The organism is Humibacter ginsengisoli, assembly GCF_054780095.1.
The window spans coordinates 1-111,311 of the sequence record NZ_BAAGWZ010000004.1; the positions used below are offsets into that span (position 1 = coordinate 1).

The window sequence follows — 111,311 nt, forward strand, 5'->3', positions numbered from 1 at the left end:
AGACACCTCCACGACCGGCGGATCCCCGCTCAAGGCGATCGAGGCGCTGAAGAAGGTCGGCGCCGAGATCGCCGCCGTCGCCGTCGTCGTCGACCGCAACACCGGCGCCCGCGAGGTCATCGAGCAGGCCGGCTACCCGTATCTCGCGGCCATCGGACTGGCCGACCTGGGACTCGCCTAGTGGCACGTATCCCTGGCGGCCCTGACGAGCCCGACGACAACGACGACGACCTCTCGTCGTTGTTCGGCGTCGGCGACGGCTCCGAGGGCGAAGCCACCGGCAACGATTCCGCGTACGACACCGAGGTCGACGACGACTATCCGGATGCCTACGAGCCCGCTTTCCCGCCGGTCCCGTCGGCCACACCTCGGCCCGCGCCTGAGCTACCGGATCCGCGGGCCGCGCCGCCTACGTACGACATCCCCGAGCTGTCGATGCCGATCCCACCTCGCCCGGAATCCACGCACCGCACGCCCACGAACAGCCTGTCGGGGGAAGGCGAGAGCACGTTCTTCTGGGGACTGACCCCGAACGACGAGCCCGACCCCCTCGTGCACGGCAGCGGTGCCAAAGATGAGGATGACGCATCCGCGGATGCTCACGACTCACGAGGCGAAGACGAGGAACTGCAGCACCACCGCGGCCTCGTACCGCCGACGGTTCCGCTCGCGCCTTACGTGCCGCCGGAGTTCGAGCGGCCCGCGGCGGCGGTCGAGTCCGCAACGCCTCAGCCCGCGGAACCCTGGGCCCCTGAGCCCGCGGAACCCCCAGTCCCCGAGTTCGCGGAACCCCCAGTCCCCGAGTTCGCGGAACCGGTAACGCCCGCGGCTGCGGAACCGCCTGCACCATCGCAGCAGCCGGGCCCGTTCGCGATTCCGCCCACAGGACCGACCGTTCCACCGATGCTTCCCGCCGTGCCGCCCAACGTCGAGGTCGTGCCCGGCACCGTTCCGCCGCCCACGATCGCGGTACCGGCGTGGACGCCGCCGGATCCGACCCCCGCTGCCCCTGCCCAGCCGGCAGCATCCGATTCGACCGGATCGCCGGCCGCAGCGCCTGAGGAGTCCGACGCCACTGCGGATGCTTCGCCCACGGAACCGGAGCCACCGTCGGCACCGGGAACGGTGACGCTGCCGTGGCTGCGACGTTCACGTCGGCGCGCCGAACAGGAAACCGCGGCGGATGCTCCGCACGCGCCGTCCGCACCCGGAGCGGTTCCCGTTTTCGGTGCACCACGTGCCGAACCGGCTGCCAAGCCACCGGTCGAGTCGGCCCCGCCGACGAAGCCGGTCGCGAGCACGTCGTGGTCCCTCTTCGGCGACCTGGTCGACGGGCAGCCGGAGACGTCGGGAATCGAGACGTCGGGAATCGAGACGCCCGGAATCGAGACACCCGGAATCGAGACGCCCGCGGCACCCGATGACCCGGACGCGACGAACGACTTGCGGGCGACCGAGAACGCCGACGGAGCGGCGGCGTTCGGCACCCTCCGAGACGACAACGAGGCACTCACCTGGCCATGGGGCGCTTCGGCCGTCGCGACGCCGCAAACTGCCGACGCAGCTGCTGATGCCACGGACGAGACCGCCACACGGAGCATCGCGGCTGCGGCCGAAGGAGCGAGCGCGGCGGGCGCAGGAGCGAGCGCGGCGGGGGCGGGAGCGAGCGCGACGGGCGCAGGAGCGGGCGCGACGGGTGCCGATGCCGCAACCGCGGCCACTGCGGCATCCAGCGGCACGGGCGCACCCGAGCACCGCTCACGTCGATCGCGGCGCTCGGCGTCGGGCGGGCCCGAAGGCTCCGGCACCACGGGCGGTTCAGCTCGCGCTCACTGGGGCAGCGGAGGCGGTTCCGGTCATCCCGACGACGACACGAGCGGGCCGTCGCCGCGAGCGCAGCGCATCATGCTGATCGTCGCCTGCGCCATGCTGCTCGTGCTGCTGCTCATCGCTCTGTTCATCGTGGGACGTACGGCCATGCAGCCGACAGCCGCCGTCACTCAGCGGCCCACGGCCACGAAGACCGCCACACCGACGCCCACGCCGACCGCGACGCCCGTCGCGACCGGACCGCAGGCTCCTGGCAAGCATCCGTGGAACACTCTGCGCGGCGGCGAATGCCTCCAGCCGTTCACGACGGCCTGGGCGAACACGTTCACCGTGGTCGATTGCGCGGCACCGCACGCCGGCCAGATGGTCTACACCGGGGTGTTCTCGACGGATCCGAAGGCCGCTTTCCCGGGCGCCGACCAGCTCGCCTCGCAGATCAACGTGCTCTGCTCGCGCCCGGGCGTGCTCAATCTGGACGCCGCCGGCCAGTACGACGACGCCCAGGTTCAGGGCAGTTACCCGGTCACGGCGAAGCAGTGGCAAGACGGGCAGCGCTCGTATTACTGCTTCGTGAGCCGGTCATCCGGCCAGCCGATCACCGGCAGCCTGGCCGGTCCAGGTCCGCAGTAGGCCGTCGTCTTGACGCGACTCGTCCGCTGAGAGCGCGGTGGTGCGAAGGTGCCGCACCGCTACCAGCGCTGACGTCTCAACGGCGGCGCCGGGTGCCTCGGTCTCTACGAGCTCAACCGGCGGAGGCTGTGTGCTGCGCGAGGCGGGCGTCGAGGCCCTGTCGCACCGCGGCCCACTCGTTGCTGAGAATGGAGTACGTCACCGTGTCGCGCACGATGCCCTTGAAGACCTGGTAGCTGCGCAGCACGCCGTCCTGCTTCGCGCCGAGGCGTTCGATCGCCGCGCGGGACTGCCGGTTGTGCCAGTGCGTGTGGAAGTAGACGGCGTTGCATCCGAGCGTGTCGAATGCGCGGCCGAGCAGCAGGCGCTTGGCATCCGGGTTCACGCCCGTTCCGTGGGCGGATGCCGCCATCCACGTGTAGCCGATCTCGACCCGCAGGTTCTCTTGCGAGATGTTGCAGTACGTGGTCATGCCGACGAGCTCGCCGGTGCGGGTGTTGCGGATGGCCCACGGCGCCATCGTGCCTTCTCGCTGAAGGGCCAGCCGGCGCTCGATCTCGGCGGCCATCCCATCGGGTGTCGGCACGGTGGTGTACCAGATCTTCCAGAGCTCGCCGTCGGCGGCGGCTCGGCCGAGGCCTTCGGCGTGGTCGAGCGAGAGCGGTTCGAGGGTGGCGAGAGGTCCTACGAGGGGCACTGTTTCGGCGAAGGATGTCACGGGTTGACGTTACCGCGGGTTGACGTGAGTCACGGTTCGGCCGCTGCTCGCACGCGACGTGCCACGGGCATCCGTCAGCCGAGCTCGCGGAGCTCCGAGGTCATCTCACCACCGGCGTCTCCCGTGTTGACGGTTCCCTTCGGCTCGAACAGTAGCGCCTGCACCTCACCGTCAGCGCGGGGGCAGTGCTCGACGCCCTTGGGCACCACGAACACGTCGTTCGGCCCTAGCACGACATCGCGATCGCGTAACTGGATCGTCAGGTCTCCGCTGATCACGAGAAACAGCTCATCGGTGTCCGGATGCGTGTGCCAGACGAACTCGCCCTCCAGCTTGACGACCTTGAGGTCGTAGTCGTTGATGCTCGTCAGCCGATGCGGCTGCCACGGTTCGGCGATCGTGGAGAGGGCATCCAACACGTTCCGCACATCCTCGGCCATCCCCTGAGATTACAAGCGAACCTTCGTCTCGTTGCCCGGAACCGCGGGCGCAGCGGATGCGGTGGGCGCTGATGCCTCAGATCGCGTCGGACTCCAGCGGCTCCTCCGCCACCAGCTGAAACACGCCGTCGAGCACCTCGTCGGGACGGAACGGATACCGCTCGATCTCGGATCGGTCGCTGATGCCGGTGAGCACGAGCACAGTGTGCAGGCCCGCCTCGATGCCCGCGACGATGTCGGTGTCCATGCGGTCGCCGATCATGCCCGTGTTCTCGGAGTGGGCGCCGATCTTGTTCATCGCGGAGCGGAACATCATCGGGTTCGGCTTGCCGACCACGTACGGCTCGCGTCCGGTGGCACGCGTGATCAGGGCGGCGATGGCGCCCGTCGCCGGGAGCGGACCGTCGGCGCTCGGACCGGTGGGGTCCGGGTTCGTCACGATGAACCGCGCACCCTGCACGATGAGCCGGATCGCCTTCGTGATCGCCTCGAACGAGTAATTGCGGGTCTCGCCGACCACGACGTAGTCCGGATGCGTCTCGGTCAGGATGAACCCGGCCTCGTGCAGCGCCGTCGTGATGCCGGCTTCGCCGATCACGAACGCGCTTCCGCCGGGCATCTGCGACTTGCAGAACGCTGCGGTGGCGAGGGCGGATGTCCAGATCGCCTCCTCGGGAACATCCAGTCCCGAGGCACGCAGCCGGGCGGCGAGGTCGCGCGGCGTGAAGATCGAGTTGTTCGTCAGCACCAAAAAGGGCGTGCCGGCATCTCGCCACTGCTGGATGAGCTGGGCGGCACCGGGCAACGCCTCGTTCTCGTGCACGAGAACACCGTCCATGTCGGTGAGCCAGCATTCGATCTCGTCGCGACCGGTCAATGAGCCTCCCTCGTCATCCTGCCTCAAGGGTAGTCGGGGCACGTGACCCTACGTTTCCCGCGGATGCCATGCACATGAACTCCATCGGTGCGGTTGCGACACAGAAGACGGGAGCGCAGCCTGCCTAGGCTGAAGCGCGTGCAGAACGCCGAGTCCCCCGCGCCGCAGCTACTGTCCGCTCCCGCACCTACGCCGGAGCAGTCGACGCATGGTGTCGGCCCGTGGCCCGGTGGGCCGGATGCCTGGCCCACCGACGATCGCTACGATCCGGAGCTGTTGGCGGGCGGCGACACGCGCAACGTCATCGACCGGTACCGGTACTGGCGCATCGAGGCGATCGTGGCCGAGCTGGATGCCCGCAGGCATCCGTTCCACGTCGCCATCGAGAACTGGCAGCACGACATGAACATCGGGTCGATCGTGCGCAGCGCCAACGCGTTCCTTGCCCACACCGTGCACATCGTGGGGCGGCGGCGGTGGAACAAGCGCGGCGCCATGGTCACCGACCGCTATCAGCACGTCGTGCACCACGAGACGATCGCCGACCTCGTGGTCTGGGCGAAGGGCGAGCGGATCCCCGTGATCGCGGTCGACAACGTGCCCGGCAGCGTGCAGCTCGAGACGTTCGACCTGCCGGAGCGGTGCGTGCTGCTGTTCGGGCAGGAGGGGCCGGGCGTCTCGGCCGAGGCGATGGATGCGGCGGATGCCATCGTGGAGATCGCCCAGTTCGGCTCGACCCGCTCGATCAACGCATCGGCGGCCGCGGCCATCGCGATGCACACGTGGATCGTGCAGCACGCGCGCCTGGGCTAGCGGCGCGATTACGAGCTCTGCGCAGCCAGCCACTCGTCGAACGTCTGCGTACCGAGCCGAGCATCCGGTCCGGGCAGGATTGAGCCGTCTCGCATGCCCTTGCCCATCGCGCCGGGCATCGTGAGGTTCACCACGAACCGCCTGGTGCCGGTGGCGGCGAGGTAGGCGCGGATCATCCGCGTCATCTGCTCCTCGCGCGGACCGGCGAGATCCCTATCGAGACCTCGAGGCTCCCCCACTGCTATCTCGGCGAGCGCCTCGCCCACCTCCGCTGCGGCGATCGGCTGGCATCGGGCGACCGGTGCGAGCTGGAGCGGCCCGAACGCCGCGCGCGTCGTCATCTGCTGAGCGAACTCGTGGAACTGCGTGGCGCGCAGAATCGTCCAGCCTCCGGGCAGAGCCATCACGATGCGCTCCTGCGCCGCCTTGCCCGCGTAGTACCCGCTGTCCGCCTTCGCGGCGCCCACGATCGAGAGCACGACGTGGTGCCGCACGCCTGCACGTTTCTCGGCGGCCAGGAGGTTGCGAGTCTCGGTGCCGAAGAACTTCACCGATGCCTTGCTCGACTGCGCGGTGGTCGAGCTCACGTCGACGACCGCATCCACCCCCTGGAGCGCGGCTTCGAGGCCCTCGGACGACGTCAGGTCGACACCCGTTCCGCGGGAGAGTGTGACGGCATCGTGCCCTCGGGCCTTCAACGCCGAAAGCACCTGGCTTCCGACGACTCCCGTGCCTCCCGCGACAGCGATTCTCATGCCTGCTCCTTTCGTGATGCGTCTCGATCGGCGGTGTCTAGTCGCTAGACACGGCTCATCGGTATGACCGGTTGGCGACGAGCTTTGTGACGCCCGCACCCGACATCACGCGGGCGCTCCGAATGACTCGGCGACGCGCCGGATCCCCTCGGCATCCAGCTGGAACACCGTCTCTCCGTCACGAGCGCTCGGCGCCGAGATCATCGCGATCCGAGGCGCACCGGATGCCGGCAGCTCGACGAGCGCGAACCCCGCGCCGATCGTGGCGCGCTCCGTGTCGGGCGGGGTCGTGACATCCGACGTGTTCGTCACTCCCGGGGCGACCACGATCGGGATTCCCCGCTCGAGCGTGATCAGCGGGTGGTGGTAGTGGCCGCTCAGCACGAGCCGCACGTCGGTGCCATCGAGCACGCCGAGCAGGGCGTGTGGATCGTCGAGCTCGAGGCGGCGCAGCAGAGGGGTGACCGCCCGCGTGGGCGGGTGGTGCACCACCACGACTGTGCCGAGATCGACGGGCTGCGACAACGTTTCGCGTAGCCAGGCGAGCTGGTCGGCATCCAATGATCCGTAGGCGGCGCCGGGCACCGACGAGTCGAGCGTGATGATGCGGTGCCTGCCGAGGGTGTGCACCCGGGTGCGGTCGCCGAGCACGGCGGTGAAGGCATCCGGATGATCGTGGTTGCCCATCGCGTACACCACCTGTGCGGCGCGCTCGGCCGCCCACGGCTCGACGAGGTCGCGCAGCTTCAGGTACGACGCCTCGGTGCCGTCGTCGCTGAGGTCGCCGGAGAGCACGACCGCGTCGATCCCCTCGATCTCGGATGCCTTCTGCAGCACGCGCTGCAAGGCCGCGGTGGTGTCGACGATGCCGTAGTGCAGCGATGCGTCTCCGTAGAGGTGGGTGTCGCTGATGTGCAGAAGGCGCAGATCGGCGCGTTCCTGGTGGGATGCCTTCACGCCGCCCACGATATCGGCGACTGAGGTGAGCGGATACCGAGCTCGCTCGGTATCCCGAACCGATGGAGCCGGTGAGGCTATTGCCGATACGCAGGAGGTGCGACCTTAACGGCGGGCCTCGCCCGTCGACAGCTCGTGCGGCTGGTTTCGACAGCCTCAGTTCGGCGGCGTCTCAGTGCGGCAGCACGTGCCGCATCGTCGTGAGCGGGCCGGCGAGCGAGCCGCCGTCGACCGGCAGGGTGACGCCCGTGATCCAGGAGGCGTCGTCAGAGGCGAGGAACGCGATCGCGGCGGCGATCTCGGCCGGCTCGCCGACGCGACCGAGCGGATACATCGGTGCGAGGGCATCCGGTCCGCCCTGGTGGTCCCACACCCGGGTCCGCACCGTGCCGGGTGCGACGACGTTGATGCGCACGCCCGACGGCCCGAGTTCGACAGCGAGGTTCTTCGCAAGAAGCGTGAGACCCGCCTTGGCTGAGCTGTACGCCGGTTCGCCGTAGGCCGCGAGCCCGTTGACCGAGCTGACCATGACGATGGAGCCCCGGCTCGCGATCAGCGCTTCGCGGCAGGCACGGATGAGGCGCATCGGCCCGTGCAGGTTGAGGCTGACGATCTCGTTCCAATGCGCTTCATCGAGTCCGTCCTCGACGAAGTGGTCGCCGCCCGCGACAGAGGCGAGCACGTCGACGCGACCGAACCGTTCGAGAGCGGATGCCACGGCGCGGTCGACGGATGCCGCGTCCGTCACGTCGCATTCGAACACCGCCGTACGCTCCAGGGTCGACCGGTCGTGCTCGGCGTGCTCCGCGAGCCTGGATGCCGCAACGTCGGGCTCGCGATCGAGCAACGCGACCCGCGCGCCCTCGTCGAGCAACCGCTGCGTGGTCGCCCAGCCGATTCCGTTGGCCGCCCCGCTCACGACGGCCACCCTGTCGTCGAACCTCATGCCGACACGGTATCCGCAAGTTGGAATTGTTTCGTTCAGGTCGCAGTTTCTGTCGTCAGGGGCCGTCCGAGGCGACGAAAACTGCGACCTGAAGCAGGGTGCGTGAGATGGGTCGGGCGCGAACCCGGGTCAGCCGATCAGGCTTGGCTGCAGGTCTCGCAGCGTGCGGTGGTGCGTCATGCGCACGACGCCGATCGACGTGATCACCAGGGCGGCCGCCAGCCACACGAGCAGGAACAGCGCATCTCCGCCGGCCAGTGACGCGTTGCCGCCATACATCGTCTGTCGTATGCCGTCCACGGCATACGACATCGGCAGCACGTGGTGCAGCCAGGCGAGCGGGGCCGGCAGCGTCTGCCAAGGGAACGTGCCGCCCGCACTGACGAGCTGCAGCACCATGAGCACGAGCCCGAGGAATTGGCCCACGCTGCCCAGCCACACGTTCAGCGCCAGGATGATCGCCGTGAACGTCACCGACGCGAGCGCCATGATGCCGAACGTCGCGGCGGGGTTACTCACTCCGAAGCGCAATCCACCCGCGACCACCGCGTAGAGCGCCACCATCTGGATGACGCCTAGCAGTGCGGGTGTGAGCCAGCCGGCGAGCGTAACCCGGAACGGCGACCGCAACGCCGTGATCGCGCGCCGCGACACCGGCTTCACGATGAGGAACAGGGCATAGATGCCGATCCATGCCGCGAGCGCCATGAAGAACGGCGCCAGCCCCGCACCGTACGTGCCAGCACTCGCCTCCTTCGACCTCGCGAGCTTCACCGGGGCGGCGATCGTGTTCGCCTGAGCCGCGCGCTCGGATGCCGTCGTCTGCGGAATCTGCTGCACACCGGCATCCAGTCCCGACTTCAGTTTCGCGGTGCCGTCGGCGAGCGTGCCGAGGCCGTCACGCAACGTGGCCGCTCCGGTCGCGGCCTGCGCGGAACCGTCCGCGAGTTGCGACGCCCCGCCGGCCGCCTGCTGGATGCCCCCGGTCAACGCCGGCGCGGATGCCGCCAGTTGCGACGCCCCCGCGGCGACCTGCTGGGATCCGCTCGCAAGCTGATCGACCTGTCCCACTGCGGTCTGCACCTGCTGGTTGCCACTGGTGACCTTGCCGCCGAGCTGATCGAGCTGGGACAGGATCGAGTCCGCCTCGCTCTGGCTGATCGCCCCCTGCTGCACCAGCGACTGGAGCTGTGCCTGGATGTCCGCACGCACCGTGGGCACGGCATCCGCCGCCTGCTGCGACAACGCGCCGGCTTGATTCGCGTAACCGGCGAGCTTGGTGTCGCCCGCCGCGACCTGCTGCGCGCCGTCCGCGAGCCGCTGGCTTCGCGCCGGCAGGTCTGCCGTTTGCGACGCCAGCGTGTTCAGTCCGTCCCGTAGCGACGCCGATCCCGCCGCCAGCTGCGACGTGCCGTCGGCGAGCGTGGCCGCACCGGCGTGCGCGGTCTGCGTGCCGTCGAGGAGCTGGCCGGTGGCATCCGCTGCCGTGGAGAGGTTCGAGCGGATGTCCGACAACGCCAGCAGGAACCGGCTCGCCGCCTCGCGGTTCACCTCCTGCACGATGGATGCCTTGATCGTCTCCGCCGCCTGCTGGCCGATCGTCGACGCGAGATAGCTGTTCGTGTCGTTGGTGGTGAGTGTGACGGTGGCCTTCTGGGGGTCGGTCGTGGAGGCGCTCAGGAGCTGCCGCGAGAAGTCCGCAGGGAGGGTGATCGCGAAGTCGAAGCGCTGGTCGTTCAGTCCCTTTGCGGCCGTCTCGGCGGGAACGATGTGCCACTGGAACGTTCCGTCGTCGACGAGCTGCTGCGCGACCTTGTCGCCGTAGTTCACCGCCTTGCCGTCGAGCGTGGTTCCGGTGTCGCTCACGACGATGGCGGCGGGGATCTGGTCGAGCTTCGCGTACGGGTTCTGGTTCGCCCACAGGTAGAGCGCGCCGTAGATGACCGGAACGCACATCAGCGCCAGCAGCGCGATGGTCGCCATGCGGCTGGCGGTGAGACGGCGCAGCTCCGCCGCGATCATCTGGGGGACCTTCATTCGTCACTCGATTCGGTGTGAGTGTCGTTCTCGATCACCGGTACGGGACGGGTGATCACGTCGGGCAGGCCGAACAGCGACCCCTCGCTGACGATCGAGGTGTCGGAGTCGTCGCGGGTGGGATCGTCGTCGGGGTCGGCGGCCTGCCACGGCGCCTCGAGACGCTCGACCAGCGAGCTGGCAGCGATCGCGGCGGCTGAGGCATCCCCGGCGATGACGAGCACCGCGAAGCCGCGCGACGCCACGTCGAGCGCGATGCGCCACCACGCGTTCGGGTCGCCGCCGTGCCGATCGGGTGCGGTGAGCACGACGCCCTGCACCCCTTCGCGCAGCAGGGCGAGCTCGACGAGCAGACGGATGCGCACGGTCGGCGGAACCTGCCCGATCGCGTCGCGCGCGTGCTTGGCAGCGCCGAGCGAGGCGAGCGTGCGCTTCACTGCGCGCACGCCGGATGGGCGGCCGGCGAACATGAGCTCCTCCGCGACGACGCCGGCGACGGTGATGTTCGGTGCAGGGTCGCTCACGTCGGGCGCGTCGACCAGCGCGATCGAGCGGCGCACGGCGGAGGCATCCGCCACACCGTCGATCGTGATGGTGCCCGAGCCGGGCTTCATGCGACCGGATGCCAGCAGCCCGAGCACCGTGGGGCGCTGCTCCGTCTCGGCGCGAGCGAGAACCGCCTCGCCGGTGCCGTACGTGAGCGTCACCGTGTCGAGGGCCGGCCGCTTCGACACGGCGTTCAGCGCGATCCTCATGCCCGTCCCTCACCTGATGCGCGGTACGCGAGCTCCGGGGTCTGCTCGACGAGGGCATCCGCCTCGCGCCAGCCCAGCCCGGCCACGCTGAGAGCGGTGATCATGACGAGTGTGTGACCGGCGCGGGCATCGAGCCCCTCGTGCGTCGCCTCGGTGAGCACGTCGAGCGCGGCACGCTCGATCAGGCGGGCCAGCGCATCCGGGCGGATGTCCCGCCGCAGCACCCCATCGCGCACGCCGCGCCGCACGGTGTGGCGCAGCTTCGCCCGTGCCGGCTCGAGAGCCTTCGCGACCAGCTCCGTGTATGGACCGCGCACCGCGAACTCGGCGGTGACGCTGGCATGCTGCACCTGCGCCCAGAGGGTGGCGCCGTACAGCGCGATCTCGATGCGGGCATCCTCGTGCACGATCGGAACGACGGATGCCGCCATCCGCTCGGCGCCGAGGCGCAGCACCTCGCGCACGAGCTCGTCGCGGTTGGCGAAATGCCCGTAGACCGAGCGTCTGCTCAGTCCCGCCTCGGCCGCGATGGCCTCCAGTGAGGCGTCCACATCGGCGTTGAGTACACGCACGGCCGCGGCGATGAGCGCCTCACGGTTCTCTGCGGCATCCCGCCGGAGAGCTCGTGCGCGAGAGGATGTGCCGGGAACGGTGGACATGCCGCCATCCTATTATCTTGCACACAGATGTGCAAGATAGCCTCGCGTGATCGGATGCCGTCACTTCCTGCTGAGCCCGGCTGCGGCCGCCTCCTGCTTGTCCGGGGGCAGCGCCAGCCGCATCACCTCCGCTGGAGGCATCCGGCGGCCTCGCTCCTCCGCGTCGCGCATGCGATCGGGAAACGCGGTGCGCAACGGCTCCAGATAGGCGGGGTGGTAGACGAACGCCGCGGCGTCGTACATGCCGGACTTCTTGCGCATCTCCTGCGCGGCTCCGGCGAGGAGTCCGGCGCGCTCTACCTGCCCACGAAGCGCGGCGATCGCGCACAGCCCCTCGATGCCGTATGCGGCGCCCTCCAGGTGGCCGAGCGTCGCTGAGACATAGGCGGCATCGGCGAAGGCCGGCTCCGCCTCTTCGAGGCGGTTCTGGAACAGCAGGAGCCGAGCGACGTGGTGCTCCGTGATGGTGATGGCGAACGCATCGTCGGTGCGCCGGGAGACCTCCGCGCCCTGTTGGTAGTGGTGCAGAGCGGCGTCGTTGTCGCCGTCGAGCATGTCGAGTCGGCCCATCGTCACCCAGGCGACCGCTTCGCCCCATCCGTCACGCGAGTGCCGGAACAGCTCGATGGCTCGTTCGAGCTCTGCTCGTGCCGCGACGCGGTCCTCTCCGTCGATCTGGGCTCGGGTCATGGCCGTGCACCCGAGAGCGACCGCGACTGCCGCCTCGTCGTGCTCCGCTTCGAAGGTGCGGCGCACCTGCTCGAATCCGTCTACGACCGTCCCATCCGGCGACCGCCACATGAGCATCCAGAGAACGTAGAAGCGCGCGACGGCCGAGGCGCGCTCCGACACCGGCGCAGCGGAGTCGAGGATCTCCTGCATCCAGATGCGCACCTCCCCGAAGAATCCGCCGATCCACCAGAACACGAGCAGGTTCCAGGCGAACTCGGCGGCATCGTCGAAGCGACCGGTGGAGACGAGATAGCGGATGGCCGAGCGCAGGTTGGAGCGTTCGCGTTCCAGCCGGATGAGAGCATCTGCCTGCCCCGAGCCCTTCAGCTTGGGGGCGAGGCTGCGGGCCAGTTCGAGGTAGTGCGCGGCATGGGCCGCGCGCATGGCGGGCTCTTCGCCTGATTCGCGCAGCTTCTCGAGCGCATATTCGCGCACGGTGGCGAGCATGGAGTACGACGGGTTCCCGTCCGCCTCGTGCAACCGCACCAGGGAGCCGTCGATGAGGTCGTCGAGCCCATCCAGTTCGGCGCCGGTCCACGTGCGCCCGGCACCGACCGACTCGACGGCCTCGAGCGTGAACTGCAGAGAGAAGACCGAGAGGTCGAAGAGCAGAGCGCGGTCCCGTTCGCTGAGCAGGTTGGCGCTCCACTCGATCGTGTTGCGCAGCGTGCGCTGCCGAGCGGGTAGGTCGCGTGGCGCGTTGACCAGAAGGGAGAGCTGGTCATCGAGGCGATCGAGCACGCTGTGCGGGGTGAGCACGCGCATGCGTGCCGCTGCCAGTTCGATCGCCAGCGGCAGGCCCTGCAACTCCGAGCAGATGCACGCGACGGCGTCGGCGTTCGATTCGTCGAGCACGAAATCGGGACGAACAGCCGTAGCGCGAGCGACGAACAGCTTCACCGCATCCGAGGCCTGGGCCGTCTCCACAGTCGCCTCTACGCTGTCGTCGGGCACCCCGAGCCCGGGAAGCTCGTACACTCGCTCGCCGCGAATGCGGAGCACGCTGCGGCTCGTCACGAGGAACGACGCTTCGGGTGCGATGGAGTACAACCGCACGAGCATCGGAGCGGCGTCGGCGAGCTGCTCGAAGTTGTCGAGCGCGATCAGGATGCGCTTGCCGGCGAGCACGATGGAGAGCCGGTCCTCGACCGAGACCTCGCCGGTGTCGCGCACGCCGAGTGCGTACGCGATCGTGGGAAGCAGAAGGTTCGGCTCCAGTACGTTCTCCAACGGCACGAAGTAGGCGCCGTCGGCGAACTCGTGCCGTGCCGCCTCCAGCACCGCCAGAGCGAGCCGGCTCTTGCCGACTCCGCCCGGGCCCACGAGGGTGACGACCCGCTGCGTTCCGTTGCGCAGCAGCTCGACGATCTCGCCGCTCTCCCGAGAACGCCCTACGAGCGGGGTGTAGCTCGGCGGGATCGGCCGCGCGGCATCCAACGGCGCCAGCTCCGTCACATCACGAGGGTCGGCGACCGCCGTCGGCACACGTGCTTCGGGATGCCTGTCGCGGCTCTCGTCGAAACGCTCGGCCAGAAGCGTCGAGAGGTCGGCGGCGACGAGTTCCGCGAGCTGCTCGTCGGAGTCGAAGCTGACGTACGCCGCGTTGTCGTCCTCGCGGATGCGGTCGATGAGTTGCAGGAGCCGGTCGTCGCGGCGCTCGGAGGACTTGATGTAGATGAGCTTCGGCATGTCGGGATCGGCGAGGTTGTACTCGTCCTCCAGGCCGGAGACATCCTCGCCCGGGGCCACCCATCCGTACTTCTCCCAGTACAGGCCGACGAAGACATCGCTCTGATCGAGGTACGCGCGGTACAACGAGCGCGGAGGATGAGGTCGCGCCCCCAGCTCGAACATCACCGGAGCCAGGCGCAACCGTTCGATGGCCGCGCGCGCGGCCTTGCGCTCGGGTTCCAGTTCGCGGAGCGTCGAGCTCACGAAAACGCGAAGTCGCTGATCCGGCGTTCTGATGGCCCCTCGGGTGGTAGCCATGCAGTTCATTGTGCTGCGAAGCGGATGCCCGGGACACGACCCCTTTCAAGGGCCGTTTCCCCCGTTCAAGGACCGTTCGATGCACGAGCGATGCCCACGAGGTCGGCGGCGGCAGGCAGCAGCGACGCGGCATCCGTCCACACGGCGTGCAGTGTGCGTACCAGCTCCAGGCCCGAAACCGGCACGGCCACGAGGTCGCCGGCGCGCACCGCAGCGCCCACCGCGAGCTCGCTGAGCACAGCCGGCCCTGCTCCGCTCGTCACTGCCACGCGTACCGCCGCGTTGCTGGACAGCTCCAGGATCGGCTCCGCCCGCCGGTACCCGGCCAACGCCTCGTCGAGCGTGGTGCGCGTGCCCGACCCCGGCTCGCGCACCACGAGCGGTGTCGCCGCGAGCTCAGCCGCGCCGAGCGGTCGCTTGCGCCGCGCCCACGGGTGCTCGGGCGAGACCACCACGACGAGCCGGTCGTGCGAAACGGCCGATCGGCGCAGCGAGTGCGGAACTCCGGGCGACTCGACGAACCCGACGGCAGCGCGCCCGGATGCCACCAGATCGAACACCTCGCTCGAGTTGTGCACCAGCAGGGCGACATCGAGACTCGGATGCTCGCGCCTGAGCCGCGTGAGCCACAGCGGAATGAGGTACTCGGCCACCGTGAGACTCGCGGCCACCGTGAGGTGCGAGTTCTGATCGCGGCGCAGTGCCGCGATCGCGGTGTGCAGCTCGCGGGCTGCACCCAGCACGGCACCTGCCCAGTCGACGACGACATCGCCGTCGGCCGTGAGCCGCGATCCGCGCGGCGATCGCTCCAGCAGCCGAACGCCGAGGCTCTTCTCCCATGCGGCGAGGGCGCGGGATGCGTTGGGTTGCGCCATGCCGACGGCCCGTGCGCCCGCGCTCAGGCTTCCGTGTTCCGAGACGGCGACGAGTAACTCGAGCACGGCGAGGTCGGGCCAGCGCTCGCCGCGCCGCGGCTCCGCGTCGGCCATGCCGGAATCAGCCATATCCAAATGATATGCGGCTATGCGAAACCGGCGTCTACTGCGGAGCGGCGCTGGATTCCAGGCTGGAATGGTGACCAGCACCGCACCCATCCCCGTTCCCGCAGAGGCCGAAGTCGCAGCCACCTCTACCGAACCGACGGGGCCGCGCTCGCGCGGAGCGGCGGCTTCCTCCCCGCAACCTCACGGCCCGCGGTCGGGCAGCACCACTGCCGCGTTGTGGCGCGGAACTCTGCGGGTGGCGCCCGGCCTCGCGGTGTGCGCGGTGGGGGTCGCGATCGCGCTTGTCGTGGCATCCGTCATTCCGGTGCTCAGTGCAACCCTCATCGCCATCGTGCTCGGAGTGCTCGTGCGCAACACGCTGCCCGTGCCGAGCGTGCTCGAGGCCGGACTGACGTTCGCGGCGAAGAAGCTGCTGCGGCTCGGCATCGTGCTGCTCGGCCTTCAACTGATGCTCGGCGACGTGCTCGGTCTCGGGTGGGGCGTCATCCTCATCGTCGTCGCTGTGGTCGGCGTCGGCTTCACCGGAACGCTGCTGATGGGCAGGTGGCTCGGCGTTCCCTACTCGCAGCGGCTGCTCATCGCCGGCGGTTTCTCGATCTGCGGCGCATCCGCCGTCGCCGCCGTGGACGGCGTCATCCAGACCGAGAAGAACGAGGAGGTCGTCGCGGCCGTTGCGCTGGCCACCGTGTTCGGAACGCTGATGATCCCGTTCATCCCTTTCGCGAGCTCCCTGCTCGGACTCACCGAGCGCGAAGCCGGCATCTGGGCGGGCGCTTCGACGCACGAGGTCGCGGGTGTCGTGGCGGTCGGCGGCATCATCGGCGGTGGAGCGCTCGCCGTCGCCGTGGTCGTCAAGCTCGCGCGCGTGCTGCTCCTGGCCCCGATGATGGCCGTGGTCGGCGTAACGCACCGTCGCCGCACCGGAACGGATGCCTCAGGCAAGCGGCCGCCCATCATCCCGCTCTTCGTGGTGCTCTTCGTCGTGATGGTGGTCATCCGCTCGATCGGGGTTGTGCCCGAGCCGGTGCTCGACGTGGCGAAGACGGCGCAGGGTGCGGTGCTGGCGGCCGCGATGTTCGCGCTGGGTGCCGGGGTGAACATCCGCAAGCTGGTCAAGGTGGGCGGACGTCCGCTGCTGCTGGCGCTGCTCGCCACCATCCTGGTGACCGGCATCGGGCTCGCCGGAGTGCTGCTGCTGCGCTAACCCACGGTATGCCTCCAGTTACGGAATGCCCGGCTCGTTAGCATTGGCCATATGACCGCCGAGGACCCGGACGACCACTCCGAAGACCAGCGCGAGATACGTCTCGCGGCCGATCGGAACGTGATCATCGAGCTGCTCGACGCCGGCGGCGAGCCGGAGGTGCTGAAGCTCGTCGTGGCCAGGTACCCGCGCTCGCCCCTGGCGTGGGCGAAGCTCGCGGATGCCACCTACCATCCGGATGCCGCGCTCGAGTCGTACGCGTACGCTCGGGTCGGCTACTACCGGGCGATCGAGGCGCTGGAGGCCGCCGGCTGGGACGGCACCGGCACCGTCCCGTGGTCGCACGAGCCGAACCGCGGTGTGCTGCGCGCGTTCTACGCGCTGCGCCGCGCCGCCGATGCCATCCGCGAGCACGATGAGGCGGCCCGCATCGACGAGTTGCTCACGCAGTGCGACCCCACGGCATCCGCAGAGATCGAGGCGTCCCGCACGGCGCCCATCCCGGTGCAGAACCCGTCGCCGCCGACGGAGTCGTTCGTCATCCGCGGCGAAGACTGACAGGCATCCATCCTGCGGCGGAGCCCGCCGGCGAACAGGCCTGTCTGAAGACCCCCGTATCGCGGCTACGCCGCTCACCGGCTCCATCGGCTCGGCAGAGCGAGCAAGCTCGCTCTGCTCTCGCCTAAGTCGCCGATAGGCTGGATGGGCCGCAAAACGCAAGGAGCATCATGCCCGCATCAGTCATCGTCGGTGCCCAGTGGGGCGACGAGGGTAAAGGCAAGGCCACGGATCTTCTGGGCGGCCGCATCGACTACGTCGTCAAGTTCAACGGCGGCAACAACGCCGGCCACACGGTCGTGATCGGCGACGAGAAGTACGCACTGCACCTGCTGCCTTCCGGCATCCTGACCGAGGGCGTCACGCCCGTCATCGGCAACGGCGTGGTCGTCGACCTCGAGGTGCTCTGCGACGAACTCGACGGTCTCATCGCCCGCGGTGTCGACGTCTCGCGCCTCGTGATCTCGTCGAACGCGCACATCATCACCCAGTACCACCGCACGATGGACAAGGTGACCGAGCGCTTCCTCGGCAAGCGCCAGATCGGCACGACCGGGCGCGGCATCGGGCCGACGTACGCCGACAAGATCAATCGGGTCGGCATCCGCATTCAGGATCTGTTCGACGAGGGCATCCTGCGTCAGAAGGTGGAGGGCGCGCTCGACCAGAAGAACCACCTGCTGGTGAAGGTGTACAACCGGCGCGCGATCTCGGTCGACGAGGTCGTTGACGACCTGCTGTCGTATGCCGAGCGCATCCGCCCGATGGTGGCCGACACGTCGCTGCTGCTGAACCGGGCGCTCGACGAGGGCAAGCAGGTGCTGTTCGAAGCGGGTCAGGCCACGATGCTGGATGTCGACCACGGCACCTACCCGTTCGTCACCTCGTCGTCGTCGACGGCCGGCGGCGCCGCGACGGGCTCCGGCGTGGGTCCCGGCCGCATCGACCGCGTGATCGCGATCGTCAAGGCGTACACGACCAGAGTCGGCGCCGGGCCGTTCCCCACGGAGCTCGACGACGAGATGGGCGAATGGCTGCGCCAACGCGGAGCGGAGTTCGGCACGACCACGGGCCGTCCCCGCCGCACCGGCTGGTACGACGCCCCCATCGCCCGCTACGCCACCCGTGTGAACGGGGTGACCGACTTCGTGCTCACCAAGCTCGACACGCTGACCGGGCTGGAGCGCATCCCCGTGTGCGTCGCATACGACGTGGACGGCGTGCGCCACGACGAGGTTCCGGCGTCGCAGAGCGACTTTCACCACGCCGTGCCGATCTACGAGGAGTTCCCGGGCTGGAGCGAAGACATCCAAGGTGCGCGCTCCTTCGAGGATCTGCCCGCGAACGCTCAGCAGTATGTGCTGGCACTCGAGCGGATGTCCGGGGCCAGGTTCTCGGCCATCGGCGTGGGACCCGCGCGCGATGCGATCGTGGTGCGGCACGACCTCTTGGAGCCGTCTGCGCGTTGACGCGGCATCGCGCTCTCAGGAACGAGCCGGATCGCGATGTGAGGATTGTGCGGTGACCTCGAGACTGCGTGCGTGGCCGTTCTTCGTGGCCGCGCTCGGGCTGTTCGCCGGGTTCGTCGCCGTCTACATCTTCTTCGTGCGCACCTATGCCGGGCAGATCGTCGACGAGCGGGCCTTCAACGGCGCGTACAGCCAGCACGACGCGATCGCCACGTTCTCCGAGCGGTTCCTCGATGTGGTGCCGCTGATCGCGTTCGGGGCCGGCATCGTGCTGACGCTGTCGATCGGCGTGGTCACTCGCCGATGGCGTCAGCTGGTCGTGGGGCTTGTGGTCTTCGGTGTGGCGTGCGTGCTCGCGGAACTGTCGAAGTACGTCTTCCTCTCCCGGCCGGAGACCGGCGCCACAGATCCGTTCGGCAACTCATTCCCGTCGGGGCATACAACAGTTGCCGCTGCGGCGGCGTTCGCCGTCTTCCTCGTGACCACACCGCGTTGGCGGCCGGCCGCGGCGCTCGGCGGGGGAGCGTTCGCGGTGCTCACGGGCGTCCTCGCACTCGTCAGTCAGTGGCACCGGCCGAGCGACGTGGTGGCCGGCCTCATTCTTGTGGCCATCTGCGGATGCCTCGGCACCGGCGTTCTCGCACTGCTCGGACTGCCTGCGGCGCGTCAGCGGTCCGCATCGCTTGCATGGCTGTGGTGGGTCTCCGCGATCGCCGCTGTCGTCTCGCTGATCGCGTTCGTGCTCATCTATGCCACTGTTTCCGACCACGGCCAGCATCTGCAAGTGGCCTACGTCGGAGGCGTCGCTGCCGTGCTCGCCGTGGGTGCAGGGTTCACCGCAGCCGGAAACCGGCTGTTCCGCACGGTGGGGTGATGCCGGCAACCGCTGGCGCTCGAAGCACCTCTACGGCACCTCTACGCGGGCACGTAGCGGGACGACGGCCGGATGATCTTCGGATCCCGCGCCTGCTCCAGCACGTGCGCGGTCCAGCCGACGATGCGCGCCATCGCGAACGTGGGCGTGAACATCTCCCGCGGAATGCCGCATTGCTCCATCACGATGGCGGCGTAGAACTCCACGTTCGTGTGAAGCGCGCGGCCCGGCTTGTACTCGGCGAGCAGACGTTCGGCGACACGCTCGTATTCCACGGCGAGCTCGACGCGTGGGCCGCCGAACTCGAGGGCCGCCTCCCGCAACAGCCGGGACCGTGGGTCGGCCGTGCGATAGACGGCGTGACCGAAGCCCATGAGCCGTCGACCCGCTGAGAGCTCGCCGCGCAGGTACCGCTCGATGCGCGCGCCGTCGACTCGAGGGGAGTCGGAGCCGACGGCATCCAGCGCGTCCAGTGCGCGGCTCGGGGCGCCGCCGTGCAGCGGCCCGGAGAGCGCGCCGAGGGCACCGACGATGCAGGACTCCATGTCTGCACCCGTGGATGCGATCACCCTCGCCGTGAACGTCGACGCGTTGAATCCGTGATCGATCGTCGCGATGAGGTACGCGCTCAGCGCGCGTATGGCGCGATCGACGGGCTGCCTCCCGGTGACGCGGAACAGGTAGTCCTCGACGACGCCCGTACCCGATGAGCTGACGGGCCACGGGTCTTCGCCTGCGCGAGCACGCTGGAACGCGGCGAGGATGCCTGGGGCCACGGCCGCGACCGCGAGCGCTTCCTCGACGCGTGCCGCGTCATCGAGGTCGTACAACGGCCGGGCCCCGCGCGCGGCGGCGAGCATGGGAAGGGTGGCCTGCAGTCCCCGAAGCGGGTCGATCTGCCGGGCGGCGGCATCCACCACGAACTGCTGCACTTCCGGGGGCGGCGTGCGCAGGCTCGTGACGAGTTCGTGGAAGCGGGCGTCGGCATCCGGCTCGGGCAGCGACCCCAGCACGAGCAACTGCCATGCGCGTTCGAAGTCGCCGGCGCGGGCGAGCTCGATCGCGTCATGCCCTCGGTAGTGATAACGCCCCTCGTCGCCGAGCACGTCGCCGATCGATGTCTGCGCGACGACCACCCCGGCGAGGCCCCGCGGCACCTCGATGGGCTGTGGTGGACGCGCTTTCGTGTCTGCGACTGACATGGCAGCCTCCTCGATGACTGAACGGACGATTTCAGCGTGCGACTTGATCGTGCATCCGTCAATGTTGATCGAATCAATATGATGAGTCCATGGATGCTTCGCTGCCGCGGCTGACCGCCGCTCAGGCGGCCGCACGACTCGGCGTGCGGCAGCAGACGCTCTACGCGTACGTGTCGCGCGGTCTGCTCGCACGAGAACGCGGCGCCCACGGATCCACGTTCGATGCGCTGGAGATCGAGCGGTTCGCAAGCTCGCGGCGGCGGAGCGGCCGGGGTGCTCGAGAGGACCAGTCGGCTGGGACATCCGGATCGCCGCTTATGGTGCTCGACACCGACATCGCGCTGATCGAAGACGGTGAGCTGTTCCTGCGCGGTGTGTCTGCCGCGGAGCTCGCGTTGAAGTACCCCTACGAGTCCGTGGCACGCTGGCTGTGGGGCGCGGAACTGCAGGCATCCGCCCCGGTGTTCGCGCCGGACGAGTACGCCATCGCGTCGGCCCGCGCGGCCGTCGCCGCACTGGGTCGCGCGCCAACGCCGCTCGATCGCGTGCAGGTCGCCGTGCCCGTTCTCGGTGCGGCCGACCCGACGAGGCACGACCTCGACCCGGATGCTGTGCGCGCGGCAGCCGAGCGGATGATCGCCGGCGTGGTGGCGACGCTGGGCGGTCCCGTCCTCCCGTCGTCACCCGCCGAGAAGTCAAGAGTTGCGATGACGGCAAGGGAATTGCCGCGGAATTCGACTTCTCGGACGGGCGAGGGAGCACCCGAACCAGGTGGCCTCGCGGCTGCCGTGTGGCAGGCGTTTACAGACAGGACGCCGTCTGCGGCGGAGGTGCGCGCCCTGAATGCTGCACTCGTGCTGCTCGTCGACCACGACCTTGCCGTGTCCACGCTGGCGGCGCGGGCCGCGGCATCCGCTCGGGCGACCCCGTATGCCGTGGTGTCGAGCGGCCTCGGCGCCCTGGACTCCGCGCTGCATGGGAACGCGAGCGGTGCGGCGTGCGAGCTGATCCGTCTGGTGCTCGCCGGAACGGATGCCCGCACCGCCCTCGCGCAGACCGTCGCGCGAACCGCCCGCCCGGCCCCGGGTTTCGGCCACTCCCTCTACCCGGGGATCGACGCGCGCGCAGGCATCCTGTTGCAGCTCGTCGCCGAGTTGCCGGAGGGAGCCGTCGTGGTCGATGCCGTCGACCGCCTCGCCGCGGAGGTTCTGTCGCGCACGGGCAGACATCCGAATGTCGACCTGGCGCTCGCCGCGCTCACCATCGCGGCGCGTATGCCGTCGGATGCCGGCGCGGCGATCTTCGCGATCGGCCGCATGGCCGGCTGGATCGCACACGCGCTCGACGAGTACGGGCAACGGCCCTTGCGGCTGCGTCCGCGCGGGCGGTATGTCGGGCCGGATGCCGGCACACCGGCTCGAACAGCGACGGCGGCTGACGAATAGCCGCCGCCACAGGGCTCGGTCAAGGCCTGTCAGTGGCAGTGACCGTCGCGATACAACCGGAGCATGTCTCCAGGCGAGCTGAACGACGAGTGCATGACGGAGGCGTCGAGCATCGCGCGGCTCGCGCAGCACAAGGCGCTACGAGTGGCGTGTGCCGAATCGCTCACGAGCGGCGCAATCGCGAGCCATCTCGGGGCGGCGAGTTCGGCATCCGAATGGTTCGCCGGCGGCGTGGTCGCGTACTCGGCGCAGCTGAAGTTCGACCTGCTCGGCGTCGAGCGAGGGCCCGTCGTCACGGCCACGGCTGCAGAACAGATGGCGCGTGGTGTCGCAAAGCTCGCCTCCGCCGACGTCGCACTGGCCGTAACCGGCGAGGGCGGCCCTGAGCCAGCGGAAGACGCACCCGTGGGCACGGTGTATGTCGCCGTCTGGGGCCTGGGCGTGCACGAGGTGCGCGAGTTCCACTTCGACGGCGGTCCCGGCGACATCGTGCACGCCACCGCGTTGCAGGCACTGCGGATGCTCCGCGCGGCGGCCGAGAAGTAGCGCCGCAGCCGTGGCATCCATCCGCGACGTGATCAGCACGAGGGTGCTCGTCGCGACGACGAAGCAATCGGATCTGGGCACCGTGTGGCAGATCGTGCGCGACACCTTCGGCGACCACGATGTTCCGAGCACGCTGATGGGTGTGACGGTGTTGGGCTACGACGACCAGCTCGTCGAGATCGAGGCGACCGCGGTCGTTCGGTGATCGATGCCTCGCGAACCATCCGTGAGATCCGCTCGTCGCAGGTGGGCAAGCAGGTCATCGTTCCAACCGATGCCCGCCAGCTCGTAAGCAAGAAGCGCTGCGCCGTGCAGTGGGCTGAGCGCCGCGGGCACGATTGCGACGGGAACCGCACTCGGCTCCTCGGCCAGCGCATCGGCAAAGCGGCTGCGGAACGACGGATGCGTCGCGACGGCTCCTTCGAGTGCGACCTGCACGGGATCGTCGCCCACCACCGGCGCCAGCAGCTGCACGCTCCGTGCCGTCTTTCGAGCGAGCTCGCGAAGGGCCCGATCAGCCAGAGGTGAGGTCTCCGCCGCCGCAGTGATCGTGGGTGCGAGGCGCCCGTACCGGGGCATGATCTCGGTGCGTTCCGTCCTTCGAAGGCCGAGGATGATCGCGCGCAGCTCGTCGACATCGCTCGCGCCCGAATACGCGAGCACGTCGGAGACGAACCCGGCATCATCCTCCCTGGCTGCTCCGATCAGGACCATTTGCACCGCGTCGAAGGCCAGATGCCGTGCGGCACCGGCGTAGTGCTCGAACCAGCCGTTCTCCACCTCGCGTCCATCGGGGGTGATCGCCAGTGCCGTCGATCCTGTGCCGGCTATGACGATCACACCCGCTTTGCCGAGCAGTGCTCCGCGATGGGCGATCACGGCATCGTTGACGAGCGACCGCGGGCAGCTCGCCGGGATCTCTTTGAAGAACTCTGCCGCCCACCGGTTCACGGAGTCGTCGAGGGGACTGGACTTGATCTCTGCGATTCCCGCTGCAAGGCCCACAGCGTTGGCTGCATCAAGGTCGGCAAGCAGCAGGCACTCGCGCACCGCCCGAGCCACGTTCTCGGCGGCGTTTCTGTTGTGGAACGGGCTTCCGCCGCGACCGGTGAACGTCGAGAGCGGCGAGCCGTCGAGGCTGAAGCATCCGACGCGTGTGTGCGTTCCGCCGGAATCCACCCCGATGACGAACGGATCTCGGTTGTGCGAATGCATGGGCCGAGCCTATTGGTCGCCGACTAGCGTGGGCACGATGACATCCACGCAGAACCCGGCTGCGCTTTCGGACTACGACCCGCGATGGCCGCTTCGTGCCGAACAGCTACTCGCAGGCATCCGCGAAGCTCTCCGCGGCGTGCCGGGCGCGAGTGGCGCCGTATACGACCACATCGGATCGACATCCGTTCCCGGCCTCGCGGCGAAGCCCTTCGTCGATCTGCAGGTGCGGATGCTGCCACTTCCGTCTGACGCCGCGCTGGCGGAAAGGCTCCGCCCGCTCGGTTACAGAAGTGCGCAGGGCTCTCGTCCCGATTCTCCAGGCGTCGACCGAGACATCCCTCGCGGAGATCGCCAGGTCAGCGACGACGTCTGGGCGAAGTCGCTGTTCGTGCACGACGACGGCGTCATTCTGCACGTGCGCCGTTCCGACTCGCCGTGGGGTGAGTACACGGTGTGGTTCCGCGACTGGCTGCGCGCGCATCCGCAGGAGCGCGAGCGGTACGAACGGCTGAAGCGACACCTGAGCGCGCAGAATGCCGGAAAGCCGGACTACGACGACTACACCCGAGCCAAGACGGCGTTCTTCGACGAAGCGCAAGAACGATTCGAGGAGTGGGCTCTCTCTCGTTGAATGCGTGGACGCCGTCGCGCGACTTCGCCAGACTGCTGGAGTGAGTAGCGGCACGTTGGTGGTTCTTCGCGGTAACTCGGGTTCGGGCAAGTCGACGGTTGCGCGGATGCTTCAAGCGGAGTTCGCTCCGGCCGCCTGCCTCATCGTGCCGCAAGACCTGGTGCGCCGGGACATGCTCAGAGAGCTCGATATCGCAGGTGGGGCGAACATCGAATTGATTGAAGCCATCGCGACGTGGGGACTGGCGGGCGATCGCATCGTGGTCGTCGAAGGCATCCTCAATGTCAACAGGTACGGGCGGATGCTCCGGCGGCTTCAGCGGTCAGCAGCGCACTCGCACTTCTTCGCCTGGGATCTGGCGTTCGAGGAGACCGTGCGAAGGCACGCGTCCCGGCCGAAGCAACTGGACTTCAGCGCGGATGAGATGGCCGAGTGGTACCACGGCTGGCAGCCTCTGGACTTCGTCGAGGAGGTGCGAGTGGATGCGGCGACGACTGCAGAAGAGGTCGTCGAACTCATCCGTGTGGCCATTCGTCGGCAGCGGTCGGGCGTGGTCAACGGATCTGCCGTTGTCGAGCGGCTGTCGATCCCACCGCTGCCGAATCGTCATGACCATGAAGCCGCCGAACCGCGCGGCGCGATGAAGGAGTCGTCATGAGCACCATTGCCCACATCACAGGCGTTCGCACCGTGAGCATCCCCGTCGACGATCAGGATGCCGCACTGCGGTTCTACGCCGACACGCTCGGTTTCACTGTGCTGCGCGACATGCCGACGCCGAACGGCAGCCGCTGGATCGAGCTCGCTCCCGTGGAGAGCAGTGTCATCGTCACGCTGGAGCCCGCCGCGCCGGATGTCACGCGCGGCGCCATCGGCATCCGCTTCACCACGGATGACATCGACGCTGCGCACTCAGCCATGGCCGACCGTGGCGTCGAGGTGGATGACATCCTCCGGTGGCCCGGAGTTCCCGCCATGTTCGCCTTCCGCGACATCGACGGCAACACGTTCTCGATCACCGAACTGGCGTGATGGTGCCAGGGCCTCCCTATGCTCGTGGGATGGCTCTGGCATGGGAACAGGTGATCGTCCACGCGATCGATCCGGTCGCGCTCGGCACGTGGTGGGCGGAGGCACTCGGATGGTCTGTCGTCTACTCCGATGATGACGAGTTCGAGATCCGACCCGAACCTGACAAGCAGCCGGCGCTCGACTTCGTACGGGTCGATGAGCCCAAACAAGGCAAGAGCCGACTTCACCTCGACTTCCGGCCGGACGACCAGGACGCGGAGGTGGCACGACTTCTCGCCCATGGCGCTCAGCGGGTCGACATCGGCCAGGGAGAGCAGTCGTGGGTCGTGCTGGCCGACCCTGAGGGAAACGAATTCTGCGTGCTCGCCGCGCGCGTCAGGTGAAGTAGCCGCCGAACGTCCAGGTCGTCCCGGCATCGACCGCGATCGTGAAGTGCACGACGGCCACCCTGGGCGGCAGCGGCATCTGATAGCCGCTATCGCCACCGCAGGACCCGCCTTCGAAGACCCCCGGATCTTCTACCAGCGTGACCGTGCCGTCGCTGCTGCACTCCCAATTCGAGTTCAGGTACGCCGAGCCGTTCGGCACCCTGACAGTGAGCGTCTCGCTGCCCGTGCCGGAGAAGTTCACCGTGCCCAAGGGAACGGTCGATGGATGCGACGGCGACGGGGTGGATGCCACGAGCAACGTCGGCGCAGGGGGAACAGGCTCCGGCTTCGGTGCGGTGCATCCGGCGAGGCAGGTGCACACAGCTGCAACTCCGATCGCGATCGCAACCGCCGATGCTGCACGCCGCACTGTGACTCCTCCGTCCGCACCCGACGATATCCATCCACACGGATGCCCGCCAGCAGCACCCGCAGAGAGCCCCAAGTCGCCCGCGATAGTTTGAGGTCATCCCAACGGCGACTCGAGCGCGCGAGCACAGGCATCCGCTGCTCCGTCGCGACTGGGAATGGAAGGACTCCCGATGCGTCACACGCCCCACTACCTGATGACGGATCCCGAAGAGGTCAAGCGACTGATCCGGGGCAACCCGTGGGCCACGTTCGTCTCCCCCACCTCGAACGGCCTGATCGCGTCGCACTACCCCGTGATGGTCGATGAAGACGCCGATGGCATCACGATCGTCAGCCACTTCGGTCGCCCCGACGACGAGCTGCACGAGCTGGGACAGCACGAGATCCTGGTGATCATCCAGGGGCCGCACGACTACGTCTCACCCAGCTGGTACGCGCCCGGCGACCTCGTTCCCACCTGGAACCACGTCACCGCGCACCTCTACGGCACGCCGGAGATCCTCACCGAAGAGGAGAACTACCGGGTGCTCGACCGGCTCACGGACTACTTCGAGCAGCACTACCCGAATGGCCGGCACCTGAGCGAAGACGAGGCAGGCACGCGCCGTATCGCCAAGGGCACCGTCGGCTTGCGGATGCACGTGGCCCGCTTCGACGCGCGCGCGAAGCTCAGTCAGAACAAGACTCCGGATGTCATCGAGAACGTGACGGAACACATCGCCGAGAACAATCCCGCACTGGCTCGGGAGATGCGCCGTGTGAACGGCCGGGACACCACCCACACGTGACGCCCACGGTTCAAGTCGGTCAGATGGGGCCTTTTCCCGCCATTTAGGACCATCTGAGCGACCTGAATCGAGGTGCGCCACCAGACTGGATGCATGACCTCCTCGCTCTGGCTCGGCACGTACACGGGTGACTCCGGCGGGCACGGTCGCGGCATCGCCCGCGTGGACCTCGGGCCCGATGAAAACGGTGCGGAAGGCGCGATCACGGGCATCCATACCGCGGCCGCAGCGGATTCGCCGTCGTTCGTCGCGACGCATCCGACCCTGCCCGTCGTATACGCGGTCGAGGAGTTCGCGGGGCGGATCCGAGCGTTTCGCGTGGCAGAGACCGGGGACCTCGAGCCGCTGGGCGACGCGCATCCTGCCGGTGAGGCGGTGTGCCACGTCGCGGTCGCACCGCACGGACGGCACGCGATCGCCACGTGCTGGGGCGACGGACGCGTGCTCGCCTACGAGCTCGACGAGCGCGGAGCGATCGTTGGGCGGGCGGAGGCGCGGGCGTCCGTCGACCCGTACCGCGACATCGCCGATGAGCCCAGACCGAGCCGTGCGCACTCGGCGATGTTCCTGCCCGACGGACGCGTGCTCACCGCCGACCTCGGGCACGACACGGTGCGTGTGTGGCGGGCGGACGGCGCCTCGCTCGTGCCGGTCGCCGAGACGGTGCTGCCCTTCGGCAGCGGACCGCGGCACATGGCGCTGCATCCGAGCGGCCACGTGTATGTGGTGACCGAGTACTCGATCGAGGTCGTCGTGCTCGACCCTCAGACGCTGGCCGTGACATCCGTGGTGCCGGCGATCATGCCGCACGAGCGCGACGGCAACGCCGCGGCGCACATCTCGTTCGACGGTGACCGGCATGTTCATGTCACGGTGCGCGGCGCCAACGTGGTGGGCGTGCTCGAGGTGACGGATGCCGGTGCGAGCGTGCATCCGATCACCAGCGTCGACTGCGGCGGCAACTGGCCCCGGCACCACCTGCAGCTCGGCGACCGCCTCTACGTGGCGAACCAGCTCAGCGAGGACATCGCCGTGTTCCGGCTGCGCGACGGGATGCCCGAACTCGACACGACCGTGCCGACCGGTTCGCCGACGTGCCTGGTGCCGGTGGCGTGAAGCGGCCTCTCGACGGTTGTCCCCGGACGTTGCCCCATCGTCGCCCACGCGACAACTGGGGCCAGGTCGACGGAAGGTCGCCCTGAGTCCTCTCTCTCACGGCGTCGGCGTCGAGAATTGCCGTCCGGGGTTGTCGTTACTCCCGCCACAAACGGCAACTTCGGACTGGGAAGTCGCGGCGAAGCGGAACTTCCAGTCCGAACGTGTCGTCATCGGCCGGCGTCGCGGCAATCCGGGACGGTGACTTGAAGGTGGGCCCGGGTTGCTTCAATGTCCGGAGAGCGATCACGCGGCGAGGTGGAATGTGCTCGCGAAGCGGCCCAGTAGCTCGCGCGGCCCCTGCAGCACCTCGACCACGCCGGTGTCGATAGCCTGTGCCGGTTCCAGTTCGCCGGAGATGAGGCGACGGATGTCCGCCCCCGCCGAAAAGACGAGGTCGGCGGCTCCGGCGCCGCGCTTGACCTGCAGAGCGGTGCCGTCCACACGCACGAACAACTCGGCCGGACCGACCCGGGCCGAATAGGCGGTTGCAGGAAGCTCCGCCGCAACCTTCGGCTGGAAGGCGGTGCGGAGATCCATCGTCATGGAATCCGGCGTGATGACCTGCTCCGCGCGCGGCTCCCCCAGCGTTTTCAAGCCCCAGGCACCCAGCGCAAGCACGATCGGCTCGAGCTCCCGGCCATACGGCGTCAGTTCGTAGAGGATGATGCGGGAGCGCGGCGCCCTGCGGATGACGCCTGCCGTCTGCAGCTCCTTGAGCCGCGCCGCCAGGATGTTGCTCGGGATCCGCGGCAATCCCGCGGCGAGTTCCCCGTAGCGGCGCGGCCCGACGAGCAGGTCGCGCACGATCAGCAGCGCCCAACGCTCCCCGACGAGCTCCAGCGCCTGGCTGACGCCGCCGTACTGGCCATAGTCTCGCGCGGCCACGAGCGGCGCGGCTCAGGCCTGCTCGTTCGCGAAGGCCTCCGGCCCCTGTTCGGCGGCGACCGGGTCCATCCAGCCGAACTCGAGCATGTTGCCGTCGGGGTCGGTGAGCTGCCGCTGGTACATGAAGCCGTAGTCGGCGGCGGGGCGGTCCTCGCTGCCCCCGGCCTCGACGCCCCTGGCGACGGTCGCGTCTACCTCGTCACGACTGTCGAGGAAGATCGCCGTCGACACCGAAACGCTCTCGCTCGGGTCGCCGATGGGGCGATCGGTGAACGTCTGAAAGAAGTCGCGCACCAGGATCATGAAGTAGTTGTGGTCCTCCTCGACCACGACGCAGGCGGCGTTGTGATCAGTGAACTGCGGATTGATGCGGAATCCGAGCGCCGTGTAGAACGCCTTCGAGCGCTCCAGGTCGGTCACCGGCAGGTTGACGAACATCGCGGTCATCGTGGTCTCCCTTGTACGGGTCCGGACTGAGCTCCGGAGGTGATGAGCACCACACTTGCAAAAAACAAGTGGAGTGTCAATACCCGGGTTGAGGTAGGTGTCGGATGCCGCCGCGGGATGAAGCGAGCGCGGTAGCGTCAGGGACATGGCCGCCTGGGCGGGAAGGAGGCGCTTGCGTTCTTCGCCTAGGCCACGCTCGCAAGGTCATCCCTCCGGCTGACCGCTCGGTGCCCCGAATCAACCCGTGGCCTGACGTGCGAGGCGACCGCAACCGGAACGATGGATGCATGGCTGCGATTCTCGAGGCATCCGCCCTCACGAAGTCCTACGGCGAGACCCACGCACTGGCTGGTGTCACGCTCGACGTTCAGGCGGGGGAGGCGCTGGCGATCATGGGCGCGTCCGGGTCGGGCAAGTCCACGCTGCTGCACGTGCTGGCGGGCATCCTTCCACCGGATTCCGGATGGGTCGCCCTTCATGCACCGCAAGGCACGGTGTCGGTCGGCGAGCTGAACGATGCCGCGCGTTCGGCACTGCGGCGCGACACGTTCGGATTCGTGTTCCAGCAGGGGCTGCTCATTCCGGAGTTGACCGCCATGGAGAACGCGGCTCTGCCGCTGATGCTGCGCGGCGTTCCGCGCCCTGAGGCGGAACAGCGCGCCACAGGCTGGCTCGCCGCCCTCGGGCTCGCCGGCCTGGAACAGCGCCGCATCGGCCAGCTCTCCGGCGGCCAGGCGCAGCGCGTCGCCGTCGCCCGAGCTCAGGTGATCGAACCGCTCGTGGTGTTCGCCGACGAGCCAACCGGCGCGCTCGACTCCACAACGTCGGCCGAGGTGATGGATGCTCTCATCTCCTCGACCACCGGCCGCGGCCGCACATTGGTGGTGGTCACTCACGACGAGAGCGTCGCCGCCCGCTGCACCCGCGTGGTTCGGCTACGCGACGGGCTCGTCGTCGAGACGCGGTCGAAGGTGGCGGGCATGGACTACATCCAGACGCCTGCCGGACCGGGAGCCGGGACGATGCCGCAGGTGATCGGTGCCGGAACGGGCGCGGGCCATCCGGCAACCGTCGCACCGCAGGGGCAGGACCGATGAAGACGCTCACCGTCGCCCGCCTGCTCGCGAGACCGACGGCATCCGGAAGAGCTGCCCTGGGGCTGCCGATCGTGGCGTTCGGCGTCGCGACAGCGCTGCTTCTGACGACGCTGGCCGGTGCGATGTCGTTCTTCCGCTGGCATGACGAGCTGGGTTTCACGTATCAGGTGCTCGCGATCTTCGCGTCCGCGCTGCTGCTCGTTCCCCTCGCGTCGCTCGGCGGATCCGCGGCACGCCTCTCGGCTCGGCGCAGGGATGACCGCCTCGCGACACTGCGCCTGCTCGGCGCCACGACCGGTTTCGTCGCCCGCCTGACCGTGCTCGAATCGATCGCGCTCGCCGTCGTCGGCGCCCTCGGCGGCGTCGTGCTCTATCTGGCGCTGACTCCGCTGGTAGGACTGATCTCGTTCCGCGGGCATCCGATCGGGGCGGCGGCACTGTTGCTCAACCCGCTCATCGTCGCGGCCGTCGTCGTGGGGGTCGGCCTGCTCGCCGGTGTCAGCGCCGTGATCGGTCTGCGCAGCGTGGTCGTCTCGCCGCTCGGCGTGCGCACCAGGCAGTCGGCGCCGCGCTCGCATTGGATCCGCGTCGTGGCGGGCGTCGCCATCGTCGCGGCCGTCGTGTTCTGCGTCGCCAATCCCAGCCTGCTCGGTGGCGCCGTGACCGTGATCGTCGTGCTGGCCGCGGCCTTTGCTGCAGCCAACGCGGTGCTCGGCCTTGTCGGCCCGTTCGTGATCAAGAGGTTCGCGATGTCGGGACTGCGCAGGGCCAACACACCGCAGCGCCTCATCGCCGCACGGTCCGTTCTCGAATCGCCGAAGGCGGCCTGGCGTCAGGTGAGCGGCGTCTCGATGACGAGCTTCATCGCGGTCTTCGCAGGCACGGCGCTCGCCATGGTCGGAGCGGTGAGCGGCGATCGCGGTGGGCCGGAGCAGACCATTCTGCTGGGGGACATCCGCACCGGCGTCTTCATCACGCTGGCCATCTCGTTCGTGATGGTGGCGTGCTCGGTGGGGGTGAGTCAGGCATCCGCGATCCTGGACCGCCGCGAGCTCTACGTCAGCCTGGATCGGCTCGGGATGCCCGTGAAGACCATGAACTCCGCCCGCGTTCGCGCTGTGCTGTCCCCGCTGCGCGTCGTCACGGTCGGGTCGGCGGTCACGGCCGCCGTCATCGTGTTGCCGATGGCCGGCGCGGCGCTCGTGCTGGCCCCGTTGTCGCTGGTGACGATCGCGGCCAGCATCGCCGGTGGCATCCTGGTGGTCTGGCTCGGGCTCCTGGCGACCCGGCCCGTGCTGCAACGGACGCTCAGCGAACCGATCGCGATGACCGAGTGATCGCCAAGGTCGGAGGCACCAAGAGCGACTACCCTCGACACATGCCCCAGAATGATCAGCAGGATGACCGCGCGCGCGCCCTGGAGCACCTCTACGCCATTCGGGAGAGCATCGACAACATCGATGCCGCGCTGATCCACCTGCTCGCCGAGCGGTTCAAGTTCACGAAGCAGGTCGGATATCTGAAGGCTGAGCACGGGCTGCCCGCCGAGGATCCGGTGCGGGAACGCGAGCACATCAAGCACCTGCGCGAGCTCGCCGTGGAGAGCCACCTCGACCCGGAGTTCGCCGAGAAGTGGTTCAACTTCGTGGTGGCCGAGGTGATCCATCACCATGTGCGCGCCGGCGCGCAGCACCCGGTCGAGTGAGCGCCGGTAGCGCCGCCGAACAATCCGCACACAACGGCAGCGCGGGCAACATCCCCGACCAGACCGGTCGCACGGCGGTCGTGACGGGAGCGAACAAGGGCATCGGATTCTTCACGGCTGCCGCGCTCGCCGGCGCGGGCGCGCATGTCGTGCTCGCGTGCCGCAGCACGGAGCGGGCGAATGCCGCCGCGCGCGCCATCCGCGCGAGGTGCGCACGCGAGGGGGTGCGGGCATCCGTCGAGGTGCTCCCGCTCGACACGGCCAGTCTCGACAGCGTCGCCGCGGCGGCGAAGGTACTGGGCGAGCGGGAGTGGATCGATCTCATCGTCGCGAACGCCGGCGCAGTGCATCCACCCGAGTCCCGTGAGACCACCGCCGACGGCAACGAACTCGTGCTCGGCACGAACCTGCTCGGCCACTTCGCCCTGCTGGCCGGCCTGATGCCGGTGTTGCGGCGCTCTCCCGGCGCGCGCGTGGTGAGCCTCGGCAGCATGGCCACGCGCCTCAGCTCGTTCCTGCTCGACGACCTGCAACTCGAGCAGAACTATTCGCCGTGGCGCGCCTATGCGCAGTCGAAGATCGCCGTCGAGTCGTTCGGGTTCGAACTGGACCGCCGGATGCGCGCCGCCGAGCTCGACGCCACCAGCGTCGTCGCGCATCCGGGCTACTCGATCAGCGGACGCACGCCGCGCATTCCCGGGGTCAACGAGCCGTCACGGATGACCGTGTTCGTCGACTCGCTGCAGGCACCGTTCACGCAGGGCAAGGATCGCGGCGCGCGGTCCGTGCTGGCTGCTGCGACGCATCCGGATGCCGTTGGCGGCTCGTACTGGGGACCGCGATGGCGCGTGAAGGGTTTGCCCGTGAAGCAGGATCCGGCGTGGCAGTGCGCAGACCCCGCGACAGCGAAGCGGGTCTGGGAGTTCGCGGAGCAGGCGACGGGCCTGCGGTTCGAGCTCTGAACCGCGCTACGCCCGCGCAGACCTGCGGCCGTGCCGCGCTGGACGCAGGCCGTCGGTGACGAACTCGGCGAGCGAGGCGAGTTCGGACCGCGCAGCCTCCGTCGCGCGGTCGGTTCCCAGCGCGAGGATGCCGAGCCACGCCAGCGCCGCGCTGCGCAGGCGTGACGCGGCAGGTCGCACCGGGGAACTCGCGGCCAGCACCTTCTCGATGAGGGCCTGCAGCCGGTCGCGGTGCTCGAGGAGGGCGGAGAGGACTTCGGGATGCGTGTGCTGCTCGCGCGACACGATGACGCCGATCACGTGCGAGGCATCCTCGAGCTCGCGGATCTTCGCGGTCAGGTTGAGCAGGGAGCGTGCCGGATCTCCCGGCTCGGCGAGCGCGTCCACGTCGACGGGACCGAGCGACATCCGCTCCGCGACCAGGGCGCGCAGCAACTGGGACTTCGTGGGGAAGTAGTAGAACAGCAGCCCCTTCGGCACACCTGCGGCCTCCGCGATCGCGGAGGTCGGGGTGGCGTCGAAGCCGCGCTCGGCGAAGAGACGCTCGGCGGCATCAAGGATGCCTGCGCGAGTCTCGGCTGCCTCTCGGGTTCTGCGAGGCGGGTTCATCGGATGCTCCGGGCGGATAGGGCGGGTAAGAAAGGGCGGGGCGGCAGTCTCGCTGCCACCCCGCTATCGTGTTCGGCCTCGTCAGGCTCGCGAGTGCGCCACGTGGTGGTCGCCGCCGGGGATCGGCACCAACTCCCACGCTGCCACGATGATGGCGACACCGCCGCACACCCACGAGAACCAGGCTGCGCCCATGTGCGTGGCGTACATGCCGGCCCAGGGAGAGATGAACAGTAGCACGCCGAGTACGCCGTGCACCCATTCCATCCAGGCAAGGCCTGGCATCGACAGGTTGATGAGTCCCGCGATGATGAGCAGAACGCCGAGCACGATCATGAGCACGATCGACAGCCCGCCCGGAGTCACCCAACTCGTGGAGATAGCCGCGACGACACCGGCCGCCACGGTCACCCAGTCCTGCCACCTTGTCCATTTCTTCATGAATCACACCTCCTCGATGTGCCCCTCAGGGACGTCTCTTACGTTACGCCTGACTGACCGCCCGGTCAATAGAATCGGATCTGCACACACGGCTCATGCGGGGCCTCGTGCGGCGAGCGCCCTACTCCCAGCGCCGGGGGCCGGTGCCGTCGCCCGTCGCCCCGAGGGAGTCGTCGGGATTCTGCAGGGCGCAGGTGCGTAGGCTCAGGCATCCGCAGCCCATGCAGCCCGTGAGATCGTTGCGCAGGTGCTCGAGGGCGGTGATGCGGGTATCCAGAGCCTCGCGCCAGTGCGACGAAAGCAGGGCCCAGTCGCGCTTGGTCGGTGTGCGACCCTCCGGCAGCGATTCGAGTGCGGCGCGGATCTCTGCCAGCGGGATGCCCACTCGCTGCGACACGCGAATGAACGCCACCCTGCGCAGCGAGTCGCGCCGGTAGCGCCGCTGGTTGCCGCTCGTGCGCTCGCTGGCCAGCAACCCCTTGCGCTCATAGAAGTGCAGCGCCGAGACCGCGACGCCGCTGCGCTCGGCCAGCTCGCCCACCGTGAGCATGCGGTGTGCGCCGCCGTCCAGTTGGGGCATCGGCCCTCCTCACCCTTGTCGCGATTGACCTCAACAATAGTTGAGGTCTTATCGTTGGGCACCATGACCGATGAGACGGATGCCGCACCCCAGACGCCGTCTTCCGCTTCGCTGTCCGCTTCGTCGTCGGAACTCCCGCTGAAGGATGCCGGAGGGGCGGCCGCCCGCCGCACCAGCATCGCGACGGCGGATCCGGCTGACGAGCCGCGCGGCGGCGTGCTCGGTGCGCACTTCCGTTGGATCACGATCGGGATGTGCGCCCTGGTGCTGTTCGTGGCCTTCGAAGCGATGGCTGTCACCACGGTGATGCCGGTGATCGCACACGAGTTGCACGGGACATCCCTCTACACGCTCGCCTTCTCGGGCTCGACCGCCATCAGCGTCGTCGGCATGGTCGTGGCGGGCGCATGGTGCGACAGGCGTGGGCCATCGGTGCCTCTCGTGATCGCCGTCGTGCTGTTCGTGATCGGGCTGGCGATCGCGGGGCTCGCGCCGAACATGGTGGTCTTCGTGCTCGGGCGCCTCGTGCAGGGGCTCGGCGGCGGCGCGCTCACGGTCGCGGTGTACGTGGTCGTCGCGCGGCAGTACCCGGCCAGGCTGCAGCCGCACGTCTTCGTCGGGTTCTCGACCGCCTGGGTCGTGCCGTCACTGATCGGACCGTTCCTGGCCGGCCTGCTCGCCGAGACCGTTGGCTGGCGCTGGATCTTCCTCGGCGTGATCGCCGTCGCGGTCGCCGGGCTGCTCATGATCAGACGGGTGCTCGGAGCCTCCGGAGATGTTGCGGGCGACGATGTGCCGCCGTGGCAGCCGGCCCGTATCGTGTGGTCGGTCGTCGCGGCCTGCGCCGTTCTCGTGCTCGGAACGGCGACGGAGCTCGACGAGCTCTGGCGGTGGATCGTTTTCGTGCTCGCGATGGCGGTGCTCCTGGTGGCTGTGCGTCCGCTTCTGCCCCGCGGAACGCTGCGGCTCGCGCGCGGGCTGCCGTCCGTGATGAGCACGCGCATCTTCATCACGGGCGCCGAGCTGGCCTGCGAGGTGTACGTCCCGTACCTGCTGATCACCCGCTACGGGCTGAGTCCCGCGATCGCCGGGCTCGCCCTCACCGGTGGTGCGATCGCCTGGTCGGGCGGGTCGTGGCTGCAGGGCCGACTCGGCCCGCGCCTGCGCAACCGGGGTTGGATCGTCCTGGGCGTGGCATCCATCGCTCTGGGTCTCGTCGGCACGACCGTGATCTCCGCTTTCGACCTCTCGCCGTTCGCCGTCTTCGGCGTGTGGATCTTCGCCGGCCTCGGCATGGGGCTGGCCACCCCGCGGCTCTCGGTCATGATGATCGGCTACTCCACGTCCACCGACCAGGGGTTCAACAGCTCGGCGCAGGCGATCGCGGATGCCGTCGGCGGGTCATCCGGGGTCGCCGTCGCCGGACTCGTGTTCGCCTCGCTCACCGCCCTTGGCGCGTCGTGGCCGTTCACGGCGTGCTTCCTGCTCGGCACGGTGCTGGCCGTCGCCGCCCTCGCGACGGCCACCCGCGTGGGCCGCACCCGCTGAGTCCGCGCTCGTTCGACGCCCGTCCGGCGACGCGCGAGACCACCGCCTGCGCAACGACCCCCGCGTCGCCCTGCCTGCGCTACCACCCTCGCGTGGCCCTGCCTGCGCAACGACCCCCGCGTGGCCCTGCCTGCGCAACGACCCCCGCGTCGCCCTGCCTGCGCTACCACCCCCGCGTCGCCCGCGTCCGCCCGCCAGCGCGCCGCGCCATCTCGGCTCCCGTGTCTCCACCTCCCAAAACAGGCAGGAAACCGCATTCCTCCCGGGAACAGGCAAATTCCGCCTGTTTTCGAGCGATCTGCCTGTTTTCCAAAGGGCGCAGCGGCGTCCGCCCACATGAGGCGTCGACGGGAGCAGGCCCGCAAGCGAGCCGGCCCACAGCGAGCCTGGCGCTATGCCCCCGGCGTGTAGTACTCCTGCGAGGCCGACTGGCCGACGACGGGTCCGAAGTGCTCCGCGAGCGTCGCCTGGTGGGATGCCCGCAGCTCCTCGAGCCCGACGGTGAAGACATCCTGCACCTCGAGAACCGGTTGCTCGCCGACCACCGCATCGGTAACCCCGATGCGCAGAACCGGGTAGTCGCGGCCCTCGCACAGGCCGCGGAACTTCACGTCGTCCTCGCGCGGAACGGACACGATGACGCGGCCGGTGGACTCGGAGAACAGGGCCGTCGCGGCATCCACTGCGTCGCGGTCCATGATCTCGGTCAGCCACACCCTCGCACCCACGCCGAAGCGCAGCACGCTCTCGGCCAGCGCCTGCGCCAGCCCGCCGTCTGACAGGTCGTGCGCCGAAGCGAGAAGGCTCTCCATGGAGGCCGCGTGCAGCAGCTCAGCGAGCCGCTTCTCCGCGTCAAGGTCGACCGACGGCGGACGCCCGCCGAGGTGCCCGTGCACGGTACCCGCCCACGCGGACCCGTCGAGTTCTTCACGGGTGACTCCGAGCAGGTAGATGTTGTCGCCGGCATCCTGCCACCCGGACGGGACGCGCCGCGCCACGTCGTCGATCACGCCGAGCACGCCCGCGACCGTGGTCGGGAAGATCGGGGTAGACCCGGTCTGGTTGTAGAACGACACGTTGCCGCCGGTGACGGGGATGCCCAGCTCGAGGCAGGCATCCGAGAGCCCCTCGACCGCCTGCGAGAACTGCCACATCACCTCGGGGTTCTCCGGGGAGCCGAAGTTGAGGCAGTCGGTGACGGCCGCCGGGACGGCACCGGTGACGGCGATGTTGCGGTACGCCTCCGCGAGGGCCAGGCGAGCGGCTTGGCGCGGGTCGAGCTGGCCGTATCGTCCATTGGCGTCGGTCGCGATCGCGAAGCCGAGGCCGCTCTTCTCGTCGACGCGGATCATCCCGCCGTCGTCGGGGAACGACAGCGCAGTGTTGCCGCCCACGTAGTAGTCGTACTGGTTGGTGATCCAGCTCTTGTCGGCGAGGTTCGGCGAGCCGACCAACGCGAGGAACTGGTCGCGCAGCTGCTCGCGCCCCTCCACGGTGGATGCCTCGGGCCGGGCGAGCGTGCTCGCCGAGTCCGCCTGCAGCGCGTCGATCCAGCTCGGATACGCGACCGGCCGGTCGTACACCGGCCCGTCGACGGCCACCGTGCGCGGGTCGACGTCGACGATGCGCTCGCCGTGCCAGTCGATGATGAGCCGCCCGGTGTCGGTGACCTCGCCGAGCACGCTGGTCTCGACATCCCACTTGCCGGTCACGGCGAGGAACGCGTCGAGCTTCTCGGGGGTGACGACCGCCATCATGCGCTCCTGCGACTCCGACATGAGGATCTCCTCGGCCGTGAGCGTGGGATCGCGCAGCAGCACGGCATCGAGCGAGATGTACATGCCGCCGTCGCCGTTGGAGGCGAGCTCGCTGGTCGCGCACGAGATGCCCGCGGCGCCGAGGTCTTGGATGCCCTCGACGAGCTTCTTCTGGAACAGCTCGAGGCAGCACTCGATGAGCACCTTCTCGGCGAACGGGTCGCCCACCTGCACGGCTGGCCGCTTCGTCGGGCCGCCCGACGCGAAGGTGTCGGACGCGAGAATGGATGCCCCGCCGATGCCGTCGCCGCCCGTTCGCGCCCCGAAGAGCACCACCTTGTTGTCCACCCCCGACGCGTTCGCCAGGTGCAGGTCTTCGTGCCGCAGCACGCCCACCGAGAGTGCGTTGACGAGCGGATTGCCCTGGTACACCGGGTCGAAGTATGTCTCGCCGCCGATGTTCGGCAGGCCGAGGCAGTTGCCGTAGAACGAGATGCCGCCGACCACGCCGTGCACCACGCGCGCGGTGTCGGCCTCGTCGATCTTGCCGAACCGCAGCTGGTCCATGACGGCGACCGGACGAGCGCCCATGGAGATGATGTCGCGTACGATGCCGCCGACTCCGGTCGCGGCGCCCTGGAACGGTTCGATGTAGCTCGGGTGGTTGTGCGACTCGACCTTGAACGTGACCGCCCAGCCCTCGCCGACATCCACGACTCCGGCGTTCTCGCCGATGCCCACCATGAGGTTCTTCTTCATCTCGGGCGTGACCTTCTGCCCGAACTGCCGCAGGTACTTCTTGGAACTCTTGTACGAGCAGTGCTCGCTCCACATCACCGAGTACATGGCGAGCTCGCCGCTGGTGGGCCGGCGGCCGAGGATCTCGCGGATGCGCGCGTACTCGTCGTCCTTCAGGCCGAGCGCCGCGTATGGCTGCTCCTTCTCCGGTGTCGCCGCGGCGTTCTCGACCGTGTCGAGCTGGCTGATGGATGCGGATGCCGGGGGCTCGGACAAGCGGCTGACTCCCTGTGTTTGAGCGTGCGCAGACGGGCGGCGCAGAACGCCCTCCAGTCTACCGGCGACTGAGGTGAGAGCTGAGAACGCTCGCGTTCTCAGCCGAGCCGATGGAGTCGGTGAGCGTTGCAGCGCGATACCGGCGACCCGATGGAGTCGGTGAGCGTTGCAGGCGCGACCGGCGACGATGGAGTCGGTGAGCGCGGAGCCGCGACATCCGGGACCGCTACAGCGTCCCGTGAGCCGCCCACAGCTCGGCTGCGCGATCCGCAGCCCGATGGATCAGCTGAACAAGCTCCGGTCGCTCCGGCACCCGGAACGAGACGTATGCTCCTCGTCCCCCTGCCACCGGCCGGCCATATGCCTTCGCCGCCAAGTCGCCGCCCGGCAGGAGCCGCACTGTGATGCTCTCGAGCTCGAACTCCTCGTCGCGACGGGTGTCGCGCCAGCGCAATTCCTGCGGTACCAACACGTTGATCGCCAGTGCTCCGACCTCGGGGATGCCTGTGAACTCATCGCCGTCCTGCGCCATGGTCTCATCCTCTCGCGGGATCGCCACGCCTACCGTCACTGATCGTTCGCCGGGTCGAGCAGTTCGCACCGTGTCACGGCGAAAAGAACCTTGCACACCGCCGATGTAACAGCTATGGTTACAACCAACGAAAGGGGTAGGGCGATGAAGACACTGGACTACGAGGTCAGGACAGAGAAGCGGGAGGGCCTGACTCGGGACCTCCCCGCTGGACAGGAAGAGTGGAGGTGGGTCGCCAACTCGTCCACACTCGTCGTCGGCGAGCAAGAAGCGGTGCTGGTCGACACCTTCACCACGGTCGAGCAGAATGCACGGCTGATCGATTGGGTGCGTGACCACGGAAAGACGCTCAGCGCCGTCTACCTGACGCACGGACATGGCGACCACGCGTTCGGGATCGGTCAGCTGCGGGCGGCGTTCCCCGCCGCGCGCATCCTCGCCACCGCCGGTACTCTCGCCGAGTTGGAGCTGCAGGCCCGCCCGGAGTGGCGCGATGACTTCTGGGGCCGGTTGTTCCCGGGTCAGATTCCGCCGGTGGTCCTTCCGGAGTTGCTGGAGGGAGGCGCGTTCGAGGTGGAAGGGCACGAGTTCCGCGTCATCGAGGCCGGCGACACCGACACATCGGGCACCACGTCTCTCTGGGTGCCGGACCTCGGCCTCATCGCCGCTGGGGACGTCGTTTACAGCGGCACGTATCCCTACCTGGCCGAGACGACTGCCGCGTCGCGACGCAACTGGATCGACGCGCTGCTCCGGCTGAAGGAACTCGACGCGCGTTTCGTGGTGAGCGGTCATAAGCAGCCCGGCGGTTCGGACTCGCCGGCCGACATCGACGCGACGATCGGGTACCTGCGCGACGTCGCGCATACCGAGGCTGAGACCACGACCGCACTCGACTTCTACGAGAGGATGCTTGCGAAGCAGCCCGGCCGTGCGAACGTCGGCTCGCTGTGGGGTGCGGCAAAGCTGCTCAAGGGCGCACCGACAGAGGGAACGAAGTGAGCGCGAACTCCCGACTGAGCCTGGCGGTGCACGCCCTCGAGTGGATCGAGCTGCGGCGCCGATTGGGCGGTGACCGGGCCACCTCAGAGGGCATCGCCGGGAGCCTGAGAACCAACCCCGTCGTCGTGCGCCGCCTGCTCGGCAGTCTGCGGGAGTCGGGCCTTGTGATCGCGCACCGCGGCTCCCGCGCGGGATGGTCGCTCGCCCGGTCAGCTAGCTCGATCAGTATCCGGGACGTGCGCGATGCGCTCGGCGACGAGCCGCTGTTCGGTCTGCACACCACTCCACCGTCCGAGCGTTGCCCCATCGGCTACAGCATTCGTCCCAACCTCGAGCGGCTCTACCAGCGAGCGCAGGACGCAGCGGATGGCATCCTGGCAAGTGTCAGCATCGGCGAAGCGTTGGACCAGACTCTGGAGGCATCGAGCGCGCGGCCCGAGCTTCTCGACGCCTTTGCGCAGTCGGTGCGCTCCGCGATCGGCGGCGACTGACACGGACTCGGTCCCATCGGGCATCTCCGGTGAGCGGCGAACTAGCATTGCGCCCGATTCGCACCGGCGAGGGTGGCGGCGGGCCCTGCCAGTTCCGAGGTGCGGACGATGTCCGCGACCGGCACTCCGGGCAGGTCGCCGCAGGTGATGCCGTCTCACGCAGTGGTCGGCGCTGTTATCTTCGGCGCGATCGGTATCACTGGCCCGCGGTGCAGTCACTCTCCGCGATCGATGCCGAAAATGTGTCGCATCAACGCCTGGATGTCGCGATCCACGTCGTCCAATCTCTGACCGAACTGGTCGAATCTCATGTCGAGCCGCCGCACTTCGGAACGAACGACATGCACGAACAGTGTCGACACGATGGTGAGCATGCCGAGGAAGCCGGCACTGAAAACGCCGATCATCGTCCAGGTTTGAGCCTCGGTCACAACCACACCTCCATTCTCCGCCTGATGTGATCGATGGTCCATCAACGCGACGCGCTGAAAAGCGTCGGGGCAAGCGTTTGATGAATACCCGACAATCAGGCGAATTGGGGAGGAACAGAGGTCGGCAAGGGACCTGTCAAGCCCCACCGCTCGCCTTGCGGCCGCGAACGAGGCTGACGACCCTGGAACCCATGGCCGATCTGCACGGGTGGCTCCCGTTCGCCGTCGCCTGTCTCATCGCACTCGTCTCCGCGGTCGTCGTCACGGCCGTCATCGGAGCGATCGTGCGTGCGCTCGCCAAGCATCGGGAATGGGCACGGATGCTTGCCTCGCATCTGCGCATCCCGTTCCGGCTGCTGCTGCTCGACATCCTGGCCTCGATCGCGGTCGCCGCGACCCTGCCGTTGCAGGTTCCGCTGCCCACGGTGCAGACCGTGCACCACGTCTTCCTCATCGTCACCATCGCGCTCGGCGCGTGGTTCGCGGCGGCCCTCGTGATCTTCTTCGAAGACCTCGGACTCGCTCGCTACCGGCTCGATGTGCCCGACAACCGGTACGCACGGCGGGTGCGCACACAGGTGATGATCATCCGGCGGCTCACGATCGTGGCGGCCGTCGTCATCGCTCTCGGTGCCATCCTCCTCACGTTCCCCGGCGCGCGGGCGGCGGGCGCGAGCATCCTCGCATCCGCCGGGCTGATCGGTGTGGTCGCCGGCATCGCGGCGCAGTCCTCGCTGGGGAACCTTTTCGCTGGTATGCAGCTCGCATTCAGTGGTGCGATCCGCATCGACGACGTCGTGGTGGTCAACAACCAGTGGGGTCGCATCGAGGAGATCACGCTCACCTACGTGGTCGTGCACCTGTGGGACGACCGGCGCATGGTCCTGCCCTCCACCTTCTTCACCACGCAGCCGTTCGAGAACTGGACGAGACGCAACAGCGAGCTACTGGGCGCCGTCGAGTTCGACCTCGACTGGCGGGTATCACCGGGTGGGATGCGCAAGGAGCTGGACCGCATCCTGCGCAAGACCGAACTCTGGGATCACCGCACGTCCGTGCTGCAGGTGACGGATGCGATTGGCGGATACGTGCACGTGCGAGTGCTCGTGACGGCGAAGGATGCCCCGACACTCTTCGATCTGCGCTGTTACGTGCGCGAGAACCTCGTCGCGTGGATCCAGCGCGACGGCACCGCCGGACTGCCCCGCCAACGCGTCGAGCTGGTCGAGGCGGGCGGAATGGATGCCTCGCAACGCTCCCGTGCGGTCTCCGGCGACACCCTGTTCAGCGGCAGTTCCGACGGCGACAAGCGCGCATCGCAGTTCACCGACTCGATCCCGATGGTCGCGAAGGACCCCGACGCGAGCGGCCGAGCAACATCGTAGAGCGGGCCTATTCGCCGCGATCGATACCGAAGGTGTGACGCATGAGAGCCTGGATGTCGCGATCCATGGCGTCAAGCCGAACGCCGAAGGCGCCCTCCAACCGCCGCAACTCACTTCGAACGACGTGAACGAACAGCGTAGAAACGATCGTGAGCGTGCCGAGGAACGCCGCGCCGAGCACACCGATGACGGTCCACGTCTGCGCATCGCTCATGATCACTCCTCCATTGTCTGCTGGATGCCACCAATCGCCCAGGATGGTCGTCGGCACGAATCAGTGCGGCTGGCCGAGAGATGAAAACCGGTGAACTCGCCGAGCTGGGGACGACGAGTGGTCAGGCCCGGCGCGGCCGCGGAAAGACCGAACGCATGTGGTCGGAGTCGAGGTAGTCCGCCACACCTATCAGGATCAGGCTGAACACGATCTGCTCCGTGACCATCCACAACGGGTACAGACCGGGAATCGCGGCGAGCACGAGCGTGATCACTGGAAAGATCTTGCTGAACAGGCGAAGCCTCGAGTAGCCCCAGTAGTAGCCGAGGGATGCCCGCCACGCAAAGTAGAACAGGGTCGCGGTCATGCCGAGCACGACGACGGTGCGCATCCACACCGACCATTCGACCGGGATCCCGTCCGCCGCCAGCACGAGTGCCACGACGACCGCCGCGATTCCGATCGCGAACTCGAGCACGAGCAGCCAGGTGATCGCCACGAACGCGCGACGCGTTCGCGGATGCGTCAGAAGCTCGGCGTCGATGCGCACGTCGGCCTGACGACCACCTGCCACGCGATCGACGCGACGGAACAGCGGTTCGAAGCGGGCGAGCATCCGCTTCAGCACGTCATGCGGCAGCGGCCAGTGCCGCGATCGCCGAGGTGAAGAACGTGAGGCCGTCGACCCCTGAGCGCATTGCGGCCCGCGTGTCCGGACCGAAACCGGGCTCCGTCGCGTGCTCCGGGTGCGGCATGAGTCCCACGACGTTGCCGCGCTCGTTGCGGACGCCCGCGATGTCGTTCAGCGAGCCGTTCGGATTGACCTCGAGGTAGCGGAACGCCACGAGGCCCTCGCCCTCGAGCCGCTCGATGGTCTCGGCGGAGGCGACGTACTCGCCCTCACCGTTCTTCAGCGGGATGACGATTTCCTGACTCTGCGCGAAGCCGTTCGTCCAGGCGGTGTCGGTGCTCTCGACCCGCAGCTTCTGGTCGCGGCGGATGAACGCGCCGTGGTCGTTGCGGATGAGCCCCCCCGGCAGCAGCCGCGCCTCGGCGAGCATCTGGAAGCCGTTGCAGATGCCGAGCACGGGCATCCCCTTGTTCGCGGCGTCGACGACCTCGCTCATGATCGGCGAGAGGCTGGCGATCGCGCCGCAGCGCAGGTAGTCGCCGTAGCTGAACCCGCCGGGCAGCACGAGCGCGTCCACACCGTTCAGGTCGTGCTCGCCGTGCCACAGGGCGACGGCCTCGGCGCCCGCCGCCCGCACGGCCCGCTGGGCGTCCCGGTCGTCGAGCGACCCGGGGAACGTGATCACGCCGATCCGCATCAGGCGACCTCGACGATCCCGACCGGCGAGTCTTCGACCACGTGCACGCCGACGACGTCTTCGATCACGCCGTTGGAGAGCACCTCCTCGGCGATCTCGCGAACGGATGCCAGCAACTCGTCGGTGACTTGCGTCTCCGTCGTGAGTTCGAAGCGCTTGCCTTGCCGCACGTCGAACGCGCCGCGGCCGGTGCGGGCCAGGGCCGCCGCGATGGCCTTCCCCTGCGGGTCGAGCAACTCTGCCTTCGGCATGACGTCGACAACGATGGTGGGCACGGCGTACTCCCTGCATTCTTCAGCGGTGGATGCCTCGATTCTACCGGGCCGCTGAGGGTGCTTCCTGAGGCCCGGGCGTGCTCGCGGCGACCATCCATCCACACTCCGCTGACGCAAATTGCGGGTGTTCGCGCGGCACACCCGCAATTTGCGTCCGCGGAACGGATGCGAGTCCACAACTTGTAGGACAGAGTGCGGATCTGTCTGATAGATTTCTCTCATGTCCTACGTGCCCGACGCCATCCGCACCATCACGCTCTCCACGTTGCGGCTGCCGCTGCCGACTCCGATCTCGGACGCCAAGGTGTTCACCGGCAGGCAGAAGTCGATGACAGAGGTCGTGTTCCTGATCGCCGAGATCGAGACGGAGCAGGGCTTCTCCGGGCACGGCTTCAGCTACTCGAAGCGCGCAGGTGGTCCTGCGCAGTACGCGCACGCCCGCGAGGTGGCGGGCACGGCCATCGGCGAGGATCCCAACGACATCGCCAAGCTCCACACGAAGCTCCTGTGGGCGGGAGCATCCGTCGGTCGCTCGGGCGTCGCAACGCAGGCGCTCGCCGCAATTGACATCGCGCTGTACGACCTGAAGGCCAAGCGTGCCGGGCTTCCCCTCGCGAAGCTGCTCGGCGCCCACCGCGATTCCGTTCGCACCTACAACACGTCGGGCGGCTTCCTCAACGCGTCGATCCAGGACGTGCTCGAACGCGCGTCGCGGTCGATCGAGGAAGGCATCGGCGGCGTGAAGATCAAGGTCGGCCTGCCCGACGGCGAGGAGGATCTCGGCCGGGTCCGGGCCGTCCGCGAGCATCTCGGCGAAGACATCCCGCTCATGGTCGACGCCAACCAGCAGTGGGACCGCGCGACGGCCCTGCGCATGGGGCGCCGGCTCGAGGAGTTCGATCTCACCTGGATCGAGGAGCCTCTGGACGCCTACGACGCCGAGGGCCACGCCGACCTGGCCCGCGCGCTCGACACCCCGATCGCGACGGGCGAGATGCTCGCCTCCGTGGCCGAGCACGAGCGGCTGATCGCGGCGCGAGCCTGCGACATCCTGCAGCCGGATGCCCCGCGCATCGGCGGCATCACGCAGTACCTCCGGCTCATGACCCTCGCCGACCAGGCGGGGCTGGATGTCGCACCGCACTTCGCGATGGAGATCCACCTGCACCTCGCGGCCTGCTACCCGCGCGAGACCTGGGTGGAGCACTTCGACTGGCTCGACCCGTTGTTCGAGGAGCGGCTCGACACGCGCGACGGGCGGATGCTCGTGCCCGAGCGCCCGGGACTCGGCATCACGTTCACCGGGCAGGCCCGCGCCTGGACCACCGAGTCCGTGACGATCGACGCCGCCGGGGAGCGATGAGCACCTCGCGCGCGGAGCAGATCGCCAGGGCGATCGGCGACCGCATCGTCGCGGGCGAGATCGCTCCCGGGGAGCGGCTGCCGAGCGAGGGTAGCCTCGTCGAGGAGTTCGCTGCCAGCCGCACGGTCGTGCGTGAGGCGCTCCAGCGCCTCCAGTCCCGCGGCCTGGTCCGCACCAGGGTCGGCTCGGGCAGCTACGCGCTCACGCCGCCGGCGCCGGTCGCCGGGGACGACTGGCTCGCCGCGCGCGACGAGACAGAGCGCGACGAGCTGCACGCGTTCCGTATCGCGATCGAGTCGGAGGCGTCGGCGCTCTCGGCCAGGTACGCCACCGACGGCGATCTCGCGACGATCGACGCCGCCCTGGCTGCGCTGGAAGGCGCGACTCTTCCCGCCGAGACCGTCGACGCCGACTTCGCGTTCCACAGGGCCGTCGCGGCGGCATCCGGGAACCGCTACCTTCTTGCGGCGCTTGAAAGGCTCGGCCCTCGTGCGCTCGTCCTGCCGCCCGCCCGCATCGCATCCGCCCCGCGCAACGAGGCGGATGCCGCCGCGGTGCTCGCCGAACACCGCGCGATCGCCGCCGCGGTAAGGCTCGGCGACCCGCTCGCGGCGGCGGCGTCCATGCGGGCGCACCTGACGGCATCCGCTGTCCGCCGCGGCCACTGAGCTCGTGCACGTCATCGTTGCCGCTGAAGACCCGTTCAACCTTCTGCGCTGACGTGCAGCGCGCGCATACCGTGGGTCGAGGATGCCGGCGCATCCGCGATGCAGGCATCCGAAAGGTGTGCGATGAAGAAGTTCGAGCAGGGACACAAGTCGGAAGAACTGGACACAGTCGGGTTGAATCCGCTGTTCAGCAGGGCCGGTGAGGCGACGGAGTTCCCGCGCAATCGCATCCCGAGGTCGGAGACCCTGCCCGAGACGGCGTACCAGGTCGTGCACGACGAGGCCATGCTCGACGGCAACGCGCGGCTCAACCTGGCGACCTTCGTCGGCACCTGGATGGACGATCATGCGTCTCGCCTCTACCTCGAGTCGGCAGACAAGAACATGATCGACAAGGACGAGTACCCGCAGACCGCCGCGATCGAACAACGCTGCTGGCGGATGCTGGCCGACCTGTGGAATGCGCCCGAACCGTCGCGCGCGATCGGCACCTCGACGATCGGCTCGTCGGAGGCATGCATGCTCGCCGGGCTGGCGCTCAAGCGACGCTGGCAGCACGCGAGAAAGGCCGCGGGGAAGCCCGCGGACAAGCCGAATCTCGTACTGAGTTCCGCCGTGCAGGTGTGCTGGGAGAAGTTCTGCAACTACTGGGACGTCGAGCCGCGCTTCGTTCCGATCTCGCTCGACCACAAGACCATGGACGGCCACGACCTCGAGACGTACGTCGACGAGAACACGATCGGCGTGGTCGCGATCATGGGCGTCACCTACACAGGCATGTACGAGCCGGTGAAGCAGATCTCCGACGCGCTGGATGCCATCCAGGCGAAGACCGGGCTGGACATCCCGATCCACGTGGACGGGGCATCCGGAGCCATGATCGCGCCGTTCCTGCAGCCCGACCTCGAGTGGGACTTCAGGGTGAAGCGGGTCGCTTCGATCAACACGTCGGGCCACAAGTACGGGCTCGTGTATCCGGGGCTCGGCTGGATCGTCTGGCGCGAGGAATCGCTGCTGCCGGACGACCTCGTGTTCAAGGTGTCGTACCTGGGCGGCGAGATGCCCACGTTCGCTCTCAACTTCTCCCGCCCTGGCGCCCAGGTGCTGCTGCAGTACTACAACTTCCTGCGGCTCGGATACGAGGGGTACCGCCGGGTGCAGCGGTCGTCGCGCGACGTCGCTCTGTACCTCTCCGAGCAGATCGCCAAGCTCGCGCCGTTCGAGTTGTGGACCGACGGCTCCGACATCCCGGTCATGGCCTGGCAGCTGAAAGACGGCTACACCGACAAGTGGACGCTCTATGACCTGACGGAGTCGCTACGCACGAACGGGTGGCTCGTGCCGGCGTATCCCATGCCGGAGTCGCTCACCTCGCTCACCGTGGCGCGCGTGGTCGTGCGCAACGGACTGTCGCGAGACCTCGCCGCCGGACTCCTCGAAGACATCAAGACGCGCGTGCGTGACCTCGAGCGGCTGGATGCTCCGCTGCCGCACCGCAAACGCGTCGCATTCCACCACTGACTCGCACCGTGAGTGACGGGCGCCAGGGCGCCCACCGAGAACGGGCTTGCGTCGTGGCCTATTCCGCGCGTAATATTCCACGAGGAATAATCATTGCGGGGCAACCCCGAGCTGCGCGAGAACGGAAGGAGGGTCGCGGATGTCGTCACTGACGCCCCTGGGGATCGCGATCCTCGGTCTGCTGCTCGAGCGGCCTATGCATCCGTACGAGATGTTCCAGACCTTCGTCGCCCGCTCCGAGGACCACATCGTGAAGGTGCGGCCCGGCTCGCTCTACCACACGGTCGAACGGCTCGAGCGGGACAGTCTCATCAGGTCGACGGGCACCGAGCGCGAGGGCAACCGGCCGGAGCGCACGACCTACGAGATCACCGACGCCGGTCACGACCGCATGCTCGTTTCGCTCACCGAGATGCTGTCCACGTGGAAGAACGAGTACCCCGAGTTCCCACTCGCGCTCGCCGAGGCCCACAACCTGCCGCGCGACACGGTCATCCGGCTGCTGCAGAAACGCGTGCTCGCCCTTCACGGTCAGCTCGAGGTCGTCGGCCGGGCGGTCGACCAGGTCGAGGGCAAGAACCTCGAGCGCAAGTTCTGGCTCGAGGCGTCGTACCTCAGGGCGCTGTTCGAGGCCGAAACCGTCTGGGTCGAGGGCCTCATCACAGAACTCAAGAACGAAACCATCGACTGGTAGCAGTCGATTCACGGATGCCTCACGCGTCGAAATGACGGTGGCATCGATGAGAACGGACCCCTCATGGAAAAGCAGAGAAGTCCCTGGCCCGCGCTCTGGGCGCTGGTCATCGGATTCTTCATGATCCTGGTCGACACGACCATCGTGTCAGTGGCCAACCCGAAGATCATGGAAGGCCTGAAGACCGACATCAACTCGGTCATCTGGGTCACCAGTGCGTACCTGCTCGCGTACGCCGTGCCGCTGCTCGTCACCGGACGACTGGGCGACAGGTTCGGCCCGAAGAACATCTACCTGATCGGCCTCGTGCTGTTCACCGGCGCGTCGCTCTGGTGCGGCCTCTCCGGCTCGATCGAGCTGGTCATCACGGCCCGCGTCGTGCAGGGCCTTGGCGCCGCGCTCATGACGCCGCAGACGATGGCCGTCATCACCCGCACGTTCCCGCCGAACCGCCGCGGCGCGGCCATGGGCCTGTGGGGCGCGACCGCCGGTGTCGCCACGCTGGTCGGACCCATCGTCGGCGGCCTCCTCGTCGATGGGTTCGGCTGGGAGTGGATCTTCTTCATCAACGTGCCCGTCGGCGTCATCGCCTTCGTCATGGCCGTGATCCTGGTGCCGAAGCTGCCGACGCATCCGCATCGGTTCGACATCCTCGGCGTCGTACTCAGCGCCATCGGTATGTTCCTCGTGGTCTTCGGCATCCAGGAGGGAGAGAAGTACGACTGGGGCACCATCACGGGACCCATCACCGTGTGGGGGATGATCATTGCGGGCATCGTCGTGCTGGCAGGTTTCGTCGCCTGGCAGGCACTCAACAAGGGCGAACCCCTGCTGCCGCTCGGCCTCTTCCGAGACCGCAACTTCTCGCTCGCGAACCTCGCGATCAGCTCGGTGGGGTTCACGGTGACGAGCATGGCCCTGCCGCTGATCTTCTTCGCGCAGCTTGTGTACGGCTTCACCCCGACGCAGTCAGCGCTGCTGATGGTTCCGATGGCCGTGCTGTCCGGTGTGCTGGCGCCCTTCGTCGGCCGCCTGGTCGACCGTGTGCATCCGCGATACCTGGCCTTCGCCGGTCTCTTCATGATGGCGCTCGGGCTGGCCTGGTACGCGGCCTGGATGGACCCGGACGTCAACCTGTGGCCGCGCCTCCTCCTTCCGAGCGCGCTTCTCGGCCTCGCGAATGCATTCATCTGGTCGCCGCTCTCGGCCACCGCTACGCACAATCTCTCGCCGCGTCAGGCCGGAGCCGGCGCCGGCGTCTACAACACCACCCGCCAGATCGGCGGCGTGCTCGGAAGTGCGGCGATCGCAGCGCTCATCGAGAGCAGGCTGACCGCGAATGGCCTGCACTCCACGTCATCCGGCGCACAGTTCAGCGGCTCCAAGCTGCCCGCGTTCATACAGCAGCCGTTCACGGATGCGATGGCCCAGTCGATCCTGCTCCCGGCGGCGGTCGCTCTGCTCGGCGCCATCGTCGTACTGTTCTTCGTTCGTCCGAAGGACAACGGCCAGTGGTCGGCCACGCAGGGCACGCCCGTGGTGAACCGGGCGCCGGAGCCCGTCGACAGCTAACCGGCGACCTCGGCCGTCGTCAGGCGGATGGCGTTCGCCCACGGGTCCTCGAAGGCGACCGACTGCCCGTCGTCGCGAACCTGGATGCCGTGGTGAGACATCCGCTCGGCGACCGAGCCGAGTTCGTCGTTCGAGGGCAGCACGATGTCGACGCGGCCGAGGCCCAGGGCAGGAGAGCGGCGGCTGGCACCGGCGCTCCGCCAGGTGTTCATCGCCATGTGGTGGTGATAGCCGCCGGCGCTGACGAACAGCGCCGAGCCGCCGAGTTCGGCGGTCGTCGCGAAGCCGAGCCGGTCGACGTAGAACTCTCGAGCGGATGCCACGTCGCCGACCGAGAGATGCACGTGGCCGACGCGGGCACCGCCGATGACCGGTTCGGCGATGGTCTCCTCGGTGAGGTTCTGCTGCAGGAACAGGTTCGGGTCGAGGAACAGGGTGTCCATCTCGATGTGACCGTGCGCCCAGCTCCACTCGGTGCGGTCGCGATCCCAGTACAGCTCGACGCCGTTGCCTTCCGGGTCGTCGAAGTAGAAGGCCTGGCTCACCAGGTGGTCTGAGCTGCCCGTGAACGTGCCGGGAGCGTGTGAGGCGACGGAGTACACCGCAGCGGCGAGCGCCTCGCGCGACTCGAAGAGGATCGCCGTATGGAACAGGCCGGCAGATCGTGGAGCAGCGTGGTGCAGCTCAGGGCTGTACTGCAGAACCATCACCGGGGTCGTCCCGCGTCCAAGAACCACCCGGTCACCGTCGGCTGCGAGCACGCGCAAGCTGACGGCATCCCGGTAGTACGAGGTCATCGCGTCCAGATCGCCGACGAGCAGCGTCACGGCACCCATCGCCGTGCCATCGGCGAGGCGGTCCAAGTTGCGGTCGTCGGTCATGCGCACTGAAACGCTCATGCGTATGCATGTATTCCGCGATGTCGCTGGCTCAGCCTGTGATCGCGGCTTCGCCGCTCAACAGACTCAATCGGCGTGGTTGCGAAAGCGAGCTTTCGCAACCAAGCCTCAATCGTCTGTGATGCGCTCCAGCAGTTCGCGGTAACGGGCGGCGGTGCGCTGCACCACGTCGTCAGGCAGCACGGGCGGGTTGCCCGTCTTGTCCCAATGGGCGCTCAGCCAGTCGCGCACGATCTGCTTGTCGAAGCTCGCCATGCGCTCGGCAGGAGTGGCGCCGGTGCGCCATGCTTCGGCATCCCAGTACCGGCTGGAGTCGCTGGTGAGCACCTCGTCGGCGATGGTCAGGTCGCCGGTGTGCCGGTCTGCACCGAACTCGAACTTCGTGTCTGCGAGGATCAGCCCGCGCGCCTCCGCGATGGCGGATGCCCGCCGGTAGACGTCGAGGGATGCGTCGCGAAGCTGCGCCGCGGCATCCGCCCCGACCAGTTCGACCGTGCGCTCGAAGCTGATGTTCTCGTCGTGCTCGCCCTGCGGAGCCTTGAACGCGGGCGTGTAGATGGGCTCAGGGAGGCGATCGCCGTTCTGCAGCCCGGCGGGCAGCGACACCCCGCAGACGCTCTGCGACTGCTGGTATTCGGCCCATCCGCTGCCGGTGAGGTAGCCGCGCACGACGCACTCGATGGGGTACATCGTGAGCGGTTTCACGAGCATGGCGCGGCCGGCGACCTCGGCCGGAATGCGCTCGACTCCATCGAGCGTGCGGTCGGCGACGAGGTGGTTCGGCACATCGGCCAGGCGGTCGAACCACCACAACGAAAGCGTCGTCAGCAGCTCGCCCTTGCTCGGAATGCCGGGCTCGAGCACGAAGTCGAAGGCGCTCACCCGGTCGCTCGCGACCACCAGAAGGGCATCCGCGGCCTCGATGGATGCCGCCGCCTGCGGAATGTAAAGGTCGCGGACCTTGCCCGAGTACGCGTGAGTCCAGCCGGGAAGCGTCGCCGTGCTCGATGTCGTCGTCACTTCTCAATCGTATGGGCGATTGAGGTGAGAGCGCCGCGAGCTTGCTCGTGGTGCCGAACCGATTGAGCCCGTGAGTGGCACCGCCGCGATATGGGCGATTGAGGTGAGAGCGCCGCGAGCTTGCTCGTGGTGCCGAACCGATTGAGCCCGTGAGTGGCACCGCCGCGATATGGCGATCGAGAAGCGCTTCGTGCTCAGCCCAGGTCGGATGGAAATATGGACTCCTGATGTCGCTCCAGCCGCGTGCAGCGACAATTCCGGTCCACTGTTCGTGGATGTGACCGTCGGCGGTCGCAGTCGAGCGCCGACGTAGGGCACAATTGTTCTTGCTAACAACAAATGCGTATCGATTGCGATGAGGAGAGGCGACGTGGCCGAATCGGCAGGCACCAACTGGGCGGGCAACTACGCGTACCGGGCGAGCGAGGTGGTGCATCCGGCATCCGTCGAGGCGGTGCAGAAGGCCGTGCGCGATGCGGTCGCTGCTGGCGGACGCGTTCGCGCGCTCGGCACCCGGCACTGCTTCAACGACATCGCCGACACCACGGGCGCCCTGATCGCGATGACGGCGCTGCCGCCGCGCTACGAGCTCGACGAGGCAGAGCGCACCGTGACGGTGTCGGGCGGCACCCGTTACGGCGACGTCGCCGAGCAGCTGGATGCCAGTGGCTGGGCCCTGCCGAACCTCGCGTCCCTGCCGCACATCTCCGTGGCAGGAGCGATCGCCACCGCGACGCACGGGTCAGGGGATCGCAACCAGAACCTCGCCGCGGTGGTTCGCGGCATCGAGTTCGTCGACGGAACGGGCGAGCTGCGCACTCTGCACCGCGGAGACGAGGACTTCGCCGGCGCCGTGGTCGGCATCGGCGCGCTCGGCCTCGTGACCGCCGTCACTCTCGACGTCGTGCCGACGTTCGAGGTCGCCCAGACCGTTTACGACGGGCTGGACTGGCCGACCGTTCTGGAGAACTTCGACGCCATCACTTCCGCTTCGTACAGCGTGAGCATGTTCACCGGCTGGGTGGGCGGCGTGCAGCAGGTGTGGCTCAAGCGGGCCGTGACGGATGACTCGACCCCAGCTCCCGAGACGTTCTTCGGAAGCGCGCGCGCGACCGAGAAGAGGCATCCGCTTCCGGGAGTCGACGCGACGGCGTGCACCGACCAGTTCGGCGTGCCAGGGCCGTGGTACGACCGCCTTCCGCACTTCAAGCTCGCGTTCACTCCGTCGAGCGGCGAGGAGATCCAGAGCGAATACCTCGTGCCGCGCGAGCGTGCCGTCGACGCACTTCGGGCGGTGCTCTCGCTCGCCGAGCAGATCGCGCCCATGCTGCAGGTGACCGAGCTGCGCACGGTCGCCGCCGACGATCTGTGGCTGAGCTCCGCATACGAGCGCGACGTGCTGGGCATCCACTTCACCTGGAAGCGCGACCAGGCAGGCGTCGAGGCTGTGCTCCCCGCGATCGAGGATGCCCTGTTCCCGCTGGGCGCCCGGCCGCACTGGGGCAAGCTGTTCCTTGACACGCACGGCGTTATCCCGTCGCTGTATCCGCGGTTCGACGACTTCCGCGCCCTTGTGGCGAAGTACGACCCGCACCGCGTCTTCCGCAACGCCTACCTCGACCGCCTCCTGGGCTGAGGCGGCACGGAAACGACGAGCGAGCACGCAGCGCACGAGCCACCACGGAAACGACGTCCATTGCGTGCACGATCGTGCGTGGCGTGCTCGTTCGTCCGTAGCGTGGTAGCTGGCCGACCGTGCCGGCGCGAGCCGACGACGGCGATTCGGGGCGTATGACGTGGAGGAGCGGGTGACCGGGCAGGAGCGGAACGCAGTGTCGGCAGCGGATGAGGCGGCCGTCGCGCGGGTACGCGCTGCGCTCACGGATGCTGCCGCACGCCTCGCTGCCGCCGGGGCACGCACCGAAGCGCTCGCCGAGTACGTGCCGCCGTCACGCGTGCTGCTCGTGCCGCGTCCCGAGCGGTTGCGCCCACTGGGCAGCGCGTGGCGACTGGGAGTGCTGCTGCTCATGGCCGAAGGGGCGGATGACTCGCACAGTTCCTCGCCCACGGCCGGCGAGGCACCAATGCGTCTGCCCGCCCTCTTCGCGACCGGATCCCTCACGCGCGCCCATGCGCCGGGCCGCACAACGTTCATCGCGGCATCCGCCGAGCGACGCCGCCAGCTGCGCGTCGCTGCGTTCCGGGGTCACTACCCGCCGGGAACGAGCGTGAACTTCGACGCGGCGCCCATACCGCTCGATTCGAGCCTGGTGGGAGCACCCGGCCCGCTCACCGTGCGCGACGGCGACGCCTTCGTGCGCTGGGTCCCGTCGAACCCGGATGCACTCACTGGCTTCGACGCATACCTCGCCGAACGAGTCGCCCTGCTGGTGGACCCGCCCCAGGGCGCATAGCGGCGTGATGCGCCGCTACTGCGACGTCAGTGCGCGGACGGCGCCACCGCCGCCGCGATGTCCGTTCGGTACTGGCCGCCCTCGATGGTGAGCTTTCCGATCGCCTCGTATGCGCGTTCGCGGGCCTCGTCGAAGGTGGAGCCGAGCGCCACGACCGTGAGCACTCGACCACCGGACGTCACGAGCGTCTCGGTCGACCAGCTCGACGTGGCATCCGTCGCGATCGCTGCGATGTCGGTCGCCGCGTGCAGGAGCTGCACTTCGGGAACTGCGGATGCCGCATCCATCCCGAGGATGGCGCGCCCCGTCACCGGCGCCTCCGGGTAGCCTTCGCTGGCGAGCACCACGCCGACCGCGACATCCAGGGCGAACTCCGGCCGCGGAACGCCGCCGAGCTCGCCCGTGGCCGCCGCGTACAGCAGGCCGGAGAGCGGTGTGAGGAGCCGCGGCAGCACCACCTGCGTCTCGGGGTCTCCGAAGCGTGCGTTGAACTCGATGACGCGAGGGCCGGCTTCCGTCACGATGAGGCCGCAGTAGAGGAGCCCGATGAACGGAGTCTGCTCCTCGGCCATCGCGCGCACCGTCGGCAGGGCGATCGTCTCGATCACCTCGTCGACGAAGCTCTCCTCGAGCCAGGGCACCGGCGAGTAGGCACCCATGCCGCCTGTGTTCGGGCCTTCGTCGCCGTCGAGGAGCCGCTTGTAGTCCTGCGCCGGTGAGAGCGGGAGCACGTGCTCGCCGTCGCTGAGCAGGAAGAGCGACACCTCGCGGCCGGCGAGGAACTCCTCGACCAGCACGGTTCCGTGCTCCAGCCACTGCCTGGCGTGTTCGAGCGCGGCATCGCGGTTCTCGGTGACGAGAACGCCCTTTCCTGCGGCGAGGCCATTCGCCTTCACGACGTACGGTGCGCCGAAGCGGTCGATCGTCGTGCGCACCTCGTCGATCGTGCCCGCGACCTCGGCTCTGCCCGTCGGCACGCCGGCGGACTCCATGATGCGCTTCGCGAACGCTTTGGAGCCCTCGAGCTTCGCTGCGGCCCTGCTGGGGCCGAACACCGGGATGCCGCGTTCCCGAACAGCGTCGCTCACGCCCGCGACGAGCGGTGCCTCCGGCCCCACCACGACGAGCTCGACGCCGTGCGCCTCCGCGTATCCGGCGACCGCGGCTGAATCGTTCGGGTCGATGCCGATGGTGCGCACGTCTTCGGCGATGCCCGCGTTGCCGGGGGCCGCGGTGATGTCGTGGTCGGCATCCTCCGCCAGCAACGCGCGGATGATGGCGTGCTCGCGCGCGCCGGAGCCCAGTACGAGAATCCTCACCCTGCCCATGCTAGGGGCTGGCTGGATTCTTACGCCGGGCGCCGACGGAGGCCGATGCCAACAGCCGGACGCGCGGCTGTGGCGCCTTTCTGGTGCTCGCGGCAATATGGATGGATGGCCGACGAGAAAGCCACCGGACCCGCGTCGTACTTCCCCTCGATCGAGAAGAAGTACGGGCAGCCCATCGACCACTGGATGCACGAGCTCGAGAAGGTCGCGGACCGCAAGCACATGGAGCAGGTCGCGTATCTCAAGAACGAGTTCGGCATCGGGCACGGGCACGCCAACGCGCTCGTCGGCTGGTTCCGCGAACACGGCGCGTAGGCATCCGTTGGCGAGGGCACGCATCGGCGAAGCCGACGGCATGACGGCGGTGGCGGAGGCGCTGCAGGCATCCGCCTCCCGCGAAGCCACGGCCACGGCCGTGCGCTACCTGCTGCAGGCACTGGCCGACAAGGTTCCGGGCAACTCGGTCGAGGTGCGGGTGCCGCCGTTCGGCGCCGTGCAGTGCGTGGAAGGGCCCCGCCACACCCGTGGAACTCCGCCCAATGTGGTCGAGATGGATGCCGCCACCTGGCTCGCCCTGGCCACCGGGGGTTCCTCGTGGGCCCAGGCGCAGGCATCCGGGGCAGTGCACGCCTCCGGCACCCGCGCCACGTTGGAGCCGTACCTGCCGGTGTATCGCCTGCGTTGAGCGGCCAAGCAAGGGCACAGCCGGCATGCGTGAGAATGGATGAGTGCCCCGCGACCCCCGCAATCCCTCCGACGACGACGCTCCCGCCTCTGGCGGCGTGAACGCTTCGGCGAGTGACGGATCGGTGCACGACGCGACGCCCGCTGAGACAGCGGCGGCAGGCGAACGCCCGGTCGGCGAAGTCTCTGGCAACGAGCCGATCCGCGAGGAGGCCATCGTGGCGTCCGAGCACGAGGTGCGTGTGCGCCGCACCCCGCGATACGGCCGCTTCATGGTGCTCGGCGGTGCCGTCTTCGCGGTCGCCGCGTTCATCGCGACCTACTCGTTGCCGCAGGGCCAGGGCTACGACCGCAATACCGTGTTCGGGTTCGTGCTGCTCGGCGCCGTCGCCATCGGAGTGGGGCTCGGCGCAATAGCCGCGATCATCGCGTCGGCCGCGACGAAGCACACCGAGCGAACCGTGGTCGCCGACCGCATCGACGTGCGCACCACGGCTGCGCCCGACGAGGAGGACCTGCACGATCTGGGCGAGCTTCCGGCCGAAGCGGAGCCCGACGAGCGTTCGGCCGACGTCGAAGAGCATCCCGTGTCGCGGGAACGTCGGGACGACGGCGCCTGACCTCAGCGCACCGTGCGGCCTCGATGCCGGTTCGTGAGAGCGCTCAGCTGAGCTGCGTGCGCTCCACCCACTCGAGATACTCCGGCGTGACCGTTCCGGTGATGTAGTCGCCGGTGAAGCAGCTCATCTCCAGGTCGGTGACGATGTCCTGACCCTCGAGGATGGCATCCTTCATGTCGCCCACCTCTTGGTAGATGAGGCTGTCGGCGCCGAGTTCGAGCGCGATCTCGGGGATCTTGCGCCCTGCCGCGATGAGCTCTTCGCGGCTCGGCATGTTGATGCCGTAGACGTGCGGGTACCGCACCGGCGGCGCCGCCGACGTGAACGTCACCTGGTTCGCGCCGGCGGCACGGGCCATGTCGACGATCTCCTTCGAGGTCGTGCCGCGCACGATCGAGTCGTCGACGATGAGCACGTTCTTGCCCTTGAACTCGCTCGACATGGCGTTCAGCTTCTGCCGAACGCTCTTCTTGCGCTGCGCCTGTCCGGGCATGATGAACGTGCGACCGACGTACCGGTTCTTGTAGAAGCCCTCGCGGTACTCGATGCCGAGCTTCTGCGCCACCTGGGATGCCGCGGGACGCGAGGAATCCGGAATCGGCATCACGACGTCGATGTCGCCGAGCGGCGCGTAGCGCGCGATCGTGTCGGCCAGCCGGTTGCCCAGCCGCAGCCGTGCCTCGTACACCGAGATGCCGTTCATCACCGAGTCGGGCCGGGCCAGGTACACGTACTCGAATGAGCACGGGATCAGCACCGGATTCTTCGCGCACTGGCGCGAATACAGCTCACCCGAGAGCGTGATGAACACGGCCTCGCCGGGTGCGACATCCCTCACCACCTCGTAGCCGAGCGCCTCGAGAACCACCGACTCGGAGGCGACGATCCACTCGTCACCCACCAGTCCGGCCGGCTTGCGGCCGAGGATGAGCGGGCGGATGCCGAACGGGTCGCGGAACGCGAGCAGTCCCTGTCCCGCGATCATCGCGATCGCGGCGTAGGCGCCCTCGACCCGCTCGTGCACCTGCTCCACGGCGTTGAACACCTGGTCCGGGTCGAACTCGAGGCCGCTGATCTGGCCCTGCAGTTCGGTGGCGAGCACGTTCAGCAGCAGCTCGGTGTCGCTCGTGGAGTTCACGTGCCGTCGGTCGATGTGGAACAGGTCGTTCGCCAGCTCGCGGGTGTTCGTGAGGTTGCCGTTGTGCACCAGGATGATGCCGTACGGCGCGTTCACGTAGAACGGCTGCGCCTCCTGCTCGTTGGCCGCATCGCCCTTGGTGGTGTAGCGCGCGTGGCCGAGGCCCATCGTGCCGAGCAGCGAGCGCATGTCGCGGGTGCGGAACGCCTCCCGCACCTGCCCGCGTGCCTTGTGGATGTGAAAAGTGCTGCCTTCGGCGGTGGCGATTCCGGTGGAGTCCTGGCCGCGGTGCTGCAGCAGGAGAAGGCTGTCGTAGACCAGTTGGTTGACCGGCTCGGTGGAGACGATGCCGACGATGCCGCACATGCTGGAAGTGTGCTCCTGAGGGTGGGGTCGCGCCCGTGAACTCGGGCTCGACCAGTCTCTCATTTGAGCGGCTGGGCATCTGCTGGCCGCAGCTCACCGCCGTCGCTACTCAGTGGGCCGTAGACAGCAGGTCGGCCGGCAGCAATCCGCCCAGCCGTTCTGGATCCGCGATCACCTCGATCTCGACGATGACACCGTCGACCACGGTGAACGCCATCACCGAGATCGGCCCGTGCGGGCCGACGATCGCGACGCCCGCGGCGCCGTTGATCCAGGCATCCTTGCGGTACGGCGAGAACGAGGTGAACATCATCGCCTGGTTCGCGATGGCGCGCGGGCCACGGATGATCGTGGTCGCGGATGCCCGCAACTCGCCTCCGTCGGACCGCAGCACCACCTGCGGATGCAACACCTTCAGCAGCGCATCGAAGTCGCCATCGCGGGCTGCGGCGAAGAACGCGTCGACGGCGGCCCGCTGACGTCGACGGTCCGGGTCGGGCTTGGGAGCGGTGCGCACCTTCGCTCTCGCACGGCTGGCCAGTTGACGGGCCGAGGTCGGAGTGGTCTCCAGGATCTCGGCGATGTCGTCGAAGGGTACGGCGAACGTGTCGTGCAGCACGAACGAGAGGCGCTCATCGGGCTTCAGCGTCTGCAGCACGATCAGCATCGCGAGTCCCACGGACTCGGATGCCATCGCCGCGGCATCCGGAGCAGTCCGGATCGAGGAGTCGGAGACGATCGCGGCATCCGGCACTCCGAGTTCGCCGGATGTGCCGAGCGAGGCATCCAGCGACGTGGTGCCATGAGCCCGCCGCAAGCGCAGCATCATCAGACACACGCGGCCGGCGACGGTCGTGAGCCAGGCGTCCAGGTTGCGTACGCGGGAGACGTCCGCGCGGGAGGCGCTCAGCCAGGTCTCCTGCACCGCGTCATCGGCGTCGCTGAACGAGCCGAGCATGCGGTAGGCCAGCGAGCGCAGCCTGGGTCGCAGCGCAGTGAAGGCCTCCTCGAGCGACGTCGTTGTGGTCACCTGTCACATTCTGTCGACTTGTCGCATCGAAGGGGTGAACGCATCGAACAGCGGCAGGCGGATGCCGCACGACGAAAGGCAGCTCATGGCATCATCAACCTCAGGCAACGGCAGCACGCGCGGACTCGTACTCGTCACGGGAGGCGCCGGAACCCTCGGCTCTCTGGTCGTCGACCGCCTCCGGGAGCGCGGGCGTTCCGTGCGTGTCGTCAGCCGGCGCGGGTCGGGGCCGCGCGACGACGTGGAGTACGTCGCGGGCGACCTCGACACAGGCGAAGGCGTGGCGGATGCCGTCGCCGGCGTCGACGTCGTGGTGCACTGCGCCGGGTCGCAGAAAGGAGACGGCGAGAAGGCGCGGCGGCTCGTCGCAGCGGCGAAGCAGGCAGGCATCCGCCACCTCGTGTACATCTCCGTCGCGGGCGCCGACCGTGTGCCCGTGCATTCGAGGACCGATCACGCGATGTTCGAGTACTTCGCGCAGAAGCGCGAGGGCGAGCTCGTGATCGAGCGCTCGGGCATCCCGTTCACGACGCTACGCGCGACGCAGTTCTTCACACTCGTGTACCCGGTCGCGCAGTCGGTGGCGAAGCTTCCGATCGTGCCTTTGCCGAAGCGGATGCATGTGCAACCGGTCGCTGCAGAAGAGGTCGCGGACCGGCTGGTAGCGCTCGCCGAAGGGGAGCCGGCCGGTTACGTGCCGGAGTTCGGCGGCCCGCGCGTGTACAACACGCACGAGTTGATCCGCGCTTACCTGAGGTCGGTCGGCCGGCGGCGCTGGATCGTCTCAGTGGGCCTTCCCGGGAAGGCGGCGAAGGCCGTGCTGCACGGCGCGATCGTGTCGAAGGGTCAGGAGCGCGGAACGGCGACGTGGGAGGAGTACCTGCACGCGCTCGAGCCGGCCGCGGCCTGAGCCCATCATTCGGTTCTCCCCGTCCACAGCGTCGTTCGTGGCAGCCGCTCCCCAGTTCGGCCGGCCAGGGTACGGTGCGCCTTCGACCGGCCATACCGTCGGTGGTGTGCTCGCGCCTCAGCAGGCAGAATGGGAGGGTGTTCGTGTCCGCCGACGTGATCGGAATGATCATCGCCTTGTTCGCCTTCGCGGTGTCGGTACTGGGCGGTGTCGGAGGAATGCTTGCGCATCAGACCAAGCGCCTGGACACGCAGTTCGCCCGGGTCGACGCGCGCTTCGAGAAGGTCGATGCCCGGTTCGATCGGGTCGACGCGCGGTTCGAGAAGGTCGAAGCGGAGATCGCCGAGGTCAGGCGAGAGGTCGCCGGCGTGAAGGATGAGCTCGTCGAGGTCAAGATCGCGGTGGCCCGACTCGAGGGGCCACGTCCCCACCTTCAGCGCATCTGACGGCCCGTCGATTCCTACGCTTCGACGGACGCCCGCCAGCAGCGCGCCGTCACCCCGATCGCATTCCACGCGTTGATGGACACGATGAGAGCCAGCAGCGCGGACACCTCCTTCTCCGAGAACACCGTCAGGGCGTCGGCCACCACCTCGTCGGGCACGTGGGTCTCGGAGACGCGCGTGACGGCATCCGTCAGCTCGAAGGCTGCCCGCTCCCGTGCCGTGAAGAAGTGCGCCTCCTCCCACACGGCGACCGCGGCGATCCGCTGGAACGACTCGCCCGCGTCGCGGGCGTCGCGAGAGTGCATGTCGACGCAGTACGAGCATCCGTTCAGTTGCGACGCGCGTAGCTTCACCAGGTGACGGAGGCCCATCGGGATGCCCGCGGCGTCGAGCTCCACGACGGCCGCATGGTCGAGATGCGCCAGCGCGCGCGAGAATGCGGGGGCCAGTTCGTCGAAATCGAAGCGGATGGGCGGGAGAACGACCTCGTCGGTCGCGGGGGCGATGGTGTCGGTCATGTCTTCACCGTACGACGCAAGTGGCGCGCTGCTACAGTCCATTCTCATGACGGATGCCTGGGCCAATCCGCTCTCGGACACGACCGCCGACAAATCCGCCGGCATCCCCTCGGCGGTAGGCATCGACCTGCATCTGGCGATCGACCCACGTCGCAAGACGGACTCGTTGGAGGCCGCGATGCGGGACATGATCCGTGATGGGCGGCTTGCTCCCGGTACCCGGATGCCTGCCACCCGCAGTCTCGCCCGGGACCTCGGAATCGCCCGCAACAGTGTCGCCGAGGCGTACAGCCGGTTGGTGGGCGAGGGGTGGCTCGAGGCGCGCACCGGCGCAGGGACCTGGGTGGCGGCTGGCGGGACGGCATCCGACGGCGCAAGGGCCGGCGCTATCCCGCCCGGAAGTGCCGGTCGAGTCGGCGCGGCTGCCGCCGACGTGAGTGCCGGAGGGAGCGTGGCGGGCGCAAGCATCCGGTTGGACCTGCGTGCAGGCATCCCCGACGCCTCGGGCTTTCCGCGAGCTGCGTGGGCCTCGGCGATGCGCCGTGCCGTCTCGGCGGCGCCGGTCTCCGCCTTCGGCTACGGCGACCCCGCGGGCGCCGAGCCGCTCCGGCACGCGCTCGCGACCTACCTCGGGCGCGCCCGCTGTGTCTCCGTACAGCCGACGGCCGTGCACGTCACCCACGGGGCCGGGCACGCCGTGCAACTCGTCGGACGCGCCCTCGTGGCATCCGGAGCCCGCCGCATCGCTGTGGAGGAGTACGGGCACCAGCCGCACCGGGACATCCTCGCCGCACTCGGGCTGCAGACCGTGCCGCTGCCCGTCGACGACACGGGAGCCGTGGTCGAGCGGCTCGACGAGTTGCGAGTGGATGCCGTGCTGCTCACCCCCGCGCACCAGTTCCCGACCGGCGTCGCGCTGAGCCCCGGTCGCCGCGCATCCGCGGTGCAGTGGGCCGAGCGAACCGGGGGGTTCGTGATCGAGGACGACTACGACGGTGAGTTCCGCTTCGATCGGCGCGCGGTCGGGGCGCTGCAGTCGCTCGCTCCCGATCGAGTCGTCTACGTCGGCACGGCGAGCAAGGCGCTCGGCCCGGGCATCGGCCTCGGCTGGTGCGTGCTTCCGCCCGCGCTGATCGACGGTGTCGCTGAGGAGCGTCGCCTCGACGGCACCAAGCCCGGAGCGCTCGCGCAACTCGCGCTCGCCGAGTTCCTCGATCGCGGCGAGTACGACCGGGCCGTTCGCGGTGCCCGAGCACGCTATCGGGAACGCAGGCGGTACCTCGAGCGGGCCGTCGCCGAACGGATGCCTGCGGCCCGCATCACCGGCATGCCAGCCGGTCTGCACTGCCTGCTCGAGTTGCCCGACGGCATCCAGGAGGCCGACGTGGCACGGCAGGCGGACCACCTCGGGCTCGCGCTCGCCGGCCTTCAGACGTATCGCGTGCCCGCAAGTGAACCAGTGCACGCGGAAGACGGCGCAGCCAGACCGCCGACCATGGTCGTCGGCTTCGGCGCTCCGCCACCTCACATGTTCGAGCAGACCGTGCATGCCGCGCTCGCCGCAATCGTCGCCGCGGGCTCCCGTTCGTGATTCCGCTGTCCCAGATTGCGGGTGTTCCGCGAACGCAACCGCAATCCGCGACAGCGGAGCGCCTGTTCGACGAAGACGCACCCTCGCTTCGGCCTCGCATACCCTTGGAACGTGACCGAGAACTCCACCAGCACCTACCGCGAGGCCGGTGTCGACACCGCTGCGGGCGACCTCGCCGTCGAGCTCATGAAGTCCGCGGTCGCGAAGACCCACGGGCCCGAGGTGCTGGGCGGCGTCGGCGGGTTCGCGGGCTTGTTCGACGCATCCGTGCTGCGCGGCTATAGGCGGCCCCTGCTGGCCACCTCCACCGACGGCGTGGGCACCAAGGTGGCCATCGCCCAGGCGCTCGACAGACACGACACCATCGGGCAAGACCTGGTGGGCATGGTGGTCGACGACATCGTCGTGGTCGGCGCAAGGCCGCTGTTCATGACGGACTACATCGCGTGCGGCAAAGTCGTTCCCGAACGCATCGCCGACATCGTTCGCGGCATCGCCGCTGCGTGCTCCGAGACTCGCACAGCGCTCGTCGGCGGCGAGACCGCCGAGCATCCCGGCCTGCTCGGGCCGGATGACTACGACGTGGCGGGCGCCGCGACCGGCGCCGTGGAGGCGGATGCCGTGCTCGATCCCGAGAAGGTACGGAACGGCGACATCGTGCTCGCCCTGGGCAGCTCGGGACTTCACTCCAACGGCTACTCGCTGGTGCGGCACATCCTCGCGAAGCGGAACATCGGATTCGCCGATCGGCTCGACGAGTTCGGCGGAGTCGTCGGAGAGACCCTGCTCGAGCCGACCAGGCTGTACACCGCACCGCTGCTGCGCGTGCTCGCCTCGCCGAGCGGGGCATCCGTTCATGCGCTATCGCACGTCACCGGCGGCGGGATCGCGGCGAACCTCGCGCGGGTGCTGCCCCGCGGCGCCTGGGTCGACGTCGACCGTTCGACGTGGTCGCCTTCTCCGGTGTTCCGCGTGTTGAGCGATCTTGCCGGCACCACCTTGCAGAGCGCGGAGGGCACCTGGAACCTGGGCATCGGCTTCTTCGCGGTCGTCGAAGCGGATGCCGCGTCCACCGTCATCTCGACCCTCGCGGTAGACGGCATTCCCGCTTGGCAGGTTGGCACGGTCTCCACCGCCGAGCGCGAGCTCAGCGGCTACGAGCAGGGCGCGAAGGGTGTCGACGGAGGCGCCGTTCGCCTCGTCGGCGAGTTCGCACAATAAGGGGCGAATGTAGACGTGGCAGAACATGCCGTCGTCCGTGGCCAACACTTCCGCTAATGCAGCGCTGCCCCGTGAGGGCACGTACCACTTCCGTCAGGTGACTCAGGCACCTGGGCCGTTCTTGCCGGTCACGATGGTGCTCGCGCGACCGCCGTTAGCGCTTACGCCGATCTCGACACCCGCTCCGATCCCGCCGAGTACGCCGCTGGCGTCCACGGCGATCTCTGCCGTGGCGGAACCGCCGGGAGGAATGCTCGCGGCAACCGGAACCGGGAACTTGTTCGGATCGCGCCCCGTGACAGTGGGCAGGCCCTGCACCTGCACCCTGCCGTCGGCACGCCACTGAACGGAGTCGAACCGCACGTCGCGAGCTGCACCGGCGCCGGTGTTGTTCACCGTGACCTTCCACGTTCCCTTGCTGTTGCCCGCCTTGCTGATCAGCTCGGCTGTGGCCGTCAGTTCCGCGTTCTCCGGCGCACGACTCTCGTCGACCTCGAGCAGGATGGTGTCCCAGCCCAAGCCGTTACCGGCCGCAGTCCCGCTTCCCCGCGTGAACGTGATCGTGTTCGTGCCCACCACCAGTGCGCTGGCCGGGAACGTCAGCACGGCCGTGCGTGGAAAGCCGCTGCGGTCGGCCTGGCGCGCGATCGTCGAGTCGTTGTTGTTCGGCAGCGATCCGGTGATCGCCGAGGAGTCGCCGTTCACGGCGACAGTCGGCCGAGCGCCCTGCTGCATCGCCGTCGCGACCGTGAGGTATGCCGTGCCGGTGAGCTCCCGATCGAGCGGGAACGACATCGTCCACGTGCCGCCCTGTGTCTGGGCGTAGTACCAATCGGTGGGTTCCCAGCTCTCGCCGACGATGAACGCCAACGTGCCGGGCACCTCGGTCGGCTTCTCGTACGCGCGCGGCTCGGAGTGCACCGGAGACTTCGTCGCCAGGGCGAACTCCTGCGTGCTGCGGTCCGAGCGGCCGATCTGCCACAGGAACGTCGACCTGTTGGTCGGCGTCCAGGTGATCGTGCCCAGGTCGGTCGTCTTACCGGCGACCGTGATGCCGGTCTGCTGATACTGGTCCACCACCGAACCCTTGGATGCGAACGCGTACAGGGTGTACGTGCCGGACGTCTTGGTTCCGGGAGCCCAGGCCGGCGGGATGCCCGGCAGTGCGAAGGTGCCATCGGCCGCCGTCTTCACCCAGTACGTCGGCTCGTGGATCGTGTAGACATCCGCGACGGTCTGCGTCGACAGGAGCACGTAGAAGCCGTCCGCCGGTCGACCGTCAGCGAGTCGGAGCGTGCCGGTGACGCGCGATCGAGCGCCGGGGTCCGGGTAGAGGTCGTCGACGATCCACGACGCGCCCGCGCGGTTCTCGGCGATCTCCGTCTGAGCCGCGGCGGCCGCATTGGCGATCACCTCGGCATCCGTGGCGCCCGTGGAGATGTGGGTGTACCACGGCCCATAGAGACGCCGATAGCCCTGGCCGAGCTGGTAGCTCGGCAGGCCGTAGTGATTCGCGCCGAAGTAGTTCAGGATGAGCGCGTCCTGGTGGATGGCGAGGTCTTGATGGTTGGGACCGACACCGTAGAACGCGCACAGGGTGTCTTCGGTGACACCGCCGAGCGGGGTGAGCCAGGCGCCGAATCCGTGACCGTAGTGGCCGAACATCGGGTTCTCGTGGTGGTAGAGGCTCCAGTTGTATTTCGTGTAGACGTAACCGGCCGGAAGGTTGCCCGAGTTGTCCTCTGGCGACGGCAGGTTCGGGTTGTTGATGCCGTCCACGCGCCAGGTATCGTCTTGCACCTTCTCCTGAGTGGCGAGGTAGGCATACGTCGGCTGCTTGCCGCTGCCGCGTTCCCAGTTGTAGGCGTTGTCGAGAATCGCGCGATCCCAACGAGCGTTCATGCGCACCTCGTTGATCGAGGTGCCCACCGCGGCCGTGAGGATGTCGTACCCGTACAGGCCGCGCTTGCCGCGACGCATGATCAGGTGGTGCTCGTGCTGCAAGGGCGTACTCGTCGTGTCGAGGAAGGCGACCTCGACGAGGTCGCGAGAGACGCGAAGCACGCGCACCTCGGTGCAGACCAGCCGGGTCTTGCCGCCGCTCGCGTCGATGTAGAACGAATGCTGGCGATCCGGGTCACGGGGGTCGACGCCGTTGAGATTGTGCGCGAGCTCGGTGCCGTCCACGACGACGGACGTGGCCGTGATCGAGGTGTCCGTCCACCCTGTGACAACGCCGCCGGCCGCGTCGTCGCGGCCGAACGTGAACGTCACCAGGCCGTTGTCGAGAACGAGCGACGGCACTTGGTCGGGGAACGCGTAGCTCCCCACAGCGGCGGGGCGACCGCCGATCGTCACACTGACATCGCCCGGCGTGCTCGGCGTTTCGGCGGAGGGCGCCGCAACAGCCGCGCCCGCATTGGCGACAACCGCGCCTGCAGTCACCGCACCGAAGAGCCCCAGCGCCGAACGGCGGGACAACCCCTGCTTCCCCAACTCCATGAACTGCTCCCTTGCCGTTCCGTGGTGTAAATGAATCGTTTCACACGCAAGACGCGAGCATACACCCGCGCGTGCCTCTTATGGGGGTCTCTGGGGCCTGGCAGACTCCTGTCTCGTGGATGCGACATTCGACGCCCTCGTCGCGGAGGGCGCGGCGGTGCCCACCGAGGGATGGAACTTCTCGTGGTTCGACGGCCGGGCCACCGAGGAGCGGCCGAGCTGGGGCTACGCGAGGCAGGCATCCGTTCGCGCCAGCGCCGCGCCGAGTACGCTCGACGTGCAGACCGGCGGAGGCGAGGTCTTTGCCGAGATCCTCCGCGGAGCCGACCCGACGCCGGCACGTGTAGCGGCGACCGAGGGATGGCCGCCCAACGTTCCGCTCGCGCGGAACGCGCTGGCTCGCTTCGGCGGCACGGTGAACCAGTCGGACGAGGATGCTCCGCTGCCGTTCGGCGACGCGAGCTTCGCGCTCGTGCTGAGCAGGCATCCGGTGCCCGGCCGGGAGAACCTCGCCGAGGTGCGCCGGGTGCTCGAGCCAGGCGGCACGTACTTCTCGCAGCAGATCGGCGAGCGGTCGAACGTCGAGCTGTATGAGTTCCTCCTCGGACCGCAACCGGTGGACCCGGTGCCCCGCATCGAGAAGCTTCGTGCGCAGACGGTCGACGCGGGACTCGAGGTCGTCGAGTTGCGCGAGGCGCGCACCCGTATCGAGTTCTACGACGTCGCCGCCGTCGTGCACTTCCTTCGCAAGGTGATCTGGACGGTGCCCGGCTTCACGGTGGAGAAGTACCGGGACCGGCTGCGCGACATCCACGAGATCATCCGGCGCGACGGCGCGTTCGTGTGCCACAGCAGCCGCATCCTGCTGGAGGCGCGCCGCCCTTCCCGGTGAGACTGGCCCCTCCCGGTGAGACGCCCCCGGTGAGACGTCGCCCTCCCGGTGAGACGCCCCCGGTGAGACGTCGCCCCTCCCGGTGAGACTAGGTCTATGCGCTGACGCTAGGTGCTGTGCGGCCAGCGTCAGCGCATACACCTAGTCTCGGTTGTTGGGACGGGTGGCACCCGGCCGGAGGACCGCCGCGGAGCGTCGCGGCGTGACAAATGTCACGGGCGCGACGTGATGCACGGCCGAGGCACGGGCATCCATCGGCAGCTTCGATGGAAGCGTGAACACGACACCAGCCACAGAGACTCCGGCCATCCGGCTGCAGGGCCTGCGCAAGACCTTCGGCGCCATCACCGCCGTCGACGGCCTCGACCTCACGATCCGCTCGGGCGAGGTCGTCGCGCTGCTCGGCCCGAACGGCGCCGGAAAGTCGACGACCATCGACCTCGCACTCGGACTCGCAACACCGACGGCGGGCACCGCGGAGTTGTTCGGCGATTCCCCTCGCGCTGCCATCGAGACCGGGCGCGTCGGCGCCATGCTGCAGGGCGGCGCGCTGCTGCCCGACCTCACGGTTCGCCAGGCCGTCGCGCTGATCGCGGCCGCGCACAGGCATCCGCTCTCGGTCGCCGAGGCCCTCGAGCGCGCCAAGTGCACCAAGATCGCCAGGCAGAAGGTGAGCAAGCTCTCCGGCGGCCAGATGCAGCGGGCGCGGTTCGCCGTCGCCATCGTCTCCAATCCCGACCTCATGTTCCTCGACGAGCCCACCGCGGCTATGGACGTCGAGGCGCGCCGCACGTTCTGGCAGTCGATGCGCGAGTTCACGGATGCCGGCCGCACGGTCGTCTTCGCCACCCACTACCTCGACGAGGCGGATGCCTACGCCGACCGCATCGTGATGATGGCGGGCGGCCGCGTGGTCGCCGACGGCACCCCCGGCGAGGTGAAGGCGGTGGTGTCGGGCCGGCGCATCAGGGCATCCTTCGACTTCGTCTGGACGCCGACGGTGGAAGCCGAGCTGTACGAGCTGCCTGGCGTTCGCAGTGTCGAGCACCGCGGCGACGTGCTGTCGCTGGTGAGCGACGACTCGGATGCCGCCCTGCGCACCCTGCTTTCCAACCATCGCGACGTGCACGACATCGAGGTGACCGCGCACTCCATGGATGATGCGTTCCTCGCCCTGACACAGGCTGCGGAGACCTCGGGGACCTTGCCGACGCCAGAGACCGAGCACGTCGAGACCGTGCACGAATCCACTTTGATCGGAGACCGCTCATGAGCATCGCCTACCTGGGACTGGAGTCCCTGCGTCAGCTGAAGAACGTTCGGAACACGGTCTTCACGTTCGCCGTGCCGCTCGTCATGCTGCTGCTGTTCGGCGGCATCTACGGGGCGAACGGCGCCGTCGACAAGGTCACCGGCCTGCCATGGATCGTCGTCACGACGGTGCAGATGGCCGGGTACGGCGGCATGATGGCCGCGCTCGGCCAGGCGTTCACCATCGTGACCGAGCGCTCCGTGGGGTGGAATCGGCAGCTCCGCATCACCCCGCTCTCCGGCGTCGGCTACCTCGTTTCGAAGGTCGTGGCGGCGCTCTCGGTCGCACTGGTCAGTATCGTGGCGCTCATCGTCGTCTCCGTGATCGTCTTCCACTCGTCGCTGAGCTTCGGCGGCTGGACGATGGCGGCACTCGGGCTGTGGCTCGGCGTCATCCCGTTCGCGTTCATCTCGGTGCTGATCGGCCAGTTCGCGAGGCCCCAGTACGCGCAGCCGCTGTTCATGGTGATCTTCTTCGGAATGGCCATCCTCGGCGGCCTCTGGGTGCCCCTCTCGGTGCTGCCGAGCTGGATGACGAACATCGCGCAGGTCGTGCCCTCGTACTGGCTGAACCGTCTCGGCCAGATGGGTGCAGACCTCTCCGGCAACGTGCTGGAGCCCCTGCTGGTACTGCTCGGCTGGACGGTCGTGCTCGGCGCCTTCATCGTCTGGCGCTACCGCCGCGACGCGGCGCGCCAGTGACGGCCGCACCTACGCTGAAGAGTGTGAACGCGTCGATCGAGTCACGGATGCCCACCCAGGGTGCGTTGGCGCAGAGCGTCGCAAGGCTGCGCCACCCTGGTGCGAAGCGATGGTACCGCAGCTCCGTGTGGGGCCTCGTCTACCTGGTCATCCCGCTGGTCCTGATCTGGTCCGGCAAGAGCGATGTCGCGGGATCCGTGCTGCTGACGGTGCTGATCGTGCTGATCGCCGCGCTCTACCTCGTCATGCCGCCGCTGATGTGGGGACGCCCCTGGTACGCCTCGGGCATCGGCTACCTGGTGTTCATCGGGGTCACGTGCCTGGGCATCCCGTTCATCGGCGAAGACATCATCTGGTTCTGGATCTACGTTCCCGTCATGGCCGCCATGAGCTGGCAGCCGCGCTGGTTCATGATCGCGACCATCGTCGGAATCGGCGTCGCCCAGCTGGCCGTCATGGGATTCACGGGATCGTTCGGCGTGTACTGGTACGCCGCGGCCCTGACGGCATCCATCGGGATCATGATGTTCGCCTTCGGCCAGCAGCTGCAGGCGATGCAGAAGCTGCGGGATGCCCAGGGCGAGATCGCGAGACTCGCCGTCGTCGACGAGCGGGAGCGCTTCGCCCGCGACATGCACGACGTGCTCGGGCATTCCCTCACCGTGGTCACGGTGAAGAGCGAGCTGGCGCGCAAGCTGGTGGTGAGGGATCCGGAGCGTGCCCAGTCGGAACTGGCCGATATCGAGCGACTCACGCGGGCAGCGCTGGCCGACCTGCGGGCATCCGTCGCGGGATACCGGGCGATGACCCTGGCGACCGAGCTCTCGGCAGCGCACGCGGCACTCGTCGCGGCGGATTTGGCACCGCACCTGCCGGCATCCGCTGATGTGGTTTCGCCCGAGCTGCGCGAGACGTTCGCGTGGGTGCTTCGGGAGTCGATCACCAACGTGGTGCGCCATGCCAGCGCGAAGAACTGCTGGGTGGCGTTCGAGAAGAGGGCGATCATCATCGGAGACGACGGGCGCGGAATGGCGGTGACGGGGCCCGGCGGAACGTCGTCGCCGGGGCGGGACGGTCACGGTCTTGAGGGCATGCGGGAGCGAGCCGCGAAGGTGGGCGCGACGGTCACGATCGAGCCGGGCGAGGACGGCGGCACCGTCGTCGCCGTGCGAGCGCGGGGCGCGGGAGGTGCGGCGTGACGGGACCGATCCGTCTGCTGTTGGCCGACGATCAGGCGCTCGTGCGTGGAGCACTCGCAGCCCTGCTCGACCTCGAGTCCGACCTCGAGGTCGTGGCCCAGGTGGGTCGTGGCGACGAGGTGCTGGATGCCGCCCGCGACTCGGACGCGCAGGTCGCGCTGCTCGACGTGGAGATGCCCGGCCTCGATGGCCTCGCGGTGGCTGAACTGCTGCATCGGCGGCTTCCGGCGTGCCGATCGCTGATCGTGACGACGTTCGGACGCCCCGGATATCTGCGCCGCGCGATGGAGGCCGGCGCGAGCGGCTTCGTCGTGAAGGACACGCCGGCCGCGCAGCTGGCCGACGCGGTGCGGCGGGTGGCCCAGGGCCTGCGGGTCGTGGATCCGGCGCTGGCGGCCGAGTCGCTGGCATCCGGTGTCTCGCCGCTGACGCAGCGCGAGACGGAGGTGCTGCGGGTGGCGGCGCGCGGTGGAACGGTGAACGAGATCGCGCGAGCACTTCACCTCTCAGAGGGCACCGTGCGCAATCACCTCTCGGCTGCCATCGGCAAGACCGGCGCACGCAACCGGGCCGATGCCGCGGCGCAGGCATCCGCCAACGGCTGGCTCTGACGCTCCCGGCGGTCGCCGCCAGCCGTTCGTAACTCCTGCAGAATCACCCGCGGTCGGCGCGCATCCGGAAGATGGCGCCCAGCTACGTCTCGATCCCGCCGATCTGCAGGAGTTATGAACGTGCCCCGACGGCATATGCAAAACGCGCACCCCCTCGGGGATGCGCGTTTGCGTTGTGTGTACGGCTCAGCCGGCCGAGCGCTCCTGGTGCTCGTAGTCGTCGTCGCGCTCACCGCTCGGCTCGTAGTCTGCCCACGCGGCGTAGCGCTCCTCGTCGTGGGAGTGCCCGGTGAGTTCGCGCTCGAGCTGGTTGTAGTCGACGGCGGGGCTGTACGACTTGAGCTCGCGAGCGATCTTGGTGTGCTTTGCCTTCTGACGGCCGCGCCCCATGCGAGACCCCCTCACGATGACAGGCCCGGGGCGATTCACGCACTCTCGGGACTTTGGACGGGAAACGAAAACTAGCGGCAAGTTTAGCATGGGACCCCTGATCAGCCCGGCGCCACGTTCCCAGTCGTCCGTGATGATATATACCGTGTACCCAGTCCCCGCCCGCACTCAGGTGACGATCATTGGAGCTGGTCAGGCAGGCCTCGCGGTGGCGTATTACCTGCGACGGTTCCAGCTCGAGCCCGACTTGGACTTCGTCGTGCTCGATCGCGGACCGGGCACAGGTGGTGCGTGGCAGTTTCGCTGGGACGCCCTGCGTCTGGGCAGCGCACACAAGGTGAACGATCTGCCCGGCATGTCCGAACTGGGCATCAGCTTCGAGACCGCCGACCGCACATTGCCGGCCAAAGACATCGTCGCCGGCTACTACCGGCGGTACGAGGATCACTTCGGACTGAAGGTCCATCGTCCGGTCACGGTGACGTCGGTCGTCAATCGGGGAGCCGACCTCGTCGTGCAGCACAACGCGGGCGAGACCGCAACGCATGTGCTGGTCAACGCGACCGGCACGTGGGGGGCGCCCTTCGTGCCGTACTACCCCGGAGCTGGTACATTCCGCGGGCGGCATGTACACACGAACGGCTACGTCTCTGCGGAAGAGTTCCGCGGGCAGGATGTCGTCGTGGTGGGCGGTGGCACGAGCGCCGTCGGGTTCCTTCTTGAGCTCGAGGATGTCGCCGCGAGTGTGTCATGGGCATCCCGCCGCCCGATCGACTTCAGCACCGACCATGTGCGCACCATCGAGGGGGGCGTCGCCGCGGTAAGGGACGCGGATGCCGCCGCCCGCGTCGGTCGCGCCCTGCCCAGCGTGGTGAGCTCCACCGGCGTGCCGCTCACCCGCAAGGTGGCGGCCGGCATCTCGCGCGGACTGCTCAAGGAGCGCCCGATGTTCGTCTCGCTCGAGCCCGAGGGGGTGCGCTGGTCCGACGGATCCTTCACTCAGGCGCACGCGATCATCTGGGCCACCGGGTTCCGCCCGGAATTGCGCCATCTCGCTCCGCTCAAGCTGCGCGAGAAGGAAGGCGGCTACCAGGTCGAGTCGGGGCAGGTATGGACGGACGCCCGCATCTTCCTCGCCGGCTATGGCCCGTACGCTTCGACGATCGGCGCGAACCGATCAGGCCGGGTGATCGCCCGCCAGATCATGGCACTGCTCTGAGGCTCGGCGTTACCTTCACGCTTCCGTCCTCATCGGCACGCACCTCGAATGCTCGATCGCCCACATGCAGCCCGGTGACGCGGATGCGTCCGGCGCTCGGCACCGCCGAGGCGACGAGCTTCGCACCCTCCGGCCGTAACCCCAATCGTGCGGCGAGCACGGCGACGGCTGCCGCCGCCGACCACGCCTGCGGACGGCACGCAGCGGGGTACGGGGCCGGCACCGGCAAGTCGCGGGCGGAGTCTCCGGAGTGCAGCTCGGGCATCCGGAACTCGAACCGTTCGGCCGCACGCAGCAGCCCCTCCACGAGGCTCTCGGCACGGTCGCCGAGGCCGGCACGCACGAGCCCGGTGATCGCGATCGCGGTGTCGTGCGTCCACACCGAGCCGCCGTGGTAGCTGAGCGGCCAGTACCCGGCGGAGTCGGTCGACATCGTGCGCAGGCCGAACCCGGAGTCGAGCCGCGGCGACAGCAGCCGGTCAGCGACCTCCCGCTCCTGAAGTGCATCCAGGATGCCGGTGCCCAGCAGGTGCCCGATGTTGCTGGTGAGCGTGTTCACGCGGCGCTTGTTCGCGTCGAGGGCGACGGCGGGGTAGCGCCCGCCGTCCGGGTCGTCCACCCAGAACGCGTCCGCGAACCGATCCTTGATGCGTGCCGCCCAGACGCGCCACTCACGGGCGCCCGGCCGTCCGAAGTGCTCGAGCAGCTCGGCGCCGTGCATCGCAGCCTCGTACGCGTACGCCTGCACCTCGCACAGGGCGATCGGCCCCTCCGCCAGCGTGCCGTCTCGCCACTGGATCGAGTCGCCCGAGTCCTTCCAGCCCTGGTTCGCCAGACCGTGCCCGGTGGTGTCGACGTACTCGAGAAAACCGTCGCGGTCGCTGTCGCCGTAGTCGCGCATCCAGCCGAGCGCCGCCTCGAGGTTCGGCAGCAGCGAGCGGATGTGCGCCTCGCCCGCGCCCCATTTCCAGGCGTCGTACAGCAGGCAGACCCACAGCGGCGTGGCGTCGATGGTGCCGTAGTAGAGAGGCGGCAGGGTGACGCCCTCCCCCGGCAGGTCCAGCTCGGCGGCCCGCAGTTCGTGCATGATCTTGCCCGGCTGCTCCGCCGTCTGCGGGTCGACGCGCCTGCCCTGCGCGGCGGCTAGCACCCGGAGGGTGGACAGCGCAGGAGCGGTCGCGACGGGCAGGAGGAAGCGCGCCGCCCACAGCGAGTCCCTGCCGAACAGCGTGAAGAACCAGGGGGCCCCGGCAGCCAGGAACTCTTCGCCCGGCGCGAGCTTCGACGTCATCCGGAGCGCGTCGAGGTCCGACATGGCCGTCGTGACCCATCGGGCGAGGCGTGAGTCGCCGCTGGAGACCGAGAGCTCACGCCAGGCCGGTGTGTCGGGTGCTCCGGCGACGACGGCCGAGGCATCCGTCAATGCGATGCGCCACTCCAGCGTCACGGATCCGTGCGGTGGGAGCTCCACGTTCCACTCGACGACCGCGCCGGCCTCTGTGGCCCGCGGCGCTGCATCCGTCGCCCGAAGGGTGGCCGTCGTGGGGCCGCTCGTCCAGAGGACACCGCCACGGGTCTGCTCTGACGTCCACTCGTAAGACCGGCGGATGCCCGCCTTCACGTCCTGCATCGGTGCGAAGTCCGGCCGTAGGTCGACCGCGATCGCGGCGCGCACAGCGACGTCGCGCGCCGAGCTGAGCAGGATCCGCTCGATGAGGGCGTCGGAGTGCACCTCGCGGGTGCGGTCGATGCGCACCCGGGGGTCGGCGCCCGGCCCGTCCAGGTGCCGCAGGACGCCGGTGAACGTCATGACGGATGCACCGTCGCGGGCAACCGAGATCCACTCCGGGCGTTCCTCGTCCGCGGTCAAGGTCACCTCGTGCAGCACCCGAACGTCACCGTGGTACAGGCCGTGGATGGCCGCCGACCGCGGATCGGCCGCGAACCCGGCGTCGCCGCTGCGGTCGGACCAGAACTGAGTCGGCGCGCGCAGCACGATCACCTGGTCGTCGAGAAAGGGCTGGTGGTCGCGGTGCATGGGTCCCCTCTGTGTGGTCGCGTGCTGCGTCGTCACTCCTTCACCGCGCCCTCGCTGGTGTTCATGATGCGGCGCTGGAAGATGAAGAACATGACGGCGACCGGAATGGTCATGATGGCCGCCGCCGCGAGCTTCAGCGGATACTGCGTGCCTGCGCTGAGCTGGCCGCTGGCGAGGGATGCGACACCCTTGGTGAGCGTCGTCAGCTGCGGGCTCTGCGTGGAGATGATGAAGTGGCTCAGCTCGTTCCACGATCCCTGGAACGACAGGATCACGATCGTGATCAGCGCAGGCGTCGCCATCGGCAGCACGACCGACCAGAACACGCGGAACGTGCCTGCACCGTCGATGCGCGCCTGCTCCTCGACGCTCACCGGAATGGACTCGAAGAAGTTCTTCATGATGAAGACGCCCGCGGCGTCCACCAGCAGCGGCAGGATCATGCCGGTGTAGGAGTCGTAGATGCCGAGCGTGTTGATCACGAGGAACTTAGGGATGAGCAGCACCACCATCGGAACGCTCATCACGGCGATGAGCGCCGCGAACACCACGCTGCGGCCGCGGAAGTGCAGCCGTGCGAGGGCGTACCCGGCGAGCGAGTCGAAGAACACGCGCCCGATCGTGACGAACACCGTGACGATCACGGAGTTCTTGAACCACAGCGGGAAGTCCGAGTTCACGAACAGCTTCTCGTACGCGGCGATCGTCCACGTCTGCGGGAGGAGGGATGCCGCGTTGCTTGCGGCATCCGGGTCCGTCTTGAACGACGTCGCGATCTGGATCAGGAACGGGTAGATGTACACGGCGGCGATGGCGATCAGCACGGCGTAGAGCACGATGCGTGCCGCGAGTGCCTTGCCGGTGAGGCGGCGCCGCTGCGGCTTCGACGGATGCCCGGCATCCGTCGTTCCTCCGCCGGCGGTGGTGAGGATGGCCGCCTTCGATGTCGTCATCGTGCCACTCCCTTCGCTCTGGCCGCCGTCTCGACGGAATACGCGCGCTGCCTGCGCCGCGACACCTTCTTGTCGCGCAGGATCCAGCGCTGCAGCAGCGTGAATGCGACGATGATCACGAACAGGATGAACGCGATGGCGGCGCCCTGGCCCCACGCCTGGTTCTGAAACGCGCTCTGATACGAGAGGTACGCAGGCGTGAGCGTGGTCTTCGCCGGGTTGCCCTGGGTGCCGGTGTAGATCTGGTCGAAGACCTGCCAGCATCCGATCAAGCCGAGCGTGAGCACGGTGAAGAGCGTCGGCCGCAATTGTGGAAGCGTCACACGCCAGAACCGCTTCCACGCGCTCGCGCCGTCCATCATGGCCGCCTCGTCGATGTCGGGGCTGAGGTTCTGCAGCGCCGCGACGAACAGCAGCATGAACGTGCCGCTCGTGGTGAAGATCGCCATCACGATGAACGCGAACATGGCCACCGACGGGCCGCCGAGCCAGTCCCAGAACGAGACGCCGAGGAACGAGTTCTGCGTGAGGAACGCCGGCCCGTTCTGCACGCCGACGGCCGACAGGCCGTCTTGGATGAGCCCGCTCGGTTCGTTGAACCAGTTAGGACCCTTGATGCCCATCCACGTCAGCACCTGGTTGACCGTTCCGGTGGTGCTGAACAGGAACAACCACAGCACGGTGATGGCGACCGAGCTCGTCACCGACGGAAAGTAGTACGCGGTGCGGAAGAAGCCGCGGCCGCGCAGCAGGGCGCGGTTCACCAGCAACGCGAGCACGAGCGAGAGCGCCGTCTGCAGCGGCACCACGAAGATGACGTACCAGACGTTGTTCTTCAGAGCCGTGCCGAAGTCGCTCTCCGCGAGCCCGCCGCCGTTCAGGATCGTCGAGTAGTTCTTCAGCCCGACGAAGTGCACGTCGGAGGAGAACGGGCTGCCGCGGCCGCCCCAGTCCGAGAAACTCACCCAGAGCGCCATGATCACGGGGATGACGAGGAACACGCCAAGGATGATCAGCACCGGTGCCGTGAACAGCCACCCGGATGCCGCCTCGCCGCGCCGGATGCCCCCTGTTCCGGCGCGACGCTGCGGTCCTCTGTCTTCTGGTTTCAGGCCCGCGGGTCGTGGTGACGTCGTTGCAGTCATCCGTGCCTACTTATGGCTCGTGCCGCGCTATTTCAGCAGCGCTTCGAGGTTCTTCTGAGTGGAGTCGAGGATCGTCTTCGGATCGCTCGTCTTCAGCTGGCCGATCTTCGAGTCGAGGTCGGCGATCACGTCGGAGGCACCCTTCACGGTGGGCACGCCCTTGGCGTACGACGCCGCGTCGAGGAACGGCACGAACTGCGGGTACAGCTTCTTCCACTCGGAGGCGGCGGACTGGATGGACGGCATGACCCCGAATGCCTTTGCGAACCCGAGCTGGTCGCTCTTGCTGGTCAGCTTCTCGACAAGGTCGAGCGCGGCCTTCTGGTTCGGGCTGTCGGCGGCGATGCCCCAGCAGTTGGTGAACTGCAGGGTTCCCTTGCCCGCCGACCCCTCCGGCAGCGGGATCACCGTGTACTTCACGTTCGGGTAGTCGGACTGCATGGCACCGGAGATCCAGTTGCCCTCGATGGTCATCGCGCCGAGGTTCTTGCCGAACGCCTCGCCGCCCCAGCCGGCTCCGACATCCGCTGCGAACTTCATCGCGCCGTCGTTCAGCATCTGCTTGGCGAAGTCGAGAGCCTTCACGTTGGCGTCACTGTTCGCCGTGGCCTTCGTGCTGGAGTCGTTCATGAGGTTGCCGCCCGCCTGCACCATGAATGCCCCGAGCCGTTCGTACTGCCCGCTCACGACCAGGCCGGTTCGGCCATCCGTGCTGAGCTTCTTCGCCACGGCGTCGAGCTGGTCCCACGTCTTCGGGTAGTCGGCGGAGGTGAGACCCGCCGCCTTCCAGTCGTCGTCGTTGATGATGAGCTGCAGGGTGGAGAAGTCCTTCGGCGCGCAGTACAGCTTGCCGTCGTAGGTGAAGTTCTTCACGAGCGACGGGTAGAAGTCGCTCTTGTTCTTCAGCTGGTCACCGTAGGCCAGCAGGGATCCGTTCGAGGCGTAGCCGGCGAGCGATCCGGTGGAGAGGTAGAACACGTCGGCGGGCTTCTTCGCGGCGAAGCCCTGGGCGAGCTGCTGGTCGAGGTTGTTGGCTGCGATCACTTTGGCTCCGGTGCCGGAGGACTTGCTCCAGGATGCGACGGCAGCCGTCACCGCCTTCGTCTCGGCGTCGCCGCTCGAGCCGATCATGACCGTGAGCGACTTGTTCGACGAAGTGAGTTTGCCGCCGCTCGTCGAACTGTCACTGCTGAATCCGGATCCGCAGGCGCTGAGGGCGAGCGCGGTGGCCACCGCGAGCGCGCCCGACGCCAGCCATCGTGTGCGTCGTTGCATTGTGAGACTCCTCGTGTGCATTCACTTCAAGAGTGCTTGGTGCTTGGTGCTTGGTGCTTGGTGCATGGTGTGGTGCGATACGACGGGGCGTTGTGGCGCCCGCGCCGTCAGCGCCGCAGCGTCACGAGGCATCCCGCGTCGCTGCGAACTTTGAACGATCAAATTCGCTATAACCGCTGGTTTGATCGTTCAAATGCGTGTACGGTCAAATTAGTTCGGGGCGGGATGCCTGTCAAGCCTCGTCTGGCGTCGCGTTGGCCGCCCACAGCCCGGACAGTCGCGAGACGGCACGCCCGTCCCGAAACTGCGGGCTTACCCACTGTCTCGGGATGGGCGTGCAGCCTCGCCAGCAGGCATCCAACGAGAGGAGGGACCCGGTGTCGAAGCTGCCGACCGTGCACGACGTGGCGCGGGCGGCCGGCGTCTCGCGGCAGACCGTCTCGAACGTGCTCAACTCCCCCGACATCGTGCGCCCCGACACGCGTGACCGGGTGCGCAGGGCCATTGACAGCCTCGGGTACCGGCCACACGCATCCGCTCGACGTCTGCGCACGCAGAAGAGCTCGACCATCGGCATCCGCCTCGATCCGATGCTCGACGGGATCTCCGGGTCCATCCTCGACCGGTTCCTGCACGCGCTCACCGAGCAGGCGGATGCGATCGGCCTACGCATCCTGCTGTTCACGGCGACCGGCCCGGAGGATGAGATCCGCCAGTTCGGCCGACTGATCGACGGATCCGACGTGGACGCCTTCGTGCTCACGTCGACGTTCCACGGAGATCCGCGCACCGAGTGGCTCATCGAGCACGAGCAGACGTTCGTCACCTTCGGGCGCCCGTGGGGCATCGACGACATGAACGATCCGCTGCACGCTTGGGTCGACGTGGATGGCCGTGCTGGCGTGCGTGCGGCCACCGAGTCCCTGCTCGATCGCGGGCTGACCCGCATCGGGTTCCTCGGCTGGCCGGCCGGATCGGGAACCGGCGACGAGCGTGCAGGCGGATGGCGCGACGCGATGACCGAGGCCGGTCGCGGCGAGCGGCTGGAGGAGTTGCACGAGACCGCCATTGACACCGTGGCGGCGGCGCGCGAGGCATCCGCTCGCCTGATCGCCCGCGTGAGCGACCTGGATGCCGTCGTCGCAGCGAGCGACAGCCTCGCGCTCGGCGTCGTGGTGCAGACCGGCGCAGCGCTCCCCGTGATCGGCTTCGACAACACGCCAGTGTCGGCCGCAATGGGATTCTCCAGCGTCGATCAGCGACTCGACGAGGTCGCCGCCGGCGTGCTGGCGCTGCTGACGGATGCCCGTGGCGCCGGTTCCGCAGATAGCCCCCGCCATCGTCTGATCACGCCCGAACTCGTCGTGCGTACCTCGCATCCGCCGGTAGTCCCCGACGCCGGCTGAGCATCCGCGAGCGCGGCGCGGGCCTCTGCGCGAGACTGGCCGCGCGCGCCGACACTTGGTGCACAGCGCCTGGACGCGGCGCGATCACCTAGTCTCGCGGCGAGCGGCAGCGAAATCACAAGGCCTCCCACGCGCCCATGGCGCTGGCTAGCGCCCCGGCCATTCCCGTCCGGCCCACGGATCATAATCCGCCAGCAGCGGCCCCTGCTCGGGCCGTTCCGCCTCGGGCACATGCTGCAGGTTGATCCGCACCCGGTACCACAGCGAACTCGACCCGCGCATGCCGTCGACGAGCTCGTCTGCCGGATGCAGGCGAGCGGCGGCATCCGCATGCTCGGCCTTCCACCGCTCGAGCGCCGCCATCGCCTCCGGCTTCGTCTTCGTGCGGGCAATCTCGATCAGCGGCATCGCCGAGACCCGTCGGCCGCCGCCGTCGCCGGACCGCGGCGGCTTCTCCGCAGGGCCGAGCCGCTCGGCGAGTGCGAGCAGAGCGTCCAGCGAGCCGACCGCCTCGTCGATGCCGGCGTGCGCGTCGCCGCGTTCGGCGAACCTGCGCAGCACGGTGGGCACGGTGAACTCGTCGGGCCGGCGGGAGCGCACCTCGTCCCAGTCCAGCGGCGTCGACACACGGGCATCCGGCAACGCGCGCACCGAGTACGCGGATGCCACGGTGCGGTCCTTCGCGTTCTGGTTGAAGTCGACGAAGACGCTCTCGCCGCGCTCCTCCTTCCACCAGTGCGCGCTCGCAAGGCCGGGCGCCCGGTTCTCGACCTCCCGCGCGAGCGATTCGGCGGCCAGGCGCACAGCTGCGAAGTCCCACTCCGGCGCGATCCGCACGAGAATGTGCAGCCCGCGTGATCCGCTCGTCTTCGGCCAGCCGACGAGCCCGTGGTCGTCGAGCACCTCCCTGGCGACGAAGGCCACGTCGATGATCTGCGACCAGTCCACACCGGGCATGGGGTCGAGGTCGACCCGCAGCTCGTCCGGATGCTCGAGATCCTCGGCGCGCACCGCGTGCGGGTTGAGGTCGAGACAGCCGAGGTTCGACACCCAGGCCAGCCCCGCGGCATCCCGCACGACCGTCTCCTCAGCGGACGTGCCGCTCGCGTAGTGCAGCGTCGCGGTGTCGATGAACGACGGATGCTCGGGAGGCACCCGCTTCTGGAAGAACGGTTCCTGAGACAGCCCCTTGACGTACCGCTTGAGCACCATGGGGCGGCCGCCCGCGCCGCGCAGCGCTCCCTCCGCGACCGCGATGTAGTACTGCGCGAGGTCGAGCTTGGTCAGCCCCGGGTCGCGGAACACGACCTTGTCGGGATGCGAGATGCGCACCTGAAGCCCATCGATCTCGAGGAACGTCTCCGACTTCGACGACGGGCTCATCTGGTCAGGCTAGCTGCCGTTCGCCCATGCGTACCACTCGTTGCCGAGTCGCGCGACCTGCGTTGCGCCGCACACACGGCGGTCGGTGGTCAGCGGCTGCTTCGGCCACCAGTCCGCCGAGATCGTGGGCTTCAGGGGCTCGTTCTCGGGTCCGACGGCACAGGACGCAGAGACTGGCACTCCGGCGGCCGACGCGAACTTCATCAGATATCCGGAGCCGGTCGCCGGGTAGTCGAGAGTGATGCCGGTGGCGTCGTCGGGGAGCCAAGCAGGAACATCCTTGCCGCCCTCGCTGACCGCCTCGCCCTTGTCGTCGAACACGAGATAGCCCTGGCGGGAGCCGGCCCAAGCGCTGCAGCCTGCGAGCGAGGTGGTGACCAGAAGAGCGAGCGAGACGGCGACGGTGGCGGTGAGTTTCCGGTGGGATTTCTGCATGCCTTCACTTTGGCGAGCGGACGGAGCCCTCCGCGTCGGCCGACGGTGTGAGCCGGTGAGACGGCGGAACGACATCCGTGTCACTTGCGGATGACGCCGGTCGCACTCGAGGACGCGAGGGCCGAAACGCCGCTCAGCCGTAGACCAGGTACTTGCCCGTCTTGCCGGGCTCGACGAGTTCGAACTTCAGCGCAAGATCCGTGCTCTCGACGAGTTCGACCTGTTGCCGGAACTCTTCGTTGGTGACATACACGGGCGTTCGGAACGCCCACTCGGTGGCGAACCACCGGCGGAGCGCGGCCAAGAGGCGTGCGTCCATGCGGGTCTGCATGCGGGCGAGACGCGCCCAGAAGTAGATGACGGCATCCACCTCCGACCAGCTATCGTCCGCGAGGGCAGTGACGGCGGAATTCGCCAGGAACCTGGCGCTCGTCGGAAAGACGTACACGCAACCCAGGCACTCGGTGCCGGTGGGGTCGAGAACGGTGAACGTGAACGCACGATGCGCAGCATGACGTTCTTCGAGGCCCGCGAGGTCTTGCCGGTTGGCTTCCACGGTGAAGCCGTCCGCCGGCCAGGATGACTGCTCCCAGAGCCGCAGGTATTCCCGCGTCTCCATGACGGCGCGGTAGTCGTTCTCTGCGTCATCGGCCGTGATGGGGCGCAGCATGAACTCCTCGGTACGCAACTCGACCGGTACAGGTTCGTCAGGGTCCATGAACGACACGGTTCCTCCTTCGCCGCACGCCGCGCGCCCGCTCGGAGCGCTCAGCGACGGCCCACGTGCGTCTGCTTGCGCTGATCGCCCGATCCGCCGCCGGGCTTCTCGCCGCTCGGGACCGACGCGCCGTCGACGGGACCCGCCCCGGACGACCGCGTCGAGGCATCCCGCCTGCCACGTCCCGCCGCCGTCGGCGCAGCGGGCGCGAGCGGGCGGCGCGGGATGGCCCGGATCGGCTCTCCGCGGCGGTCCTGCCCGGGAAGCGGCCGCGACCGGCGGCCGTAGATCAGCTCGGACGAGTCGAGCAGCCACGGTACGAGCGCGATCGTGACCCCGTGGATCATCATGAGCTGTTTCGAGATGCGGCGGGCGCGGTGGTTGTGCAGCAGCCCCTCCCACCAGTGGCCCACGATGTACTGCGGCAGGTAAACGGTGGTGACCTCGGACCCGTGCTCCTCGCGGCGATGCTTGATGTACTTCATCAGCGGAATGCCGAAGTCGCGGTACGGCGACTCGATGACGGTGAGCGGCACGTGGATGTTCATGTCGTGCCACTGCTGCTGCAGCAGCTCCGTGGACTCCTCGTCGACCGAAAGGTGGACCGCCTCGATCGATTGATGCCGTGCAGCGATGGCGTAGTCGAGCGCTTTCAGCACGGGCTTCTGCATCTTGCCGACGAGCACTATGGCGTGGTCGCCGCGGGAGCCGAACGTGGTGGTCGGGTCGACCTCGACCTCCTTCGCCACGTCGCGGTAGTACCGGTTCACGCCGAGCATGAGCAGGAACAGGATCGGCATCATGATGAACACGAGCCAGGCGCCGTGCGTGAACTTCGTGATCGTCACCACCACGAGCACGCTGAAGGTGAGGATCGCGCCGAACGCGTTGATCGACATGCTGCGGATGATCGTGGACCGATCCTTCGCCTGCCGTCGCCCTTCTCTGTCGCGCAGCAGGGTGATCCAGTGCTTGACCATTCCGGACTGGCCCAGCGTGAACGAGACGAACACACCGATGATGTAGAGCTGGATCAGGTTGGTGAGGTTGGCCTGGTAGATGACCAGTAGGAGGATCGCCGCAAGAGCCAGCGCGATCACGCCGTTCGAGAACACCAGGCGGTCGCCACGGGTGGAGAGCGCCTTGGGAGCGTAGGAATCACGCGCGAGCACGGAACCCAGCAGCGGGAATCCGTTGAACGCGGTGTTGGCGGCCAGCAGCAGCACCACCGCGGTCGCCGCCTGCACGATGAAGAACGGAACGGAGTTGTTGCCGAAGGTGGCGGATGCCAGCTGCGCGATCAAGGATCGTTGCGGCTCGGTCGCGCACTGCTTCCAGCCGATCAGGTCGCACGGGTTCTCCGCATAGTGCACGCCGCTGATCAGCGAGATCGCCATCAGGCCCGCGAACAGGAAGATGGCGATGCCGCCCATCATGAGCAGCGTGGTGCGGGCGTTGCGGATCTTCGGCGTGCGGAATGCCTGCACCCCGTTGGCGACGGCCTCGACACCGGTGAGGGCGGAACATCCGCTCGAGAAGGCGCGAAGCAGGAGCAGCACGATCGCCGCCTGTGCCAGGCCCTCAGAGCGAACCGCGTACTGCGCCGACTCGGCGATCGGTGCCACCCCGAGCGCGGTACGGATGAGCGCGGTCGCGATCATCACGCCGATCGAACCGATGAAGACATAGGTCGGGATCGAGAACGCCTTGCTCGCCTCGCGCACGCCGCGCAGGTTCATACCGGCGATGAGCACGACGAACGCCACAGCGAGTTCGACGCGGAACCCGCTCAGCCACGGCAGGGCGGAGATGATGTTGTCGACACCGCTGGCCACCGATACGGCGACGGTCATCACGTAGTCGACGAGCAGAGCGGAGGCGACGACCAGGCCGGCCTTCTCGCCCAGGTTCTTGTGCGCGACCTCGTAGTCGCCACCGCCGGAGGGGTACGCCTTCACGAGCTGCCGGTATGAGGCGACCACCGTGAGCATGAGCACGATGACCGCCACGGCGATCCACGGAGAGTAGGCGAGGAACGCGACACCGCCGACGAGGAGTACCATCATGAGCTCCTGCGGCGCGTACGCCACGGACGAGAGTGCGTCGCTCGCGAAGATCGGCAGGGCCAGATGCTTGGGGAGGAGCTGCCCCTCGAGCTTCTCGCTGGGTAGAGGTTCCCCGATCAGCCACCGTTTTGCAGAGCGACCGTCGAGCCCGGGGACCTTCCCCTCATTTGTCACGAGGGACGACACTACTACCTGCCTAATGCCTGTCAAGTCGGTGCGTCATCCCGCGAAGCCAATGCCCAGCGTTATATCGGGAAGGCCTCGGATTCCGCACGTTCGCTGCGGTGGGGTGCATGCCGGGGCACCGGACCTACGCTGATGGCATGCCACGAAACAGAGGTGGCGCAACGATCCACAGGCACGGTCTGACACAGGCGGTCGAGTGGCTGGACGGCAAGCTGGTCCCGGTGCTGGGATCCGCCCCGCTCGGCCCCTACGACGCCCAGCCGCCGCTCAGCACAGCCTGCCCGCTCTGCGGGGAGGCTCTCGCCGGTCACGTCTCGGAGAAGGAGGAAGGGCACGTGTATCTGCACTGCCCCAACGGAACCGTGACGGAAACCGGGCGGGTGGCGTGAGCATCCGCGAGTCCGACCGCGCGTGAGCGCGACGCCGACCGAGTGACACGCCCGAGGCATCAGGGCCGCGGGCGCGTCGGGGCGCGCGTCAGCGCCCGAGGTGGCCGAGCAGTTCCGTACGCACGCGCGACAGGTTGTCGCGCAGCGCGGCGATCGCCGCGGCGGGGATGCCGTCGCGCATGGATGCCTGTCGCAGATCCGCGCGCACCTGCTGGCGGAACTCGTTGAGCACGATCTCCGCCTCGCGGAGCGCGAGCCGCGACTCCGCGCGCGCGTCGGGCACGGCATCCTCCGGGCGTGCCTCACGGGCGAACTGCCTCGCGTCGGCCTTCGCCTCGCGTGCCGCGGCCGCGAGGTCGGCGCGCAGGCTCTTCATCGCCTGGTTGACGCCCGCGCGTACCTCGTCGGCCATGCGGCGCAGCGAGTCGGTCACCTCGTTCTCGATGTCGTCGAGCTCGGATGCCCGTGTGCGCAGCTCCTGGCGGCCCGCGTCGGTGATCGCGTACACCGTCTTGCGTCCGACCGAGGTCTTGGTGACCAGTCCTTCTTCTTCCAGCTTCGCCAGCCGCGGATAGATCGTGCCGGCGCTGGGACTGTACGTGCCGCCGAACCGGTCGCTGAGCGCCTGGATCAGCTCGTAACCGTGCTTCGGGGACTCGTCGAGCAGGCTGAGCAGGTACAGCCGCAGGCTGCCGTGGGAGAACACCGCGGGCGTCATGCGGCGCCGCCGGCGGCATCCGTCGTGCTCCGCGCCGAGTCGTCGGCTCGCCTGCGGACCACGGAGATGTTGCCCGAGACGGAGCTGGCCGAGACGTCCAGCCACTTGCCCTCGAGATTGCCGGACTGGCTCGTGTAGGTCTTGCCCATCGAACCCTTGATCACGGTGGTGCCGTCGAGGTGCGCGATGCCGCTCACGGTGTTGATGCGATAACGGACACCGACGTTCTCGTCGAGACGCATCGTGAGGTCGCCGGACACGGAGTTCGTCTTCACCTCGAAGGGAACGTCGAAGAGGTCGAGGTAGATGTTGCCACTCACGCTGTCGGCGGAGAACTTGGTGACGCTTCCTGACACCGTGAGGTCGCCCGAGACCGTGTGCGCGGTGACCTCGCCACGGTGGCCGCGGGCGGTGAGCTCGCCGCTGACGGTGTTGAGGTCGAGGTCGCCGACGATGCCGTCTGCGGTGATCTCGCCGCTGACCGTGTTGAGCTTCGGGTCGGTGACGAGCCCGCTGACGAGCGCGACGGCGGAGATCACGCCGAGCTTGAGCACCACGTCGCGCGGTACGAGCACCGTGACGTCGGCGGTCGCCTTGCCCCGCCAGGAGCGGAACACGTCGATGAAGTTGTCCCATCGCCACTGCGGGTGGTCGACCTCGAGCGTGTCGCCGTCGATCGAGATCAGCAGTTCCTTGCCGCTGACGCCGTTCACCTCGACGCGAGCGGTGGGCTCGTCGTGGCCGATGACGTCAACGCGCCCGCCGATCAGGCTCACCTTCAGTGTGCGCACGATCTCGAAGTCGATCGTCTTGCTCTCTCCCGGATTCACGATCCAGCGTTCCTGTGCCATGTCCATTTCCCTTCTCGTTACGTAGCCCGCTCGCTCGGGGCCGCCTGGGGCGTTCGAACTGCGGATGTCTATGAAGAAGCCGTGAGACATCCATGCGTATCGAGATATATCGCGACTTCCGAGGACACGATATATCGCGTTCCTGGGTATTGCAACACTGCGGAACCGCGGGCCGGGCATTGAGCCTGTCGGAGCCCGGGGGTGCTGGGTGCCGTTTCGAGAAGCCGGGACATCTCGTTGACATTTCTGTTAGCAGCCACTAACGTAAGCGACACTGAACGAAACGCACCGATTCGAGGAGGAATCACGGGACAGCCGGTGGCGATGTTCGAGATCACGGCGCGTGACAGTGAGAGGGCGACGCGGTTCTACAGCGAACTCTTCGGCTGGTCTACCCAGCCCATGGGTGACGGGTACACGATCGTCGACACGGGAGCGGGCGAGGGCGCGATCCCCGGCGGCATTGGTGAGCCGCAGCGCGGAGATGTCCCGCGGACGACCGTGTACGTGCGGGTCGACGATCTCCAGGCGTGCCTGGACAAGGCATCCGAGTTGGGCGGCAGCACGATCGTGCCTCCCACGGCGCTGCCTGGCGACGCCGGATCATTCGCTGTGTTCGCGGATCCCGAGGGCACACCGGTCGGCCTGTGGGCGTAGCCGCATCGGCCTCGCCGGCCAAGTCCGTAGCGCCCGACGACGGCCTCGAATCCGAAGCATCCGAATCCGCCGTCTTGCGCGCCGTCGCCGAGCCTCGGCGACGCGCCATCTTGCGCCTCGTCGCGTCGCAGGAGCTGAGCGCAGGAGAGATCGCGTCGACGTTCGACGTGTCGCGCCCCGCCGTGAGCCAGCACCTGACGGTGCTCAAGGAGGCCGGGCTGCTGGCCGAACGGCGCGACGGCACCCGCAGGCTGTACCGCACACGCGTCGCTGGGCTCAGCGGGCTTCGTCGGTTTCTCGACGATGTGTGGGGCAACGCCCTTGCGGATGCCGCCAGGATCGCCGAGGCTGGGGCCGACGACGGGGTCACCGCCGGCGACGGCGGCCAGCCTGAGCATTGTGCCGGACGCAACGGCACGACGGGTGAAGAGTCACGATGAGTACCGGGGAACGATGAGTACCGAGCAGGACGCCGGCGGCGCAACGGTGCTGGCCTTCGTGCGTCCCCCTATCCGCAAGAGCATCGTGGTCCGCAGGGATCGTGATGCGGTGTTCGACACGTTCGTGCGCACGCTCGACCGCTGGTGGCCGCTGCGCCCGTTCTCGATGGGCGAGGACAAGGTGGCCGCGGTGACGTTCGAGCGTCGGGTCGGCGGCCGGGTCTACGAGACCTGGCGGGACGGCACCGAGCGGGAGTGGGGCGTCGTGCTCGACTGGGCGCCACCCGAACGGTTCGTGATGACGTGGAACGCGAGCGGCACGCCCACCGAGGTCGAGCTGCGATTCACCACGGCGGGAGCAGAACGCACCAGGGTGGATCTCGAGCACCGCGGATGGGAGAAGCTGAGTGAGGAGCAGCTGCGCGCGGACTGCGCGCTGCCCGGCGGCTACCTCGGCGGATCGTTCAGCCGGGGATGGGACGTCATCCTGCAGCGGCTGCTGGATGCGGCGGAGCATGACGGCAAGAGCGCTGCCGGTCATCTCGCCGATCGTGGTGCCGACATCCTGAACGGCCAGGAGGCGCCATGACAGACCTGCCCGCGCTACGTGACATCGACGATGACGAGATGCGACGGCATCTGACGCAGACGCGCAACTACACGGTCGTGGTGCTCCGTCGCGGGCCGAACTACGGGATGCAGAACGCCGCCGCCATCATCTGGGAGCACGGCAGGCGCAACATGCAGTTGCGCGACGCCGGGATCCTCTGTGTCGTGATGCCCGTACGCGACGGAGGGGCGCTCGCCGGTGTCGGCGTCTTCGACGCGTCGCTGGAGACGACGAGCGCCATCATCGCCGCAGACCCGGCCGTCGCCGCCGGGGTCTTGTCGGCCGAGGTGCACGAGGCATCCGGCTTCCCTGGAGACCACCTGCCCGCCTGACTGCGACGGCCGTGGCATCCGTTCTTGACTCTCCCGCCAGGGGAGACGGGAGAACGGTGTCATGACCGCACACGAAACCGACCTCCGTACCGCTCGTTCGCCGCTCGCCACCCAGGAACACCCTGGCTCCGACCCGACGCACGACACACCGCCATGGCGTTCGCTGTTCGCGCTTCTGATCGGCACGTTCATCACGGCGATCGACTTCTTCATCGTCAACGTCGCGCTGCCGTCGATGAAGGTCGAGCTGCACGCGACGCCGGGCGACCTCGAATGGCTCGTCGCGGCGTATTCCGTGGGCACCGCGTCGTGCCTCCTCATCGCGGGCAGGCTCGGTGACAGGTTCGGCCGCCGACGAGCCTTTCTCATCGGCATCTCCGTCTTCACGGCGGCCTCGATCCTCTGCGCGGCCGCTCCCGACCCTCGCCTGCTGGTCGCAGGCCGATTCCTTCAGGGGATGTCGACGGCGTTCGTCATGACGAGTGTGCTGGCGATGATCGGGTCGCTCTTCCAGGGCTCTGCACGAGCGCGCGCCATCGGCCTCTACGCCGCCGTTCTCGGCGTGGGTGCGGCAGCGGGCCAGATCATCGGCGGGCTGCTCATCAGCGGCGACGTCCTGAACATGGGCTGGCGCGCGATCTTCGCGATCAACGTGCCCATCGGCGTGCTGGCGCTCGTGCTCGCGCCGTTCGTCGTTCCCGCGACCAGGGGAACGGCGCATCGCATCGATGTGCTCGGGATGCTGCTCATGACAGTCGCCGTGCTCACGCTCGTCTTCCCGCTCATCGAGGGCCGGGATGCGGGGTGGGCGCCATGGGTGTGGGTGTGCTTCGCGTTCGTTCCCGTCGTACTCGCGACGTTCGTGGCGCAGCAGCGACGGCTCGAAGCCCGTGGGGGCGAGCCGATGTTCCCCAGGATGCTCGTGCGCACGCCCGCCTTCCGCTCCGGCATGCTGTGGCAGCTGGTCTTCTGGTGCGGGCAGGCATCCGTCTTCGTGGTTCTCACGCTCTACCTGCAGGTGGCAAGGGGGCTCACGGCTCTCGAGTCAGGCGGCCTCTTCCTCGGCCTGGCGGTCCCCTACCTTGCGGCGGTGATGCTCGCCCCGCGGGTGACCGCGCGTCTCGGCCGCGGGGTGCTCGTCGTCGGGGCGCTCTGCAACCTCGCCGGCTTCGCCGCGCTCGCCGTGGTCGCCCTGACGAACTCCGATGTGGCGTGGCTGCTCGTCGGGTTCGTGCTGTGTGGGGCTGCCCAGGGATTCAGCATCCCGCCGTCGACGCGCCTGGTTCTCGCCACCGCCGCTCCTGAGGAGGCAGGCATCGTCTCCGGCGCATTGTCGACCATGCAGCAGGTCGGCGGGTCGATCGGCGTCGCCGTGGTGGGAACCGTCTTCTTCGGTGTGGTGGGGGGCCACGGAGCCGCGCAGGCCTTCGCCGCGAGCCTGGTTCCTCTCGCGGCCATCGCGGCAGCGACACTCGGATTGACGTTCCTGCTTCCTCGAGGAGCCCGATGACGCAGGAACGGCGATCGATGCTCGCGTCGCCCCGTGGAGCGACTGCGGTTCCTGGCAGGATCGAGAACGTGGAACGCACGCTCGTCTCCATCGGCGACTTCTCGCGCATGACGCACCTCACGGTGAAGGCGCTGCGGTATTACCACGACGCCGCGGTGCTCGAACCCGCGAGCATCGATCCGCAGAGCGGATACCGCAGATACAGCACGGACCAGGTGCCGATCGCGCAGGTCGTGAGACGTCTGCGCGCCCTCGAAATGCCGATCGAGAGTGTTCGCGAGGTGGTGTCGGCGCCCGATGTGGCATCCAGGAACCGGGTGATCGCGGCGCATCTGCAACGCATGGAGGAGCAGCTAGCCAAGACCAGCGACGCCGTCGCATCGCTGCGTTCGCTTCTGGAACCGCACGACGATGCCGACCGGGACATCTCGTTCCGCACCCGTTCCTCGCAGTGGGCGCTCGCCATCGAGGGGCGGATGGACATCACGGATGCCGGCCCCTGGCTGGTCTCCGCGCTGACCGAGCTCATCGCGTTGGCTGACGGCACGGGCGCCGGACGGGATGGCCCGCCTGGCACCCTGTTCTACCCGGAACTCTTCGAGCAGGGGCGGGGTCGGCTGCTCGCATTCGTACCGATGAGCGCGCGGGGTGATGCGGACATCCGTTCCGAGCGAGTCGAGTGGGTGGAGCTCGCGGCAGGCGACACAGCCGTCATGACACACGTGGGCTCGCACGCCGACATGGACACGACATACGGAGCTCTCGGCAGCTACGTCTCGCGGCGAGCGATCGGGGTGGCTGGGCCCATCCGTGAGGACTTCCTCGTGTGGTCCCTGGACACCGACCGCGTCGAGGACTACCGCACCGAAGTGTCGTGGCCGGTGTTCCGCACCGCAGACGAAACGGAGTGAAGGCGATCCGTTCCATCGCTTGACATTGACGCTGCGTCAACCTTTAGCGTCGAAGGCATGACGGATGACACGGATGCCCGCGCCGCTGACGAGGCCGAGCTCTCGATCCAGCAGTTGGCGCGCTTGGTCGGCACGACCAGTCGCACGCTGCGGCACTACGACGACATCGGCCTCCTCAAGCCCAGCAGCATCGGCAGCAACGGATACCGCTACTACGACGAGCGTTCGCTCGTGCGGCTGCAGCGCATCCTGCTGCTGCGGGAGCTCGGGCTGAGGCTGCCCGACATCGGCGCGGTGCTCGAGCGGGAGACCGATGAGGCGACCGCGCTGCGCCACCACTTGCGCTGGCTGAAAAGCGAGCAGGAGCGGCTGGCGCGGCAGGCGGCATCCGTGAAGTTCACCATCGACGCACTAGAGAGAGGAGAGGCGGTCATGGCCGAGAAGGCTTTCGATGGATTCGATCACACCCAGTACAAGCAGGAGGTCGAGGAGCGCTGGGGCAAGGACGCGTACGCGAAGAGCGACGCGTGGTGGCGCTCGAAGACCGACGAGGAGAAGCGCGCATTCCAGCAGCAGCACCTCGACATCGCGGCGGACTACGCGTCGGCGCGTGCCGACGGCGTCGACCCGGCGGATGACCGGGTGCAGCAGATCGTGCGGCGTCACGTGGACTGGCTGAGCCTGTCCGCACCGGCGACCGGCGTCACCATCACGGCGCAGACGCTGCTCGGCTACGGCGACATGTACGTCGCCGACGACCGATTCGCCGCCAATTACGGCGGCACCGAGGGCGCGGAGTACGTGCGCGACGCGTTCCGGGTCTACGCCGACACGATGTAATTCCCAGCGAGACTAGGTGTATGGGATGACGCTGGGTGCATAGCGCCAGGTCTCATCGCATACGCCTAGTCTCACGTCGGGGGGGCGGCGGCGCGGGCGGCAGCGCGGACGGCTCAGCCGCGCGGGCCGAGCGCCCAGCGCTCGCGCACGGGCTCGCGGCGGCGAGCGGCGGCATCCGGTTCGACCAGGTGGTCGTGCAGGTCGCAGCGCTCGCCTTCGACGGCCGTGCGGAGCGTGGCGGTCGGCTCGGATCGCGCGCCCGCCCCGGCTGCCGCGCCACGGGCATCCGCGCGCCGCAGCGCGAACAGCGGGATCGCGACATGCACAAGCGGGCCGATGCACAGCGCATACGCGAGAGTGCCCCAGCCGACGTTGCCGCCCAGCAGCCACCCGACGAGCAGCACCACGGCCTCGATTCCGCTGCGCACGAGCCAGATCGGTCGACCAGTGCGGGCGTTCAGGCCGGTCATCAGGCCATCGCGCGGACCCGGACCGAACTGTGCACCGATATAGAGGCCGGATGCCACGGCGATGAGCAGCAGGCCGCCCGCGAACAGAAGGATGCGCACCCAGAGCAGATCCGGCTGCGGAATGACCCAGAGTCCGAACTGCGCCGACGGCCCGACAAGCAGCACGTTCAGCACCGTGCCGATGCCGGGGCGCTGGCGGAGCGGGATCCAGAACAGAAGAACGACGGCTCCGACGAGGTTCGTCACAAGGCCGAACGGGATTCCGGTGTGCTTCATGATGCCCTGCGAGAGCACGTCCCAGGGCTCGATGCCGATCGCGGCCTGCATCATCGCGGCGATGGCGATGCCGTACAGGAAGAGACCGGCGAGCAGCTGCGTGAACCGGCGAGCACGCGTCGCGGGACGAGTGCTCAGGGGCCGCAGACTCCATCGCCGCGTCCGGCTCCTTATCGCTGAGACGCCACCGGTCGTCGCGAGAATTGGCTGCATGTTAAGAATCCAATCCCTGAAGTGGCCTGTCTTTGTAGAGCCAATCCGGCTAAAGTGGCCTGATGGCATCGACGTCGATCGGCTCGCGGTCCCTGCTGGAGCTACTCGGTGAGTGGCGCGCAGACGGACCGTCCTATGAGGCACTGGCGGATCGCATCCGTCTGCTCGTCATCGACGGCCGGCTGCTCTCCGGCATCCGCCTGCCGGCCGAGCGCGAGCTCGCCGCGCAGTTGACGATCAGCCGCACCACGGTCACGGCCGCGTACCAGCGGCTCCGGGAACAGGGGTTCGCCACGAGCCGGCAAGGCTCGGGCACACGCACGGCGCTTCCCGGCCGGGCGGCTTCGCCCACCGCTCCGGCTCAGGGTCTCCTGGACTTCACCAAGGCCGCGCTGCCGGCACCGTCCATGATGCCGGATGCCGTGCGCCGGGCATCCGAGCAGGTCGCGTCGCTGCTCGGCGACACCGGGTACGACACCGTGGGGCTTCCCGTGCTGCGCGAGGCGATCGCCCGGCGGTACACCGAGCGTGGGCTCCCGACGGACGCGGACGAGGTGCTCGTCACCGTCGGCGCGCAGCAGGCGATCGCGCTGATCGCACGCGCACTGGTCAGTCGCGGCGACCGGGCGCTGATCGAGGTGCCGACGTATCCGCACGCGTACGACGCGATCGGTGCAGCAGGGGCGCGCATCGTGACAACTCCGGTCTCCGTCGAGTCGCGAGACGGCTGGGACGTGGAGACGTTCGAGTCCGTGCTCCGGCGCACGAGCCCTTCGGTGGCATACGTGATGCCGGACTTCCAGAACCCGACCGGGCGCTCGATGACGGCATCCGTGCGCCGCCGCGTGCTCGATGCGGCCGCTGCGCAGGGCACAGTAGTTGTGGCGGATGAGACGCCCGCGGAACTCGACATCGACCGGCCGCGGACCTACCCGCCGCTGGCAGCCTCGGCGAATGGTGCGCGTGTGATCACGATCGGTTCGGCCAGCAAGACGATGTGGGGCGGGCTGCGGATCGGCTGGGTGCGCGCGGACCGGCAGACCGTGCGGCGGCTGCACGCCGTGCGCGCCAACATGGACCTCGGCACGCCCGTTCTCGAGCAGCTCGTCGTCGCCGCCCTGTTCGAGAGCTACGAGACCGTTCTGGCCGAGCGGCGCCTGGCGCTCGCCGCTGGACGGTCGGCGATCGAGCGGGTCGTGCCCGATGCGTTCGGCGAGTGGAACGTGCCGCACGTGCACGGCGGCCTCGCGGCGTGGGTCAACATCGGTGCACCGGTCAGCTCTCAGCTCGCCTTGGCCGCCCGCAGCGAGGGCCTGCTGATCACCGCGGGTCCACGGTTCGGAGTGGACGGCGCGTTCGAGCGGTTCCTGCGCCTACCGCTGACGTACGACGAGTCGCAGGTCGAGCGCGCCGTCTCGGCGCTGCAGCGGGCGTGGCGGGCGGCATCCAGGCATCCGCTGCCCGAACCGGGGGTGCTCGCCGCCGTCGTCTGAGGGGTAGTTGACGGCGGTCAACCGTCCAGAGTGGGGTGCGATAATCGCCCGGTCGGCGGCGCTGCCGAGATTCTCACTCGCCCTGCTTCACATCAGACCTAAGGATCCGTACGTGCACTCCCTCGCCGTACTGAGCATGAAGAACCGTGCTCTCATCGGGCTCGCAACGCTCGTGGTCGTCGTGTTCGGTTTCATCGGTCTGTCGAACCTCAAGCAGGAGCTGACGCCGTCGATCGACTTCCCCGAACTGGTCATCGTGACCAACTACCCGGGGGCATCTCCGCAGGTCGTCGAGAACGACGTGAGCACGCCGATCGAGTCCGCCATTCAGAACGTGCCGAACCTCGACAGCACGTCGGCGGTGAGCAGCACGAACCAGTCGCTCATCACGGCGAAGTTCACCTACGGGTCCGACCTCGACACGGCCGAGCAGAAGATCAATCAGGCCATCGGCAACATCTCGTCTCGGTTGCCGTCGAACGTCAAACCGCAGGTGTTCGCCGGGAGCATCTCCGATCTGCCCATCATCGAGATGGCGGTCACGAGCGACGAGAACGAGAAGCAGCTCGCCGCCGACATCAAGCGGCTCGTGCTGCCCGAGATCACGAAGATGGATGGCGTCGCCTCCGCCCAGCTGATCGGCGCCGTCGGGCAGCGGGTCACCATCACACCCGACCCCGCGAAGCTCGCGGCGGCGGGGGCGAGCGTGCAGTCCATTCAGACCGCTCTGCAGCAGAGTGGTGTGCTGATCGGCGCGGGATCCATCACCGCAGACGGCAAGACCCTGTCGGTGCAGGCCGGGTCGACGCTCTCGTCGGTCGACCAGATCGCCGCGCTGCCGCTCGTGTCGACGGGGTCGGCATCCGCGGAATCGTCCGCGGCGGGCTCCGCCGCAGGCTCGGCCACAGGTGCATCCTCGCCGGGCTCGGCCACAGGTGGTGCATCCGCGGCCCAGAAGCAGGCAGCAACGCGGGCAGCCCAGACGCCGGTCGTGCACACGATCGGCGACGTCGCGACGGTCGCCATCACGGATGACCCCACCTCCTCCATCTCGCGCGTGAACGGCAAGCCCGCTCTCACGATCGCCGTCACGAAGACTCCGACGGCGAACACGGTTCAGGTGTCGAGCGAGGTCAAGAAGCAGACGTCGGCCTTCGAGAGCGCGCTCGGCCACAACGCGAAGTTCACCTCGGTGTTCGATCAGGCACCGTTCATCCAGCAGTCCATCAACTCGCTCGCCGAGGAAGGCGCGCTGGGTCTGCTGTTCGCCGTGGTGATCATCCTGATCTTCCTGCTCTCGCTCAGGTCGACGATCGTCACGTTCATCTCGATTCCCACCTCGGTGCTCATCACGTTCATCTGCATGTGGGCCGGCGGTTACACGCTGAACATCATCACGCTCGGCGGCCTCACCATCGCGATCGGACGGGTGGTGGATGACTCCATCGTCGTGATCGAGAACATCAAGCGGCACATTGTGCCGGGCATCGACCGGGCGAAGGCGATCATCGCCGCCGTTCGCGAGGTGGCCGGCGCCGTGACCGCCTCGACCCTGACGACGGTCGCCGTGTTCCTGCCGATCGCGTTCGTCGGCGACGTGACGGGGGAGCTGTTCCGGCCCTTCGCCGTGACGGTGACGATCGCCTTGCTCTCCTCGCTGCTCGTCGCTCTCACGATCGTTCCCGTGCTCGCGTACTGGTGGGTGCGTCCGCCGAGCCCGGCGAAGCTGCAGAAGCGCGCCGAGAAGCAGGCGGCGAAGGCGCGGCGCACGGCTGCGAAGAAGGGTGCGGAGCTCACGGCGGAGCAGCAGGCCGAGTTCGCTGCAGATGACGAGGCGGCTCACCTGTCGATCGCGGAAGCCGTGGCGAGCGGACACGACGAGCTCGAGCATCCGTCCCGCCTGCAGCGCGGATATCTGCCGATCATCAACTTCACGCTCAAGCACTCCGCGGTGACGATCATCATCGCCGTCCTTGTGCTGGGCGGCACGCTCGCGCTCGCACCTTTGATGAAGACCAACTTCCTCGGCTCCAGCGGGCAGAACACGCTCTCCGTCACGCAGACGTTCGAGCCCGGAACGAGCCTGCAGGCAGAGGACGATGCCGCGACCGTCGTGGAGAAGAAGCTGAGGAGCATCCACAGCATCAAGACCGTTCAGCTGTCCGTCGGCACCTCCGGGAGTGCGCTGGCGGATGCCTTCGGCCGCGGGGGCGCCAACACCGCAACGTTCTCGATCACCACCGACCCGAACGCCGACCAGGACGCCCTCCAGACGACGGTGCAGAACCAGCTGAAGAACCTCGATGTGCCCGGAGACCTGAAGGTGTCCGCGAGTGCAGGCTTCGGCGGTTCCAGCAACCTCGAGGTCGACATCTCGGCCTCGAATCAGAACGATCTGCGCACGGCCACCGATTCGGTCGTGAGCCAGCTGGACAAGCTGAGCTCGGTGAACCAGGTGACGAGCAACCTCGCCTCCACACTGCCGTACATCGCCGTGACGGTGAACCGCACGACGGCGGCCGAGTACGGTCTCAGCGAGGTGGCGGTGGGCACGCAGGTGTCGCAGGCCATGCAGCCCACGCAGGCCGGCACCGTCTCGATCGACAACACCTCGCTCACCATCTACATCGCCGACAAGAATCAGCCGATGACGGTCGATGAGCTGAAGGCTCTGCCGATCCAGACGGTGCGCGGGCCGCAGCCGCTGTCGACACTGGCCGACGTGCACGACGCCAAGGGTCCTGCCACCGTCACCACGCAGAAGGGCCTGCAGACCGCCACCGTCACCGCGAACCCGGTCGGCGACGACCTCACCACCGCCAACACGCAGGTGGCGCAGGCGCTGAAGAAGGCGGATCTGCCGAGCGGTGCATCCGCAACCATCGGCGGCGTCACGGCGAACCAGGGAAGCGCGTTCTCACAGCTGGGGCTCGCGATGCTGGCGGCCATCCTGATCGTCTACGTCGTCATGGTCGCCACGTTCAAGTCGCTGCGCCAGCCGTTGCTGTTGCTCGTCTCGATCCCGTTCGCCGCGACCGGGGCGATCGGTCTGCAACTGCTCTCTGGTGTGCCGCTGGGCGTGGCATCCCTCATCGGCATGCTCATGCTGATCGGCATCGTGGTCACGAACGCCATCGTGCTCATCGACCTGGTGAACCAGTACCGCAACAGGGGTCTCTCGGTTCCCGATGCGGTGCGGCACGGGGCATCCCGCCGGTTGCGGCCGATCCTGATGACGGCGCTCGCGACGATCTTCGCGCTGCTGCCGATGGCGCTCGGCGTCACCGGCCACGGCGGGTTCATCTCGCAACCGCTCGCGATCATCGTGATCGGCGGCCTCGTGTCGTCGACGCTGCTGACGCTCGTGGTGCTGCCCACGCTGTACAACCTCGTGGAGGGCGCCCGCGAACGGCGCCGGGCCCGCCGGGCGGCGAAGCGCGGAGCAGCGGATGCCGATGGGCACGAGCCGCCCGCCGCGCCCGACGCCGCACCGGAGCCGCCCAGCGAGCTGCAGCCCGCCCGGTAGCGACAGCACCAGCTCTTCAGGTCGCAGTTTCTGTCGACCGGCCGACCGAAGGGTGGCATCCTTTCTCATTCAGGTCGCAGTTTTTGTCGTACGGACGCCCGGGAAGCGACAGAAGCTGCGACCTGAAGACGGGGTGGCGGCGTGGAACCGGGTAGTGACGGGTCCTCCCCCGCGCGCCGGACGCCGGGTGGCGTCGGATGAACGGACAACCGCAGCGAGGTGCGCGAGTTCCTCACCAGCAGACGCGGCCCATCATCCGCTCGCCGTGCGTCCGCCCCGCTGCGGCCGAGCATGCAGCGAGTGCTCGACGACCTCGTGGGCGAGTTGTCGACGCAGTCGGACCGGTTCCGCACGCTCTAGGGTGTGCACAACGTGCGCTACCACCGCACGGGCGTGAAGCGCCTGCACCATCCGATCGTCGGCGACCTCGAGCTGACGTACGAGGCGCTCGAGTTGCCCGCCGATGCGGGGCTCACCATGTCGACGTACACGGCCGAGCCCGGGCGTCGTCCGCCGATGCGATCGTGCTGCTGGCGAGTTGGGCGGCGACCGCCGAGCTGCCTGCGCCGCACCAGGAGACAGCGCCCGCCGGGCCGTGACGGCGCTCCCACTGTGACCGCGGGACAGCGCCCGTGGCTCGCCCACCGCCACGGTTCGTAACTCCTGCAGCGTGTAACACACGACCGCCGGCTGCCGCGGCGGGCCGGTAGAGGGCCGCGCACCCCGCGGCCATCTGCAGGAGTTATGGACGCGGGTCGACGTTCACCGCGCGCGGCGTTCCCCGTGATCGGCGTCGCCGGATGGCGAGAATGGGCGCATGACGCCAGAGCCCTCGCGCACGCCAGAGCCCTCGCGCACATCTGGCCCCTCGCGCGCGGCAGGGCGCCTCAGCCGCATCGCGTCGTGCTCGCCTCTGCGGTGCTCGGGTACGTCGCACCGGTGATCGTGCAGCTGGTGGTCGTGCTTGTCATTGTCGTGCTGATGCTCGTGGCCGAGCGGTGGGCCACGGCCCGGCCCGCCCGGGCCTGACGATCTGCGACCGCATGTAACTCACGGCGCCCAGCAGAATGCCAGCCGGGCATCCGGTAGACTGTCGCAGTCGGCTCTGGACACCGCGCACTCGCGCGGATGGGTTTGTAAGTCTTGTGGGCCGGTTCCGCCTGGTGCGAAGAGCACCTATCGCGTCGATGCACGCCGCGGCGGATGGCCCTGTATGGAACGGTCCTCATCGAGGCGGCGATCTACGCCGCCTGCCCGAGGTTCTGCAAGGACGCGACGACTTGTCGCGGGTTCTGCCCTGCACACTCGAGAACAACCCAGAAGAATCCTTGATGCCCAAGAACAAGAAGCCTGCCGGTCGACCGAACTACGACCCGGACTACGCCAAGAAGTCGAGCGGCTACAAGTCGTTCGGCGCGAAGTCCGACTCCAAGCCGGGCAGCCGCAGCGCCGGCCACCGCGGCTACCGTCCGGATGAGGCGGATGCCCCGAAGAAGCGTCGCTGGACCGCCGACGAGCGCGCCGCTCGCGGCCACGCCGCCGAGCGTCCACGTGGAGCTGGCGACGACCGCCGTCGCGACGACGCCGAGTACTCGCGTCCGTCGCGCGGCAACGCGAGCGGATACCGCGATCGCCGTGATGACCGCCCCGCAAGGGATGACCGCCCGCGCTACGACCGCGGAGCACGTGACGAGCGTCGTTCCGGCGGCGATGAGCGCCCGCGCCGCGACTTCGACCGTCCGCGTCGCTTCGACGACGACCGCGCAGCGCGCCGTCATGACGATGGCCGGCCCGCGCGTCGCTCCGACGGGGACCGCCGCTTCCACGACGAGCGACCCGCTCGCCGTTTCCACGACGATGAGCGCCCTGCTCGCCGGTACGACGATGACCGGCCGGCGCGCCGCTTCGACGACAATCGCCCGGTGCGTCCTTACGGCGACGACCGACCGCGCCGCTCGTTCAATGACAGTGACCGTCGCTCTGACGACCGACCGCGCCGCCGTTCCGACGACGACCGTCCCCGCCGTTCCTTCGACGGTGACCGCCCCCGCCGTTCCTTCGATGACGACCGTCCGCGCCGCTCGTTCGACGACCGCGCCGATCGCCGCCCCGCCCGTCGCGACGAGGCTCCTCGCGAGCGCCGCGACTCCGACTTCTACCCGAAGCGCGACGAGCGTGTCTCGCACACGTCGAACGACGACGTCGTGCTCGAGAGGCTGCAGGCCGAGGCGATCGAGGCATCCGATGTCGAGGGGGTGACCTTCGGCGATCTCGGCCTCGGCGGCAACATCGTGCGTGCCCTCACCGAGCTCGGCGCGCCGAGCCCGTTCCCGATCCAGGCGGCCACGATCCCCGAGGTGCTTGTCGGCCGTGACGTGCTCGGCCGCGGCCGCACCGGCAGCGGCAAGACCATCGCGTTCGCAGCCCCGCTTGTCGAGAGGCTGATGCAGCTTTGGGCCGAATCCGGCCGGGGTAACGGCAAGCGCACCATGGGCCGCGCTCCGCGAGCGCTCATCATGGCGCCCACCCGCGAGCTCGCGCTGCAGATCGACCGCACGGTGCAGCCGATCGCCCGCAGCGTCGGCCTCTTCACGACACAGATCTACGGCGGCGTCCCGCAGGCTCGCCAGGTGGGTGCGCTGCGTCGCGGCGTCGACATCGTGATCGGCACCCCGGGCCGCATCGAGGACCTCATCGAGCAGGGCCACCTCGACCTCAGCGAGGTCGTCATCACCGTGCTCGACGAAGCCGACCACATGTGCGACCTGGGCTTTCTCGAGCCGGTGCAGCGGATCATCCGTCGCACCTCGGAGGGTGGCCAGAAGCTGCTGTTCTCGGCCACGCTCGACAGCGGCGTCGCCTCGCTCGTCGACGAGTTCCTCGTGGATCCCGCGGTGCACGAAGTGGCGGGTGAGGACCAGGCGTCCGGCACCATCGACCACCGCGTGTTCGTGATCGAGCACCGGGAGAAGGGTCAGATCGTCGAGCAGCTCGCCGACCGCGACGGCAAGACGCTGATCTTCGCCCGCACCCGCGCATTCGCGGAGCAGTTGGCCGACCAACTCGACGACGCGGGCATCCCTGCGGTGTCGCTGCACGGAGACCTGAGCCAGTCCCGGCGCCAGCGCAACCTCGACAAGCTGTCGAACGGTCGCGTCTCGGTGCTGGTGGCGACGGATGTCGCTGCGCGCGGCATCCATGTCGACGACATCGATCTGGTGATCCAGGCGGATGCCCCCGACGAGTACAAGACGTATCTGCACCGGTCCGGTCGCACGGGTCGCGCCGGCAAGCCCGGCACGGTCGTGACGCTGATCCCGCGTCAGCGCCGCCGTCGCATGACGGAACTGCTGGGTCGCGCGGAGATCGAGGCGGCGTTCGAAGAGGTTGCGGCCGGCGACTCGCGCATCAGCGACGTCGTTGTGGCGGCAACCGAGGCCTCCGTCGCCTGACGCGCCTCGCTGATCGGTTCATAACTCCTGCAGCCGTGGTCGGCTGTTCGCCCCCCGGCCCGCGTCTTCGGCCCCGACGAGCCCCGGCCCACGGTTTTGCAGGAGTTATGAACGCGAGGGTCGTGAGGCCTCGACTCGCCGGCCGGGGCGGCGTCAGTGGACGATGGATGCTCGCTGCCGGAGCAGCGCGCCCGCGCCGATTGCGACGTAGAGGGCCGCCGCCACGACGAATCCGACCGACATGAGGAAGGACAGCCAGCCGCTGCCCGTCATCATCGTCCCCACGCCGGCCAGGAACGTGAGGATGATCACGATGAACGCCCACAGTGCCGAACGCACGCCCGCTCCTTCCGCCCGGGCGGCCATCCAGACCCGCACCGACACGACGATGAGGCCTATGCCCACGAGCGCGTGCAGCCCCAGGACGATGCCGGCGACCGCGGTCCCGGCGCCGGAGTTCTCTTCGGGACTGCCGATGAGGTTGGCGGCCATGCCGAGCAGGAACTGCAGCCCCAGTGCGAAGAGCGCCTCCCGGGATCGGCGGGTCAGCTTCTCCGCGCTGCTTCTCCGCGTTTGCGTTGACATCGGCGTCTCCTCTCGGCCGATCCGTTCGGCTCGCAACGCCATTCTGTTCACGGCCGGTGCCCGCTGTCATGAGGCGACGGGAGTATCGCCGGTACTCTCCGCGGAGTAGATCCGCCCGGTTGCCGCTCAGGTCACGTCACGGCGCCAGGTGGTCAACCAGCCGAGCACGCTGAACAGCACGGCGTATCCGACGAGCACGAGACCGCCCTGCCACCAGTCCAGGATGGCGGAGCCGGGCGTGGAGACCGTGAAGAAGCTCGCTCCGACCAGGCCGTCGCTCGCGGTGCCCGGGAGGAACTTCGTGACGGATCCCGCGGCATCCGAGAAGCTGCCGGCCAGCCGCAGCAGCGGCTCCAGGAACTGCGTGAACGCGAGGATGATGACGATCACTGCGGCCTGATTCGGCACCAGCACGCCGAGCCCGACGCCGATCACAGCCCAGAGCGCCATAGCGATGAGCGCCCGGCCGAACAGCGCCCACGTGTCGCTGTCGCCGAGCATCGTGTCGACGCCGGTCGCGGAGAGGGCGATGGCACCTCCGCCGACGGAGGCGATCAGTGCGATCACTCCGTACATCGCGCCCATCACGAGCGAGGTGACCGACTTGGCGCCGAGCACTCGACCGCGGTGCGGGTTGGCGAGGAACGTCGGCGTCAGGGTCTGGTGGCGGAACTCGCCCGTTGTGGCGAGGGCACCGAGCAGCACGGGGAAGACGTAGCCGACCGAGGAGGCGAAGCTGTAGATGAGCGGCGCAAGGTGACCGAAGTGCGGCGTCTGGCCGTTCGCGGTGTGCAGGTGACCCGTCGACAGTGCCGCGAACAGGGTGCCCAGCCCGCCTGAGATCAGAGCGACGTACCCGAACAGCACGATCGCCAGCACCCACCACATGCGTGTGGTGAGGAACTTCGTGAACTCGGATCGGATGCCCGCGATGAAGCCGTTCACAGCGAGTCCCCTTCTCCGACCAGCGAGAGGAAGACATCCTCCAAGCCCGATCTCTGCCGTTGAAGCGCGCTCAGTTCGACGCCCGCGGCGAAGGCGATGTGACCGATCTGTGCGGCCTCGGTGCCGTGCACTACGAGCCCGCTGCGCACGACCTCGAACTCGAGACCCGCGGATGCCAGTGCCTGGGAGAGCGCGTCGCGGTCGGGGGAGTCCACGAGCACCGAGATGTGGTCGCCCGCCTCGAGGCTTTCCAGCGTGCCGCGGTGCACGAGCTCGCCCTTGGCGATGATCACGACCTCGTCGACGCTCTGCTGCACCTCGCTGAGCAGGTGCGACGAGACGAGAACGGTGCGGCCTTCGGCGGCGAGTTCGCGCAGGAACAGCCGGATCCACTTGATGCCCTCGGGGTCGAGCCCGTTGATCGGCTCGTCGAGCACGAGCACGCCTGGATCTCCGAGCAGCGTGAATGCGAGGCCAAGGCGTTGGCGCATCCCCATGGAGTAGCCGCCGACGCGGCGGTCGGCGTACTCGGTCAACCCGACCAGGTTCAGCACCTCGGCTACGCGACCGCGCTCGATACGAGCCGCCTGCGCGTAGACCAACAGGTGGTTGCGGGCTGTGCGGCCGGGGTGGAAGCTCGCCGCCTCGAGCGATGCCCCGACCGTCGTGAGCGGTGATGCGAGATCGTGATACCTGACGCCGTCGAACGTCGCCGTGCCGCTCGTCGGCGAGACGAGCCCGAGCAGCATGCGCAGCGTCGTCGTCTTGCCGGCGCCGTTCGGGCCGAGGAACCCGGTGACGCGGCCGGGCTCGACCGTGAAGCTCAGATTCGAGACCGCGGTGACATTCCCGAAGCGTTTGGTGATGCCGTCGATCTGGATCGGGATGCCGGTGGACATCGAAGACCCCCTTCGCCACGTGCGGGGACGTGGAGCGAGCACGGAGCGCCGGCGGTGCCCGAGCGGCTGAGGCGCACCATTAGTGAACGTACCGGTCTAGGGTTCGCGTGTCGAGGGTGGGATTCGGCGCTGTACGGCCGATGCGGCGGGCCCAGTGGTAAGGCTCCGACAAGCCGGGTCGATCTCGCGTCGGACCTGTGGATTGGGTGGATGCCGAACGGTGAGTGCTGCTGCTCGTTCGTCGAACCGCGATCGCGCACGACCGCGTGCTGAACGTGTTGCAGTTAGGCCCTCCGGGATTCAGTTGGTCGACGCAACACCCGATTGAAGGTGTTCGCTGATGTATCTGTCGCTGTCCTCGCCTGCAACCGTGCGGCTCCTGCCCGCAGCGGGCCGGCTTGTGGGCACGCAGAGCGGCCGGCGTGCCGGAGAGAAGTTCGTGCCCCATTTCCCTTCGCCGATCCATGTCCGACCATCGAAGTGAACCTTGAACGAGCGGTGCATTTGGGTCGGCAGGGCGCTGGTTATATCGGCTCTCGCTCTGCTTGCGTGCCAGGCTGATGATGCATGCGGCGTAGGGGTCACACGATGATCTGTCCGAGTTGCGCCAGCGCGTCATCAACAGCTTCGACCGCTCGCGTGTCGCAGCTGATCACCGACCCTCGCAGGTCGAGCACCTCAGCGCGCCCATCTGCCAGGCTGGCGCGGAAGCCGTCGATGCGCTCGTTGTCGGCGTGTCCAGGATGCCGAAGACCGTCTCGCTCGCGCTGAGTGAACCTGCGCACTAGTTCGTCATCGGAGGCTGTGCAGTGCACTTGGATCGCCGTGAACCCGTACCTCTCCTGCCAGGCTTGAAACTTCGCGCTCTCAATCGCAGCGTTGTACGCAGCGTCGATGATGAATGACGAGCCGGTGCGAAGCTGCAATTCGATGATGTAGTCCAGCAGAGCGAAGCTGGCCCTGCCTAGCCGCTCCGACCACGCCTGGTCTCCGACGCCGAGTAGGTCGAAAAGGAGCTCCTTCACTGCGTCCTTAGCCACGATGGGAAGGCTCCATCGCTCTGCGACGAGCTCACTTATGGTGCTCTTTCCCGATGCTGGACGCCCGACGACAAGGACCACAACCTGGTCGACCGGCCTGGCGGTTTTTGAATGCACGGGTCCTCCAAGTCGGTCCACCAACATGTGCGCCCAGAGCCTCGGCAGTAGGTTGTCCGAACCGCCGGAACGCCCCGCTCGAGGAATCTCTTAGCGGAGCACGTTCCATTCTGCTGGCATCGTTGCTGCAGGCCAGGTCGGATCAGGAATCCACTGCGACCAGTCAGCGTCGAAGGGGAAGCCGCGCGCCTGCGCAATCCTGGTTGCCTCGTTACCAGCGCCCTCGATGATCGAACGCATCCACTGCGGCCAGTGTCCAGTTTGAGCGTAGAAGGCGAGTTCATCCTCGTCCTTGTACCGGACGGACCAGGCTCCGTCCGCACCGGTCGAGGCCACCACATCGAGGGTCCAGTCCTGGGTATCGAAGCCAATAGTAGTTCGCGACCACGGACGTTCGAGGTTCACGTACCAGTCTGGAAGCCAGTCTGATCCGTCGTGCCATCGCCAGACAGACCATCGCGAGCCCTTCGGGTGCACGCGCACAACGGGCGCTCCGAACCACTCGGCCTCGACGTACGACCCATCCCAGTTCTCAGGCAAAACGAGCCTGCCGTTCGGGCCGCTTCCGTTGCCGGCTCGTCGCCGCACTTCGGATCCGGGCACCGTGGCCACCACGGCGAGTTCACCGTCGTCGATGAGAACGCGTCCCGCAGCGGCGAAACCGACAGCCTCACCGTGCGCGCCGAAGGTGTTCACGCTGCGGAGCACGACACTATCGCCGGTGCGGAATGGTTTGGTCTGGGTGTCGATCGGGCCCGCGATATCCATCCATTGATGCTTCCACTTCGCATCTCCCGCGGAGCCCAAGCACGCGCCACCAGCGTCGATCATCCCCAGAGCGGGCGGTGTGACAGCTGCGGCCCCGTCTGAATCGACACGCGATACCTGAGCGGGACTCGTTCGTCGACCACACCAGGTTGACGCTTCATCGCACGCAAAAGCATCGTTCAAAGTTCTTCCGTCGTCAGCTGCGTTGGAGGGATTCGGTGAAGATCTGGACGTTCGTGCGCGACACGCACCGGCAGCTGCTGGCCCGCTCGACAGCGGCGCGTGCGTGCTGGGGTCGCTGGTCGCTGAGCCGCTCGTCGCAGGCGTTGGCTCCCTCGATCCGGATTATCGAGTCCTGGCTCTGAAAGATCGCCTCGATCAGAACGTCAGCCCGCAGCAGGAATTATCGCGACGGCGAAGAACCAAGGACGGAAGTTCGGGGTCGCGGCCATCGTTGTTGCCAGCGCCGCGCCCATCCTCAGCGTGATTGTCTTAACGGTCGGCGGCAGCATCGCCGGAACTCGCATTACTCGATAGCGTGGGCGAAACCACGCCCGCCCGGTCAAGGATCGCTGACTGATGCGCCGTGTTTCGGTGTCGGTGGCACGGAATATCTTCGGACGATGGCCGATCTCGACGATCTGCGCCGCACTGCTGTTGGGTTGCCTGGTAGTGAGGAGCGCGCGACGACAGGCGGCGCTGCTTGGTTCGTGCGCGGCAAGCTGTATGCGTGGGAGTGCCATCCTTGGCCCAGCGTCCCCGTAGACATGCGCGAGATCGTCGCGTCCGAACTTGTCGTCGGCGTGAAGGTCGCCGACAGCCTGGACGCGCTCGCCCTTATCGAGATGGCGCCCACGGTGTTTCTGCGCACCACAACGCCCTGGGGACAACCGAAGGTCGCGTTCCGCATGGCCGGCATCGACCAGGACCATCTTGCCGAGCTCGTGACGGAGGCGTGGCGTGTTCAGGCTCCAAAGTATTTGCGGCGTGAGTTCGACGACATCGGCCATTAGACGACGAATCGGACAAGGAACGCCTCACTGTGCCCCCCCGGTGGCGTGGCTAGATTGCCCCGACGATCCTGCCCGCAGGCGAATCGTTCAGTGGGCGTTGCGTTCTTGGTCAGGGGATGATGCCGCGGAGCGCTGCCCACTGCAGCAGCATGATGGTCTTGCCGTCCACGATCGCACCATCGGTGATCATCCGGAGCGCCTCCTGGAACTGTAGTTCCAGGACCTCGATCTCCTCGCCCTCGTCCGCGACACCGCCACCAGCGCCGGTGCGGTCAGCGGGTGTGTACGCGCCGGCATAGAAGTGCACGCGTTCGGTGACCGAACCCGGACTCATGTACGCGTCGAACACGTGCGTCAAGTCCCGCACCTCAACTCCGAGCTCTTCGCTCGCCTCTCGACGGATCGCAGTCTCCGGATCATCCGCATCCAGCAGACCCGCTGCCGCCTCGATAAGCATGCCGTCCGGGTGGTCGTTCACATAGGCAGGAAAGCGGAACTGTCTCGTCAGCAAGACCGTGCCGCGCTCCGGATCGTAGAGCAGGATCGTTGCGCCGTTGCCGCGATCGTACGTCTCGCGCTGTTGAGTCGACCACACGCCATCGCGTCCACGCATGTCGAAGGTCGTCCGGCGCAGCACGTGCCAACCGTCCGAGGTGACCTCGACGTCACGGATAACAACATTTGCGTTGCCGACAAGGCCGCGACCAATCTGATCCAGACCAGTACGGCCCCGACTATCCGGGAGGCCGGCGCCGCGCGCAGCGTTGTAATCGGCGGGCTTCGCGAGTGCTGCAGATGGCGCCGTCGCTTCTTCGGTCATGCAGCCATCTTCTAGGGCTGGCGGGCCGGCACAAACGACATTCGGCCGGGCGTCGGCGCCTGCTGAGTGACCCCGTTGTGGGCGGACATCGCTCTTATGCTCGATAAGTGTCGCAAGTTGTGCTGATGAACGATCCAGCGGTGACGAGTATCGTCGAACGCCGGGAAGCTTTCAGGGTCGATAGTCGTCTCGTGGCTGCTCGTAAAGCTTCGTTGCATACGTGTCCGAGCTGCGACCGCCGTTCAGGCCGCCGCCGACCTGTCTCACCACTCCGGCGACCCAAGCCAAGAATCGGCTGATCGCCCGCCATACGGTCACGAATTGACCCTACGCCCCGCCCGCGGGCGGATTCACTATCGGGGGGTGATAATCCTGGTTTTCGTTTCGGACCACAGTGCTTCCAGCCGTGCGTTCCATGGCAGCGCCATCATCCTGGCATCGAGTCGTCGCTCCAATCCCGCTGGCGTTACCCACTCGGCCGCCATTACCTCGCTCGCTTGAAGGCGCAGCTCCAGGAAGCCGAACGCGCCGCCCGCTGAGCGATCCGCCAGCGGGGCCCCACTATCGCGTCGGTGCGGCGGGTCACCACTGCTCGTTGATGGTCCGTGCGCGGGCCTGGATTCTGGAGAGCTGGCCGTGGAACACGTACGACAGGCCCGTGATAGCGACGAGCAACGGACCTAGATATCCGAGGATGCTGGCCACCGGTTCCCAGGAGACGAAGTAGAACGGGATCGACAGCAGGTAGCAGCATCCGACCGCGAAGAGTGTCCATCGTGCGAATCCGTGGAGTATGCCGGCCCGGGTCGCGACGAATCCGGCGGCGAGTGTTGCTAGGGCGAAGGCGATGACGAGCACCGAGTTGACGACTGCCGCAATCGGCGAGACGCCTCCGGTTGCGGTGGACGTCGCCACTGCGATCCAACCGAATACCACCAGGACTAGATTGCGCGCCCCGAACAGGATCAGTGCGGCGATACCCCATTGAGAACGGCCACGATACCCGCTCCGTGGCGCTGGCCCACGGCCAGACTTGCCGCCGCCGCGCAGATGAGGATGCTCGCGGCCGCGTTCCACACTCCGGCCGACACGATATGCGTGAACGGCGCACCTACGAGACCCCGGAGGATCCCGCCCAACGCGAGACCGGCCCCACCGCACAGCATCGTCGCCCGCCCCGTACTCTCATGCGACAAGACCACGACGGCAGCCTCCTAACCGGTCAACATTGACGCCTGAACATACCGCCGCTAACAGCACGCACCAGAGGACTGGCTTACGGGTGCACCCGCGCCTGGTTTGACGATCCGATGCGACTGCATGTTGATGCGCACGGTGCCAGTACCTCGCGGCTACGGCACCGTGACCACGCGATCCGCGGGGCGGGTCGAGGCGGCACTCTCAGCGGCGAGACCGATAAGTGTTCGTCGGCCGGCCGGTCGAGCCGTACTCGAGATGCAGTTCGATCAGGCCGCGCCGCTCCAGCTCGCTGAGGTAGCGCTGTGCTGTGGGGCGGCTCATCCCGAGCGCGTCCGCGACGGCCGCCGCGCCGATCGGCTCGGCCGAGTCGCGCACGGTCGTGAGCACCTTGTGCATCGACGGCGGCAGCTTGCCGCGCAAGACATCCGGCCGCGACGTGCGTTGCATACCGAACAGCTCGTCGATGGATGCCTGATCGGCGGCGCCCTCGACGGCCGTCTGTTCCCGCCATGCCCGGTACGCCTCAAGCTCGCGGGCGAACTGGTCGAAGCCGAACGGCTTCACGAGGTAGTAGAAGGCGCCGCCGCGCATCGCGGACCGGACGGTCTCGAGGTCGCGGGCGGCGGTGATCAGGATGCAGTCCGGCGGCGCATCCATGCTGTGCAGCGACCGCAGCAGCGAGATGCCGCTCTCGTCGGGCAGGTACACGTCCAGCAGCAGCAGGTCGGGCGCCAGCTGCTCGATCGCCTCCCGCGCCTGGGCGGCCGTGTATGCCTCGCCCACACACTCGAAACCCGGAACCCGGGCGACGCGCTCGGCGTGGATGTGCGCCACCCGGAAGTCGTCGTCGACGACCAGTGTTCTGATCATGCCGTCACCTCGCTTTCGGCCGGACTCGGAGCATCCGCCGCCCGCACGGGCAGGTGCACCTCGAAGTGTCCACCCGGACCGGGATGCACCGTGATCGATCCTCCCAGCCGCCGCACCATGCGGCTGATCAGCGCGAGACCGAGACCGCGTCGCCGGCCGGCGCTCGACCGCTTCGTGGAGTACCCGTCGCGGAGCACCTCGTGGATGCGCTCGGCCGGCACGCCGGGGCCGCTGTCGATGACGTCGATCAGGAGTTCGTCGTGCTGCGCGAAGTGCACGGTCACAGACCGTTCGCCCGGCAGCTCGTCTACGGCGTCGAACGCGTTGTCGACCAGGTTGCCGACGATGGTGAGCAGGACTTCGGCGTCGACCGACGGATCTTCCAGCCGAGAATCGGGCGTGACCGTCAAGGTGATGCCGCGTTCGACGGCGACGGCCGACTTCGCGGTGAGCAGCGCGACAAGCTCCGCCGGCGCGATCCGCGACCGCAGGTCGTCGTCGACCGACGAAGACGTGTGTGAGATCTGCGCCAGGTAGTGGTTCGCCTGGTCGTACTCACCGAGCTCGATGAGGCCGGCGATCACGTGCAGCCGGTTCGCGTACTCGTGCTCCTGAGCGCGCAGCGCCTGGCTCAGCCCGTCGATCGCTCGGATCTCGCGAATCAATGCCTCCGCCTCCGTGCGGTCCCGCAGCGTGACCACCGCACCGATGTCGCGGCCGGCGAGCGCCACGGGCATCCGGTTCACCACCAGAAGCGCGTCGTCGGTGAGGATGTTGCTGTCGGATGCCGGCAGCTCCCCGGTGAGCAGGTCGCGCAGGCGCCCGGGCGGCAGGATGTCGTCCAGCCGTCGCCCCAGCACCTCGCCCTTTAGACCCAGCAGCCGCCGTGCCTCCCCGTTCAGCACGGTGACCCGGCTGCTCGCGTCGAACCCGATCATGCCCTCGCGGATGCCGTGCAGCATGGCCTCCCGCTCCTGCAGGAGCGCCGCAATGGACGCGGGTTCCAGGCCGAACGTCACCCGCTTGATGCGGCGGGCGAGGATGAGCGAACCGATGGCCCCGACCGCGAGCGCGAGCAGGGAGTACCCAACGATGAGGACGATGTCACGGGTGTTGTCGGCCGATTCCTCCGTCTCGAGGATGCCGACCGACACCTGCCCGA

General features: G+C 68.2%; 112 protein-coding genes and 2 pseudogenes (1 of these 114 running past the window's edge). 60 read left to right on the top strand and 54 right to left on the bottom strand.

The window, feature by feature from the left end:
- Positions 1–181, top strand: a pseudogene (locus tag ACYVI5_RS06610) (orotate phosphoribosyltransferase); the annotation flags it as partial.
- Positions 181–2,460 carry a septum formation family protein gene (locus ACYVI5_RS06615; protein ID WP_460579508.1) on the top strand — a complete coding sequence of 760 codons (2,280 nt, stop codon included), beginning with the start codon at positions 181–183 and terminating at the stop codon, positions 2,458–2,460. The pseudogene ACYVI5_RS06610 and the gene ACYVI5_RS06615, both read left to right, overlap by 1 nt.
- A gap of 112 nt (positions 2,461–2,572) precedes the next feature.
- On the opposite strand, the gene ACYVI5_RS06620 is transcribed toward ACYVI5_RS06615, so the two are convergent.
- The 3 genes from ACYVI5_RS06620 to ACYVI5_RS06630 form a co-directional block, all read right to left on the bottom strand.
- Positions 2,573–3,178 (bottom strand): GNAT family N-acetyltransferase, encoded by a 606-nt coding sequence (locus tag ACYVI5_RS06620; RefSeq protein WP_460579509.1) that lies wholly within the window; start codon positions 3,176–3,178, stop codon positions 2,573–2,575.
- 74 nt (positions 3,179–3,252) lie between these two features.
- Positions 3,253–3,618, bottom strand: a complete 366-nt coding sequence (locus tag ACYVI5_RS06625) for a cupin domain-containing protein (protein WP_460579510.1) — start codon at positions 3,616–3,618, stop codon at positions 3,253–3,255.
- A gap of 76 nt (positions 3,619–3,694) precedes the next feature.
- Complete coding sequence (locus ACYVI5_RS06630; RefSeq protein ID WP_460536585.1) at positions 3,695–4,495, bottom strand: HAD-IIA family hydrolase; 801 nt, start codon at positions 4,493–4,495, stop codon at positions 3,695–3,697.
- Positions 4,496–4,633: 138 nt separating this feature from the next.
- Between ACYVI5_RS06630 and ACYVI5_RS06635 the strand changes: the two genes are divergently transcribed.
- Positions 4,634–5,308 carry a TrmH family RNA methyltransferase gene (locus ACYVI5_RS06635; protein ID WP_460579511.1) on the top strand — a complete coding sequence of 225 codons (675 nt, stop codon included), beginning with the start codon at positions 4,634–4,636 and terminating at the stop codon, positions 5,306–5,308.
- Positions 5,309–5,316: 8 nt separating this feature from the next.
- On the opposite strand, the gene ACYVI5_RS06640 is transcribed toward ACYVI5_RS06635, so the two are convergent.
- The 8 genes from ACYVI5_RS06640 to ACYVI5_RS06675 form a co-directional block, all read right to left on the bottom strand.
- A complete protein-coding gene (locus ACYVI5_RS06640; protein WP_460579512.1) occupies positions 5,317–6,063 on the bottom strand; it encodes an SDR family oxidoreductase in 747 nt (248 codons plus the stop codon).
- A 105-nt stretch (positions 6,064–6,168) separates the two neighbouring features.
- Positions 6,169–7,020, bottom strand: a complete 852-nt coding sequence (locus tag ACYVI5_RS06645) for a metallophosphoesterase (protein ID WP_460579513.1) — start codon at positions 7,018–7,020, stop codon at positions 6,169–6,171.
- A 172-nt stretch (positions 7,021–7,192) separates the two neighbouring features.
- Positions 7,193–7,966 carry an SDR family NAD(P)-dependent oxidoreductase gene (locus tag ACYVI5_RS06650; protein WP_460579514.1) on the bottom strand — a complete coding sequence of 258 codons (774 nt, stop codon included), beginning with the start codon at positions 7,964–7,966 and terminating at the stop codon, positions 7,193–7,195.
- Positions 7,967–8,095: 129 nt separating this feature from the next.
- Positions 8,096–10,003, bottom strand: a complete 1,908-nt coding sequence (locus ACYVI5_RS06655; RefSeq protein ID WP_460579515.1) for a YhgE/Pip family protein — start codon at positions 10,001–10,003, stop codon at positions 8,096–8,098.
- Positions 10,000–10,758: a hypothetical protein gene (locus tag ACYVI5_RS06660; RefSeq protein ID WP_460536573.1), complete on the bottom strand. Its 759-nt coding sequence runs from the start codon at positions 10,756–10,758 to the stop codon at positions 10,000–10,002. The genes ACYVI5_RS06655 and ACYVI5_RS06660 overlap by 4 nt, the downstream gene beginning before the upstream one ends.
- Complete coding sequence (locus ACYVI5_RS06665) at positions 10,755–11,417, bottom strand: TetR/AcrR family transcriptional regulator (protein WP_460579516.1); 663 nt, start codon at positions 11,415–11,417, stop codon at positions 10,755–10,757. Before ACYVI5_RS06665 ends, ACYVI5_RS06660 begins: the two co-directional genes overlap by 4 nt.
- Before the next feature lie 60 nt (positions 11,418–11,477).
- Positions 11,478–14,138 carry a DUF4062 domain-containing protein gene (locus ACYVI5_RS06670; RefSeq protein ID WP_460579517.1) on the bottom strand — a complete coding sequence of 887 codons (2,661 nt, stop codon included), beginning with the start codon at positions 14,136–14,138 and terminating at the stop codon, positions 11,478–11,480.
- A 65-nt stretch (positions 14,139–14,203) separates the two neighbouring features.
- Positions 14,204–15,142, bottom strand: coding sequence for a LysR family transcriptional regulator (locus ACYVI5_RS06675; RefSeq protein ID WP_460579518.1), 939 nt, complete (start codon positions 15,140–15,142; stop codon positions 14,204–14,206).
- 70 nt (positions 15,143–15,212) lie between these two features.
- Between ACYVI5_RS06675 and ACYVI5_RS06680 the strand changes: the two genes are divergently transcribed.
- The 4 genes from ACYVI5_RS06680 to ACYVI5_RS06695 all read left to right on the top strand — a co-directional run bounded on the left by ACYVI5_RS06680 (position 15,213) and on the right by ACYVI5_RS06695 (position 19,247).
- Complete coding sequence (locus tag ACYVI5_RS06680; RefSeq protein WP_460579519.1) at positions 15,213–16,346, top strand: YeiH family protein; 1,134 nt, start codon at positions 15,213–15,215, stop codon at positions 16,344–16,346.
- 51 nt (positions 16,347–16,397) lie between these two features.
- Complete coding sequence (locus ACYVI5_RS06685; protein ID WP_460579520.1) at positions 16,398–16,904, top strand: DUF3151 domain-containing protein; 507 nt, start codon at positions 16,398–16,400, stop codon at positions 16,902–16,904.
- 170 nt (positions 16,905–17,074) lie between these two features.
- Complete coding sequence (locus tag ACYVI5_RS06690; RefSeq protein ID WP_460579521.1) at positions 17,075–18,373, top strand: adenylosuccinate synthetase; 1,299 nt, start codon at positions 17,075–17,077, stop codon at positions 18,371–18,373.
- A 52-nt stretch (positions 18,374–18,425) separates the two neighbouring features.
- A complete protein-coding gene (locus ACYVI5_RS06695) occupies positions 18,426–19,247 on the top strand; it encodes a phosphatase PAP2 family protein (RefSeq protein WP_460579522.1) in 822 nt (273 codons plus the stop codon).
- Between the two features lie 41 nt (positions 19,248–19,288).
- On the opposite strand, the gene ACYVI5_RS06700 is transcribed toward ACYVI5_RS06695, so the two are convergent.
- A complete protein-coding gene (locus ACYVI5_RS06700) occupies positions 19,289–20,449 on the bottom strand; it encodes a citrate synthase family protein (RefSeq protein WP_460579523.1) in 1,161 nt (386 codons plus the stop codon).
- A gap of 89 nt (positions 20,450–20,538) precedes the next feature.
- Between ACYVI5_RS06700 and ACYVI5_RS06705 the strand changes: the two genes are divergently transcribed.
- The 3 genes and pseudogenes from ACYVI5_RS06705 to ACYVI5_RS06715 all read left to right on the top strand — a co-directional run.
- Positions 20,539–21,894 (top strand): citrate/2-methylcitrate synthase, encoded by a 1,356-nt coding sequence (locus ACYVI5_RS06705; protein ID WP_460579524.1) that lies wholly within the window; start codon positions 20,539–20,541, stop codon positions 21,892–21,894.
- 63 nt (positions 21,895–21,957) lie between these two features.
- Positions 21,958–22,440 carry a CinA family protein gene (locus ACYVI5_RS06710; protein WP_460579525.1) on the top strand — a complete coding sequence of 161 codons (483 nt, stop codon included), beginning with the start codon at positions 21,958–21,960 and terminating at the stop codon, positions 22,438–22,440.
- 4 nt (positions 22,441–22,444) lie between these two features.
- Positions 22,445–22,645, top strand: a pseudogene (locus ACYVI5_RS06715) (RidA family protein); the annotation flags it as partial.
- On the opposite strand, the gene ACYVI5_RS06720 reads toward ACYVI5_RS06715, so the two are convergent.
- Positions 22,597–23,655 (bottom strand): BadF/BadG/BcrA/BcrD ATPase family protein, encoded by a 1,059-nt coding sequence (locus tag ACYVI5_RS06720; RefSeq protein WP_460579526.1) that lies wholly within the window; start codon positions 23,653–23,655, stop codon positions 22,597–22,599. The pseudogene ACYVI5_RS06715 and the gene ACYVI5_RS06720 sit on opposite strands and share 49 nt — an antisense overlap.
- Before the next feature lie 37 nt (positions 23,656–23,692).
- On the opposite strand from ACYVI5_RS06720, the gene ACYVI5_RS06725 reads away from it, so the two are divergent.
- From ACYVI5_RS06725 to ACYVI5_RS06740, 4 genes are read left to right on the top strand one after another with little or no spacing between them, the layout of a single operon-like run.
- Entirely contained in the window at positions 23,693–24,289 is a 597-nt protein-coding gene (locus ACYVI5_RS06725; protein ID WP_460579527.1) for a GrpB family protein, read from the top strand.
- 40 nt (positions 24,290–24,329) lie between these two features.
- On the top strand, positions 24,330–24,947 hold the full coding sequence (locus tag ACYVI5_RS06730) for a P-loop NTPase family protein (RefSeq protein ID WP_460579528.1): 618 nt from the start codon (positions 24,330–24,332) through the stop codon (positions 24,945–24,947).
- Positions 24,944–25,321 carry a VOC family protein gene (locus ACYVI5_RS06735; protein ID WP_460579529.1) on the top strand — a complete coding sequence of 126 codons (378 nt, stop codon included), beginning with the start codon at positions 24,944–24,946 and terminating at the stop codon, positions 25,319–25,321. Before ACYVI5_RS06730 ends, ACYVI5_RS06735 begins: the two co-directional genes overlap by 4 nt.
- A 29-nt stretch (positions 25,322–25,350) precedes the next feature.
- A complete protein-coding gene (locus ACYVI5_RS06740; RefSeq protein ID WP_460579530.1) occupies positions 25,351–25,704 on the top strand; it encodes a VOC family protein in 354 nt (117 codons plus the stop codon).
- Here the strand turns inward: ACYVI5_RS06740 and ACYVI5_RS06745 are convergent.
- The gene (locus ACYVI5_RS06745; RefSeq protein WP_460579531.1) at positions 25,697–26,119 is read right to left on the bottom strand and encodes a hypothetical protein; all 423 of its coding nucleotides are present in this window, start codon (positions 26,117–26,119) and stop codon (positions 25,697–25,699) included. The genes ACYVI5_RS06740 and ACYVI5_RS06745 overlap by 8 nt on opposite strands.
- A gap of 172 nt (positions 26,120–26,291) precedes the next feature.
- On the opposite strand from ACYVI5_RS06745, the gene ACYVI5_RS06750 reads away from it, so the two are divergent.
- Positions 26,292–26,909, top strand: a complete 618-nt coding sequence (locus tag ACYVI5_RS06750; RefSeq protein ID WP_460579532.1) for an FMN-binding negative transcriptional regulator — start codon at positions 26,292–26,294, stop codon at positions 26,907–26,909.
- 93 nt (positions 26,910–27,002) lie between these two features.
- A complete protein-coding gene (locus ACYVI5_RS06755; protein ID WP_460579533.1) occupies positions 27,003–28,025 on the top strand; it encodes a lactonase family protein in 1,023 nt (340 codons plus the stop codon).
- Positions 28,026–28,310: 285 nt separating this feature from the next.
- On the opposite strand, the gene ACYVI5_RS06760 is transcribed toward ACYVI5_RS06755, so the two are convergent.
- Positions 28,311–28,952, bottom strand: a complete 642-nt coding sequence (locus ACYVI5_RS06760) for a winged helix-turn-helix transcriptional regulator (RefSeq protein ID WP_460579534.1) — start codon at positions 28,950–28,952, stop codon at positions 28,311–28,313.
- A gap of 12 nt (positions 28,953–28,964) precedes the next feature.
- Positions 28,965–29,399: a VOC family protein gene (locus ACYVI5_RS06765; protein ID WP_460579535.1), complete on the bottom strand. Its 435-nt coding sequence runs from the start codon at positions 29,397–29,399 to the stop codon at positions 28,965–28,967.
- A 287-nt stretch (positions 29,400–29,686) separates the two neighbouring features.
- Between ACYVI5_RS06765 and ACYVI5_RS06770 the strand changes: the two genes are divergently transcribed.
- From ACYVI5_RS06770 to ACYVI5_RS06785, 4 genes are read left to right on the top strand one after another with little or no spacing between them, the layout of a single operon-like run.
- Positions 29,687–30,496 (top strand): ABC transporter ATP-binding protein, encoded by an 810-nt coding sequence (locus ACYVI5_RS06770; protein WP_460579536.1) that lies wholly within the window; start codon positions 29,687–29,689, stop codon positions 30,494–30,496.
- Positions 30,493–31,833, top strand: a complete 1,341-nt coding sequence (locus ACYVI5_RS06775) for a cell division FtsX domain-containing protein (RefSeq protein WP_460579537.1) — start codon at positions 30,493–30,495, stop codon at positions 31,831–31,833. Before ACYVI5_RS06770 ends, ACYVI5_RS06775 begins: the two co-directional genes overlap by 4 nt.
- Before the next feature lie 41 nt (positions 31,834–31,874).
- Positions 31,875–32,201 (top strand): chorismate mutase, encoded by a 327-nt coding sequence (locus ACYVI5_RS06780; protein WP_460536521.1) that lies wholly within the window; start codon positions 31,875–31,877, stop codon positions 32,199–32,201.
- A complete protein-coding gene (locus ACYVI5_RS06785; RefSeq protein ID WP_460579538.1) occupies positions 32,198–33,163 on the top strand; it encodes an SDR family NAD(P)-dependent oxidoreductase in 966 nt (321 codons plus the stop codon). Before ACYVI5_RS06780 ends, ACYVI5_RS06785 begins: the two co-directional genes overlap by 4 nt.
- A 6-nt stretch (positions 33,164–33,169) precedes the next feature.
- On the opposite strand, the gene ACYVI5_RS06790 is transcribed toward ACYVI5_RS06785, so the two are convergent.
- The 3 genes from ACYVI5_RS06790 to soxR form a co-directional block, all read right to left on the bottom strand.
- Complete coding sequence (locus tag ACYVI5_RS06790; RefSeq protein ID WP_460536517.1) at positions 33,170–33,772, bottom strand: TetR/AcrR family transcriptional regulator; 603 nt, start codon at positions 33,770–33,772, stop codon at positions 33,170–33,172.
- An 81-nt stretch (positions 33,773–33,853) separates the two neighbouring features.
- Positions 33,854–34,213, bottom strand: coding sequence for an SPW repeat protein (locus ACYVI5_RS06795; protein ID WP_460536516.1), 360 nt, complete (start codon positions 34,211–34,213; stop codon positions 33,854–33,856).
- A gap of 121 nt (positions 34,214–34,334) precedes the next feature.
- Positions 34,335–34,793, bottom strand: a complete 459-nt coding sequence (soxR, locus tag ACYVI5_RS06800; RefSeq protein ID WP_460579539.1) for a redox-sensitive transcriptional activator SoxR — start codon at positions 34,791–34,793, stop codon at positions 34,335–34,337.
- Positions 34,794–34,856: 63 nt separating this feature from the next.
- Between soxR and ACYVI5_RS06805 the strand changes: the two genes are divergently transcribed.
- Positions 34,857–36,341, top strand: a complete 1,485-nt coding sequence (locus ACYVI5_RS06805; protein WP_460579540.1) for an MFS transporter — start codon at positions 34,857–34,859, stop codon at positions 36,339–36,341.
- Between the two features lie 392 nt (positions 36,342–36,733).
- On the opposite strand, the gene purL is transcribed toward ACYVI5_RS06805, so the two are convergent.
- Together purL and ACYVI5_RS06815 are read right to left on the bottom strand one after the other, a co-directional pair.
- Positions 36,734–39,112, bottom strand: a complete 2,379-nt coding sequence (gene purL, locus ACYVI5_RS06810) for a phosphoribosylformylglycinamidine synthase subunit PurL (RefSeq protein WP_460579541.1) — start codon at positions 39,110–39,112, stop codon at positions 36,734–36,736.
- Positions 39,113–39,338: 226 nt separating this feature from the next.
- Positions 39,339–39,644 (bottom strand): hypothetical protein, encoded by a 306-nt coding sequence (locus tag ACYVI5_RS06815; protein WP_460579542.1) that lies wholly within the window; start codon positions 39,642–39,644, stop codon positions 39,339–39,341.
- Positions 39,645–39,788: 144 nt separating this feature from the next.
- On the opposite strand from ACYVI5_RS06815, the gene ACYVI5_RS06820 reads away from it, so the two are divergent.
- Together ACYVI5_RS06820 and ACYVI5_RS06825 are read left to right on the top strand one after the other, a co-directional pair.
- A complete protein-coding gene (locus tag ACYVI5_RS06820) occupies positions 39,789–40,646 on the top strand; it encodes an MBL fold metallo-hydrolase (protein ID WP_460579543.1) in 858 nt (285 codons plus the stop codon).
- Positions 40,643–41,137: an Rrf2 family transcriptional regulator gene (locus tag ACYVI5_RS06825; protein ID WP_460579544.1), complete on the top strand. Its 495-nt coding sequence runs from the start codon at positions 40,643–40,645 to the stop codon at positions 41,135–41,137. Before ACYVI5_RS06820 ends, ACYVI5_RS06825 begins: the two co-directional genes overlap by 4 nt.
- Positions 41,138–41,352: 215 nt before the next feature.
- On the opposite strand, the gene ACYVI5_RS06830 is transcribed toward ACYVI5_RS06825, so the two are convergent.
- Entirely contained in the window at positions 41,353–41,715 is a 363-nt protein-coding gene (locus tag ACYVI5_RS06830; RefSeq protein WP_460579545.1) for a hypothetical protein, read from the bottom strand.
- 44 nt (positions 41,716–41,759) lie between these two features.
- On the opposite strand from ACYVI5_RS06830, the gene ACYVI5_RS06835 reads away from it, so the two are divergent.
- A complete protein-coding gene (locus ACYVI5_RS06835) occupies positions 41,760–42,953 on the top strand; it encodes a mechanosensitive ion channel family protein (RefSeq protein WP_460579546.1) in 1,194 nt (397 codons plus the stop codon).
- A 7-nt stretch (positions 42,954–42,960) separates the two neighbouring features.
- Here ACYVI5_RS06835 and ACYVI5_RS06840 read toward each other — a convergent pair whose 3' ends face one another.
- The 4 genes from ACYVI5_RS06840 to ACYVI5_RS06855 all read right to left on the bottom strand — a co-directional run bounded on the left by ACYVI5_RS06840 (position 42,961) and on the right by ACYVI5_RS06855 (position 44,770).
- The gene (locus ACYVI5_RS06840; protein ID WP_460579547.1) at positions 42,961–43,167 is read right to left on the bottom strand and encodes a hypothetical protein; all 207 of its coding nucleotides are present in this window, start codon (positions 43,165–43,167) and stop codon (positions 42,961–42,963) included.
- A gap of 121 nt (positions 43,168–43,288) precedes the next feature.
- Positions 43,289–43,783 (bottom strand): hypothetical protein, encoded by a 495-nt coding sequence (locus tag ACYVI5_RS06845; RefSeq protein ID WP_460536942.1) that lies wholly within the window; start codon positions 43,781–43,783, stop codon positions 43,289–43,291.
- A 13-nt stretch (positions 43,784–43,796) separates the two neighbouring features.
- Complete coding sequence (purQ, locus tag ACYVI5_RS06850) at positions 43,797–44,495, bottom strand: phosphoribosylformylglycinamidine synthase subunit PurQ (RefSeq protein WP_460579548.1); 699 nt, start codon at positions 44,493–44,495, stop codon at positions 43,797–43,799.
- Positions 44,495–44,770 (bottom strand): phosphoribosylformylglycinamidine synthase subunit PurS, encoded by a 276-nt coding sequence (locus tag ACYVI5_RS06855; protein ID WP_460536946.1) that lies wholly within the window; start codon positions 44,768–44,770, stop codon positions 44,495–44,497. Before ACYVI5_RS06855 ends, purQ begins: the two co-directional genes overlap by 1 nt.
- 220 nt (positions 44,771–44,990) lie before the next feature.
- Between ACYVI5_RS06855 and ACYVI5_RS06860 the strand changes: the two genes are divergently transcribed.
- The 5 genes from ACYVI5_RS06860 to ACYVI5_RS06880 all read left to right on the top strand — a co-directional run bounded on the left by ACYVI5_RS06860 (position 44,991) and on the right by ACYVI5_RS06880 (position 50,588).
- A complete protein-coding gene (locus ACYVI5_RS06860; protein ID WP_460579549.1) occupies positions 44,991–46,133 on the top strand; it encodes a mandelate racemase/muconate lactonizing enzyme family protein in 1,143 nt (380 codons plus the stop codon).
- Positions 46,130–46,801: a FadR/GntR family transcriptional regulator gene (locus ACYVI5_RS06865; RefSeq protein WP_460579550.1), complete on the top strand. Its 672-nt coding sequence runs from the start codon at positions 46,130–46,132 to the stop codon at positions 46,799–46,801. The genes ACYVI5_RS06860 and ACYVI5_RS06865 overlap by 4 nt, the downstream gene beginning before the upstream one ends.
- A gap of 123 nt (positions 46,802–46,924) precedes the next feature.
- Positions 46,925–48,322 carry a PLP-dependent aminotransferase family protein gene (locus ACYVI5_RS06870; protein ID WP_460579551.1) on the top strand — a complete coding sequence of 466 codons (1,398 nt, stop codon included), beginning with the start codon at positions 46,925–46,927 and terminating at the stop codon, positions 48,320–48,322.
- A gap of 139 nt (positions 48,323–48,461) precedes the next feature.
- A complete protein-coding gene (locus ACYVI5_RS06875) occupies positions 48,462–49,016 on the top strand; it encodes a PadR family transcriptional regulator (RefSeq protein ID WP_460579552.1) in 555 nt (184 codons plus the stop codon).
- A gap of 63 nt (positions 49,017–49,079) precedes the next feature.
- Entirely contained in the window at positions 49,080–50,588 is a 1,509-nt protein-coding gene (locus tag ACYVI5_RS06880) for an efflux MFS transporter permease (protein WP_460579553.1), read from the top strand.
- On the opposite strand, the gene ACYVI5_RS06885 is transcribed toward ACYVI5_RS06880, so the two are convergent.
- Both ACYVI5_RS06885 and ACYVI5_RS06890 read right to left on the bottom strand, forming a co-directional pair.
- Entirely contained in the window at positions 50,585–51,487 is a 903-nt protein-coding gene (locus ACYVI5_RS06885) for a VOC family protein (protein WP_460579554.1), read from the bottom strand. The two genes, ACYVI5_RS06880 and ACYVI5_RS06885, sit on opposite strands and share 4 nt — an antisense overlap.
- A gap of 108 nt (positions 51,488–51,595) precedes the next feature.
- Positions 51,596–52,507 (bottom strand): phosphoribosylaminoimidazolesuccinocarboxamide synthase, encoded by a 912-nt coding sequence (locus ACYVI5_RS06890; RefSeq protein ID WP_460579555.1) that lies wholly within the window; start codon positions 52,505–52,507, stop codon positions 51,596–51,598.
- 370 nt (positions 52,508–52,877) lie between these two features.
- Here ACYVI5_RS06890 and ACYVI5_RS06895 point away from each other — a divergent pair, with 370 nt between their 5' ends.
- Positions 52,878–54,143, top strand: a complete 1,266-nt coding sequence (locus ACYVI5_RS06895) for an FAD-binding oxidoreductase (protein ID WP_460579556.1) — start codon at positions 52,878–52,880, stop codon at positions 54,141–54,143.
- Positions 54,144–54,315: 172 nt separating this feature from the next.
- Positions 54,316–54,921 carry a hypothetical protein gene (locus ACYVI5_RS06900; protein ID WP_460579557.1) on the top strand — a complete coding sequence of 202 codons (606 nt, stop codon included), beginning with the start codon at positions 54,316–54,318 and terminating at the stop codon, positions 54,919–54,921.
- A gap of 26 nt (positions 54,922–54,947) precedes the next feature.
- Here the strand turns inward: ACYVI5_RS06900 and purD are convergent, their stop codons facing one another.
- The gene (purD, locus tag ACYVI5_RS06905; protein WP_460579558.1) at positions 54,948–56,240 is read right to left on the bottom strand and encodes a phosphoribosylamine--glycine ligase; all 1,293 of its coding nucleotides are present in this window, start codon (positions 56,238–56,240) and stop codon (positions 54,948–54,950) included.
- A 114-nt stretch (positions 56,241–56,354) separates the two neighbouring features.
- Between purD and ACYVI5_RS06910 the strand changes: the two genes are divergently transcribed.
- From ACYVI5_RS06910 to ACYVI5_RS06920, 3 genes are read left to right on the top strand one after another with little or no spacing between them, the layout of a single operon-like run.
- Positions 56,355–56,564 carry a DUF4287 domain-containing protein gene (locus ACYVI5_RS06910; protein ID WP_460579559.1) on the top strand — a complete coding sequence of 70 codons (210 nt, stop codon included), beginning with the start codon at positions 56,355–56,357 and terminating at the stop codon, positions 56,562–56,564.
- A gap of 7 nt (positions 56,565–56,571) precedes the next feature.
- The gene (locus tag ACYVI5_RS06915) at positions 56,572–56,934 is read left to right on the top strand and encodes a sterol carrier family protein (RefSeq protein ID WP_460579560.1); all 363 of its coding nucleotides are present in this window, start codon (positions 56,572–56,574) and stop codon (positions 56,932–56,934) included.
- A gap of 43 nt (positions 56,935–56,977) precedes the next feature.
- Positions 56,978–57,553 (top strand): hypothetical protein, encoded by a 576-nt coding sequence (locus ACYVI5_RS06920; protein ID WP_460579561.1) that lies wholly within the window; start codon positions 56,978–56,980, stop codon positions 57,551–57,553.
- 43 nt (positions 57,554–57,596) lie between these two features.
- Here the strand turns inward: ACYVI5_RS06920 and purF are convergent, their stop codons facing one another.
- Both purF and ACYVI5_RS06930 read right to left on the bottom strand, forming a co-directional pair.
- A complete protein-coding gene (gene purF, locus ACYVI5_RS06925; RefSeq protein ID WP_460536976.1) occupies positions 57,597–59,057 on the bottom strand; it encodes an amidophosphoribosyltransferase in 1,461 nt (486 codons plus the stop codon).
- 109 nt (positions 59,058–59,166) lie between these two features.
- Complete coding sequence (locus ACYVI5_RS06930) at positions 59,167–60,087, bottom strand: sigma-70 family RNA polymerase sigma factor family protein (protein WP_460579562.1); 921 nt, start codon at positions 60,085–60,087, stop codon at positions 59,167–59,169.
- 85 nt (positions 60,088–60,172) lie between these two features.
- Between ACYVI5_RS06930 and ACYVI5_RS06935 the strand changes: the two genes are divergently transcribed.
- Both ACYVI5_RS06935 and ACYVI5_RS06940 read left to right on the top strand, forming a co-directional pair.
- A complete protein-coding gene (locus ACYVI5_RS06935; protein WP_460579563.1) occupies positions 60,173–60,997 on the top strand; it encodes an SDR family oxidoreductase in 825 nt (274 codons plus the stop codon).
- A gap of 137 nt (positions 60,998–61,134) precedes the next feature.
- Positions 61,135–61,443 carry a response regulator gene (locus ACYVI5_RS06940; protein WP_460579564.1) on the top strand — a complete coding sequence of 103 codons (309 nt, stop codon included), beginning with the start codon at positions 61,135–61,137 and terminating at the stop codon, positions 61,441–61,443.
- 14 nt (positions 61,444–61,457) lie between these two features.
- On the opposite strand, the gene ACYVI5_RS06945 is transcribed toward ACYVI5_RS06940, so the two are convergent.
- On the bottom strand, positions 61,458–61,961 hold the full coding sequence (locus ACYVI5_RS06945; protein ID WP_460579565.1) for a carboxymuconolactone decarboxylase family protein: 504 nt from the start codon (positions 61,959–61,961) through the stop codon (positions 61,458–61,460).
- Between ACYVI5_RS06945 and pdxR the strand changes: the two genes are divergently transcribed.
- Together pdxR and purM are read left to right on the top strand one after the other, a co-directional pair.
- Positions 61,960–63,552, top strand: coding sequence for a MocR-like pyridoxine biosynthesis transcription factor PdxR (gene pdxR, locus ACYVI5_RS06950; RefSeq protein WP_460579566.1), 1,593 nt, complete (start codon positions 61,960–61,962; stop codon positions 63,550–63,552). The two genes, ACYVI5_RS06945 and pdxR, sit on opposite strands and share 2 nt — an antisense overlap.
- Before the next feature lie 111 nt (positions 63,553–63,663).
- Entirely contained in the window at positions 63,664–64,773 is a 1,110-nt protein-coding gene (gene purM, locus ACYVI5_RS06955) for a phosphoribosylformylglycinamidine cyclo-ligase (protein WP_460579567.1), read from the top strand.
- Positions 64,774–64,875: 102 nt separating this feature from the next.
- Here purM and ACYVI5_RS06960 read toward each other — a convergent pair whose 3' ends face one another.
- Positions 64,876–67,275 carry a polysaccharide lyase family 4 protein gene (locus ACYVI5_RS06960; protein ID WP_460579568.1) on the bottom strand — a complete coding sequence of 800 codons (2,400 nt, stop codon included), beginning with the start codon at positions 67,273–67,275 and terminating at the stop codon, positions 64,876–64,878.
- Between the two features lie 115 nt (positions 67,276–67,390).
- On the opposite strand from ACYVI5_RS06960, the gene ACYVI5_RS06965 reads away from it, so the two are divergent.
- The 5 genes from ACYVI5_RS06965 (at position 67,391) to ACYVI5_RS06985 (ending at position 71,990) form a co-directional block, all read left to right on the top strand.
- Positions 67,391–68,167 (top strand): methyltransferase domain-containing protein, encoded by a 777-nt coding sequence (locus tag ACYVI5_RS06965; protein WP_460579569.1) that lies wholly within the window; start codon positions 67,391–67,393, stop codon positions 68,165–68,167.
- A gap of 274 nt (positions 68,168–68,441) precedes the next feature.
- On the top strand, positions 68,442–69,440 hold the full coding sequence (locus ACYVI5_RS06970) for an ABC transporter ATP-binding protein (protein WP_460579570.1): 999 nt from the start codon (positions 68,442–68,444) through the stop codon (positions 69,438–69,440).
- A complete protein-coding gene (locus tag ACYVI5_RS06975; protein ID WP_460579571.1) occupies positions 69,437–70,180 on the top strand; it encodes an ABC transporter permease in 744 nt (247 codons plus the stop codon). Before ACYVI5_RS06970 ends, ACYVI5_RS06975 begins: the two co-directional genes overlap by 4 nt.
- 23 nt (positions 70,181–70,203) lie before the next feature.
- Complete coding sequence (locus tag ACYVI5_RS06980) at positions 70,204–71,379, top strand: sensor histidine kinase (RefSeq protein WP_460579572.1); 1,176 nt, start codon at positions 70,204–70,206, stop codon at positions 71,377–71,379.
- Complete coding sequence (locus ACYVI5_RS06985; RefSeq protein ID WP_460579573.1) at positions 71,376–71,990, top strand: response regulator transcription factor; 615 nt, start codon at positions 71,376–71,378, stop codon at positions 71,988–71,990. The genes ACYVI5_RS06980 and ACYVI5_RS06985 overlap by 4 nt, the downstream gene beginning before the upstream one ends.
- A gap of 186 nt (positions 71,991–72,176) precedes the next feature.
- On the opposite strand, the gene ACYVI5_RS06990 is transcribed toward ACYVI5_RS06985, so the two are convergent.
- Positions 72,177–72,380: a DUF3073 domain-containing protein gene (locus ACYVI5_RS06990; RefSeq protein WP_460537004.1), complete on the bottom strand. Its 204-nt coding sequence runs from the start codon at positions 72,378–72,380 to the stop codon at positions 72,177–72,179.
- 145 nt (positions 72,381–72,525) lie between these two features.
- On the opposite strand from ACYVI5_RS06990, the gene ACYVI5_RS06995 reads away from it, so the two are divergent.
- A complete protein-coding gene (locus ACYVI5_RS06995; protein WP_460579574.1) occupies positions 72,526–73,599 on the top strand; it encodes an NAD(P)-binding domain-containing protein in 1,074 nt (357 codons plus the stop codon).
- On the opposite strand, the gene ACYVI5_RS07000 is transcribed toward ACYVI5_RS06995, so the two are convergent.
- The 4 genes from ACYVI5_RS07000 to ACYVI5_RS07015 are packed head-to-tail and all read right to left on the bottom strand — an operon-like array spanning position 73,583 to position 79,010.
- Entirely contained in the window at positions 73,583–75,637 is a 2,055-nt protein-coding gene (locus ACYVI5_RS07000) for a glycogen debranching N-terminal domain-containing protein (RefSeq protein WP_460579575.1), read from the bottom strand. The genes ACYVI5_RS06995 and ACYVI5_RS07000 overlap by 17 nt on opposite strands.
- 32 nt (positions 75,638–75,669) lie before the next feature.
- Positions 75,670–76,590 carry a carbohydrate ABC transporter permease gene (locus ACYVI5_RS07005; RefSeq protein ID WP_460579576.1) on the bottom strand — a complete coding sequence of 307 codons (921 nt, stop codon included), beginning with the start codon at positions 76,588–76,590 and terminating at the stop codon, positions 75,670–75,672.
- Positions 76,587–77,735 (bottom strand): carbohydrate ABC transporter permease, encoded by a 1,149-nt coding sequence (locus tag ACYVI5_RS07010; protein WP_460579577.1) that lies wholly within the window; start codon positions 77,733–77,735, stop codon positions 76,587–76,589. Before ACYVI5_RS07010 ends, ACYVI5_RS07005 begins: the two co-directional genes overlap by 4 nt.
- A 27-nt stretch (positions 77,736–77,762) precedes the next feature.
- Positions 77,763–79,010 (bottom strand): type 2 periplasmic-binding domain-containing protein, encoded by a 1,248-nt coding sequence (locus ACYVI5_RS07015; protein WP_460579578.1) that lies wholly within the window; start codon positions 79,008–79,010, stop codon positions 77,763–77,765.
- Between the two features lie 329 nt (positions 79,011–79,339).
- Here ACYVI5_RS07015 and ACYVI5_RS07020 point away from each other — a divergent pair, with 329 nt between their 5' ends.
- Entirely contained in the window at positions 79,340–80,416 is a 1,077-nt protein-coding gene (locus tag ACYVI5_RS07020) for a LacI family DNA-binding transcriptional regulator (protein ID WP_460579579.1), read from the top strand.
- A gap of 147 nt (positions 80,417–80,563) precedes the next feature.
- On the opposite strand, the gene ACYVI5_RS07025 is transcribed toward ACYVI5_RS07020, so the two are convergent.
- The 4 genes from ACYVI5_RS07025 to ACYVI5_RS07040 form a co-directional block, all read right to left on the bottom strand.
- Positions 80,564–81,799 (bottom strand): DNA polymerase domain-containing protein, encoded by a 1,236-nt coding sequence (locus ACYVI5_RS07025; protein WP_460579580.1) that lies wholly within the window; start codon positions 81,797–81,799, stop codon positions 80,564–80,566.
- A gap of 9 nt (positions 81,800–81,808) precedes the next feature.
- Positions 81,809–82,234: a hypothetical protein gene (locus ACYVI5_RS07030; RefSeq protein WP_460579581.1), complete on the bottom strand. Its 426-nt coding sequence runs from the start codon at positions 82,232–82,234 to the stop codon at positions 81,809–81,811.
- A 133-nt stretch (positions 82,235–82,367) separates the two neighbouring features.
- The gene (locus ACYVI5_RS07035; RefSeq protein WP_460579734.1) at positions 82,368–82,952 is read right to left on the bottom strand and encodes a GNAT family N-acetyltransferase; all 585 of its coding nucleotides are present in this window, start codon (positions 82,950–82,952) and stop codon (positions 82,368–82,370) included.
- 50 nt (positions 82,953–83,002) lie between these two features.
- Positions 83,003–85,192 carry an APC family permease gene (locus ACYVI5_RS07040; protein WP_460579582.1) on the bottom strand — a complete coding sequence of 730 codons (2,190 nt, stop codon included), beginning with the start codon at positions 85,190–85,192 and terminating at the stop codon, positions 83,003–83,005.
- 149 nt (positions 85,193–85,341) lie between these two features.
- Between ACYVI5_RS07040 and ACYVI5_RS07045 the strand changes: the two genes are divergently transcribed.
- Positions 85,342–85,593: a hypothetical protein gene (locus ACYVI5_RS07045; protein WP_460579583.1), complete on the top strand. Its 252-nt coding sequence runs from the start codon at positions 85,342–85,344 to the stop codon at positions 85,591–85,593.
- An 88-nt stretch (positions 85,594–85,681) separates the two neighbouring features.
- On the opposite strand, the gene ACYVI5_RS07050 is transcribed toward ACYVI5_RS07045, so the two are convergent.
- Positions 85,682–86,311 carry a PadR family transcriptional regulator gene (locus ACYVI5_RS07050; RefSeq protein ID WP_460579584.1) on the bottom strand — a complete coding sequence of 210 codons (630 nt, stop codon included), beginning with the start codon at positions 86,309–86,311 and terminating at the stop codon, positions 85,682–85,684.
- Entirely contained in the window at positions 86,308–87,162 is an 855-nt protein-coding gene (locus ACYVI5_RS07055; protein WP_460537021.1) for a DUF4097 family beta strand repeat-containing protein, read from the bottom strand. The genes ACYVI5_RS07050 and ACYVI5_RS07055 overlap by 4 nt, the downstream gene beginning before the upstream one ends.
- A 324-nt stretch (positions 87,163–87,486) precedes the next feature.
- Between ACYVI5_RS07055 and ACYVI5_RS07060 the strand changes: the two genes are divergently transcribed.
- The 7 genes from ACYVI5_RS07060 (at position 87,487) to ACYVI5_RS07090 (ending at position 92,462) form a co-directional block, all read left to right on the top strand.
- Positions 87,487–87,819, top strand: coding sequence for a VOC family protein (locus tag ACYVI5_RS07060; protein WP_460579585.1), 333 nt, complete (start codon positions 87,487–87,489; stop codon positions 87,817–87,819).
- Positions 87,810–88,259 carry an ArsR/SmtB family transcription factor gene (locus ACYVI5_RS07065; RefSeq protein WP_460579586.1) on the top strand — a complete coding sequence of 150 codons (450 nt, stop codon included), beginning with the start codon at positions 87,810–87,812 and terminating at the stop codon, positions 88,257–88,259. Before ACYVI5_RS07060 ends, ACYVI5_RS07065 begins: the two co-directional genes overlap by 10 nt.
- A 13-nt stretch (positions 88,260–88,272) precedes the next feature.
- A complete protein-coding gene (locus ACYVI5_RS07070; RefSeq protein WP_460579587.1) occupies positions 88,273–88,848 on the top strand; it encodes an SRPBCC family protein in 576 nt (191 codons plus the stop codon).
- Positions 88,845–89,201 carry a YciI family protein gene (locus ACYVI5_RS07075; protein WP_460579588.1) on the top strand — a complete coding sequence of 119 codons (357 nt, stop codon included), beginning with the start codon at positions 88,845–88,847 and terminating at the stop codon, positions 89,199–89,201. Before ACYVI5_RS07070 ends, ACYVI5_RS07075 begins: the two co-directional genes overlap by 4 nt.
- Positions 89,202–89,262: 61 nt before the next feature.
- Positions 89,263–90,711 (top strand): MFS transporter, encoded by a 1,449-nt coding sequence (locus tag ACYVI5_RS07080; RefSeq protein WP_460579589.1) that lies wholly within the window; start codon positions 89,263–89,265, stop codon positions 90,709–90,711.
- Positions 90,712–90,779: 68 nt separating this feature from the next.
- Complete coding sequence (locus tag ACYVI5_RS07085; protein WP_460579590.1) at positions 90,780–91,622, top strand: MerR family transcriptional regulator; 843 nt, start codon at positions 90,780–90,782, stop codon at positions 91,620–91,622.
- A gap of 57 nt (positions 91,623–91,679) precedes the next feature.
- Positions 91,680–92,462 (top strand): MerR family transcriptional regulator, encoded by a 783-nt coding sequence (locus tag ACYVI5_RS07090; RefSeq protein ID WP_460579591.1) that lies wholly within the window; start codon positions 91,680–91,682, stop codon positions 92,460–92,462.
- A 113-nt stretch (positions 92,463–92,575) separates the two neighbouring features.
- Here ACYVI5_RS07090 and yczE read toward each other — a convergent pair whose 3' ends face one another.
- Positions 92,576–93,421: a YczE/YyaS/YitT family protein gene (yczE, locus tag ACYVI5_RS07095; RefSeq protein ID WP_460579592.1), complete on the bottom strand. Its 846-nt coding sequence runs from the start codon at positions 93,419–93,421 to the stop codon at positions 92,576–92,578.
- A gap of 62 nt (positions 93,422–93,483) precedes the next feature.
- Between yczE and yczR the strand changes: the two genes are divergently transcribed.
- The 5 genes from yczR (at position 93,484) to ACYVI5_RS07120 (ending at position 101,892) form a co-directional block, all read left to right on the top strand.
- Positions 93,484–94,914, top strand: a complete 1,431-nt coding sequence (gene yczR, locus ACYVI5_RS07100; protein WP_460579593.1) for an aminotransferase-like domain-containing protein — start codon at positions 93,484–93,486, stop codon at positions 94,912–94,914.
- 112 nt (positions 94,915–95,026) lie between these two features.
- Positions 95,027–98,440, top strand: coding sequence for an efflux RND transporter permease subunit (locus ACYVI5_RS07105; RefSeq protein ID WP_460579594.1), 3,414 nt, complete (start codon positions 95,027–95,029; stop codon positions 98,438–98,440).
- A gap of 363 nt (positions 98,441–98,803) precedes the next feature.
- On the top strand, positions 98,804–99,100 hold the full coding sequence (locus ACYVI5_RS07110; protein ID WP_460579595.1) for an MmyB family transcriptional regulator: 297 nt from the start codon (positions 98,804–98,806) through the stop codon (positions 99,098–99,100).
- Positions 99,101–99,184: 84 nt separating this feature from the next.
- Positions 99,185–99,469 (top strand): hypothetical protein, encoded by a 285-nt coding sequence (locus ACYVI5_RS07115; RefSeq protein WP_460579596.1) that lies wholly within the window; start codon positions 99,185–99,187, stop codon positions 99,467–99,469.
- A 302-nt stretch (positions 99,470–99,771) separates the two neighbouring features.
- Entirely contained in the window at positions 99,772–101,892 is a 2,121-nt protein-coding gene (locus ACYVI5_RS07120) for a DEAD/DEAH box helicase (protein ID WP_460579597.1), read from the top strand.
- Between the two features lie 153 nt (positions 101,893–102,045).
- Here the strand turns inward: ACYVI5_RS07120 and ACYVI5_RS07125 are convergent, their stop codons facing one another.
- The 5 genes from ACYVI5_RS07125 to ACYVI5_RS07145 form a co-directional block, all read right to left on the bottom strand.
- On the bottom strand, positions 102,046–102,477 hold the full coding sequence (locus ACYVI5_RS07125; protein ID WP_460579598.1) for a hypothetical protein: 432 nt from the start codon (positions 102,475–102,477) through the stop codon (positions 102,046–102,048).
- A gap of 126 nt (positions 102,478–102,603) precedes the next feature.
- A complete protein-coding gene (locus tag ACYVI5_RS07130; RefSeq protein WP_460579599.1) occupies positions 102,604–103,422 on the bottom strand; it encodes an ABC transporter permease in 819 nt (272 codons plus the stop codon).
- Complete coding sequence (locus ACYVI5_RS07135) at positions 103,419–104,321, bottom strand: ABC transporter ATP-binding protein (protein WP_460579600.1); 903 nt, start codon at positions 104,319–104,321, stop codon at positions 103,419–103,421. The genes ACYVI5_RS07130 and ACYVI5_RS07135 overlap by 4 nt, the downstream gene beginning before the upstream one ends.
- Positions 104,322–104,902: 581 nt before the next feature.
- Complete coding sequence (locus ACYVI5_RS07140) at positions 104,903–105,505, bottom strand: AAA family ATPase (protein ID WP_460579601.1); 603 nt, start codon at positions 105,503–105,505, stop codon at positions 104,903–104,905.
- Between the two features lie 63 nt (positions 105,506–105,568).
- Positions 105,569–106,246: a ribonuclease FAU-1 family protein gene (locus tag ACYVI5_RS07145; RefSeq protein WP_460579602.1), complete on the bottom strand. Its 678-nt coding sequence runs from the start codon at positions 106,244–106,246 to the stop codon at positions 105,569–105,571.
- Between the two features lie 218 nt (positions 106,247–106,464).
- On the opposite strand from ACYVI5_RS07145, the gene ACYVI5_RS07150 reads away from it, so the two are divergent.
- Together ACYVI5_RS07150 and ACYVI5_RS07155 are read left to right on the top strand one after the other, a co-directional pair.
- Positions 106,465–106,611 (top strand): hypothetical protein, encoded by a 147-nt coding sequence (locus ACYVI5_RS07150; protein WP_460579603.1) that lies wholly within the window; start codon positions 106,465–106,467, stop codon positions 106,609–106,611.
- A 258-nt stretch (positions 106,612–106,869) separates the two neighbouring features.
- The gene (locus ACYVI5_RS07155; RefSeq protein ID WP_460537062.1) at positions 106,870–107,259 is read left to right on the top strand and encodes an MmcQ/YjbR family DNA-binding protein; all 390 of its coding nucleotides are present in this window, start codon (positions 106,870–106,872) and stop codon (positions 107,257–107,259) included.
- 109 nt (positions 107,260–107,368) lie between these two features.
- Here the strand turns inward: ACYVI5_RS07155 and ACYVI5_RS07160 are convergent, their stop codons facing one another.
- The 4 genes from ACYVI5_RS07160 to ACYVI5_RS07175 all read right to left on the bottom strand — a co-directional run.
- Positions 107,369–108,079, bottom strand: coding sequence for an NUDIX hydrolase (locus ACYVI5_RS07160; protein WP_460579604.1), 711 nt, complete (start codon positions 108,077–108,079; stop codon positions 107,369–107,371).
- A gap of 582 nt (positions 108,080–108,661) precedes the next feature.
- Positions 108,662–108,994, bottom strand: a complete 333-nt coding sequence (locus tag ACYVI5_RS07165) for a hypothetical protein (RefSeq protein ID WP_460579605.1) — start codon at positions 108,992–108,994, stop codon at positions 108,662–108,664.
- A gap of 486 nt (positions 108,995–109,480) precedes the next feature.
- Positions 109,481–110,149 (bottom strand): response regulator, encoded by a 669-nt coding sequence (locus ACYVI5_RS07170; protein WP_460579606.1) that lies wholly within the window; start codon positions 110,147–110,149, stop codon positions 109,481–109,483.
- Positions 110,146–111,311, bottom strand: the 3' portion of a protein-coding gene (locus ACYVI5_RS07175; RefSeq protein ID WP_460579607.1) for an ATP-binding protein. The gene runs 463 nt beyond the window's last position; 1,166 of the gene's 1,629 nt are visible here — the last part of the coding sequence; its start codon lies off the right edge, out of view; the stop codon is at positions 110,146–110,148. Before ACYVI5_RS07175 ends, ACYVI5_RS07170 begins: the two co-directional genes overlap by 4 nt.

Bases quoted from the DNA above. Each gene is read 5' to 3' on its own strand.
- ACYVI5_RS06625 (WP_460579510.1), bottom strand. From the start codon at position 3,618: ATGGCCGAGGATGTGCGGAACGTGTTGGATGCCCTCTCCACGATCGCC.
- ACYVI5_RS06640 (WP_460579512.1), bottom strand. From the start codon at position 6,063: ATGAGAATCGCTGTCGCGGGAGGCACGGGAGTCGTCGGAAGCCAGGTG.
- ACYVI5_RS06650 (WP_460579514.1), bottom strand. From the start codon at position 7,966: ATGAGGTTCGACGACAGGGTGGCCGTCGTGAGCGGGGCGGCCAACGGA.
- ACYVI5_RS06655 (WP_460579515.1), bottom strand. From the start codon at position 10,003: ATGAAGGTCCCCCAGATGATCGCGGCGGAGCTGCGCCGTCTCACCGCC.
- ACYVI5_RS06660 (WP_460536573.1), bottom strand. From the start codon at position 10,758: ATGAGGATCGCGCTGAACGCCGTGTCGAAGCGGCCGGCCCTCGACACG.
- ACYVI5_RS06665 (WP_460579516.1), bottom strand. From the start codon at position 11,417: ATGTCCACCGTTCCCGGCACATCCTCTCGCGCACGAGCTCTCCGGCGG.
- ACYVI5_RS06670 (WP_460579517.1), bottom strand. From the start codon at position 14,138: ATGGCTACCACCCGAGGGGCCATCAGAACGCCGGATCAGCGACTTCGC.
- ACYVI5_RS06675 (WP_460579518.1), bottom strand. From the start codon at position 15,142: ATGGCTGATTCCGGCATGGCCGACGCGGAGCCGCGGCGCGGCGAGCGC.
- ACYVI5_RS06685 (WP_460579520.1), top strand. From the start codon at position 16,398: ATGACCGCCGAGGACCCGGACGACCACTCCGAAGACCAGCGCGAGATA.
- ACYVI5_RS06690 (WP_460579521.1), top strand. From the start codon at position 17,075: ATGCCCGCATCAGTCATCGTCGGTGCCCAGTGGGGCGACGAGGGTAAA.
- ACYVI5_RS06700 (WP_460579523.1), bottom strand. From the start codon at position 20,449: ATGTCAGTCGCAGACACGAAAGCGCGTCCACCACAGCCCATCGAGGTG.
- ACYVI5_RS06705 (WP_460579524.1), top strand. From the start codon at position 20,539: ATGGATGCTTCGCTGCCGCGGCTGACCGCCGCTCAGGCGGCCGCACGA.
- ACYVI5_RS06710 (WP_460579525.1), top strand. From the start codon at position 21,958: ATGTCTCCAGGCGAGCTGAACGACGAGTGCATGACGGAGGCGTCGAGC.
- ACYVI5_RS06720 (WP_460579526.1), bottom strand. From the start codon at position 23,655: ATGCATTCGCACAACCGAGATCCGTTCGTCATCGGGGTGGATTCCGGC.
- ACYVI5_RS06725 (WP_460579527.1), top strand. From the start codon at position 23,693: ATGACATCCACGCAGAACCCGGCTGCGCTTTCGGACTACGACCCGCGA.
- ACYVI5_RS06735 (WP_460579529.1), top strand. From the start codon at position 24,944: ATGAGCACCATTGCCCACATCACAGGCGTTCGCACCGTGAGCATCCCC.
- ACYVI5_RS06740 (WP_460579530.1), top strand. From the start codon at position 25,351: ATGGCTCTGGCATGGGAACAGGTGATCGTCCACGCGATCGATCCGGTC.
- ACYVI5_RS06750 (WP_460579532.1), top strand. From the start codon at position 26,292: ATGCGTCACACGCCCCACTACCTGATGACGGATCCCGAAGAGGTCAAG.
- ACYVI5_RS06755 (WP_460579533.1), top strand. From the start codon at position 27,003: ATGACCTCCTCGCTCTGGCTCGGCACGTACACGGGTGACTCCGGCGGG.
- ACYVI5_RS06765 (WP_460579535.1), bottom strand. From the start codon at position 29,399: ATGACCGCGATGTTCGTCAACCTGCCGGTGACCGACCTGGAGCGCTCG.
- ACYVI5_RS06770 (WP_460579536.1), top strand. From the start codon at position 29,687: ATGGCTGCGATTCTCGAGGCATCCGCCCTCACGAAGTCCTACGGCGAG.
- ACYVI5_RS06775 (WP_460579537.1), top strand. From the start codon at position 30,493: ATGAAGACGCTCACCGTCGCCCGCCTGCTCGCGAGACCGACGGCATCC.
- ACYVI5_RS06780 (WP_460536521.1), top strand. From the start codon at position 31,875: ATGCCCCAGAATGATCAGCAGGATGACCGCGCGCGCGCCCTGGAGCAC.
- ACYVI5_RS06790 (WP_460536517.1), bottom strand. From the start codon at position 33,772: ATGAACCCGCCTCGCAGAACCCGAGAGGCAGCCGAGACTCGCGCAGGC.
- ACYVI5_RS06795 (WP_460536516.1), bottom strand. From the start codon at position 34,213: ATGAAGAAATGGACAAGGTGGCAGGACTGGGTGACCGTGGCGGCCGGT.
- soxR (WP_460579539.1), bottom strand. From the start codon at position 34,793: ATGCCCCAACTGGACGGCGGCGCACACCGCATGCTCACGGTGGGCGAG.
- ACYVI5_RS06805 (WP_460579540.1), top strand. From the start codon at position 34,857: ATGACCGATGAGACGGATGCCGCACCCCAGACGCCGTCTTCCGCTTCG.
- ACYVI5_RS06815 (WP_460579542.1), bottom strand. From the start codon at position 39,644: ATGGCGCAGGACGGCGATGAGTTCACAGGCATCCCCGAGGTCGGAGCA.
- ACYVI5_RS06820 (WP_460579543.1), top strand. From the start codon at position 39,789: ATGAAGACACTGGACTACGAGGTCAGGACAGAGAAGCGGGAGGGCCTG.
- ACYVI5_RS06835 (WP_460579546.1), top strand. From the start codon at position 41,760: ATGGCCGATCTGCACGGGTGGCTCCCGTTCGCCGTCGCCTGTCTCATC.
- ACYVI5_RS06840 (WP_460579547.1), bottom strand. From the start codon at position 43,167: ATGAGCGATGCGCAGACGTGGACCGTCATCGGTGTGCTCGGCGCGGCG.
- ACYVI5_RS06845 (WP_460536942.1), bottom strand. From the start codon at position 43,783: ATGCTCGCCCGCTTCGAACCGCTGTTCCGTCGCGTCGATCGCGTGGCA.
- purQ (WP_460579548.1), bottom strand. From the start codon at position 44,495: ATGCGGATCGGCGTGATCACGTTCCCCGGGTCGCTCGACGACCGGGAC.
- ACYVI5_RS06860 (WP_460579549.1), top strand. From the start codon at position 44,991: ATGTCCTACGTGCCCGACGCCATCCGCACCATCACGCTCTCCACGTTG.
- ACYVI5_RS06865 (WP_460579550.1), top strand. From the start codon at position 46,130: ATGAGCACCTCGCGCGCGGAGCAGATCGCCAGGGCGATCGGCGACCGC.
- ACYVI5_RS06870 (WP_460579551.1), top strand. From the start codon at position 46,925: ATGAAGAAGTTCGAGCAGGGACACAAGTCGGAAGAACTGGACACAGTC.
- ACYVI5_RS06875 (WP_460579552.1), top strand. From the start codon at position 48,462: ATGTCGTCACTGACGCCCCTGGGGATCGCGATCCTCGGTCTGCTGCTC.
- ACYVI5_RS06880 (WP_460579553.1), top strand. From the start codon at position 49,080: ATGGAAAAGCAGAGAAGTCCCTGGCCCGCGCTCTGGGCGCTGGTCATC.
- ACYVI5_RS06885 (WP_460579554.1), bottom strand. From the start codon at position 51,487: ATGAGCGTTTCAGTGCGCATGACCGACGACCGCAACTTGGACCGCCTC.
- ACYVI5_RS06910 (WP_460579559.1), top strand. From the start codon at position 56,355: ATGGCCGACGAGAAAGCCACCGGACCCGCGTCGTACTTCCCCTCGATC.
- purF (WP_460536976.1), bottom strand. From the start codon at position 59,057: ATGTGCGGCATCGTCGGCATCGTCTCCACCGAGCCGGTCAACCAACTG.
- ACYVI5_RS06935 (WP_460579563.1), top strand. From the start codon at position 60,173: ATGGCATCATCAACCTCAGGCAACGGCAGCACGCGCGGACTCGTACTC.
- pdxR (WP_460579566.1), top strand. From the start codon at position 61,960: ATGTCTTCACCGTACGACGCAAGTGGCGCGCTGCTACAGTCCATTCTC.
- ACYVI5_RS06945 (WP_460579565.1), bottom strand. From the start codon at position 61,961: ATGACCGACACCATCGCCCCCGCGACCGACGAGGTCGTTCTCCCGCCC.
- ACYVI5_RS06960 (WP_460579568.1), bottom strand. From the start codon at position 67,275: ATGGAGTTGGGGAAGCAGGGGTTGTCCCGCCGTTCGGCGCTGGGGCTC.
- ACYVI5_RS06975 (WP_460579571.1), top strand. From the start codon at position 69,437: ATGAGCATCGCCTACCTGGGACTGGAGTCCCTGCGTCAGCTGAAGAAC.
- ACYVI5_RS06990 (WP_460537004.1), bottom strand. From the start codon at position 72,380: ATGGGGCGCGGCCGTCAGAAGGCAAAGCACACCAAGATCGCTCGCGAG.
- ACYVI5_RS07000 (WP_460579575.1), bottom strand. From the start codon at position 75,637: ATGCACCGCGACCACCAGCCCTTTCTCGACGACCAGGTGATCGTGCTG.
- ACYVI5_RS07005 (WP_460579576.1), bottom strand. From the start codon at position 76,590: ATGACGACATCGAAGGCGGCCATCCTCACCACCGCCGGCGGAGGAACG.
- ACYVI5_RS07010 (WP_460579577.1), bottom strand. From the start codon at position 77,735: ATGACTGCAACGACGTCACCACGACCCGCGGGCCTGAAACCAGAAGAC.
- ACYVI5_RS07015 (WP_460579578.1), bottom strand. From the start codon at position 79,010: ATGCAACGACGCACACGATGGCTGGCGTCGGGCGCGCTCGCGGTGGCC.
- ACYVI5_RS07020 (WP_460579579.1), top strand. From the start codon at position 79,340: ATGGGCGTGCAGCCTCGCCAGCAGGCATCCAACGAGAGGAGGGACCCG.
- ACYVI5_RS07025 (WP_460579580.1), bottom strand. From the start codon at position 81,799: ATGAGCCCGTCGTCGAAGTCGGAGACGTTCCTCGAGATCGATGGGCTT.
- ACYVI5_RS07030 (WP_460579581.1), bottom strand. From the start codon at position 82,234: ATGCAGAAATCCCACCGGAAACTCACCGCCACCGTCGCCGTCTCGCTC.
- ACYVI5_RS07035 (WP_460579734.1), bottom strand. From the start codon at position 82,952: ATGGACCCTGACGAACCTGTACCGGTCGAGTTGCGTACCGAGGAGTTC.
- ACYVI5_RS07045 (WP_460579583.1), top strand. From the start codon at position 85,342: ATGCCACGAAACAGAGGTGGCGCAACGATCCACAGGCACGGTCTGACA.
- ACYVI5_RS07050 (WP_460579584.1), bottom strand. From the start codon at position 86,311: ATGACGCCCGCGGTGTTCTCCCACGGCAGCCTGCGGCTGTACCTGCTC.
- ACYVI5_RS07055 (WP_460537021.1), bottom strand. From the start codon at position 87,162: ATGGCACAGGAACGCTGGATCGTGAATCCGGGAGAGAGCAAGACGATC.
- ACYVI5_RS07060 (WP_460579585.1), top strand. From the start codon at position 87,487: ATGTTCGAGATCACGGCGCGTGACAGTGAGAGGGCGACGCGGTTCTAC.
- ACYVI5_RS07070 (WP_460579587.1), top strand. From the start codon at position 88,273: ATGAGTACCGAGCAGGACGCCGGCGGCGCAACGGTGCTGGCCTTCGTG.
- ACYVI5_RS07075 (WP_460579588.1), top strand. From the start codon at position 88,845: ATGACAGACCTGCCCGCGCTACGTGACATCGACGATGACGAGATGCGA.
- ACYVI5_RS07080 (WP_460579589.1), top strand. From the start codon at position 89,263: ATGACCGCACACGAAACCGACCTCCGTACCGCTCGTTCGCCGCTCGCC.
- ACYVI5_RS07090 (WP_460579591.1), top strand. From the start codon at position 91,680: ATGACGGATGACACGGATGCCCGCGCCGCTGACGAGGCCGAGCTCTCG.
- yczE (WP_460579592.1), bottom strand. From the start codon at position 93,421: ATGCAGCCAATTCTCGCGACGACCGGTGGCGTCTCAGCGATAAGGAGC.
- yczR (WP_460579593.1), top strand. From the start codon at position 93,484: ATGGCATCGACGTCGATCGGCTCGCGGTCCCTGCTGGAGCTACTCGGT.
- ACYVI5_RS07115 (WP_460579596.1), top strand. From the start codon at position 99,185: ATGGACGCGGGTCGACGTTCACCGCGCGCGGCGTTCCCCGTGATCGGC.
- ACYVI5_RS07120 (WP_460579597.1), top strand. From the start codon at position 99,772: ATGCCCAAGAACAAGAAGCCTGCCGGTCGACCGAACTACGACCCGGAC.
- ACYVI5_RS07125 (WP_460579598.1), bottom strand. From the start codon at position 102,477: ATGTCAACGCAAACGCGGAGAAGCAGCGCGGAGAAGCTGACCCGCCGA.
- ACYVI5_RS07135 (WP_460579600.1), bottom strand. From the start codon at position 104,321: ATGTCCACCGGCATCCCGATCCAGATCGACGGCATCACCAAACGCTTC.
- ACYVI5_RS07140 (WP_460579601.1), bottom strand. From the start codon at position 105,505: ATGTTGGTGGACCGACTTGGAGGACCCGTGCATTCAAAAACCGCCAGG.
- ACYVI5_RS07145 (WP_460579602.1), bottom strand. From the start codon at position 106,246: ATGGATATCGCGGGCCCGATCGACACCCAGACCAAACCATTCCGCACC.
- ACYVI5_RS07155 (WP_460537062.1), top strand. From the start codon at position 106,870: ATGGCCGATCTCGACGATCTGCGCCGCACTGCTGTTGGGTTGCCTGGT.
- ACYVI5_RS07160 (WP_460579604.1), bottom strand. From the start codon at position 108,079: ATGACCGAAGAAGCGACGGCGCCATCTGCAGCACTCGCGAAGCCCGCC.
- ACYVI5_RS07170 (WP_460579606.1), bottom strand. From the start codon at position 110,149: ATGATCAGAACACTGGTCGTCGACGACGACTTCCGGGTGGCGCACATC.